Source organism: Pseudomonas sp. R45(2017) (assembly GCF_002112305.1).
GTDB classification, from domain to species: domain Bacteria; phylum Pseudomonadota; class Gammaproteobacteria; order Pseudomonadales; family Pseudomonadaceae; genus Aquipseudomonas; species Aquipseudomonas paraglycinae.
Window position 1 is genome coordinate 337131 of sequence record NZ_NEHH01000003.1, and the last position, 115343, is coordinate 452473.

The 115343-nt window shown below is 61.1% G+C and carries 102 protein-coding genes and 1 pseudogene (2 of these 103 cut by a window edge); 42 read left to right on the plus strand and 61 right to left on the minus strand.

Translation table 11 applies throughout. The features are described from left to right. Window positions 1-49: the beginning of a copper homeostasis periplasmic binding protein CopC gene (gene copC, locus CAF74_RS08765; RefSeq protein WP_085746076.1), read on the minus strand. Its footprint begins 314 nt before the window's first position; 49 of the gene's 363 nt are visible here — the first part of the coding sequence; it begins with the start codon at window positions 47-49; its stop codon lies beyond the left edge, outside the window. Between the two features lie 47 nt (window positions 50-96). Then, the gene (locus CAF74_RS08770) at window positions 97-531 is read right to left on the minus strand and encodes a GNAT family N-acetyltransferase (protein ID WP_085648338.1); all 435 of its coding nucleotides are present in this window, start codon (window positions 529-531) and stop codon (window positions 97-99) included. Between the two features lie 146 nt (window positions 532-677). Between CAF74_RS08770 and CAF74_RS08775 the strand changes: the two genes are divergently transcribed. After that, complete coding sequence (locus CAF74_RS08775) at window positions 678-1298, plus strand: TetR/AcrR family transcriptional regulator (protein ID WP_007952885.1); 621 nt, start codon at window positions 678-680, stop codon at window positions 1296-1298. 295 nt (window positions 1299-1593) lie between these two features. On the opposite strand, the gene preA is transcribed toward CAF74_RS08775, so the two are convergent. The 3 genes from preA to hydA all read right to left on the minus strand — a co-directional run bounded on the left by preA (window position 1594) and on the right by hydA (window position 5853). After that, window positions 1594-2868, minus strand: a complete 1275-nt coding sequence (preA, locus tag CAF74_RS08780; protein ID WP_085746077.1) for an NAD-dependent dihydropyrimidine dehydrogenase subunit PreA — start codon at window positions 2866-2868, stop codon at window positions 1594-1596. Then, the gene (locus CAF74_RS08785; protein WP_085746078.1) at window positions 2869-4236 is read right to left on the minus strand and encodes an NAD(P)-dependent oxidoreductase; all 1368 of its coding nucleotides are present in this window, start codon (window positions 4234-4236) and stop codon (window positions 2869-2871) included. Between the two features lie 177 nt (window positions 4237-4413). After that, a complete protein-coding gene (gene hydA, locus CAF74_RS08790) occupies window positions 4414-5853 on the minus strand; it encodes a dihydropyrimidinase (protein WP_085746079.1) in 1440 nt (479 codons plus the stop codon). A gap of 620 nt (window positions 5854-6473) precedes the next feature. Here hydA and CAF74_RS08795 point away from each other — a divergent pair. From CAF74_RS08795 to CAF74_RS08805, 3 genes and pseudogenes are all read left to right on the plus strand, one after another. After that, complete coding sequence (locus CAF74_RS08795; protein ID WP_085746080.1) at window positions 6474-7958, plus strand: NCS1 family nucleobase:cation symporter-1; 1485 nt, start codon at window positions 6474-6476, stop codon at window positions 7956-7958. Between the two features lie 30 nt (window positions 7959-7988). Then, entirely contained in the window at window positions 7989-9272 is a 1284-nt protein-coding gene (locus tag CAF74_RS08800) for a Zn-dependent hydrolase (protein ID WP_085746081.1), read from the plus strand. 75 nt (window positions 9273-9347) lie between these two features. Then, window positions 9348-10268 (plus strand): annotated as a pseudogene (locus CAF74_RS08805) (bifunctional oligoribonuclease/PAP phosphatase NrnA). A gap of 5 nt (window positions 10269-10273) precedes the next feature. On the opposite strand, the gene CAF74_RS08810 reads toward CAF74_RS08805, so the two are convergent. Further along, entirely contained in the window at window positions 10274-10483 is a 210-nt protein-coding gene (locus CAF74_RS08810; protein ID WP_085746082.1) for a hypothetical protein, read from the minus strand. Between the two features lie 304 nt (window positions 10484-10787). Between CAF74_RS08810 and CAF74_RS08815 the strand changes: the two genes are divergently transcribed. Beyond that, entirely contained in the window at window positions 10788-16640 is a 5853-nt protein-coding gene (locus CAF74_RS08815) for a DUF3320 domain-containing protein (RefSeq protein ID WP_085746269.1), read from the plus strand. Window positions 16641-16774: 134 nt separating this feature from the next. Here CAF74_RS08815 and CAF74_RS08820 read toward each other — a convergent pair whose 3' ends face one another. The 8 genes from CAF74_RS08820 to CAF74_RS08855 form a co-directional block, all read right to left on the minus strand. After that, complete coding sequence (locus CAF74_RS08820; protein WP_085746083.1) at window positions 16775-18163, minus strand: amidohydrolase family protein; 1389 nt, start codon at window positions 18161-18163, stop codon at window positions 16775-16777. Between the two features lie 12 nt (window positions 18164-18175). Further along, window positions 18176-19531 carry a nucleobase:cation symporter-2 family protein gene (locus CAF74_RS08825; protein WP_085746084.1) on the minus strand — a complete coding sequence of 452 codons (1356 nt, stop codon included), beginning with the start codon at window positions 19529-19531 and terminating at the stop codon, window positions 18176-18178. 91 nt (window positions 19532-19622) lie between these two features. Further along, on the minus strand, window positions 19623-20687 hold the full coding sequence (locus CAF74_RS08830) for a GTP-binding protein (protein ID WP_085746085.1): 1065 nt from the start codon (window positions 20685-20687) through the stop codon (window positions 19623-19625). After that, window positions 20684-21307, minus strand: a complete 624-nt coding sequence (locus CAF74_RS08835; protein WP_129974135.1) for a UbiX family flavin prenyltransferase — start codon at window positions 21305-21307, stop codon at window positions 20684-20686. Before CAF74_RS08835 ends, CAF74_RS08830 begins: the two co-directional genes overlap by 4 nt. Window positions 21308-21318: 11 nt before the next feature. Then, window positions 21319-22704, minus strand: coding sequence for a UbiD family decarboxylase (locus CAF74_RS08840; protein WP_085746087.1), 1386 nt, complete (start codon window positions 22702-22704; stop codon window positions 21319-21321). A gap of 146 nt (window positions 22705-22850) precedes the next feature. Continuing rightward, window positions 22851-23756: an amidohydrolase family protein gene (locus tag CAF74_RS08845; RefSeq protein ID WP_085746088.1), complete on the minus strand. Its 906-nt coding sequence runs from the start codon at window positions 23754-23756 to the stop codon at window positions 22851-22853. A gap of 4 nt (window positions 23757-23760) precedes the next feature. Continuing rightward, complete coding sequence (locus CAF74_RS08850; protein WP_007952852.1) at window positions 23761-24690, minus strand: amidohydrolase family protein; 930 nt, start codon at window positions 24688-24690, stop codon at window positions 23761-23763. Window positions 24691-25057: 367 nt separating this feature from the next. Further along, window positions 25058-25990, minus strand: a complete 933-nt coding sequence (locus CAF74_RS08855; protein ID WP_085746089.1) for a LysR substrate-binding domain-containing protein — start codon at window positions 25988-25990, stop codon at window positions 25058-25060. 118 nt (window positions 25991-26108) lie between these two features. On the opposite strand from CAF74_RS08855, the gene CAF74_RS08860 reads away from it, so the two are divergent. The 6 genes from CAF74_RS08860 (at window position 26109) to CAF74_RS08890 (ending at window position 33223) form a co-directional block, all read left to right on the plus strand. Further along, the gene (locus tag CAF74_RS08860) at window positions 26109-26573 is read left to right on the plus strand and encodes a (2Fe-2S)-binding protein (protein ID WP_085602752.1); all 465 of its coding nucleotides are present in this window, start codon (window positions 26109-26111) and stop codon (window positions 26571-26573) included. Beyond that, window positions 26573-28780 carry a xanthine dehydrogenase family protein molybdopterin-binding subunit gene (locus tag CAF74_RS08865; protein ID WP_085746090.1) on the plus strand — a complete coding sequence of 736 codons (2208 nt, stop codon included), beginning with the start codon at window positions 26573-26575 and terminating at the stop codon, window positions 28778-28780. Before CAF74_RS08860 ends, CAF74_RS08865 begins: the two co-directional genes overlap by 1 nt. Window positions 28781-28786: 6 nt before the next feature. After that, window positions 28787-29677, plus strand: a complete 891-nt coding sequence (locus CAF74_RS08870) for a LysR family transcriptional regulator (RefSeq protein WP_011334794.1) — start codon at window positions 28787-28789, stop codon at window positions 29675-29677. Window positions 29678-29754: 77 nt separating this feature from the next. Next, a complete protein-coding gene (locus CAF74_RS08875; RefSeq protein ID WP_085746091.1) occupies window positions 29755-31245 on the plus strand; it encodes a helix-turn-helix transcriptional regulator in 1491 nt (496 codons plus the stop codon). Between the two features lie 180 nt (window positions 31246-31425). Continuing rightward, window positions 31426-31668, plus strand: coding sequence for a DUF1652 domain-containing protein (locus tag CAF74_RS08880; RefSeq protein ID WP_084776931.1), 243 nt, complete (start codon window positions 31426-31428; stop codon window positions 31666-31668). Between the two features lie 901 nt (window positions 31669-32569). Further along, entirely contained in the window at window positions 32570-33223 is a 654-nt protein-coding gene (locus CAF74_RS08890) for a trimeric intracellular cation channel family protein (RefSeq protein WP_256578363.1), read from the plus strand. Window positions 33224-33268: 45 nt separating this feature from the next. On the opposite strand, the gene CAF74_RS08895 is transcribed toward CAF74_RS08890, so the two are convergent. Together CAF74_RS08895 and CAF74_RS08900 are read right to left on the minus strand one after the other, a co-directional pair. Continuing rightward, the gene (locus CAF74_RS08895; RefSeq protein WP_064380507.1) at window positions 33269-34036 is read right to left on the minus strand and encodes an SDR family oxidoreductase; all 768 of its coding nucleotides are present in this window, start codon (window positions 34034-34036) and stop codon (window positions 33269-33271) included. Window positions 34037-34074: 38 nt separating this feature from the next. Then, window positions 34075-35142 (minus strand): phosphotransferase family protein, encoded by a 1068-nt coding sequence (locus tag CAF74_RS08900; RefSeq protein ID WP_085746093.1) that lies wholly within the window; start codon window positions 35140-35142, stop codon window positions 34075-34077. A 190-nt stretch (window positions 35143-35332) separates the two neighbouring features. Here CAF74_RS08900 and CAF74_RS08905 point away from each other — a divergent pair, with 190 nt between their 5' ends. Further along, window positions 35333-35728 (plus strand): DUF4280 domain-containing protein, encoded by a 396-nt coding sequence (locus tag CAF74_RS08905; RefSeq protein ID WP_007958887.1) that lies wholly within the window; start codon window positions 35333-35335, stop codon window positions 35726-35728. A 224-nt stretch (window positions 35729-35952) separates the two neighbouring features. Here CAF74_RS08905 and CAF74_RS08910 read toward each other — a convergent pair whose 3' ends face one another. The 12 genes from CAF74_RS08910 to tssB form a co-directional block, all read right to left on the minus strand. Further along, window positions 35953-36495: a toxin-antitoxin system YwqK family antitoxin gene (locus CAF74_RS08910; protein ID WP_085746094.1), complete on the minus strand. Its 543-nt coding sequence runs from the start codon at window positions 36493-36495 to the stop codon at window positions 35953-35955. Between the two features lie 12 nt (window positions 36496-36507). Beyond that, the gene (gene tssI, locus CAF74_RS08915; protein ID WP_085746095.1) at window positions 36508-38517 is read right to left on the minus strand and encodes a type VI secretion system tip protein VgrG; all 2010 of its coding nucleotides are present in this window, start codon (window positions 38515-38517) and stop codon (window positions 36508-36510) included. A 15-nt stretch (window positions 38518-38532) separates the two neighbouring features. Further along, complete coding sequence (locus CAF74_RS08920; protein WP_045121883.1) at window positions 38533-38943, minus strand: hypothetical protein; 411 nt, start codon at window positions 38941-38943, stop codon at window positions 38533-38535. Beyond that, a complete protein-coding gene (locus CAF74_RS08925) occupies window positions 38915-39541 on the minus strand; it encodes a DNA/RNA non-specific endonuclease (protein ID WP_007958878.1) in 627 nt (208 codons plus the stop codon). Before CAF74_RS08925 ends, CAF74_RS08920 begins: the two co-directional genes overlap by 29 nt. Window positions 39542-39711: 170 nt before the next feature. Beyond that, the gene (locus CAF74_RS08930) at window positions 39712-40758 is read right to left on the minus strand and encodes a hypothetical protein (protein ID WP_085746096.1); all 1047 of its coding nucleotides are present in this window, start codon (window positions 40756-40758) and stop codon (window positions 39712-39714) included. A gap of 46 nt (window positions 40759-40804) precedes the next feature. Then, on the minus strand, window positions 40805-43345 hold the full coding sequence (tssH, locus tag CAF74_RS08935) for a type VI secretion system ATPase TssH (RefSeq protein WP_085746097.1): 2541 nt from the start codon (window positions 43343-43345) through the stop codon (window positions 40805-40807). Window position 43346: 1 nt separating this feature from the next. Beyond that, entirely contained in the window at window positions 43347-44372 is a 1026-nt protein-coding gene (gene tssG / locus CAF74_RS08940) for a type VI secretion system baseplate subunit TssG (protein WP_085746098.1), read from the minus strand. After that, the gene (gene tssF / locus CAF74_RS08945) at window positions 44336-46129 is read right to left on the minus strand and encodes a type VI secretion system baseplate subunit TssF (protein WP_085746099.1); all 1794 of its coding nucleotides are present in this window, start codon (window positions 46127-46129) and stop codon (window positions 44336-44338) included. The genes tssG and tssF overlap by 37 nt, the downstream gene beginning before the upstream one ends. Further along, the gene (gene tssE / locus CAF74_RS08950) at window positions 46113-46556 is read right to left on the minus strand and encodes a type VI secretion system baseplate subunit TssE (RefSeq protein WP_085746100.1); all 444 of its coding nucleotides are present in this window, start codon (window positions 46554-46556) and stop codon (window positions 46113-46115) included. Before tssE ends, tssF begins: the two co-directional genes overlap by 17 nt. Window positions 46557-46571: 15 nt before the next feature. Beyond that, window positions 46572-47069, minus strand: a complete 498-nt coding sequence (locus CAF74_RS08955; protein WP_007958866.1) for an Hcp family type VI secretion system effector — start codon at window positions 47067-47069, stop codon at window positions 46572-46574. 76 nt (window positions 47070-47145) lie between these two features. Continuing rightward, on the minus strand, window positions 47146-48630 hold the full coding sequence (gene tssC / locus CAF74_RS08960; RefSeq protein ID WP_007958864.1) for a type VI secretion system contractile sheath large subunit: 1485 nt from the start codon (window positions 48628-48630) through the stop codon (window positions 47146-47148). Between the two features lie 29 nt (window positions 48631-48659). Further along, window positions 48660-49202 (minus strand): type VI secretion system contractile sheath small subunit, encoded by a 543-nt coding sequence (tssB, locus tag CAF74_RS08965; protein ID WP_007958861.1) that lies wholly within the window; start codon window positions 49200-49202, stop codon window positions 48660-48662. Window positions 49203-49429: 227 nt separating this feature from the next. Between tssB and CAF74_RS08975 the strand changes: the two genes are divergently transcribed. From CAF74_RS08975 to tssA, 5 genes are read left to right on the plus strand one after another with little or no spacing between them, the layout of a single operon-like run. Beyond that, window positions 49430-49876 (plus strand): hypothetical protein, encoded by a 447-nt coding sequence (locus tag CAF74_RS08975; RefSeq protein ID WP_039767163.1) that lies wholly within the window; start codon window positions 49430-49432, stop codon window positions 49874-49876. 46 nt (window positions 49877-49922) lie between these two features. Further along, complete coding sequence (gene tssK / locus CAF74_RS08980; protein ID WP_085746101.1) at window positions 49923-51254, plus strand: type VI secretion system baseplate subunit TssK; 1332 nt, start codon at window positions 49923-49925, stop codon at window positions 51252-51254. A gap of 18 nt (window positions 51255-51272) precedes the next feature. Further along, window positions 51273-52037 carry a DotU/TssL family secretion system protein gene (locus CAF74_RS08985; protein ID WP_085746102.1) on the plus strand — a complete coding sequence of 255 codons (765 nt, stop codon included), beginning with the start codon at window positions 51273-51275 and terminating at the stop codon, window positions 52035-52037. Continuing rightward, the gene (locus CAF74_RS08990; protein WP_085746103.1) at window positions 52034-55855 is read left to right on the plus strand and encodes a type VI secretion protein IcmF/TssM N-terminal domain-containing protein; all 3822 of its coding nucleotides are present in this window, start codon (window positions 52034-52036) and stop codon (window positions 55853-55855) included. Before CAF74_RS08985 ends, CAF74_RS08990 begins: the two co-directional genes overlap by 4 nt. Then, on the plus strand, window positions 55852-56940 hold the full coding sequence (gene tssA, locus CAF74_RS08995) for a type VI secretion system protein TssA (RefSeq protein WP_085746104.1): 1089 nt from the start codon (window positions 55852-55854) through the stop codon (window positions 56938-56940). The genes CAF74_RS08990 and tssA overlap by 4 nt, the downstream gene beginning before the upstream one ends. Here the strand turns inward: tssA and CAF74_RS09000 are convergent. Together CAF74_RS09000 and CAF74_RS09005 are read right to left on the minus strand one after the other, a co-directional pair. Continuing rightward, on the minus strand, window positions 56937-57905 hold the full coding sequence (locus CAF74_RS09000) for a 2-hydroxyacid dehydrogenase (RefSeq protein ID WP_085746105.1): 969 nt from the start codon (window positions 57903-57905) through the stop codon (window positions 56937-56939). The genes tssA and CAF74_RS09000 overlap by 4 nt on opposite strands. Before the next feature lie 172 nt (window positions 57906-58077). Next, window positions 58078-58461 carry a tautomerase family protein gene (locus CAF74_RS09005; protein ID WP_007958838.1) on the minus strand — a complete coding sequence of 128 codons (384 nt, stop codon included), beginning with the start codon at window positions 58459-58461 and terminating at the stop codon, window positions 58078-58080. A gap of 273 nt (window positions 58462-58734) precedes the next feature. Here CAF74_RS09005 and CAF74_RS09010 point away from each other — a divergent pair, with 273 nt between their 5' ends. The 3 genes from CAF74_RS09010 to CAF74_RS09015 all read left to right on the plus strand — a co-directional run bounded on the left by CAF74_RS09010 (window position 58735) and on the right by CAF74_RS09015 (window position 60684). After that, complete coding sequence (locus tag CAF74_RS09010; RefSeq protein WP_007958836.1) at window positions 58735-58929, plus strand: hypothetical protein; 195 nt, start codon at window positions 58735-58737, stop codon at window positions 58927-58929. Window positions 58930-58977: 48 nt separating this feature from the next. Further along, on the plus strand, window positions 58978-59148 hold the full coding sequence (locus CAF74_RS29240; protein WP_007958834.1) for a hypothetical protein: 171 nt from the start codon (window positions 58978-58980) through the stop codon (window positions 59146-59148). Between the two features lie 255 nt (window positions 59149-59403). Then, entirely contained in the window at window positions 59404-60684 is a 1281-nt protein-coding gene (locus CAF74_RS09015; RefSeq protein WP_085746106.1) for an HAAAP family serine/threonine permease, read from the plus strand. 299 nt (window positions 60685-60983) lie between these two features. Here the strand turns inward: CAF74_RS09015 and acnB are convergent, their stop codons facing one another. Beyond that, window positions 60984-63593 (minus strand): bifunctional aconitate hydratase 2/2-methylisocitrate dehydratase, encoded by a 2610-nt coding sequence (gene acnB / locus CAF74_RS09020; protein ID WP_045121882.1) that lies wholly within the window; start codon window positions 63591-63593, stop codon window positions 60984-60986. Between the two features lie 469 nt (window positions 63594-64062). Between acnB and CAF74_RS09025 the strand changes: the two genes are divergently transcribed. Continuing rightward, the gene (locus CAF74_RS09025; protein ID WP_085610662.1) at window positions 64063-64533 is read left to right on the plus strand and encodes a DUF1289 domain-containing protein; all 471 of its coding nucleotides are present in this window, start codon (window positions 64063-64065) and stop codon (window positions 64531-64533) included. A 124-nt stretch (window positions 64534-64657) separates the two neighbouring features. Here the strand turns inward: CAF74_RS09025 and CAF74_RS09030 are convergent, their stop codons facing one another. Beyond that, window positions 64658-65521 carry a universal stress protein gene (locus tag CAF74_RS09030; RefSeq protein WP_085746107.1) on the minus strand — a complete coding sequence of 288 codons (864 nt, stop codon included), beginning with the start codon at window positions 65519-65521 and terminating at the stop codon, window positions 64658-64660. 159 nt (window positions 65522-65680) lie between these two features. On the opposite strand from CAF74_RS09030, the gene CAF74_RS09035 reads away from it, so the two are divergent. The 3 genes from CAF74_RS09035 to CAF74_RS09045 all read left to right on the plus strand — a co-directional run bounded on the left by CAF74_RS09035 (window position 65681) and on the right by CAF74_RS09045 (window position 68424). After that, the gene (locus tag CAF74_RS09035) at window positions 65681-66289 is read left to right on the plus strand and encodes a tRNA-(ms[2]io[6]A)-hydroxylase (protein WP_064597504.1); all 609 of its coding nucleotides are present in this window, start codon (window positions 65681-65683) and stop codon (window positions 66287-66289) included. 140 nt (window positions 66290-66429) lie between these two features. Further along, the gene (locus CAF74_RS09040) at window positions 66430-67137 is read left to right on the plus strand and encodes a response regulator (RefSeq protein ID WP_085746108.1); all 708 of its coding nucleotides are present in this window, start codon (window positions 66430-66432) and stop codon (window positions 67135-67137) included. After that, a complete protein-coding gene (locus tag CAF74_RS09045) occupies window positions 67138-68424 on the plus strand; it encodes an ATP-binding protein (protein WP_085746109.1) in 1287 nt (428 codons plus the stop codon). A gap of 33 nt (window positions 68425-68457) precedes the next feature. Here CAF74_RS09045 and CAF74_RS09050 read toward each other — a convergent pair whose 3' ends face one another. Together CAF74_RS09050 and moaA are read right to left on the minus strand one after the other, a co-directional pair. Beyond that, a complete protein-coding gene (locus CAF74_RS09050) occupies window positions 68458-69357 on the minus strand; it encodes a bestrophin family protein (RefSeq protein ID WP_085746110.1) in 900 nt (299 codons plus the stop codon). A 29-nt stretch (window positions 69358-69386) separates the two neighbouring features. Next, a complete protein-coding gene (gene moaA, locus CAF74_RS09055) occupies window positions 69387-70385 on the minus strand; it encodes a GTP 3',8-cyclase MoaA (RefSeq protein ID WP_085746111.1) in 999 nt (332 codons plus the stop codon). A gap of 357 nt (window positions 70386-70742) precedes the next feature. Between moaA and CAF74_RS09060 the strand changes: the two genes are divergently transcribed. The 4 genes from CAF74_RS09060 to CAF74_RS09075 all read left to right on the plus strand — a co-directional run bounded on the left by CAF74_RS09060 (window position 70743) and on the right by CAF74_RS09075 (window position 75768). Next, the gene (locus tag CAF74_RS09060) at window positions 70743-73067 is read left to right on the plus strand and encodes an FdhF/YdeP family oxidoreductase (protein WP_085746112.1); all 2325 of its coding nucleotides are present in this window, start codon (window positions 70743-70745) and stop codon (window positions 73065-73067) included. Window positions 73068-73176: 109 nt separating this feature from the next. After that, a complete protein-coding gene (locus tag CAF74_RS09065; RefSeq protein ID WP_085746270.1) occupies window positions 73177-74592 on the plus strand; it encodes a cytochrome ubiquinol oxidase subunit I in 1416 nt (471 codons plus the stop codon). Window positions 74593-74609: 17 nt separating this feature from the next. Continuing rightward, window positions 74610-75626 (plus strand): cytochrome d ubiquinol oxidase subunit II, encoded by a 1017-nt coding sequence (gene cydB, locus CAF74_RS09070; protein ID WP_007950588.1) that lies wholly within the window; start codon window positions 74610-74612, stop codon window positions 75624-75626. After that, entirely contained in the window at window positions 75613-75768 is a 156-nt protein-coding gene (locus CAF74_RS09075) for a DUF2474 domain-containing protein (RefSeq protein WP_085746113.1), read from the plus strand. Before cydB ends, CAF74_RS09075 begins: the two co-directional genes overlap by 14 nt. Before the next feature lie 45 nt (window positions 75769-75813). Here CAF74_RS09075 and CAF74_RS09080 read toward each other — a convergent pair whose 3' ends face one another. Then, window positions 75814-76665, minus strand: coding sequence for a CAP domain-containing protein (locus CAF74_RS09080; RefSeq protein WP_085746114.1), 852 nt, complete (start codon window positions 76663-76665; stop codon window positions 75814-75816). Between the two features lie 199 nt (window positions 76666-76864). On the opposite strand from CAF74_RS09080, the gene CAF74_RS09085 reads away from it, so the two are divergent. After that, entirely contained in the window at window positions 76865-77485 is a 621-nt protein-coding gene (locus tag CAF74_RS09085) for a cell wall hydrolase (protein ID WP_085746115.1), read from the plus strand. Between the two features lie 145 nt (window positions 77486-77630). Here CAF74_RS09085 and CAF74_RS09090 read toward each other — a convergent pair whose 3' ends face one another. From CAF74_RS09090 to CAF74_RS09105, 4 genes are all read right to left on the minus strand, one after another. Beyond that, the gene (locus tag CAF74_RS09090; protein ID WP_085746116.1) at window positions 77631-79037 is read right to left on the minus strand and encodes a heavy metal sensor histidine kinase; all 1407 of its coding nucleotides are present in this window, start codon (window positions 79035-79037) and stop codon (window positions 77631-77633) included. Then, window positions 79034-79705, minus strand: coding sequence for a heavy metal response regulator transcription factor (locus tag CAF74_RS09095; RefSeq protein ID WP_085746117.1), 672 nt, complete (start codon window positions 79703-79705; stop codon window positions 79034-79036). The genes CAF74_RS09090 and CAF74_RS09095 overlap by 4 nt, the downstream gene beginning before the upstream one ends. 12 nt (window positions 79706-79717) lie before the next feature. After that, a complete protein-coding gene (locus CAF74_RS09100; RefSeq protein ID WP_085746118.1) occupies window positions 79718-79975 on the minus strand; it encodes a DUF2790 domain-containing protein in 258 nt (85 codons plus the stop codon). Window positions 79976-80122: 147 nt separating this feature from the next. After that, on the minus strand, window positions 80123-80836 hold the full coding sequence (locus CAF74_RS09105; protein WP_085746119.1) for a murein L,D-transpeptidase catalytic domain family protein: 714 nt from the start codon (window positions 80834-80836) through the stop codon (window positions 80123-80125). Window positions 80837-80987: 151 nt separating this feature from the next. Here CAF74_RS09105 and CAF74_RS09110 point away from each other — a divergent pair, with 151 nt between their 5' ends. Then, window positions 80988-82601 (plus strand): murein L,D-transpeptidase, encoded by a 1614-nt coding sequence (locus tag CAF74_RS09110; RefSeq protein WP_085746120.1) that lies wholly within the window; start codon window positions 80988-80990, stop codon window positions 82599-82601. Between the two features lie 3 nt (window positions 82602-82604). Here CAF74_RS09110 and CAF74_RS09115 read toward each other — a convergent pair whose 3' ends face one another. Continuing rightward, complete coding sequence (locus tag CAF74_RS09115) at window positions 82605-83120, minus strand: DoxX family protein (protein WP_085746121.1); 516 nt, start codon at window positions 83118-83120, stop codon at window positions 82605-82607. Window positions 83121-83177: 57 nt separating this feature from the next. Beyond that, complete coding sequence (locus CAF74_RS09120; RefSeq protein ID WP_085746122.1) at window positions 83178-83381, minus strand: hypothetical protein; 204 nt, start codon at window positions 83379-83381, stop codon at window positions 83178-83180. A 241-nt stretch (window positions 83382-83622) separates the two neighbouring features. On the opposite strand from CAF74_RS09120, the gene glsB reads away from it, so the two are divergent. Next, window positions 83623-84531 carry a glutaminase B gene (glsB, locus tag CAF74_RS09125; protein WP_085746123.1) on the plus strand — a complete coding sequence of 303 codons (909 nt, stop codon included), beginning with the start codon at window positions 83623-83625 and terminating at the stop codon, window positions 84529-84531. A gap of 69 nt (window positions 84532-84600) precedes the next feature. After that, window positions 84601-86103 carry an aldehyde dehydrogenase family protein gene (locus CAF74_RS09130; RefSeq protein WP_085746124.1) on the plus strand — a complete coding sequence of 501 codons (1503 nt, stop codon included), beginning with the start codon at window positions 84601-84603 and terminating at the stop codon, window positions 86101-86103. Between the two features lie 48 nt (window positions 86104-86151). Here CAF74_RS09130 and CAF74_RS09135 read toward each other — a convergent pair whose 3' ends face one another. The 3 genes from CAF74_RS09135 to cynS form a co-directional block, all read right to left on the minus strand. Further along, window positions 86152-86811 (minus strand): carbonic anhydrase, encoded by a 660-nt coding sequence (locus CAF74_RS09135; RefSeq protein ID WP_085746125.1) that lies wholly within the window; start codon window positions 86809-86811, stop codon window positions 86152-86154. Window positions 86812-86822: 11 nt separating this feature from the next. Then, window positions 86823-87059, minus strand: coding sequence for a DUF2790 domain-containing protein (locus CAF74_RS09140; RefSeq protein ID WP_085746126.1), 237 nt, complete (start codon window positions 87057-87059; stop codon window positions 86823-86825). Between the two features lie 83 nt (window positions 87060-87142). Continuing rightward, on the minus strand, window positions 87143-87607 hold the full coding sequence (cynS, locus tag CAF74_RS09145; protein ID WP_011334741.1) for a cyanase: 465 nt from the start codon (window positions 87605-87607) through the stop codon (window positions 87143-87145). A 120-nt stretch (window positions 87608-87727) separates the two neighbouring features. Here cynS and cynR point away from each other — a divergent pair, with 120 nt between their 5' ends. Further along, the gene (gene cynR / locus CAF74_RS09150) at window positions 87728-88606 is read left to right on the plus strand and encodes a transcriptional regulator CynR (protein ID WP_085746127.1); all 879 of its coding nucleotides are present in this window, start codon (window positions 87728-87730) and stop codon (window positions 88604-88606) included. A 72-nt stretch (window positions 88607-88678) separates the two neighbouring features. Here cynR and CAF74_RS09155 read toward each other — a convergent pair whose 3' ends face one another. Further along, window positions 88679-89008 (minus strand): hypothetical protein, encoded by a 330-nt coding sequence (locus CAF74_RS09155; RefSeq protein WP_047293552.1) that lies wholly within the window; start codon window positions 89006-89008, stop codon window positions 88679-88681. A 127-nt stretch (window positions 89009-89135) separates the two neighbouring features. Here CAF74_RS09155 and CAF74_RS09160 point away from each other — a divergent pair, with 127 nt between their 5' ends. Beyond that, window positions 89136-89507 carry a hypothetical protein gene (locus tag CAF74_RS09160; protein WP_052026217.1) on the plus strand — a complete coding sequence of 124 codons (372 nt, stop codon included), beginning with the start codon at window positions 89136-89138 and terminating at the stop codon, window positions 89505-89507. Window positions 89508-89519: 12 nt separating this feature from the next. On the opposite strand, the gene CAF74_RS09165 is transcribed toward CAF74_RS09160, so the two are convergent. Together CAF74_RS09165 and CAF74_RS09170 are read right to left on the minus strand one after the other, a co-directional pair. After that, window positions 89520-90023, minus strand: a complete 504-nt coding sequence (locus CAF74_RS09165) for a GNAT family N-acetyltransferase (RefSeq protein ID WP_085746128.1) — start codon at window positions 90021-90023, stop codon at window positions 89520-89522. 47 nt (window positions 90024-90070) lie between these two features. Then, on the minus strand, window positions 90071-92014 hold the full coding sequence (locus CAF74_RS09170) for a DNA topoisomerase III (RefSeq protein ID WP_085746129.1): 1944 nt from the start codon (window positions 92012-92014) through the stop codon (window positions 90071-90073). 277 nt (window positions 92015-92291) lie between these two features. Between CAF74_RS09170 and CAF74_RS09180 the strand changes: the two genes are divergently transcribed. After that, window positions 92292-93698: a serralysin family metalloprotease gene (locus tag CAF74_RS09180; protein WP_085746131.1), complete on the plus strand. Its 1407-nt coding sequence runs from the start codon at window positions 92292-92294 to the stop codon at window positions 93696-93698. 80 nt (window positions 93699-93778) lie between these two features. Here CAF74_RS09180 and CAF74_RS09185 read toward each other — a convergent pair whose 3' ends face one another. After that, complete coding sequence (locus CAF74_RS09185; protein WP_085746132.1) at window positions 93779-94993, minus strand: MFS transporter; 1215 nt, start codon at window positions 94991-94993, stop codon at window positions 93779-93781. Between the two features lie 171 nt (window positions 94994-95164). Here CAF74_RS09185 and CAF74_RS09190 point away from each other — a divergent pair, with 171 nt between their 5' ends. Next, window positions 95165-95533: a DUF427 domain-containing protein gene (locus CAF74_RS09190; protein WP_064379499.1), complete on the plus strand. Its 369-nt coding sequence runs from the start codon at window positions 95165-95167 to the stop codon at window positions 95531-95533. A gap of 49 nt (window positions 95534-95582) precedes the next feature. Here CAF74_RS09190 and CAF74_RS09195 read toward each other — a convergent pair whose 3' ends face one another. Further along, complete coding sequence (locus tag CAF74_RS09195) at window positions 95583-97205, minus strand: MFS transporter (RefSeq protein ID WP_085746133.1); 1623 nt, start codon at window positions 97203-97205, stop codon at window positions 95583-95585. Between the two features lie 81 nt (window positions 97206-97286). Next, window positions 97287-98936, minus strand: coding sequence for a GMC family oxidoreductase (locus CAF74_RS09200; RefSeq protein WP_085746134.1), 1650 nt, complete (start codon window positions 98934-98936; stop codon window positions 97287-97289). A 133-nt stretch (window positions 98937-99069) separates the two neighbouring features. Between CAF74_RS09200 and CAF74_RS09205 the strand changes: the two genes are divergently transcribed. Continuing rightward, window positions 99070-99957: a LysR family transcriptional regulator gene (locus CAF74_RS09205; RefSeq protein ID WP_085746135.1), complete on the plus strand. Its 888-nt coding sequence runs from the start codon at window positions 99070-99072 to the stop codon at window positions 99955-99957. Window positions 99958-100054: 97 nt separating this feature from the next. After that, window positions 100055-101317, plus strand: coding sequence for an MFS transporter (locus CAF74_RS09210; protein WP_085746136.1), 1263 nt, complete (start codon window positions 100055-100057; stop codon window positions 101315-101317). 22 nt (window positions 101318-101339) lie between these two features. Here the strand turns inward: CAF74_RS09210 and CAF74_RS09215 are convergent, their stop codons facing one another. From CAF74_RS09215 to CAF74_RS09245, 7 genes are read right to left on the minus strand one after another with little or no spacing between them, the layout of a single operon-like run. After that, the gene (locus CAF74_RS09215; RefSeq protein ID WP_085746137.1) at window positions 101340-102707 is read right to left on the minus strand and encodes an ATP-binding protein; all 1368 of its coding nucleotides are present in this window, start codon (window positions 102705-102707) and stop codon (window positions 101340-101342) included. After that, window positions 102704-103366, minus strand: a complete 663-nt coding sequence (locus CAF74_RS09220; RefSeq protein WP_064379489.1) for a response regulator — start codon at window positions 103364-103366, stop codon at window positions 102704-102706. The genes CAF74_RS09215 and CAF74_RS09220 overlap by 4 nt, the downstream gene beginning before the upstream one ends. A gap of 11 nt (window positions 103367-103377) precedes the next feature. Then, window positions 103378-104022: a tetratricopeptide repeat protein gene (locus tag CAF74_RS09225; RefSeq protein WP_085746138.1), complete on the minus strand. Its 645-nt coding sequence runs from the start codon at window positions 104020-104022 to the stop codon at window positions 103378-103380. After that, window positions 104019-104828 (minus strand): SDR family oxidoreductase, encoded by an 810-nt coding sequence (locus tag CAF74_RS09230; RefSeq protein WP_085746139.1) that lies wholly within the window; start codon window positions 104826-104828, stop codon window positions 104019-104021. The genes CAF74_RS09225 and CAF74_RS09230 overlap by 4 nt, the downstream gene beginning before the upstream one ends. Further along, window positions 104815-105489, minus strand: coding sequence for a TenA family transcriptional regulator (locus CAF74_RS09235; RefSeq protein ID WP_039767068.1), 675 nt, complete (start codon window positions 105487-105489; stop codon window positions 104815-104817). Before CAF74_RS09235 ends, CAF74_RS09230 begins: the two co-directional genes overlap by 14 nt. Next, window positions 105486-106967, minus strand: coding sequence for an AMP-binding protein (locus tag CAF74_RS09240; protein ID WP_085746140.1), 1482 nt, complete (start codon window positions 106965-106967; stop codon window positions 105486-105488). Before CAF74_RS09240 ends, CAF74_RS09235 begins: the two co-directional genes overlap by 4 nt. Beyond that, complete coding sequence (locus CAF74_RS09245; RefSeq protein ID WP_085746141.1) at window positions 106957-107634, minus strand: thermostable hemolysin; 678 nt, start codon at window positions 107632-107634, stop codon at window positions 106957-106959. Before CAF74_RS09245 ends, CAF74_RS09240 begins: the two co-directional genes overlap by 11 nt. Window positions 107635-107839: 205 nt before the next feature. On the opposite strand from CAF74_RS09245, the gene CAF74_RS09250 reads away from it, so the two are divergent. Continuing rightward, window positions 107840-108391 carry a cytochrome b gene (locus tag CAF74_RS09250; RefSeq protein ID WP_085746142.1) on the plus strand — a complete coding sequence of 184 codons (552 nt, stop codon included), beginning with the start codon at window positions 107840-107842 and terminating at the stop codon, window positions 108389-108391. A gap of 13 nt (window positions 108392-108404) precedes the next feature. On the opposite strand, the gene CAF74_RS09255 is transcribed toward CAF74_RS09250, so the two are convergent. Next, entirely contained in the window at window positions 108405-109331 is a 927-nt protein-coding gene (locus tag CAF74_RS09255; RefSeq protein ID WP_085746143.1) for a universal stress protein, read from the minus strand. Window positions 109332-109550: 219 nt separating this feature from the next. Between CAF74_RS09255 and CAF74_RS09260 the strand changes: the two genes are divergently transcribed. After that, window positions 109551-110624, plus strand: a complete 1074-nt coding sequence (locus CAF74_RS09260) for an NAD(P)-dependent alcohol dehydrogenase (protein ID WP_085746144.1) — start codon at window positions 109551-109553, stop codon at window positions 110622-110624. Between the two features lie 18 nt (window positions 110625-110642). Here CAF74_RS09260 and CAF74_RS09265 read toward each other — a convergent pair whose 3' ends face one another. Continuing rightward, window positions 110643-111626: a zinc-dependent alcohol dehydrogenase family protein gene (locus CAF74_RS09265; protein ID WP_085746145.1), complete on the minus strand. Its 984-nt coding sequence runs from the start codon at window positions 111624-111626 to the stop codon at window positions 110643-110645. Window positions 111627-111648: 22 nt separating this feature from the next. Next, complete coding sequence (gene fnr, locus CAF74_RS09270) at window positions 111649-112392, minus strand: fumarate/nitrate reduction transcriptional regulator Fnr (RefSeq protein WP_085746146.1); 744 nt, start codon at window positions 112390-112392, stop codon at window positions 111649-111651. A 346-nt stretch (window positions 112393-112738) separates the two neighbouring features. Between fnr and CAF74_RS09275 the strand changes: the two genes are divergently transcribed. Both CAF74_RS09275 and CAF74_RS09280 read left to right on the plus strand, forming a co-directional pair. After that, the gene (locus CAF74_RS09275; RefSeq protein ID WP_085746147.1) at window positions 112739-113659 is read left to right on the plus strand and encodes a universal stress protein; all 921 of its coding nucleotides are present in this window, start codon (window positions 112739-112741) and stop codon (window positions 113657-113659) included. 98 nt (window positions 113660-113757) lie between these two features. After that, window positions 113758-115146: an MBL fold metallo-hydrolase RNA specificity domain-containing protein gene (locus CAF74_RS09280; protein WP_085746148.1), complete on the plus strand. Its 1389-nt coding sequence runs from the start codon at window positions 113758-113760 to the stop codon at window positions 115144-115146. A gap of 42 nt (window positions 115147-115188) precedes the next feature. On the opposite strand, the gene CAF74_RS09285 is transcribed toward CAF74_RS09280, so the two are convergent. Further along, window positions 115189-115343, minus strand: the 3' portion of a protein-coding gene (locus CAF74_RS09285; protein ID WP_085746149.1) for an Hsp20/alpha crystallin family protein. The gene runs 388 nt beyond the window's last position; 155 of the gene's 543 nt are visible here — the last part of the coding sequence; its start codon lies off the right edge, out of view; it ends in the stop codon at window positions 115189-115191.

A 115343-nucleotide genomic window follows, 5' to 3' on the forward strand; every position in this document is an offset into this window, starting at 1 on the left:
TCAGCGAGGCCAGCAGCGCGCCGGTGGTAAACAGTTTTTTCATCGACATGGAAAGATTCCTTTCAGTGAAATGGCGGGCTGAGTATAGAACCTGGATCACAGGGCTTTCAGGCGCATGTGAATGACCGGAAAGGGCCGGCCTTCGCCGTCGAGTGCCGAGCGGCCGATGTCTTCGAATCCGTAGTGCCGATAGAAGCCGTGGGCTTGCGGGTTCTGTTCGTTGACGTCGACCTTCAGCAACGGGCGCCGGACGTGGTCGAGCAAGCGGCGGCCGATACCCTGGCCACGCTGAGCCGGGTCAATGAACAGCATTTGTACGGTGTCGTCATCGGTGGCGATGAAGCCTGCCGGGGAGTGGTCGGGGTTCTCGAAAACCTGCACATCCAGCGCGGGCAGGTAGGTGTCACGCACCAGCGGGAACAGCCGATGGATGTCATCTTCCGGGAGGAAGTCGTGAGTGGCGCGGACCGAGCGCTCCCACAGTGCGGCGAGCTGCGGATCATCCGCAGCGATGCGCTTTCGAATGGTCATGGACAGATCCTTCAGTGTCTGACGGGGAGAAGGAGGGCGATCCTAAACCAGAAAAAAGCCCAAGTGTGTGAAGAATCGTTCTCGGCTGTCGCCCCTTGCCCAGAGCGGATGCTAGTCTTCAACAACGTTGTCTTCAGGGAGCCCTCATGGGCAATCACAAGATCGAAATCCGCCGCACCAACGTCGACAAGATCCTGCTGGCGGCGGAAAAAGTCTTCGCCGAAAAAGGTTTCGGCGGCACCGCCATGGCGGACATCGCGGCTGAAGTGCAGCTGCCGCGATCCAACCTGCATTACTACTTTTCGACCAAGAGCGAACTGTACAGCGCAGTGCTGTTCGACCTGCTGGAAGTGTGGAAGCAGGACGCGCTGTGCTTCGAGATGTTCGACGATCCGCGCGTGGTGCTCAGCAGCTACATCCGCGCCAAGATGAACCACTCGCGCAGCCGGCCTTACGGGTCGAAAGTCTGGGCCAACGAAATCATCCACGGCGCCCCGACCCTCGGCGAGGCGCTGGATGTGAGCCTGTATGACTGGGCGAAGATGAAGGAGGCGAAGATCCGGCAGTGGGTGGAGGACAAGCGGATTCTGCCGGTGGAGCCGTCGAGCCTGCTGTACATGATCTGGGCCTCGACACAGCACTATGCCGACTTCGATCATCAGGTGAATATTTTGAATGAGCACCAGCCGCTGTCGGACATGCAGTTCGAGCGGGCGGTGCAGACGGTGACTAGCGTGATTTTGCGGGGGATCGGGTTGGAGCCCTGAAAGTCAAAAGCTGGCCCTCACCCCAGCCCTCCCGAAACGTCGGACCGCCCGGAGGGAGAGGGAGCCGACCGAGGTGTCTTGCGGGTTACATCGACCTGAACCAGCGAGTTGATTATGGATTCAAAGCCTTGTTCCGGCCGTTTCGGTTATGGATTCAAAGCGCAGCTCTAGCTGCTTCGGTTATGGATTCAACGCAAGACTTTCACGTCGGTGTAATTCATCAATATCCCCCAATCAGTCCCCTCTCCCTCGGGGAGAGGGTTAGGGTGAGGGGACTTCTGGATCAGCAGGCAATCTAGACAGCAACGTGATACGGATTCCTCGGATCATGATTCCAGTCCAGGAACGGCTTCCCTGTCTCCATCGGCACCATCTCGATGCAATCCGCCACCGGGCAGGTGATCTGGCACAGATTGCACCCCACACACTCATCATCAATCACTTCATATTGATGCGTGCCGTCGGCCTGTTTCAGGCTGCTGATGGCCTGGTGTGAAGTGTCCTCGCAGGCAATGTGGCAACGCCCGCAACCAATGCACGCTTCCTGGTCGATCTTCGCAATCACCTGATAGTTGATGTCCAGGTACTTCCAGTCCGTGGTATTGCCCACCGCGCGCCCGGAAAACTCGGCGATGCTGGCGTAACCCTGACTGTCCATCCACCGCGACAGGCCATCCTTCATTTCATCGACAATTCGGAAGCCATGCAGCATCGCCGCCGTGCACACCTGCACCGCGCCACTGCCCAAGGCGATGAACTCCGCCGCATCACGCCAACTGCCGATGCCGCCGATGCCGCAGATCGGCAGGCCCTGGGTCTGTGGATCACGGGCGATTTCCGCGACCATGTTCAGCGCGATCGGCTTCACTGCCGAGCCGCAATAACCGCCGTGGGTACTTTTGCTGCCGACGGTGGGCAGGGCGACCATGTGTTCGAGGTCGACGCTGGTGATCGAGTTGATGGTGTTGATCAGCGACACCGCATCGGCGCCGCCGCGATGGGCCGCACGCGCGGCGACGCGGATGTCGGTGATGTTCGGCGTCAGCTTGACGATCACCGGCAGCGAGCAATAGGTCTTGCACCAGCGCGTAACCTGCTCGACGTACTCCGGCACCTGACCGACCGCCGCGCCCATGCCGCGCTCGGGCATGCCGTGGGGGCAGCCGAAGTTCAGCTCGATGCCGTCAGCGCCGGTGGCTTCCACCAGTGGCAGGATGTGTTTCCACGACTCTTCGACGCACGGCACCATCAGCGACACGATCAGCGCGCGATCCGGCCAGTCCTTCTTCACCTGGGTGATTTCCCGCAGGTTGATTTCCAGCGAACGGTCGGTGATCAGTTCGATGTTGTTGATGCCCAGCACTTCGCGGTTGTTGCCGTAATGCGCCGAGTAGCGGGACGACACGTTGACCGCCGCCGGGTCTTCACCCAGGGTTTTCCAGACCACGCCGCCCCAGCCGGCCTCGAAGGCGCGCACCACGTTGTAGGCCTTGTCGGTCGGCGGCGCCGAGGCCAGCCAGAACGGATTGGGGGCTTTGATACCGGCGAAGACAATCGAGAGATCGGCCATTTACGCAGCCTCCACATTGAGCATCAGTTGAGCGTTGATCGCCTCGGCGGCGCGCTTGCCGTGTTGCACCGCTTGCACGGTCAGATCCTGATCGAGGCTGGTGCAGTCGCCGCCTGCGTACACGCCGGGGATACTGGTGCGCAGGTTTTCATCGACCTGGATGCGTTCGCCCTGACGCTTGAGTTCGCGGGCCAGCGGGTCGGCGAGGGCGCTGCCGTCGAAGGCCTGGCCGATGGCTTTGAAGATCGCATCGGCGGCCAGTTCGAACGTCTCGCCAGTGGTTTGCAGGCGACCATCCACCAGATGGGTGCGGGCGAAACGCATGCCGCGCACCTTGCCTTGCGCGTCGAGCAGCACTTCGTCCGGTTGCGCCCAGGTCAGCAGTCGCACCTGATTGGCCTTGGCGATGTCTTGTTCATGGCCGGTGGCGCCCATGTCCGCCGCGCCACGGCGATAAACCAGATTGACGTCGCGAGCACCGAGGCGGGCCATTTGCACGGCCATGTCGATGGCGGTGTTACCGGCGCCGAGGACGATGCAACGTTCGGCCAGCGGCAGTTGCGACAGGTCATCGGCCTGGCGCAATTCGCGGATGTAGTCAGTGGCGGCGAGCAGGCCGGGGGCGTCTTCGTGGGCCAGGCCGAGTTGCTTGCTGGCGTTCAGGCCGAGGCCGAGGAACACCGCGTCGAATTGTTGGTGCAGTTCGCTGAGAGTCAGATTCTCACCGAGTTTCTGGCCGTGACGGATTTCGATGCCGCCGATTTGCAGGAGGAAATCCAACTCCTTCTGTGCATAGTCGTCGACCAGTTTGTACTTGGCGATCCCGTATTCGTTGAGCCCGCCAGCCTTTTCCCGTGCCTCGAAAATCACCACGTCGTGACCATGCATGGCGCTGCGATGCGCGCAGGACAAACCCGCCGGGCCGGCACCAACCACGGCGATGCGTTTACCGGTGGCGGCGGCGCGCTGGAACGGGTGCTCGGTAAAGTGCGCGTTGTCCACGGCATAGCGTTGCAGCAGGCCGATCAGCACCGGCGCGCATTCGTGGGCGTTGTTGCGCACGCAGGCTTGCTGGCAGAGGATTTCGGTCGGACAGACCCGCGCGCAGCTGCCGCCAAGGATGTTCGCCGAAAGGATTTTCTGCGCGGCGCCTGGCACGTTGTCCTGATGGATATTGCGGATGAACGACGGAATGTCGATCTCACTCGGGCACGCATTCACGCACGGCGCGTCGTAGCAATACAGGCAGCGCGAGGCTTCCAGATGCGCCTGACGGTCGTTGAGCGGCGGCGCCAGATCGGTGAAGTGGCCGGCGAGGGCGGCCGCACTTTCGTGCGGGTGCGGGAGATGGTTCAGGGTCTCGATCACGGTTTTTTGCCTCACGGTTATTTGAGGTTTTCTGCCTCTGTCGGGCAGTGGTTTTTTGATCGTTCCCACGTCGAGGCGTCGAACCGTCCGCGTGGGAATGCCTCAAGGGACGCTCCGCGTCCAGTGACGCGGAGCGTCACGGGCTGCATTCCCACGCAGAGCGTGGGAACGATCTGATCAGCGCTTGACGGCCACAGGCCTGTGCAACTCAGCCCGCTTGCTCAGCAAATCAAACACCGCCGGATACGCCGGTCGTTCGATATACCGGCCCGCCCCACGCTCGGCGCGCAGGTCGCCGTCGGCCCAGACCACCCGGCCCTGGCTGACGGTGTGGCTCGGCACACCGGTCACGGTCTTGCCTTCGAAGATGTTGAAGTCCACCTGCTGATGGTGGGTCTTGGCGGAGATGGTGCGGGTGCCTTGCGGGTCCCACAGCACCAGGTCGGCATCGGCGCCGACGCGGATCGCGCCCTTGCGCGGGTAGAGGTTGAAGATTTTTGCGGTGTTGGTGGAGGTGAGGGCGACGAAGTCCTGCATCGACAGGCGTCCCGAATTCACCCCTTCATCCCACAACACCGCCATGCGGTCTTCGATGCCGGCGGTGCCGTTGGGGATCTTGCTGAAGTCGTCGCGCCCGGCGGCTTTTTGCTCGGCGCAGAAGCAGCAATGGTCGGTGGCGGTGGTGTGCAGGTTGCCGCTTTGCAAACCATGCCACAGCGCCTCCTGATGCCCGCGCGGGCGGAACGGCGGGCTCATCACGTAACCCGCGGCGGTCTGCCAGTCCGGGTGCTGGTAGACACTGTCGTCCAGCAGCAGATGCCCGGCCAGCACTTCGCCGTAGACCGGCTGACCCTTGCTGCGGGCATAGGTGATTTCGTCGAGGGCCTCTTTGGTCGATACGTGCACCAGGTACAGCGGCGTGCCGATGGTTTCAGCGATGCGGATCGCCCGGCTCGCGGCTTCACCTTCGACCTGCGAGGGCCGCGACAGCGGATGCGCTTCCGGCCCGGTGATGCCCTGGGCCATCAACTTGCGTTGCAGGTGATAGACCAGCTCGCCGTTTTCCGCATGCACGGTCGGCACCGCGCCCAGTTCCAGGCAGCGCTCGAAGCTCGCCACCAGCGTGTCGTCGGCGGCCATGATCGCGTTCTTGTAGGCCATGAAATGCTTGAAGCTGTTGATCCCGTGATGGCTGACCAGCTTGGCCATTTCCTCCCGCACCTGCTCGCTCCACCAAGTGATCGCGACGTGGAAGCCGTAGTCGGAGGCGGACTTTTCCGCCCAGCCGCGCCACTGGTGAAACGCTTCGAGCAGCGACTGCTGCGGATTGGGAATCACGAAATCGATGATCGAGGTGGTGCCGCCGGCCAGGCCTGCGGCGGTGCCGCTGTAGAAATCTTCGCTGGCCACGGTGCCCATGAACGGGAGTTGCATGTGGGTGTGCGGATCGATGCCGCCGGGCATCAGGTATTGGCCGCTGCCGTCGAGTACTTCGGCGCCGGCGGGAACATCCAGGTTTTCACCAATGGCTTTGATCACGCCGTCAGCGCAATAGACATCGGCGCGGTAACTTTCATCATGGGTAACAACGGTGGCGCCACGGATCAACAGAGACATTCCGAGTTCCTCGCAGGCATGACCGACTTTTGCCGGTTCTAGTGTTTTATTGTTTGCAGCGGCAAATGCGTAATCTTGTCAGCGCTGTCAGGAATAGACGCTAGTCGCAGTTAAGCAATTGATCAAGATTATTTTTTATAAGCTTATGACTGTTTTAAGTCGTTGAAAAATAACGATAAAAATACAAAATCACCAAAATGGTGAGGCGCTTCACCATTTTGACGCACTTGACAGGTTGGAAATATGAGCAAGATTTCCTATGTGAAATCAGCCGCTTGAAGTTGAGCTGCGGGTGACGCGTTCTGAAGAAAAATAATGCAGTGCACCAGATTGAGTCCTGACAGTTCGGACAACCTGCCTGGCATTTAGCCTGAGTGTTCAGTCAAGTTTTCGCGGCCTCACCGGGTGAATAATTAAACCTGATAAACATCAGTCGGTTACAAAAAAATAGAGGCACGGCCCGATGCGAAAGCGGGGCACCCGGCACGTTTATTGATGCCGCCGCTGACACCATGGCCGGTGCATGAAAGTTGTCAGTTCCTCCGGCCATCGTCCGGCTCACACCTGCGTGTGCAGCCGCCTGATGAGCAAAAAATAATCAGAAGAACAGTGGAGCGGCCATGCAACAGAACAGATCGCAAGTGACCGAGCGCGACGGCTTGTTCGAACTCGAAGCCGGCAGCGACGTCCTCGACAGTCCCCGTTACAACCACGACATGGCACCGACCAAGGTGCGCGAACGAACCTGGAACAAATGGCACATCACCGCGCTGTGGGTCGGCATGTCGATCTGCGTGCCGACCTACACCCTCGGCGGCGTACTCACCGCGTATTTCGGCCTTAGCGTTGGTGAAGCCTTGCTGGCGATACTGTTTGCCAACGTCATCGTCCTGATTCCTCTTACGCTCAACGCGTTTCCCGGCACCAAGTACGGGATTCCGTTTCCGGTGCTGCTGCGCTCGTCGTTCGGGATTCTCGGCTCCAACGTGCCGTGCCTGATCCGCGCGCTGGTGGCGTGCGGCTGGTTCGGCATCCAGACCATGTTTGGCGGGCTGGCAATTCACCTGTTTCTCGGCTCGGTGTTCGACGGCTGGAAATCCCTTGGCGGGACGGGGGAGGTGATCGGTTTCATGGTCTTCTGGGCGCTGAACCTGTGGGTGGTGATCCGTGGCGCCGAGTCGATCAAATGGCTGGAAACCCTGTCGGCACCGCTGCTGGTGGCGGTCGGCATCGGGTTGCTGGTGTGGGCCATGCCGAATGTTTCGATGACTGAACTGCTGGCGATTCCGCCGAAGCGTCCCGAGGGCGCGAGTGTGGTCAGTTACTTCGCCGCCGGGCTGACGGCGATGGTCGGTTTCTGGGCCACCCTGTCGTTGAACATTCCCGACTTCAGCCGTTATGCCCGCAGCCAGAAGGATCAGATCCTCGGGCAGATTTTCGGCCTGCCGCTGACCATGTTCCTGTTCGCCGCACTGGGCGTGGTGATGACCGCCGCCTCGGTGAAACTGGTGGGCGTCAGCGTCTCCGATCCGGTGACTTTGATCGGCCACATCCAGAGCCCGGTATGGGTCGCGGTGGCCATGGCGCTGATCATCATCGCCACGCTGTCGACCAACACCGCCGCCAACATCGTTTCGCCAACCAACGACTTCCAGAACATCGCGCCCAAGGTGATCAACCGCACCAAAGCGGTGATTCTCACCGGGTTCGTCGGGCTGGCGCTGATGGGCCATGAGCTGCTGAAAAAGCTTGGGCTGATCGTCTCCGATGTCAGCCTGGAAACCGTGTATTCGAACTGGCTGCTGGGCTATTCCAGCCTGCTCGGGCCGATCGCCGGGATCATGGTGGTGGACTATTTCCTGATCAAGAAACAGCAACTGGACCTGGCCGGCCTGTACCGCGACGACGTGTACCCGGCGTGGAACTGGGCCGGGTTCATCGCGTTCGGCGTGCCGGTGGTGCTGACCTTGCTGTCGCTGGGCAGCAGCGCATTCAGCTGGTTCTACAGCTACGGCTGGTTCACCGGCTCGGCGCTGGGCGGGTTGATCTATTACGGGTTGTGCGCGATGCGTGCGACGCCGGTGGCCGTCAAATCGCCGTTGTAATTCCCATAAGAACTGCCTGAGGAGATCCCCATGAACGCAGCCGTAGACGTTCTGCAATCGACCCATCAGCACATCAACCGCGACCGCTTGTGGGCGTCGCTCATGGAGCTCGCCAAGCTCGGCGCCACGGTCAAGGGCGGGGTCTGTCGCCTCGCGCTGACCGACCTCGATCGCCAGGCCCGCGACCTGTTCGTGCAGTGGTGCAAGGACGCCGGTTGCAGCGTCACGGTCGATGAAGTCGGCAACATCTTCGCCCGTCGTCCCGGCCGTAATCCGAACCTGCCGCCGGTGATGACCGGCAGCCACATCGACACCCAGCCCACCGGCGGCAAGTTCGACGGCTGCTTCGGCGTGCTGGCCGGGGTCGAGGTGCTGCGCACCCTCAACGACCTCGGCGTGGAAACCGAGGCCCCGCTGGAAGTGGTGGTCTGGACCAACGAAGAAGGCTCGCGCTTCGCCCCGTGCATGATGGGCTCCGGCGTGTTCGCGGAAAAATTCACCCTCGAAGAAACCCTGGCCAAGGTCGATGCCGACGGCGTTACGGTCGGCGAAGCACTGAACGCCATCGGCTACGCCGGGCAGCGCAAGGTCAGCGGGCACAAGGTCGGCGCCTATTTCGAAGCACATATCGAGCAAGGCCCGATCCTTGAGGACGAACAGAAAACCATCGGTGTAGTGCTCGGCGCACTGGGGCAGAAGTGGTTCGACCTGAAACTGCGCGGCGTCGAAGCCCACGCCGGTCCGACCCCGATGCACCTGCGCAAGGACGCACTGGTCGGCGCCTCGGTGATCGTCGGCGCGGTCAATCGCGCGGCGCTCGGGCACCAACCCCACGCCTGCGGCACCGTCGGTTGCCTGCAAGCCTATCCCGGCTCGCGCAACGTTATTCCGGGTGAGGTGCGCATGACCCTCGACTTCCGCCACCTGGAACCGGCACGCCTCGACTCGATGATCGCCGAGGTCAAGCAAGTCATCGAAGCGACCTGCGAGGAACACGGACTGACCTATGAACTGACCCCGACCGCCGACTTCCCGCCGCTGTACTTCGAAAAAGGCTGCGTCGAAGCCGTGCGCGGCGCCGCCAAAGGTCTGGGCCTGTCGCACATGGACATCGTCAGCGGCGCCGGCCACGACGCGATTTTCCTCGCCGAACTGGGTCCGGCCGGGATGATCTTCGTACCGTGCGAAGGCGGCATCAGCCACAACGAAATCGAAAACGCCGCGCCGGACGATCTGGCGGCCGGCTGTGCGGTGTTGTTGCGGGCGATGCTGGCGGCTTCTGCGGCGGTGGCCGGGGGACAACGCGCTGCCTGACGTTCATTAATCGTTCATGAAAATGTGCGACGTTGCCGCCCCTGAAAAGGAAGTCAGGGACGCGCAATGTCGCTCATAAAAGTCATCACCTCAGGCTCGGCGTATCTGGACATCGACGCCTACGCCTGCTGCATCGCCTACGCCGAACTGCTCAACCTGCAGGGCATTTCGGCCCGCGCCGTCAGCAGCGCAAAACCCAATGCCAGCGTTTCGACAACCGTGCTCGGCTGGGGCGCTGTTTTGCACGACTACCGCCCGACATCCAGCGATGAGTTTGTGCTGGTCGACGTATCCGATTACCACTATTTCGACCCAATGGTCGCGCTCGATCGGGTGGTGGAAGTCATCGACCATCATCCGGGCTTCGAACAGCATTGGGCACAGACACTCGGATCTGCCGCCGACATCTGCCCGATCGGCGCGGCGGCGACGCAGGTTTTCCAGCGCTGAAAAGCCACAGGATGGCTGTCGAGGATCAGCGAACAAAGCGCCGCGCTGCTGGCCACGGCGATTCTGGACAACACACTGAATTTCACCGGGCAGATGACCACGGCGGCGGACATCGACGCCTATGCTGAAACTGTACCCCACGCAAAACTCACGGAGGACTGGCCCGAGCAATATTTCCTCGAATGCCAGACCGCTATCGAATCAGACATCTGCGCCGCATTGGCCGCAGACTTGAAACGGATGAAACCCGACAGCCTCCTGCCGCAGGTCTTCGCTCAAATGACGGTGTGGGACGCCGATGCCTTGCTCGAAAGGCATCGCTCGACGATCAACGATGGGATGGGCGGGCAGGGCGATGACTGGTTGCTGAACGTCATCTGCATCAGCCAACGCAAAAGCTGTTTGCTGGCCGAACCCGTGGTCAGCCAGCAGAAGTTGAGTCGTTTGCTGCCGGTGGAATGGCAGGCTGGATTAGCGGCTCTAAAGCCCTCGATCTTGCGCAAGGAGTTACTGAGTCTGGGGCTGAGCGCAAACTCAGGCGGGTGAAGTGATTATCCGGGATTGCCGGTTTTACTCGCCGCACTCTTACGCCGTTCAACGCCTTTCGGATTGCCAACGTCCAGCAATCGTCTTTCCACCAGCACATTCTCGAGCGCCTGGCGTTCGGCCGGCGCCATCTCGTGCTCGCGCTTTTTCAGCTCCAGCAGGATGGGGCTGGACCAGGTGCGATAGGTCTGTTCGATGAGGCGGCTGGATTTCATCAGTCTCTCCTTGATCAAGAGCCCGATCTTGCTGGTTGGGGCTCAATCCGATGAGGTACTAACGTTAGTCGACAAAACCGCAAGGCGCTAATGCTAGGTTTTTATGGAGGGCGTTGGTGAGCTTGTGAAACGCGCATGAGTTAAACAGGCATATTTCCTGTTCATTAATGGAGTAAATCTAGAGGCTCGACTGTAGGAGCGAACATATCTCTACCTTTGATCGAAAAAGCAGTTTCAAAATCCCCCCTTGTCGGTGAGTATGGCCTCTGTTTGTTTCATCGAATTTTCCATGGAGAAGTGGTTCATGACCATCAAGATCGAGGGAGTGATCGCCAGCAAGATTGGCTTTGCTTCTCACCAAAATTCTGTCCCGGTCCTCAGAGAACTGACCGTACACAACGATGGTGAAGCTGATTACAGCGATCTTGAACTGGAGCTTGTTGCGGACCCTCCCTTCCTTGAAGGCAAGACTTGGCGTCTGGATCGATTAAACAAAGAGTCGACGCTGCATATTTCAGAACGAAATTTGAAGCTGAATGCCGCTTATCTCGCCGATCTGACGGAGAGCCTCAGCGCGACCCTTTCGCTGCACCTACGTTTCAATGGTGAAGTTCTCAATAGTCAAATCTTCCCGGTTGAGCTTTTGGCACGAAATGAGTGGGGGGGCGTTAACTCCATGCCAGAGCTTCTACCGGCGTTTGCAATGCCAAATGACCCTGCGGTAGATCGGATACTCAAATCTGCTTCTGATGTTCTGCGCCGAGCTGGCAAGGCAGATGGCATCAACGGTTACGAAAGTAAGTCCAGAACCAGAACCTGGGAGCTCACGTCCGCAATATGGTCCGCAGTCTGCGGACTTAAATTGAGCTACGCACTACCACCGGCAAGCTTTGAGACTTACGGTCAGAAAGTAAGAACTCCGAGCCTCATATTGGAGGGTGGTGTTGCAACGTGCCTGGACACAGCATTGCTTTTTGCCGCAGCACTGGAGCAAGCCGGACTGAACGCACTTCTGTTGCTGACGAAAGGTCATGCTTTTGCAGGAGTTTGGTTGCAGCCCCAAGAGTTTTCTCAACTGATTACAGATGAGGCGTCCGCGGTACGAAAGCGTATCGATCTGAAAGAGGCCCTCGTATTTGAAACCACTCTCGCAACACAATTTCCTGTTCCAGGTTTCAGTCAGGCGATTAGTACAGCTGAAAGACAGGTCAACGATGAAGATTTCATCATGGCCATTGATATGCATCGAGCACGCATGCAGCGCATCCGTCCTTTAGCAACGTCAATTCCCGCGTCTAAATCAGATGTGATTCAAGAGGCGGAGACACCACTCGAGGCATTGGAGATTGCGCCACAATTACCGGGCTTTGATGTAGAGATTCTTACTGAGTCAGAATCTCCCGCCGGTAAGCTTACGCTGTGGCAACGCAAGCTTCTCGACCTGACTACTCGAAATCGACTTTTACACTTGCCGGATAGTGCTAAAGGCGTTCGCTTGATCTGTCCTGAGCCCGCTGAGCTGGAAGACCAACTGGCCAGCGGCAAGCGAATCAGGATCGTGTCTATACCGGATCTGGAGGCTGGAGGCAGAGATGCGGCACTCTATGAGCAACAAAATCGAGAGTCGCTCAGAGATGAATACGCTCGCAGTGCATTGTCTCGTGGTGAGGTACTGGCCACGCTTGATAAAACCAAGCTCGAAGTAGCGCTGATTGACCTGTACCGGAAAGCTCGCAGTGATCTTGATGAAGGCGGAGCGAATACTCTCTTTCTTGCACTCGGGTTTTTAAAGTGGAAAAAGTCGGCAGACGACCCGAAAACCTATTCCGCTCCTTTAATTTTGCTACCCGTAAAACTTGATCGTAAAAGTGCGTTGTCTGGCGTGACAATGACTTTGCTTGAAGATGAGCCTCGCTTCAATTTGACTCTGCTCGAACTGTTAAGACATGACTTTGAACTTGTTATTCCGGGGCTTGAAGGTGAACTTCCCTCCGACGACAGTGGCATTGATGTCGCTGGGATCTGGAATACAGTGCGCCGTGCAATCAGAGACGTGCCGGGTTTTGAGGTCACCACTGAGCTCGTGCTGGGAACGTTCTCTTTCGCGAAATATTTGATGTGGCAGGATCTGGCTGCTCGCTCTGAGCAGCTTTTGAAGAGCCCGATGGTCAAACATTTGCTGGAAAGAAGTGTCGGCGGTGATGGCTTTGCAACGTCGGGGGAGTTTCCACAGCCTCACGAGCTGGATAGAAAAGTCAGCCCGGCCGATCTGTTTACACCGTTACCTGCTGACTCCTCCCAACTGGCTGCAGTTGTTGCCTCCGCCAGCGGTTGTGATTTCGTTCTTGATGGACCTCCCGGCACCGGTAAGTCCCAAACCATCGCCAACATGATTGCCCACAACCTGGCTCTAGGTCGCAGGGTCTTGTTCGTAGCAGAAAAAATGGCCGCTTTGGACGTTGTCTATCGTCGGCTTGAAGAAAAAGGACTAGGCGAATTCTGTCTTGAGCTGCATTCCAGCAAAACATCCAAGGTTGAAGTACTTAAACAATTGGAGCGGGCTTGGGATGTTCGCGATGCGTTGACCGCTGAAGAGTGGGCTGTCGAAACGGCAAAACTGCACAAACTACGAAATCGATTGAACGAAGTCGTGGGAACCTTGCATCGTCGGCAACCTAATGGATTAACAGTCCATCAGGCTATAGGTCGTGTCGTACGAGATGGGCACGCCGCGTTACCGCATATTGCATGGCCAGAGGGAACGTCTCACGACGCGGAAGAGTACGCGCGCCTGCGTGATCTTGCCCGACGTCTCGATTTGAATAGTCAGGCTGCCCGCGATCTGTCAGCTGACTTCTCGCCCATCTCTCCCACCGAATGGTCAAACGGCTGGCAAGAGTCGATCGCTGCAGTTTCCAGGGAGCTGCCGGGAGTCATTGAGCGGCTGAAGATTGCCTGTAACAACTTGTTGAGAGCCACCGATCTTCCCCTAGCCGTTTCGAGTGAGGAGGAAATCGAACGTTTTTGCCAGTTTGTTGCGCTCTTGGTAGATACGCACGGTATCGATCTCTCTTTTGCATTCACGTTGAATGCAAGTGCCAAGATCGTTGCAGCCAAGAAAGCTGTGCAGATCCTCACAAATTACCAAGAAATTGAACACTCGCTGTCGGTGCGCTACGCCTCAGAAGCCTGCCGCACCATCAACCTCGAACAAGTCAAAAGCGATTGGGAAACTGGCAAGACCAAGTTTTGGTTCCTCGCGACTTTGGCCAAGAAAAAGGTGGGTAAAAACCTTGCGGGTCAGGGCGGAGTGGTTGGCTTTCCGGACGTTGAGCAGGATCTTGCCAGACTCTTTGAAATGCGTGATCTGCTCATCTCGCTGGACAGCTTGTCTGCAGATTTAAACGCTGTGCCTGGGTGGAGCGGAGTTTCAAGTGATCAATCCGCGATGGCGGTAGCTTGGGAGCTCGCTGAACGCTTGAGAACGTTGATCAGCTCGCGCGCAGAGTCCCCTGAAGATCTCATTGCACTGCGGGGGGCCACACAAAAGCTCGTCGTTGAAGCCAATGAGTTATTAGGCGGGGGTGGTTTTATCGCAGCAGCGCTTCACCAATTAAAAGATGCATTGGAAGCGTTCAGTCAAACGAGCAAACGCTTCTATGAACTGAGTAATCGCCCGATAGAGGGCAAATTAACAATTGAGTCATTGCTCGATGCGGCCAGTGCTATTTCTCGGCATGAGTCAAAGCTGAAAGGCTGGTGCGATTGGTGTCGGGTGCGTGAAGAGGCGATAGCGTCCGGGCTTCAACCGTTAAGTGATGCATTGGCAATTAAAGGGTTGCCAGAGGGCGGTACTGTAGACGCATTCGAAACATCTTACGCACGCTGGTTTGCAAGGGTGATGATCGACGCGGACCCTCTGCTTCGTAACTTCGTGCCAGCGGAGCACACTAGCGATATTGAGGCGTTTGTACGTCTGGATGAGGACCTGTCCAAGCTTACTGTTCGATATATTCGAGCGAAGCTGTGTGGATTGATCCCGTCGAAAAACGAGATCGGTAAGCAAGGTGGTTTCGGCATCTTGAAGCACGAGCTGCAAAAATCACGTCGGCACAAACCCGTGCGACAGCTTGCTGTTGAGATGGGCGATGCCATGTCGAAACTCGCTCCTTGCATGCTGATGAGCCCTCTATCGATTGCGCAGTATCTTCCAACAGATCTCGCACTTTTTGACTTGGTGATATTCGATGAGGCCTCGCAAATTGCTCCATGGGATGCCATCGGGTCGATCGCGAGGGGTAAGCAGGTGGTCATTGCGGGTGATCCACGTCAGATGCCTCCAACCAATTTTTTCAATCGCGCCGCGTCTGCCGCAGAGGATGATACTGCTGAGGACATGGAGAGCATCTTGGATGAGTGTCTGGGCGCAGGCATCCCAAGTCATAGCCTCAGTTGGCACTACCGGAGTCGCCATGAAAGCTTGATCGCGTTCTCGAACCATCGCTACTACGACAGTAATCTCATTACCTTCCCTGCGGCTGAAACGCGTGCAAGCGCTGTGGAGTGGCGACGTGTTGATGGCGTCTATGCGAAAGGCAAGGGCAGGCACAATCAGGCCGAGGCCGAGGCCATCGTTACCGAGACTGTGAAGCGTTTGATGGATCCGGCGTTTGTTGCGAGCGGTCATACGATTGGGATCATCACACTCAATAGCGACCAGCAAAGACTGATCAACGATCTGCTGGATAGGGCGCGGCAACAGTTCCCGCAGATCGAGCCGTTCTTCCAGCATGACATTGCTGAACCCGTCGTCGTAAAAAACCTGGAGACAGTCCAGGGCGATGAGCGCGATTTGATCATGCTTGGTATCGGGTATGGCCCAACCGAGCCTGGTGCGCAGGTTATGTCGATGAACTTCGGTCCATTGAACAAAGAAGGCGGATGGCGTCGTTTGAACGTGGCGATAACCCGCGCGCGCAGGGAGATGATGGTTTTCTCCTCTTTTGATTCTTCAATGATTGATTTAAATCGCACCAACGCCCGGGCTGTTCGTGATCTGAAGCACTTCATTGAATTTGCTCAGAGAGGGCCGAGGGCTCTTGCTGAGGCAGTGCAGGGTTCAGTGGGCGGTTATGACTCACCTTTTGAGGAAGCAGTTGCTCATGAGCTGAGACGGAAAGGCTGGCAAGTCGTGCCGCAAATAGGCGTATCACGTTTCCGCATTGATTTAGGCATTGTCCATCCAGACAGACCCGGCGATTACCTGGTTGGTGTTGAATGTGATGGTGCGACCTATCACAGTGCGGCGACCGCGCGAGATCGCGACAAAGTTCGTAGCGCAATCCTGCAAGGTTTGGGCTGGAAGCTGCTTCGGCTCTGGTCGACAGAATGGTGGATCGATAAGTCCGGCGCGCTGGATCGCTTGCATGCATCGCTTGAGGCTCTTTTGGAAGAGTCGCGTGCATCGGCTCTCGTTAGCAAAACAGTTGAGCAAGAGTCCTCAACACCTCATTTGTCGTTAGTGCATAGCGCTCCACTGGCAAATGACGTAGAGAAAGAGGAAGTTTCTGCTGTATCAGAGGGCGATGCTTCTGATGAACGACCTCCCGAACTCAAAATCGCGAAGTCGTTCACACTGCACGCCTCACCCGCAATCAAAGATGAATACCGTGTCACCGACTTCACAAGCGTCGGCGACAGAATCAATGCTGAGGCGTTTTACTCGCCTGAATATGATGCAGTTCTAGCCGAACTGATTGCACATGTGTTGTTGCAGGAGGCTCCGATCCTAGATTCAGTGTTGGTACAGCGCGTAGCCCGGGCACATGGTTTTCAACGCTCTGGCCGTCTCATTCGAGAGCGAGTTCTTGATCTGACAGAGCAAAATCATCATCTGAAAACTGATCCGGTTGATGGTCAATTTGTTTGGCATTCCAAAAGTGATATTGCGGGTTGGAACAAATATCGGATACCTGCGACATCGGATGATGGCAGGTCGGTGGAGGAGATCGCCGCTGAGGAACTACTGATGGTTGCGTCTTTGATTTCCGCCGGCGACATGCCTTTGGAAATTGCCAAAACTTTCGGCGTGAAGCGTTTGACTGGAGCAGCGCGTGAAAGGATAGAGCTGGCAATCAAGTCGATGTCAGATTTGTGATTTTTTAAAGCACTACAACAAAAGGAGAGCATGGCGTTTGCCAGCTCTCCTTTTTACTGCCTGTTTACACGGTCGACTGAAAGTCCGCCATCGCTGGCAAGCCAGCTCCCACAGGGTTGTGCAGTGGGTTTGGGTTAATCGTCGACCTTCATCATCGCCTGCACACCCTCCCAGGCCTCGGCCCGCATCCGCTCGATATCCAGCCCCGGAATCACGCCGTTGTCGACGACAATCCGCCCACCCACCAGGCTGTATTTCACGGCAATCGGCTCACCCGCGACGACCGGTGCGACGGCGCTGTCGTGGAAGCCGTAGAAGCGTGGGTGGTCGAGGCTGTAGATCACCAGATCCGCTGCCTGACCCACTTCCAGCGTACCGACCGTGCCGAGGCCGAGCACTTGCGCGCCGCCGGCCGTACCCCAGTGGATGACGTCTTCGGCGGTGGTGGCCGAGGCGCCTTGTTCGGCGCGGTGGATCAGCCAGGCGGTGTTGGCTTCGCCGACCATGCTTCCGGATTCGTTGGAAGCTACGCCGTCGACGCCGAGGGAGATCGGCACGCCGGCCTCATACATTTGCGGGATCGGCGCGACGCCGCTGCCCAGCCGGGCGTTGCTCACCGGGCAGTGGGAGACGCCGGTGCCGGTCTGGGCGAGCATGCGGATTTCTCCCGGTTGCAGGTGCACGGCGTGGGCGAACCAGACGTCCGGGCCGAGCCATTCGTGTTCGGCGACGAATTCCACCGGCAGGCAGTTGTACTTGTCGCGGCAGAAGTTCACGTAGTTTTCGGTTTCAGACAGGTGCGTGTGCAGGCGCAATCCCATGCCTCGGGCGGTGTGCGCCAGTTCGCGCAACAACGTTGGCGGCAGCGAGAAAGTCGGCGTGGTAGGCGCCACGACCACCCGACGCAAGGCATCCGGGGTGTCCTGGTGGTAGCGCGATTTCAGCCGTTCGATGTCGCCGACCATTTGCTCCAGGGATTCCGGTTGCAGCGCGGTTTTCGAGAAGCCCGGGTGCGCGCTGGCCGACTCCAGTGCGCCGCCACGGCAGAGCACGAAGCGCAGGCCGAATTCCTCGGCGAGGTCGAACAGCAGGTCGCCGGTCTCGGTGCTGCCGTGGGCGTGGTAGAGGTAGTGGTGATCGGCGCAGGTGGTGACGCCGGACAGCAGCAGTTCGACCATCCCCAGCCGTGCGGCGATCCGCGCCAGTTGCGGGGTGAAGCGGTTCAGGCGCGGATAAGGCACGCTGGCCAGCCAGCCTTGCAGGTCCTGATTCAAGCCTTCGGGCACGGCTTTGAGCAGGTTCTGGAACAGGTGATGGTGGGTGTTGATCCAGCCCGGGTAGACTACCGAATTTCGCGCGTCGATCACTCGCTCACCGGGTTGCGGCTCAAGGTTGGCGGACATTTCCGCGATCCGGCCGTTGACCACGCGGATGTCCACCGCGCCGGCCCGGGCACGGGGGCCGCGCAGGCCGGTCATCACCGCGACCGGGTGCTTGATAAGGATGTTTTGAAGTTGAGTCATGGGCAGCTCCAGTCAGAGGATGTGCGAGGCGGATTTGCCGGGTGTGGTTTCTGGCACGCTGACGCCGTTGAGCGCCGCGTTGAGCAGCACCGACACCAGGCAGGCGATGACCACGCTGCTGTGCAGGAACGGCTGTGACCACTCGGGCAGTTGTTTGAACAGGGTCGGGGCGAGCACCGGCACCAGGGCGGCGGCGATGGTGAAACCGACGATCAGCACGTTGTAGCGATTGCGTTCGTAATCGACCTTGGCCAGGGTCTGGATGCCCGCTGCCGCGACCACGCCGAACATCGCGATGCCGGCACCGCCCAGCGCGGCGGTCGGCATCGAGGCGATGATCGCCCCGGCTTTCGGCACCAGCGCAATCGAGCACATCAACAGACCGCTGATCGCCACCACCCAGCGGCTGCGCACGCCGGTCAGGATCACCAGACCGACGTTCTCCATGAAGGCAATGAACGGAAACGCGGCGAACATCCCGGCGATGGTGCTGGCCAGGCCATTGGCGCGCAGGCCGTTGATCACCTGTTTGTCTTCCACCGGTTTGTCGACGATGTCGCCGATGGCCACGAACAGCCCCATGGATTCGACCATCTGCACGATCATCACCACCACCATGGTGGCGATGGGGATCAGACTGAAGGTCGGCAAGCCGAAGTAGAACGGATAGGGCACGGTCAGCCACGGCGCGTCCTCGACGCTGTGAAAGTTGCCCATGCCCAGACCGTAAGCCAGACCGGCGCCCACCAGCATCCCGACCAGCACTGCCATGTTGCGCAGCAACGGGCTGCCATAGCGGTTGACCAGCAGGATGGTCAGCAACACCACCACGGCCACGGCGAGAAACGCCGGCGCGCCGAAGTTGCTCGCGTTGCGCCCGCCGCCGACCCATTCATAGGCAATCGGGAACAGCTGCAGACCGATCACCGTGACGATGCAGCCAGTTACCACCGGCGGGAAAAACCGTCGCAAGCGGCCCACGAACGGCGCGATCAACATGGTGAAAATCCCCGCACCGATCACCGCCCCGCAGACCCCGGAGAACCCCACCTCCGGGTTGCTGCCGATGGCGATCACCGGCCCGACGCTGCTGAACGCCACGCCTTGCAGAATCGGCAGGCGTACGCCGAACTTCCAGAAACCGACGGTCTGCAACAGGGTGGCGATGCCGGAGCAGAACAGCGTGGTGCTGATCAGCACCACCGTGTCGGCGTGGGACATCTTCAAGGCACTGGCAACAATCAACGGCACGGCGATGGCGCCGATGTACGAGACGGCCATGTGCTGCAGGCCGAGGGTGAGCATCTGTCGCACCGGCAAGACGCGGTCGACAGGGTGGACGGTGGAGGAGGAACTGGCTGACGACATGGGGAATCACCTCTAGCTGTTGTTATTCGGTACAGAGGGGTATTCGTTCTGTGTGCCCGGAACCGCCATCCACCGGCTCCGATGCCGGGTTTCAGCCGGCCAGGCAGGCGGCGAAGCCCTGGTTCAGCGCCGCTCGATCCAGGTCGCGGCCGATGAATACGATCTTGCTTGAGCGCGGCTCGCTGCCCCACGCGGTCGAAGCGCGGAACTCCACCAGGCTGTGCACGCCTTGCAGCACGTAGCGCTGGTCTTCGTTGGCCACCGCCAGCACGCCTTTCATGCGGTACAGGTTGTCGGCTTGGGAACTGCGCAACTCGCTGATCCAGCGGTGGAAGGCCATCAGGTTGACTGCGCCGTCCACGGCGATGCCCACTGAGGACACGCTCGGGTCGTGCTCGTGATCGGGCTCTTCAGCGTGATGGTCATGGTCGTGATGGTCATGCTCGTGGTGATCGTGATCGTGCTGATACGCGCCGATTTCCATCAGCTTCTGCGTGCATTCGAAGGCGCCGATGCCGAGGATCTTCGACAGGTCGATCTGTGCGTGGGTCGAGGTCACCAGATCCGCCGTGGCGTTCAATCCGCGGATCTTGCCGCGCAGGGTTTCCACCTCTTCGGAACTGACCAGATCAACCTTGTTGATGACGATGCGGTCGGCGCAGACGATCTGATCCACCGCCTGATTGTCGACGCCGTCCAGTTGCAAATCTTCCAGATGCTGGGCGATGTGTTTGGCATCGACCATGGTCACGATGGCGTCGAGCTCGACTTCCTCGGCGATCGGGTCGTTGATGAAGAAACTCTGGGCCACCGGGTACGGGTCGGCCAGGCCGCTGGTCTCGATCAGGATGTGGTCGAGCCGCACCGGACGCGCCACCAGTTCGCGGACGATCCGCACCAGGTCTTCACGGACTTCGGCGGTGCAGCAGACGCAGCCGTTGACCATTTCGTAGATCTCTTCGGTCTCGGAACTGAGCACCAGATCGCCGTCGATGCCGACTTCGCCGAACTCGTTTTCGATCACCGCGATCTTGCGACCGTGGTTCTCCTTGAGGATGTAATTGAGCAGGGTGGTTTTGCCGGCACCGAGGAACCCGGTGAGGATGGTGACCGGGATTTTGGTGTTCGGGGTCGGGGCGTTGAAGGGGGTGTTCATGTGAGGCTCCTTGGTATTGATAGACCGGTGCACGATGAAGGGGAGTGAGGCTGGATTTGGCTGGGGGCCGGAGTTTCACCCCAGCGCAGCGCAGTGCCGGCATCGAGGCCGAACAGGTCGAGGACGCGGCCGAGGCTGTGGTCGACCATTTGCGCCAGGCTGTCTGGGCGGGCGTAGAAGGCCGGGACCGGCGGGGCGATGATGCCGCCCATCTCGGTGACAGCGGTCATGTTGCGCAGGTGGGCGAGGGTCAGTGGCGTCTCGCGGGCCATCAGCACCAGGGTGCGGCGCTCCTTGAGGGTGACGTCGGCGGCGCGGCCGATCAGCCCCGATGAGGTGCCGGTGGCGATCTCCGCCAGCGTCCTCATTGAACACGGCGCGACCACCATGCCCAGGCAGCGGAACGAACCGCTGGCGATCCCGGCGGCCACGTCGTCGGCGCGGTGGTAATGGCTGGCGAGGGCGGTGACGTCGGCCAGTTTGTAGTCGGTTTCGTGGGCCATGGTCAGCAGCGCGGCGCGGCTGATGATCAAGTGGCTTTCGATGTTCAGCTCGGCCAGCAACTCCAGCAGGCGCACGCCGTAGATGAAGCCGGACGCGCCGCTGATGCCGACCACCATCCGCTGGCGGTTCACGATGGCAGACCTTCAAGCAGTTGCCGCGCGCGTTCGAGCACGTCCTGATCGAGCTGTGCCTTGATCCCGTCAAACCCAGAACCGCGCGTGGCATCCAGGCCCATGCGCGACGTGGTGCCATTGACCGAGGACGACGGGTCCAGCGGGCTGCCGGGCAAACCGTCAATCGTGAAGATGTCGAGGTGCGGCTGGAAGTGAGTGGCCAGTGCCCACAGCACCTGGCTGTCGTCGGTGAGGTCGATATCGCTGTCCACCGCGATCACGGTTTTCAGGTACGGATCCCAGCCGAGCAGGGCCAGCATGATCTGCCGGGCCTCGCCGTCACGGCTTTGATCCAACGCCACGTAGCAATGAAAATGCGTACCGGAGTTCGGGTAATGCACGGCGGTGACGGCGGGGAAACGTGCCTTGAGCTTCTCGCTCATTTCCGCTTCGCGAGGCAGCCGCGCCAGGGTCAGGTGCTCGGCGTAACGTCCGCCCATCACGTCCACCAGCCAAGCGTCCTTGCGCCGCAACAGGGTATCGACGCGCAGCACGTTGTTGGTCGAGCGATCCGAGGAGTAGCCGCTGAACTCGCCGAACGGGCCTTCTTCGGCATAGGCCGTCGGGTCTATTGCGCCTTCGAGCACAAACTCGGCGTAAGCCGGCACGCCGATGCCGTAGCGCGGAGTCTTCACCAGTTCCAGCGGCGCACCGAACAGCCCGCCGGCCACCGCGCGTTCATCGCTGCCATAGGGCAGCCGTGCAGCAGCGGCGAGCATGAACAGCGGATGCGCGCCGACCACCATGGCCACGCGCAGTTCTTCACCGCGTTCGCGGGCGGTCTGCAACATCCGCCACAGATGCCCGCGCGAGTGCAGGCTGGTAGCCAGGGCCTGACGGGCGTGACGCATCGAGCGGTGGTAGCTCATGTTGGCGATGCCGGTCTGCGGGTCCTCGGCGATGATGATCGCGTTGGTAATGTACGGGCCGCGATCACTGTCGAAATGCTTGAGCATCGGCAGCAGCGCCAGGTCCAGGGTTTCGCCTTCGAAGACTTCGTCGAGCACTGGGCCGGTTTCGACGTAGCGCGGCGCGATCGGCTGGTTGGCGCGGGTCTGGAAGGTTTCGTGCAACTGCGCGGCACTGACGCCGAACAGCCGGGCGATGCGCCGACGGGAGGCGAACAGATTGGTCGCCACCGGCACACCGAGGTTGCTGACGTTTTCGCAGATCAGCAGCGGATCGCGACCCTGGGCGGCGAGGGCATCGACCAGGGCGGTGACGTCCTGATCGGCAGAAAGGGGTTGGGTGATGGTCAGCACATCGTCCGGGTACTGGCGGCGATAGGCGTCGATGAATACGTGAAAATCCTGAGAGTCGCCGAGCGTCGAACGGGTCATGGTTTCACCTCGTAAAAAGCAGGCGCGCAGGGGTGAGGCTGGCGTTCGATCGACAAGCCGTTGGCCTGCCGGTCGAGCGAACGCCGGGTCATCTTCGCGCCTGTAAAGTCGCTGTGTGGCTGGGTTGAAGCCGGGTCAGACCCTGTTTAGAGATAGGTCGTGGTCAGACGAATGTCCGCTTCGGCCAGATCCTTGGGCGGCGGGGTCGGTTCGATCCCGCACAACCGGGCGATGTTGTTGCCCAGGTAATCCTCAAGGTGATCCTCGTCGATCCCCAGGCCCTGCGGCGCCGGCGAGCACAGCACTTCCAGCTCGCGCAGCCACATGCCCGGTTCGTTCGGCGGCGAGTCAGTGCCGAACACGATCCTGTTGCGCGGCAACTCCTTGGCGAACTCGACGATCCGCGACTGGAAGCACCAGCCGGATTCGCAGTACACGTTCGGCGTGTCCATCGCCATCCAGAACGCCTCGAACGAGTAGTTGCCGCCGGTCTGGATGCCGAAGTGACCGATGATGAAATTGACCATCGGGAACTCGCGGATGATCGGGTAGAACATCGTCGGAATGGTGTACGGGCCGTCACCGGTGTGGATCAGCACCACGATGTTGTACTTGGCGCAGACCTTCATCGCCGGACGCAGCCAGTCGAGTGCGCGATCCGGGCGATAGCCGTGCATGTTGGCGTGCAGCTTGAGCATCTTGAAGCCGTATTCCTTGATGTGGAATTCCAGCTCTGCCGCACCGTTTTCCGGTCCCCAGCGCGGGTTGAAGTTGAAGTTGCCGATGAAGCGGTCCGGGTACTTCACGCACAGTTCGGCGACATACGACATATAGTCACGCACGCCCTCGCGGCCACGGCGGTTGCCGTCGCGATAACCGGTGTTGCCCGGTGGCGGCTGGATGAAGCCCATGTCGATCCGGCGCGGCTTGCCGTTGATCATGTACGGGCCGTCCATCAGCTTGAGCATGCGCTCGCCGGTGAACGGTTCGCCGGTGTGGCGCCAGGCCTCGTCGACCAGATTGGTGGGGTGCAGATGGGTGTCGATGATCATCGGTTCAGCTCCTGGCCAGTTGGGTGGTGACGGGGCGCTTGAGTTGCGCCTCTGCTTCGGAAACGGAACGCGGCGGCGGGGACGGCTCGAGGCCGATCATCCGTGCGGTGTTGTTGCCCAGGTAGTCTTCGAGGGTGTCCTCGTCGAGGTTAAGGCCCTGCGGCGGCTCGTGGCAGAGCACTTCGAGCAGGCGCAGCCACATGCCCGGTTCGTTCGGCGGGGTGTCGGTGCCGAACAGGATCTTGTGGGTCGGCAGGACCTTGGCGAACTCGACGATCCGCGATTGCAGGCACCAGCCGGACTCGCAATAGACGTTGGGCAGCTCCATCGCCCACTGCATCGGTTCGAACACGTAGACGCCGCCGGTCTGCACACCGAAGTGGGCCATGATGAAATCGACGTTGGGGAACTCCTTGATCATCGGCACCCATTCCGACGGGATGCTGTAAGGCCCGTCGCCGGTGTGCAGCTTGACCGGGATGCCCAGCTCGGCACATTTCTCGAAGGCCGGACGGACCCAGTCCAGCGCGCGGTCAGGACGGTAGGCGTGCATGTTGGCCTGCATCTGCACCATCTTGAAACCGTGTTCTTTCACGTAACGCTCGATCGCCTCGACGCCGTTTTCCACGCCGCAGCGCGGGTTGTAGACGAAGCAGCCGATGAAACGGTCCGGGTAGGTCTGGACCATTTTCAGGGTGTAGGCCATGTAGGCGTCGATGGATTCGCGGCCCGACAATTCGCCGTCGGTCCAGGTGTAGATGGTGTTGCCCTGCGGCGGCTGGATGAAGGCTTTGTCGATGCGGCGAGGCTTGCCGTTGACCATGTACGGGCCATCCATCATCTCCAGCAGACGCTCGCCGGTGAACGGGTCACCGTCATGCCTCCAGGCGAGGTCCACGAGATCCGTGGGATAGCAGCTGATATCGATGATCATTGAAGTCGATCTCCTGATAGCGGGGAAGGGAGCCTTGCGGCTCACAGCATCCACGTCCCGGGCAATCGGCCGTTTCTATGCGCAGCACTCGCGCATTCCCTCGCCTGTTCGCATCCGGCCCGGGTGGGTGGTTGCTTGAGGCGAGTATTGGAAGGCGGGGGAGGGTTCGTACAATATTAATTGGGTGGGGTGGTGATACTTCTGGGATATAGGGGAAGATCAAAAGCCTGCCCTCACCCTAGCCCTCTCCCGGAGGGAGAGGGGACCGATCGGGGAATATTGATGAATGACACCGACGTGACAGTTCAGCAGTGAATCCATAATCGACTCGGTCGTTCAGGTCGATGTATGACGCAAGACACCTCGGTCAGCTCCCTCTCCCACCGGGAGAGGGCTGGGGTGAGGGTTGGTTTTCGAGAGTACTCAGGGCCAACTGTTTGATGATCTCAACCACCGGCGCGACCCGGTCAGCCTGCCCATGCGGCCACACCGCATAAAGATTGTAATGCGCCGCAATCTGCGCCTCGTTCAACGCCACCAGCCGCCCGCTGCGCAACGCATCGGCAGCCAGTAATCCACGCACCAGCCCCGCACCAACACCCGCTTCAGCCGCCGCAATCAGATTCGCCGCATTATCGAAAATCACCCGCGCCGGCGGTTCGGTCGGTGTCATCCCGGCCGCATCCAGCCATGGAATCCACGACCTGCGCGTATACCCCAACAGTGGCAGTTCAAGAATCTGCGCCGGGCTCAGTGGCACCTGCAAACCCTGCCGCTCAAGCAACGCCGGAGACGCCACCGCCAACACCCGATCCCCGCAAATCTGGGTCATCTCGCAATCATCCCAATCGCCATAGCCATAGCGCAGCGACAGGTCTACCCGCTCGAACGTGCTGCGATCACTGCGCGGCATCGACAGGATTGTCACTTCGTAATCCGGCAATCCGTCGAGCAATTGCGGCAGGCGTGGATTGAGCCAGCTCTGCGCCAGTTCGCTGTCCACATCCAGGGTCAGTCGCTGGGCCACGCTGCGGTTTTTCACCGAGGACAACGCGCGGTCAATCTGCGCCAGGCCATCCGACAACACGCTGGCAAACAGCTGCCCGGCGTCGGTCAGGTTGCTGCCGCCGCCTTCGCGCACGAACAGCGGCTGGCCGATGAAGTCTTCCAGGGCGCGGATCTGCTGGCTGATCGCGCTGTGGGTCAGGTCGAGCTTGCGTGCGGCGCTGGAAAAACTGCCGCTGCGCGCCGCGTGGATGAACGCGCTCATGGACTGCACCGACGGGTATCGCTTGTACATGTTGTTAGTCCTGCTTACACCGGTTGGCAGAAATCGTCGCTGGCCGCGCGTTGCCGGGGGTTCCAATAATCGGTCACCAGGCCCGCACAAAGACGGGCCGCTCTTTTGGAGCCTGACAATGATTGCATTCACGGTTAACGGCGAACGACGCGAGCTGGATGAGGCGTCCCCCTCCATGCCCTTGTTATGGGTGCTGCGTGATCAGTTGAAACTCACCGGCACCAAGTTCGGTTGCGGCATGGGCCTGTGCGGTGCCTGCACCGTGCACCTGAACGGCGTCGCGGTGCGTTCCTGCCAGTTGCCGCTGGCCGCCGTCGCGGGCCACAGCATCACCACCATCGAGGGCCTGTCGCCCAGCGAAAACCATCCGCTGCAACTGGCCTGGGTCGCCGAAGATGTGCCGCAATGCGGCTACTGTCAATCCGGGCAGATCATGTCCGCCGCCGCACTGCTCAACACCGGCGCACCGGTCAACGATGACTCGATCCGCAACGCGATGTCCGGGAATATCTGCCGTTGCGGCACTTACGGGCGCATCAACAAAGCGATCAAACGTGCGGCGAATGCGCCGAAGGAGGCGTGATGAGCCTCATCGACGGCACGCTTCATGAACCCTCGCGCCGAGTGTTTCTCAAGCAGGCGGTGACGGTGGCGTCCGGTCTGGCGATTGCGCTGTACCTGCCTTCCGGTGCGGCGGCGACTGAAGCGAAAACCTCGGCCACTGAATTCGAACCCAACGCCTGGGTGCGCGTGCTGCCCGACGGCACGGTGAAACTGGTGGTGCACAAGCACGATTCCGGCACCGGCACCCAGACGGCTTTGGCCGCGTGCGTGGCCGAGGAACTGGACGTGAACCCGATGACGGTGCAGGTCATCACCCCGGAAGATCCGTTCTTCGAAACCTACATTCATCCGGTCTGGAAAGTCTTCTCCACCGGCGGCAGCACCAGTGTGTCGCTGGAGTACGATCGCTTGCGCATGGCTGGCGCCACGGCGCGGGTGCTGCTGATCAGTGCGGCGGCGCAGCAGTGGAAAGTCAGCCCCGACAGTTGCTCTACCGAGGAAGGTCGGGTCGTGCATGCATCGAGCAAACGCAGCCTCGGCTACGGCGAACTGGCCGGCGCGGCGGCGCATCTGCCGGCACCGACGAACGTCACGCTGAAGGATCCGGCGCAGTTCAAATACATCGGCAAGTTGCGCCACAAACGCGATGCGGCGGCCAAGGTTTGCGGGCGTTTCAAGTACAGCATCGACGTGCAGTTGCCGGGGATGCTGGTGGCAGTGATTCAGCGCGCACCGGTGGTGGGCGCGAAGGTTGTCGCCGTGGATTCGGCGGCAGCCTTGCAGGTGCCTGGCGTGCGCAAGGTGATCGCTATTCCCGGTCGGCCGGACGTGCTCGGTGGCAACCTCGAAGGCGTCGCGGTACTGGCCGAAACGTTCTGGGCCGCGCAACAGGGACGCAAGCTGCTGGAGATCAAATGGAGCGATTCCCCGCTGGCCGGCTTCGACAGCGCCGATCTGGCCAGGGCGCAGATCGCAGCGATCAGCGACCCGGCAACGCAAACCGTCAAAGCCATGGCCCAGGGCGATGTCGCGGGACGATGGCCGGGTGCGGCGAAGCTGCTCGAAGCCGATTACACCATGCCCTACAAGGTGCAGAACCCGCTGGAGCCGATCTGCATCACCGCGCAGCTCAAGGACAAGGCAATCACCTACTGGGGTGGCGTGCAGGTGCCGTCGTCGGCGCTGGAAGCGGCGCAAACCGTGTGCGGCATCGGCAAGGAAAAAGTCACCATTCATGAGCTGGTGTCCGGTGGCAGCTTCGGTGCGCGGGAAGCCAAATACTGGTTGTTCGAGGTCGCGTATCTGGCGCAGAAGACCGGCGTGCCGGTGAAACTGCTCAACAGCCGCGAAGACGAGATGCACGCGCTGTTCAATCACCCGGCCACGCTGCATCGGGTAAAAGGCGCGCTGGATGCCCAAGGCAAACTCACCGCGCTGCAACTGCACGCGGTGTCGCCTGCCTCGCCGGAACAGTGGGAGCCGGGCTATTTCGAGCGTCCGGATCACATGGATTACAGCACCACCGAAGCGATCACCGCGTGGGACTTCGCCTACCGTCCGCCGCACCTGGAGCTGAACTGGGTCAAACACGAAAGCAACGTGCCCAGCGGTTGGTATCGCTCGGTGAGCTTCATTCCCAACGTGTTCGCCGTGGAAAGCTTCATGGATGAACTGGCCCACGCGGCCGGTGAAGATCCGTTGGCATTCCGGCTGGTCAACATGCAGGAGCGGCCACGGCATGTGGCGGTGCTGAAGCAGGCCGCTGAACGCGCCGGTTGGGGCCAGAAACTGCCGCCGGACACGGCGCTGGGGATCGCCACCAATCAGGGCTACACCAGTTTCATCGCCGTGGTGGCGCGGGTCGCGAAAGTGGACGACAAGGTGCGGGTCGAGAAGCTGACCTGTGTGGTCGATTGCGGTCTGGCGGTGTCGCCCGGCGGGGTCGAGGAGCAGATTTACGGTGGACTGATGTGGGGCCTCGGCCACGCGCTATTCGATCGTCTCGACATCCAGCAGGGCAGAGTGGTGCAGAGCAATTTCCACGATTATCGCGTCACCCGCATGTCGGACATGCCGCCGGTGGACATCCTCGTGCTCGACGGCCAGCCGGACAAACCGGGCGGCGTCGGGGAGCTGGGCAGCCCGTCGGTGGTTCCGGCGATTGCCAATGCGCTGTTCAGCCTGACCGGGGTGCGTCAGCGTTCCACGCCACTGAACCTGGGGTAAGTCGCCATGGACCTGCGTTTGCTGCGGTACTTCATGGCCCTGGCCGATGAGTTGCACTTCGGTCGCGCCGCCGAACGGCTGCACATCTGCCAGCCGCCGCTGAGCCAGCAGATCCGTTTGCTGGAGGAAGAACTCGGCACGCCGCTGTTCGAGCGCAGCCACCATCGGGTCGAGCTGACAGCGGCGGGGCAGATGCTCAAGGAGCAGGCGCCGCTGGTGTTCGAACAACTCGAACGGGCGCTGGACCTGACCCGCCAGACCGGGCGCGGGCAACTGGGCGAGCTGGAAATCGGCATGATCAGTTCGGTGATGGTCGGCGTGCTGCCCAAGGCGCTGCACCTGTTTCGCGAGCGCTATCCGCAGGTGACCTGGCGTTTGCATGAAATGACCCCGGCGGCCCAGGTCAAGGCGTTGAAGGAAAAACGCATCGACGCCTGCGTGTTCCGCGTCGGTTATGACGACCCGCAATTGCGCAATGAATTGCTGATCCATGAACCGATCCATGTGGTGATGCCGCAGGATCACCCGCTGGCCCGACGCGAGGTGCTGGCGCCGGCTGATCTGGCGCAGGAGCCGTTTGTGGCGCTGGAATTGAAGCAGTCGCGGTTCGCCAATTTTCTCTATCAGTGCTGCATTCAGGCCGGGTTCACTCCGCAGATCCGCCAGCAGGTGATCGAGGTGCAGACCTTGCTCAGTCTGGTTCGCGCCGGGTTTGGCGTGGCGCTGTTACCCGCATCGATCGAGCAGTTGGCTCCCGCCGGACTGGTGTTCCGGCGCCTGACCCCGGCGCTGCCGCAAGTGCCGCTGTACGCGACGTATCGGGCGGACGATGCCTCGCCGGTGCTCAAGCTGTTTCTCGATACGCTGCGCGAGCTGGTCGATCACTCATCGCGGTAATCAGGGACAAAGTTGCCCGGCACGATCACAACCGCCTGCGGTCGTAAACTTCACATGCGCGAACTTGTGGAGAACCAATGAGCCGGGACGTCCTGACCACCGAAACCAATCGCCGTCAGTTGCAGCAGATCATTGCCGGGCTGTCCGACGGGGTGATTCTGCTGGAGCTCGACCAGACGATTCTCTGGGCCAACGAAGCCGCGCTGGCGATGCATGGCGTCAGCCGGATCGGCGAGCTGGGCAACAACGCCGGGGAATACGTCGAGCGCTTCAACCTGCGGTATCGCAACAACCACACATTGACGCCGGAGCAATACCCGATCAGCCGTGTGGCGACCGGGGAAACATTCAGTGATGTGCTGGTGGAGGTTTCCTCGCGCAGCGATGAAGAACGTACCTGGGTGCACAGCGTGCGCAGCATGGTGCTGACCGATCGCGACGGCGACATCGAGTCGCTGGTGCTGATCATGAGCGACGTCACCGACTGGGCCAACGCCGAGCAGCGCTTCGAAAAAACCTTCAACGCCAACCCGGCGCCGGCGGTGATCTGCCGCCTCAGCGATCTGCGTTACATCAAGGTCAATCCGGGTTTTCTGGAAATGACCGGCTACACCCGCGATCAGGTGATCGGCGTTTCGACCTATGAGCTGGATATTCTCGAACAGGCCGAGCGCAAGGACCTGGCGATCCAGCGCCTGCGCGATGTCGCGACGATCCCGCAGATGCAGGCCGAGCTGCGATTGCCGGACGGTGGCATTAAACAGGTGATCGTCGCGGGGCAGCCGCTGGTGCTCAATGACGAGGATTGCATGCTGTTTTCGTTTGTCGACATGGAGCTCAGGCATAAGGCCGAAGTCGCCCTGCGCCAGAGTGAAGAGCGGTTCGCCAAGGCCTTTCGCCTGACGCCGGTACCGATCCTGATTTGCAGCGCCGATGAGCAGCGGCTGATCGACGTCAATCAGGCCTTTCTCGATACCCTGGCTTACGAGAGCGACGACGTGCTCGGCAAGACCGTCGCGCAACTGGACTTCATCGATGAACCGGCGGAACGCGCCCGGTTACTGGCGGCACTGGAGAAAACCGGCCGCGTTGACCGCGTCGATATGCGGATCCGCAGGAAAGACGCCGAGCTGCTGGAGTGCGCGATGTCCGCCGACACCGTCAACATCCAGGACGCGGTGTGCTATCTGCTGGTGCTGATGGACATCACCGAGCGCAAGCGCACCGAGCTTGAGCTGGTGGCGGCGATTGAAGAGGTGATGAAGGATGCATCCTGGTTCAGTCGGACGTTGATCGAAAAGCTGGCCAATGTGAAGAAGGTCAACTCGCCGCAGCTGCCGAGCGTGTCGTTCACCGATCTGACGGCCCGGGAGCGTGATGTGTTGGCGCTGATCTGTGAGGGGCTGGCGGACAAGGAGATTGCTGCGCGGCTGAAGCTGGCGCCGAACACGGTGCGCAATCATGTGGCGACGGTGTATTCGAAGCTGGATGTGCACAGTCGAAGCGAGGCGATTGTCTGGGCTCGGGAGCGTGGGTTGTTTTCGGGGGGCGGTCGGGGGCAGCGGTAAGGTGCAAATGCACTAGTTTATGGGGTGCAAATTCGGGTGTTTGATCGGGCGGGGTGTTCTTAGTCTGTTGAGGTGCGATGCATTTTTTTGGTGATCGTGTCTTTTTGGAACCTGCTAAATGGATCAGCCCTTTATGAATGTGTTGTCGGTTTTTGAGTCTGGTTGTGTGGAGCTGGCGCGATGATTTATCTGGCGCAGTTGCGGGCTCGGCTTGAGCGTAGTTTTTCGCCGTTGGCTTGTGAGTGTGTGGTGGATGGGGATCATTCGCTGACTGTGAAGCTTTATGAGCCGGTTTCGGGGCGGGTGGATCTGGTGATTAGTGGGTTGAGTCTTGGTGCCTTGCGAACTCCAGAGGCGGTGGATGCTTTGATTGGTGAGTTGCGGTATGAGCTTGAGAGTAATTCTTTGCGCTCGCCCAGTTGAGCTTGGCGGCCTTTGGGCCGACCATGCTGTTTTTGGGTTTGGGTGTGTATCCGTTTCTTCGGGTGTTGCGGCTGGCGGTTCCGCTCTTACAGCGGGTCACTTTTGGCAAACGCCCCAAAAGTAACCAAAAGGTCTTTGCCCTGACGTTCGGCACCTCGCTTTGGCTCGGTGTTCCTTCGCTCCGGGATTGATCCGGGGGGCATCGCCTACGGTTTGCTTCGCTGCACCTCCTCTCGATGTGTTTGGCTTCGCCAAACGGTCGCTTCGCTCCCACCCCCGGATCAATCCCTCCACTCAGCCTGCCGACGGGCCCTGCGATCAAAAGCGGTACTCGAGCTAACGCTCATCGTGGTGAGTGGTGAAGAGCACGAAGCCGACGTGTGTGCTCTTCAAAACCTGAGTTCGCCTCGATGGTTCAGGTCGATGTATCTCGAATCAACAACCCCGTAGGCTCCCTCTCCCTCTGGGAGAGGGCTGGGGTGAGGGCTGGATCTTGAGGCTGTCCTCGATTTGTCAGAATCCACGATCCAATCAACAACTCCGCCCAAAATCGACAGCCAATCCCCCCCCAATCCCACCATTTCACTGGCACTCACCCCCCACTGGTCTATAAGGAATGAGTGGTTCGGTTTCCATAACCGGGCGTTGTCCTGCTCGGCGACGGGAGTTTTCTTCCATTCATCGCGGGTCATCCTATGAACAATCCTGGGAAACGCGTGTGTTTTTCGTTGTTGTCGGCTTTCGGTCTGGTGCTGCTCAGTGGTTGCGCCAGTCCTCCACCCCCTCCGCCGGCAGCACCGCCTCCGCCGCCTGAGCGGACTTGTCAGGTCATGGAAAATACCGAGGTCGCCGGTGATGCGTATGCCGACGGGCAAGTGACTCGACACATCACCAAGACCCGTTGCGTCACTCAATAAGCCGGGCGCCTGTGAAGGCGCGGGTCGAGTGGATTGTGCTGGTGGCCGATCTGGTCGGCACGGCGGTGTTTGCGGTTGAAGGCGCGATTGCGGCGATGCGCAGTCAGCTTGATCTGCTCGGGGTGATGGTGATTGCGTTCATCGTTGCGCTCGGTGGCGGGGTGACGCGTGATCTGTTGATCGGTGCGACGCCGCCCAAGGCTGTGGCGGACTGGCGCTATCCGGCGCTGGCGTTTGCCATGGGCGGGGTGGCATTTGTTTTTCATGAGCGGGTGCTGGGCTGGTCTGGTTCGACGCTGATCGTGCTGGATGCGGCGGGGCTGGCGTTGTTTGCGGTGGCCGGGGCGCAGAAGGCGTTGAATTTCGGGATCTCGCCGTTTGTGGCCATGCTGATGGGCACGATTACCGGGGTCGGCGGCGGGGTGCTGCGTGACATTGTGCTGGCGCGGGTGCCGGTGGTGTTGCAGGCGGATCTGTATGCCAGTTCGGCGTTTGTCGGTGCGGCGGTGTTGATTGTCGGGCGCAGGCTGGGTGTGCCGCCGGTGGCGGCTGCGTTGCTGGCGGGGGCGGCGTGTTTGTTGTTGCGGTTGTTGTCGGTGCATTTTGGCTGGCAGTTGCCGAAGGTGCTGGAGGCATGAAAAAGGCAGCCCTTGGGCTGCCTTTTGTTTTGCGTCAGAAGCGGATCAGGACAGGAAACCGCCGTCCACGTTCAGCGATACGCCGGTGGTGTAGCTCGAGGCATCGCTCGCCAGGTACAGCACGGCGCCGGCCATTTCGCTCGGGTCGGCTACGCGCTTGAGCGGGATCTGCGTCAGGGCCTGTTTCAGGATGGCGTCGTTCTTCACCAGGGCCGAGGCGAATTTGGTGTCGGTGAGGCCCGGCAGCAGGGCGTTGCAGCGGATGCCGAATTGCGCGCATTCCTTGGCGAAGACTTTGGTCATGTTGATCACGGCGGCTTTGGTCACCGAGTAGATGCCCTGGAAGATCCCCGGCGAAATGCCGTTGATCGACGCCACGTTGATGATGCTGCCGCCGCCGTTTTCGCGCATCAGTTTGCCGGCTTCCACCGACATGAAGAAGTAGCCGCGAATGTTCACGTCGACGGTTTTCTGGAAGGCGCCGAGGTCGGTGTCCAGCACGTTGCAGAACTGCGGGTTGGTCGCGGCGTTGTTGACCAGGATGTCCAGGCGCCCGAACTGTTCCTTGATCCCGGCGAAGACCTGGCTGATCTGTTCCATTTCGCCGATGTGGCAGGCGATCGCTGTGGCCTTGCCGCCGGCGGCGATGATGGCGTCGGCCACGTGCTGGCAGCCTTCGAGTTTGCGGCTCGAAACGATGACGTGGGCCCCTTGCTGGGCCAGCAGTTTGGCGATGGCTTCACCGATGCCACGGCTGGCGCCGGAGACGAAAGCGATCTTGCCGTCGAGGTCGAACAACTGAGTCTTGGACATGGGATTCCCTTGTAGTAAGCCTTGTTATAACGCCGTCATCAGAGGCTGGATTTGGCAATGACCTGCAGGCTCATCTGCTCCAGCAGTTTGTTCATGTGAATGAACTGCGCGAAGCGTTTGTCCTGGGTCTGGCCATGGAAGAAGCGGTAGTAGATCTGCTGCACGATGCCGGCCAGGCGGAACAGGCCGTAGGTGTAGTAGAAGTCGAAATTGTCGATCTGGATGCCCGAACGCTCGGCGTAGTAGTCGACGAATTCGCGGCGGGTCAGCATGCCCGGCGCGTGGCTTGGCTGGCGGCGCATCAGTTGCACCGGTGCCGGGTCGTCGGCCTGGATCCAGTAGGCGAGGGTGTTGCCCAGGTCCATCAGCGGATCGCCGAGGGTGGTCAGTTCCCAGTCGAGCACGCCGATGATCTGCATCGGGTTTTTCGGGTCGAGGATGACGTTGTCGAAGCGGTAGTCGTTGTGCACGATGCTGGAGGTCGGGTGATCGGCCGGCATCTTGTCGTTGAGCCAGGCTTTGACCTGTTCCCAGTGCGGTGCGTCCGGGGTCAGGGCTTTTTCGTAACGCTCGCTCCAGCCTTTGATCTGGCGGGCGACGTAGCCTTCCGGTTTGCCCAGATCGCCGAGGCCGCAGGCGTTGTAATCGACGCGGTGCAGTTCGACGAAACGGTCGATGAAGCTCTTGCACAGGGCTTCGGTTTTGGCCGGGTCGAGGCCCAGTTCCGGCGGCAGGTCCGAGCGCAGGATGATGCCCTTGACCCGTTCCATCACGTAGAACTCGGCGCCGATCACCGAATCGTCGGTGCAGTGCACGTAGGCTTTCGGGCAATACGGGAAGCCGTCGCGCAACTGGTTGAGAATGCGGAATTCGCGGCCCATGTCGTGGGCGGACTTGGCCTTGTGGCCGAACGGCGGACGACGCAGGACGAATTCCTGGTCCGGGTATTCCAGCAGGTAGGTCAGGTTCGACGCGCCACCGGGAAACTGGCTGATCTGCGGCGTGCCGGTCAGGCCCGGAATGTTCGCCTTGAGGTACGGATCGATCAGGCTGGCATCGAGTTCTTCGCCGGAGCGGATACGGGTGGACTGGTCAGTAAGCGCCATGCTTATCCCTTCTGCTTATTTTGGAGGCCAGACATCATTGGCTAATCTAATGGCGCGCTCGGGTCGTCACAAGCGCGGTTCGGTCTTATAGGTTAGCGTGTTGGACGATAATCACCTTTGGGAATGTGCGCGGCGGGCCGCTGGCGACTAAGGTTTAGCGCGTATGCCTTGTTCACGAAGGAGCTTTGAAATGGGCTGCCCGCAAGTCTGTGCCAGCGCCACCCTGCAATGCAGTTTCGGCGCCGCACCGGCGGTGCTCAACGTGCTGCCGGTCAACCGCACGCTGACCGGCGGGATGCCGGCGGCGAACATCATGGATCACATTCCGCTGGTCAACGTCACCACGTTCGGCATGTGCATGAGCATGGCCAACCCGATGGTCGCCGCAGCCACGGCTGCGGCGCTGGGCGTCTTGACGCCTATGCCGTGCATTCCCGCCACCGCCACGCCGTGGATCCCCGGCGGTGCGCCGACCCTGCTGCTGGGCGGGATGCCGGCGATCGATGCCAACAGCACGTTGATGTGCAACTGGGCAGGGGTGATCAAGATCGTGATGCCGGGGCAGATGCAGATGTTGATTCCCTGAGCTTCTTCGCTTGTCGTTAAATCCATGGCCCTCACCCCAGCCCTCCCGAAACGTCGGACCGCCCGGAGGGAGAGGGAGCCGACCGAGGTGTCATTCGGCTTACATCGACCTGATCGACCGAGCGATTATGGATTCAGCGCAAATCTTTCACGTCGGTGGAACTCGCCAATATTCCCGGATCGGTTCCCTCTCCCTTCGGGAGAGGGCTAGGGTGAGGGGGCTTTTCAGGCCTGCTGCGGATCCGTCCATTTGCGAAACCACCAGCGCACCCGGGAAATCGGTTTGCCATCGGCATCCAGCGGCCGCCCGTCCTCGGCAAACCCTTGCTCCGGTTCCATCAACTGCCCATTCAGATAACGCGCATCCACCGCCGGCTTGCCGTTGGGATGAAAGCGCTGATAGCGCCCCTCACGCACGCCATCGCGATAGAACTCGGCCTCCGCCACTTGCCCGTCCGGAAAGTAATTGAACGCCTCGCCATGCAACAACCCGCGCCGATAGCTGGCCTTGCGCTGCAGCCAGCCCTCGGGCGCGTAGAAACTGGCAATGCCTTGCAGCTTGTTACGCACAAACGGCATCTGCGCCGAAACCTTGCCATTGGGGTGATAGAGCAGGGACGTGCCCTGCAATTCGCCCTGGCTGTAATTCAGATCCGCCTGCGGGCGCCCGTCATCCTTGATGTTCAACGGGCCGTCGAGCTGGCCGTCCTGCAATCGCCCCTTGAGGTGTTTGTCATCCTGCTGCAGATCCAGTGGTGTGATCGCCATGGCTTCTCCTTGTCAGTTGACCTGCACCAGCCCGCCCTTGATGGTCAGCATGCCGCCGCCGTCCACGGTCTGTGAGGCAGCGCCCTTGTTGGTCAGGCTGATGCCGGCGTCGTTGGTCAGCGTGGTTCCGGCCTTGTTGTCCAGCGAAGTGCCGGCCTGATTGGTCATGGCGGTGCCGGCCTTCTGGGTGATCGAAGTGCTGGCCGAAGTCGCCAGATCTGCATCGCTCTTGATCGTGAAACTGCCGCCGCTTTGCAGGGTGAGGGTGCCGCTGACCTTGATCGTCAGGTTGCCGTCCACCGTCAGGCTGTAATCGCCGGTGACCTTGTCGGTGTAGTTGCCGCCGGTGCTGTGGTTCTGGTCGGCGCCGACTTTCACGGTGCGGCTGTCCTTCACATCGAGGCTGTCGCTGCCGGTCTGGATCGTGACGCTGCGTTTGCCCTTCTCCAGCGTCACGGTTTCATCGCCGTCCTTGACCGTGCGGGTACGAGCGTTCTGCACCGTGAGGGTTTCGTCGTGGCCGACCGTGGCGGTGGTGTCGTTGAGCACGTTGATCTTCAGATCTTTCTGCGCTTGCAGGAACACCTCTTCGGCGTCCTTCTTGTCCTCAAAACGCAGTTCGTTGAAACCACCGCCACCCTTGGACGATTGGGTCTTGATTCCGGATTGGGTCTGGTTGGCGGGCAAGGCATAGGGCAGGGCGTTATCACCGTTGTACACGCAACCGGTGACCAGCGGCCGGTCCGGATCCCCGTCGATGAAGGTCACGATGACTTCCTGACCGATCCGCGGCACGAACTGCATGCCGAAGCCCTTGCCGCTCCACGGCAGCACCACGCGCACCCAGCAGGAACTGGTTTCGTCATTCTTGCCGTCGCGATCCCACGGGAATTGCAACTTGATCCGGCCGTATTCGTCGGTCCAGATTTCCTCGCCGGACTTGCCGACTACGATGGCGGTCTGCGGGTGCATGCGCGGTTTGGGCGTGAGGCGTTGCGGACGAAACGGCGTGGCCTTGGGGATCGCCTCGAAGCGATTGCGATAGCTTTCGTGGCTGGCGTCATGGGTCACCCGAGTGACGACCCAGTCGATGTTCAGGCTCGCGTCTTCGTGGCCGTCGAGGGTGAACCAGTGGCCTGGAATCAGCCAGCGGCAGTCGCTTTCGCCAACAAAGCGTTTCTCTTCACTGCGAAGCCCGTCTACCCGTTGTTTGGTCAATGCATCGCCTCGAGCCTTGGCGTTGTAACCGCCGGGATGCTCGTAGATCGAACGCGGTCCGGCCACGGCTTCGGCCTGGCCATAGAGTGAAGTGGTCGGCGTGGTGAACTCGTAATCCGTCGCCTTGTACACCCCGGCCACCGCTTGCAGACACACCTGGCCTGAGCGGATGCCGTGCAGCTCGCGCTCACCCAATTGCTGACCCAGATACTTGACCTTCGGCCCGTTGGGAATCTGTACGAAGGCGTCGTTGCTGTCGCCCAGCACCAGCGTGTGTTTGCCGTCTTGATGGGTAAAAAACCAGAAGATGCCTTCCTCCTCCAGCAGGCGCGAGACGAAGGCGAAATCGGTTTCTCCGTACTGCACGCAGTATTCACGTGGGGTGTAACTGCCGGTCAGTGAGAGTTTGAAATCGGTGAAACCGTGAGCTTTGAAGATTGTGGTGACGATGTCGGAGGTGGTGAGGTTCTGGAATACGCGGTTGTTGCTGGCCAGGGTCAACCACCAGAGCCACGGTCTTAAAACCAACTGATAGCGCTCGGCGGTGGCATCGGCAGGCAGTTGGCGAATTTCAGCGACCAAGGCATCGAACGGGCGCAATTGAGCGTCGTTGTGCAGGGTGGTGGTGACGTGGGTGGCAACGGCGCTGGTGAGGGTGAGCGAGGTACCGTCATTCAATCCGTTGAGGGTTTGAACGCCGAGGTTGTTCAGGGTTTCCTCACCGGAGAGCGACTCAGGGTAAAGCGCCGACAGCGAGGTGGCGGTGAGGGAGAGCGTAGTGTTGCTGTCGGTGGAGCGGGGCATCCGCATTGCCTCCGATCAAGAATTCGCAAAAACAAGTTGTGAGGATGCGATGCCATGTTGAACTTTGATGACCTGCATTGGCGTCCCGTGGGGGCAGCTCCATCCATTGAGTGAGTCAGATACTTTTTTCAAATATTTTTTCTTGACGCTGACAAACACCATGACCCGATCGCGGCTGTCCGTCTGTGCGCGGATCACACTGGAGGTAAATATCCAGGACTGAGTTTTTCGCTGTTCGGGTCTGGAGCCAATGAGTGTTTGATAGACGGTTTCACGAACATTGAATCGGCCGATTTCATTGGTATTGCAGGCAGCGATCAGTGTGACCGCGCGCTCAGGAGGGCTCAGCCTTATCTCGTGTTCGAGTGTCGGGAAAATATCGAAGCTCATAGTCACCTCACGATGCCCAGCAGCCTTGGGCGACATGTTTCGGGCTACCTTCGTGAAACTTGTACACGCCGTTGAGAATATAGAGCGGTCCAGTGTTCCAGCCTTCACCGTGCTCCGTCAAAACCCGATATATCAATGGGTAATTCAACTTTCCAGGTGCTTCTGCGTAGAAAAAGTCGATTCGTAAAGATTCCGGGCAGGGAAGCGGGCAGTAAGGATTGTTGGCAGCCCCGGATGTCGAACCACCGGGTGCAACTTGCGCAACCAAGTAGCGCGAGGTGTCGTACTGTGCGGTGACTTGATACACAAACTCGATCCCGGGATTCTTCTTTACGTACTCGTAAACCATGGCTTCGTACTCATACATGATTGGATGGTTGCTACCTTCGGTCAGTGTTACCAGATTCCGAAGATCGGTTCCGCTGCCGCCCAGCTTGTTTCCAATCAGATGCCCTCGTTGATGATGTTCCGGGCAAGTACCGGACACGAATCCCGGTGGTCGCAAGGACTGATCCGGACCCGAGCCGCCGGTCATGTTGGTCGATGTCAAAGTTGCCTTTGCATAAAGAGGCACCGTGACGTTGCTACCGTTTACGTTGACAGTGGTGGATTTGTATTCCGGATTCAATGGCATTGGCGTTAGTCCCGTTAAAGGCCTGCAATCTTGAAAATTTACCAATAGGCTTGCTGCTCTCCTGAAGGGGACGGATTTATTTGTTTCGCATAAATAAATCTGTCCCCTTAAATCCCCTAAATCCCCTGAACGTAGACGTTGGCGACTCTGTTGTGATGGGCTGACCAGCCTCAAGTGAATTCCATGAGTTCTTCTTCTGCGCTTGTCGTGACCTTGCCGGCGCCTTCATACACCGTTTTGAAAACAGTGAAGTCAGTCGAGGAAAAAACGTGGGGGGAGAACTTTGGCGCCGCCCAATTGGTAGGTGATTGTCGTTGTGGTCGCAAATTACCGAATTCAGCTTCGTTTGGAAAAGAAGGATCAATCTGATTCGCCGACAGCGTTTTAACCTTGCTGAACCAGGCGCTGCACTTTGCGCATGCGGCTTTTTTACCGCCCAGATTTCCCTTGATAACGGGTTTGAAGCCACTGCCGATAATCAAAGCTCGCATCAGCGAAATTTCCGCATGGTAGCCATCATTCTCTACATATTGCAGGGCATGCGGTGTTGGAGGAGTGTTGGTTATTTTTGTTATCGGGCTCAGCACCACCGTACGTGGCAATGGTTTCTGCTCTTTGAATGCCTTGACCAAATTCAATAGGTTATTGAGTTGTTTGGTGTTGAGGCGGGGGTTGTAGGTCAATTCAAGAATTTTTTCGGCGACCTTTGCCTTTTCCTCCGCGGTCTTGCTGGGCATGTTGGTAACGTAAAGTTTGGTGTCAGGAATGATCGGCGCGCGATCGAGAAACTTCCATCTGACCAGTTTGGAGTTTTCGTCTGTCGCCCAATTGCCATTTTTATTACCAACCTGATTGCTCTTCAGCCAGCTTTCCTGCAACTCGTATTCCGGGATGTTCTGATTGATCACTCGGTCCGTTTCCGAGAACAACACATGGAGAATTCTGGCCGCTTCCATGAGTGCATTACTACCACCGGGGTGTATGGCGGTTAGAAGCACCTCACAGGCGGCAATCAATGACTCGCCATTTTTGTTCGCTGCAACATAAATGGTACTTTCACCAGGGTGAGTGTAGGCCTGTACCTCTTCCGGGCTCTTGGTGGTGACATGCTGCCCGATGACACCCAGCACAACACTGAGGATGCAGAGATGGTTGGGATTGTGCGGTGACAAAACGTTGATAACAGGTCTCTGTTGAGGCGCGCTGGGTAACGGCATTCCATTAACTCCTGTATTTTTTTAGCTTTCAATGACAGTACGTCATTTACTCCAACACCCACTCCGCCAATTTCCCTGTCACCTGCGTCATCAGCACGTTCTCGACATCCCGCGCGCCTGCCGCACTGCATTTGGCGAGCACCGCTTTCACAATTCCCGAATCGAACTCGAACTGCTTGCCCGTCGCAGCCTTGTAACGGCCGCGCAATTTCTCCAGCTTCGCCAACACAATCCCTTCCAGCGTCTGCTCATCCAGCGGCCGATACGCGACCACCGTCATGCGTGCCAGAAACGCCGGGCGGAAGGCTTGCAGGAGGACTTTGTGCAGTGCTTCGTTGAAGGCTTCCGAGCCGAGTTGTGCAGTCGGTGTATCGAGCAGCAACTCGGCGCCGACATTGCTGGTGGCGAGCATCACGGTGTTCTTGAAGTCCACCACCAACCCCGTCCCGTCTTCCATCAAGCCCTTGTCGAACACGTTGTAAAACGCTTCCAGCACATCCGGATGCGCCTTTTCGATTTCATCCAGCAACACCACCGAATACGGTTTGCGCCGCACGGCTTCGGTCAGCACGCCGCCGCTGCCGTAACCGACATAGCCGGGTGGTGCGCCCTTGAGCTGGCTGACGGTGTGGGCTTCCTGATATTCCGAGAGATTGATGCTGATCAGGTTGCGTTCGCCGCCGTACAAGGCATCGGCCAGCGCATACGCGGTTTCGGTTTTGCCAACGCCCGTGGGGCCGACCAGCAGAAACACGCCAACCGGTTTTTGCGGATCGGTGAGACCCGCACGATAGGCCTGCAATCGTTGGGCGATGGTGTTGAGCGCAGTGCTCTGGCCCATCACTCGCAGGCCCATGCGTGTGCCGAGGGTGCGCACGGCGTGGGCTTCGTCGGCGAGCATTTTGCCGACGGGGATGCCGGTCCAGCCGGCGATCACGGCGGCGACGGTTTTGCCGTCGACCTGTTCGGGCACCAGCGGATCGTCCTGGCGAATCGCATCGAGGCCGGCTTCCAGGCGCAGCAGTTCGGCGGCGAGGTGATCGATGCGGCTGTCGGTGGCTTCATCCGGTTTGTCGCTGTCGGCGCGTTCACTGAGGTCAAGTAATTCGCGGCGAGTGTCGAGCAGTTCACGCACCGCCACGCGCTCTTCACTCCAGCGGGTTTCAAGTTCGCGGATGGCCTGGACGTTGGTCTTCGATTCGCTTTCCAGCAGGGTGATGCGCTCGCGGTGATCGAGCCCCGTGGCTTGTTCGCGGCGCAGACGTTCGACTTCTTCTTTGAGGCTTTGCTGGCGATGGCGCAGGCTCTCCAGCGGTGGCGGCACGTCGTGCTGGCCGAGGGCGACCCGGGCGCAGGCGGTGTCGAGGACGCTGATGGCCTTGTCCGGCAACTGGCGGCCGGAGATGTAGCGGTGCGAGAGTTTCACCGCTTCGTGGATCGCGGCATCCAGCACTTGCACGCCGTGATGCTGTTCGAGTTTGGCGGCGACGCCACGTAGCATTTCCACGGCGGTGGTTTCGTCCGGCTCTTCCACCTGCACCAGTTGGAAGCGGCGGGCGAGGGCCGGGTCTTTCTCGAAATATTTTTTGTATTCCATCCAGGTCGTCGCGGCCAGCGTGCGCAACTCTCCTCGGGCTAGCGCGGGTTTGAGCAAGTTGGCCGCGTCGCTGCCACCCTCGGCACCGCCAGCGCCGATCAAGGTGTGGGCCTCGTCGATGAACAGGATGATCGGCTTGTCGGCGCTCCGAACTGCGTCGATCACCCCTTTGAGCCGCTGTTCGAATTCGCCTTTGACCCCGGCCCCGGCCTGCAGCAAACCAAGGTCGAGCACCCGCAAACTGACTTCCTGCAACGACGGCGGCACATCCCCGGCGGCGATGCGCAGTGCCAGGCCTTCGACCACGGCAGTTTTGCCGACTCCGGGTGCGCCGACCAGAATCGGGTTGTTCTGCCGGCGTCTCAGAAGAATGTCGACGCACTGGCGGATTTCGCCATCGCGACCGACGATCGGGTCGATGCGCCCGGCATGGGCGTCGGCGGTCAGGTCCTGGGTGTATTGATCGAGCACCGAGTCTTGCCGTGGCGTTGGACTCCCCGAAGACACAGAGCGCGGGCCAACGTGCTCACGGGAGTTTGCCGTCCATTCCAGCAGGTTTGCGCGCAGCGCTTCTTTCGGAATTCGCAGCAATGACGACGCGCTGTTGAGCAGCAGGCTGCGGCGTTCGTCGCGATCGATCAGCGCCAGCAACAGCAAGCCGGAACGAATGCTGTCGATCCCCAGCACACTCGCCTGCACCACGGCGTCTTCCAACAATCCCAGCGTGTGCGAAGACAGCGCCGGCGTGCGCGTGCTGCCGGTCTTGAACAGGTCCAGCGCCTTGTTGATCTCCGCCGTCAGCGCATCACGCTCCAGCCCGAAGCGCGGCAGCAGAAAAGCAAAATCGCCGCCCTCGATATCCAGCAACTCCAGTAGTAGATGCTCGATCTCGACAAAGTGATGCCCGCGCTGCAAACACCGTTGCGCGGCACGTTCGAGGGCGCGGCGGTTGTCCGGGTTGAGGCGTCCGATCAGGCTGGCCAGTTCCATTTCAGGTAATCTCCAGCTGACGCAGGCGGGTTTCGATCCGTTGCACGGCGAGGCTGGTCTGGCGTTGCAGGCCACCGTTCCAGCTCAACAGGGCCGGGGTTTGTCGGCCGAGTTGCAGCGGCCCCGCACCGCGCACCAGCAGCACCAGTTTCACGTCCAGATCCGGGCCGAAATACAGCGCAGCAAGGCTGGCCAGTGCCGGATGCGCTTCGCCTTCCGGCAGGAATCGCGCGGCCTGCGTCGATGGCAGCGGCCCCAGCGTCAGACGAATTCCGGCATGTTCATCCCAGACCCGAGTACCGGCGACAGCACTGCAGCCGAGCTGCAGATTGCGTCCGCCAGCCTTCATGATGCTGCGGCTGGCACGTGGAATCTCACGCCACGCCCCCTCGTAAGCGCTCAGTTCCACCGCCACGGAAAACTGCTCACGGACAATCGCCGCGAACCCCGCCAATGAGCGGCGGCCGTCGGCGTACAACGCCGTGCAGGCCAGAACGGCGCAGTCGGGAATCGCCTGGCGTTCCTGCAGGGACTTGGGCAACAACCCTGTCAGCGCCCGTAATTGCGCCTGCACGGGCGAAGCGCCGGGCGTGGTGAAACCGAGGGCGATCCGGTGTTTGCGCATCACCTTGTATAGCAGGCTCAGCAGCCGATGCTGGAACAGGTCGAGGAACTCGGCGGGCGCGTGATCCTTGGCCCGCGCACGTTGTTGCAGCCATTCCTGATAGGCGTAAGGCAGCGGGCCGTCGGGGCCGCCGAGGCCGAACATCGGCGAGTTCAGGGTCAGCGGTTCACCGGGGTTTTCTTCCAGGCTTTCGATCTGGCTGGCGGCGAACAACGGCGTCAGCGGCCCGCGCAATTTCAGCGCTTCGGCCTGTGGCGATGTACCCGAACCAAGGGCGTCGGCCTGGGGCTGTTCGCGCTCCAGCAACAGCAACGCCTGCAACCATTCGAACGCCTGTGGATCACGGCGCAGGCGCTGGCTCAGGGTCAGAGCGACAGGGGCATGCCGGCTTGGGGTTGCCATGCCTTGACCTCCTTGTCTGCCTGCATGAGCACCGTGCGCACAAAGCGATTGGCCGTGGCGTACACCGAAAAGAATTGCGCGAGCACCGCTGAAAACAACACCGCGCTGCTGCCGACGAAATGCTGTGGATCAAGCTGCAATTGCACTTCAAGCCCGTTGCGCCAGCCGCGCCAGGCGTCGGCGCCGACATGGCCGATTACTCGTTCGCAACCGAGGCTCAGCAGACCTTCAATCTGGCGCAGGGCGCTGGCTTCATCGCGCAGGTTGTGCAGGGTCAGGATTTCCTTCAGCGCATCCAGTGCCTGCGGCCCTTCGACCAGCGACAGATGATTGAGGGTCAGTTGCGAGACCAGCCGCCAGCGCGAATCACCGTCCAGACGCGGCAGGCTCTGCGGGCTCGGGGGATTGCGCAGGCGTGCCCACGCCACCGGGCCCGGCCGCTCGAAACCCAGCGGTGTACCGGCGGGCAGGCTCTGGGCCAGATGCCGATTGGTGCAGAGCAGTTCGGCGGTCAGGCTGTAATCGGGCAGATCGGTCTGCGGTTCGAAACGGGTGTCGACAACGCTGACCAACAGATCGCTGCCGAGCCGGTTCGGCGTCTGTCCGTTGACTCGCCGCGCATGCCAGTAACGTTGCCGGTCACCGCTGCTGTGCTGGCTGCCGAAATACGCCGGCAGCCGTTGCACACCGCTGGCGGAGCTGGCGCGCACGCCGCGGATGCTGTGGATCTCGACGCTGTTTTCCCGGTGGCTGTCGGCGATCAGTCGATACTCACTGCGGGTGCCGTCCGGGCGCAGCGGCTCCGAAGTGCGCGGGAACAGGTTGATCACCGGCGCGCAGCCCAGCGCGATATCGCTGGCCTGCAAGTGCAATCGGCCGGTCGGGGCCCGGTCAAAAACGATGTACAGATACAGCGTCTGGCTGTCACTCGAAACACCGGACAGGGGCAGATCAAAGAAGTGGAATTTGTCCGGGAACGCGAAGTACTCGGCCAGCAGGCGCATACCTGGATGCACGCCGTCTTCGTCCGGCAGCAGCACTTCGTCGTCGGCGAAACCAACCATCTTCGGCAGACCTTTCACGCCGGCGGGAATGCTCCCCGGCGAGCCGGCCAGCACCTGCACCGCGTGGGCGCCGAGCAGATCATAGAGGCTGGCGTTGACCACCGGTGATGCGGCCAGGTGAATGCGCAGTTGTTCGATGCCAAGCTCCGACCACTGACTGTCGCCGAGGCAACGCAGGCTCAGGCGCAACGCCGAGCGGGACTGCGCCACACCGGTCAGCGCCTGGGCTTCATCGCTACCCAGCAACAATGCCTCGCTGATTTCTACCGGCCACAACCGCACCGCAGCACTGGTGCGAAAGTGAATGCTCTCGCCCTTGCTGGTGGTGACGAACAACGGCGTGTCCCGGGGCAGGGGATAGCCGCCGTCGAGGTTGCCTTTGCTCGGGTCCGGTTCGAACTGGACGATCGCGCACGACGGCAACGGGCGCATGGCCAGGGGATAAAGCTGTTCGAGCAGCGCGTCGCTGAATTCGGCGTAGTCGTCATCCAGCCGCCGTTGCAGGCGTGCGGCGAGCAGGGCGAAACCTTCCAGCAATCGTTCGACGTGCGGATCGGGGCATTCGCCGGGGGACAGTTCCAGCCGTCGTGCGACTTTCGGATAGCGTTCGGCAAACTGTCCGCCGGCATGTCGCAGCCAGGTCAGTTCGCGCTGGTAGTAGTCGAGCAATTGCGGGTCAATCGAGTCGCTCATGGCGCACCTCCAGCCCTTCGTTGCCGGGCTCGATGACAAATGCCACCGGCCAGTGCTGCGAGCCGCTGCGCAATTCACCGGTCAGGCGAATGCTCAGGCGCTGCGGGTGCTCGGGCAGGGGATTGACCTGAACCTCGCCGAGCAGCAGGCGTGGTTCGAAATGGGTGATGGCTTCGCGAATGTCCCGCGCCAGACGACGCCGGTCATCGCTGCGTTGTTGTTGCAGGGCGCTCCAGTCGGCGATGCCGTAATCGATGACGCTGGGCGGGGAGGTGAGGGGGCGCGGGCCACGGCGGGTGTTGAACAGGCGCCCGAGCTCGGCGTGCACCGAGTCGAGCAAATCCTGCCGATCGAACTCCCGCGCCTCGTCGCCCTCGCTCGAGGCGAGGCGTTCGAACAGCGGTGGAAGGAAGCCGGTGCCTGCCATGGCCGCGCCGCCGGGTTAGCTGACGAGCTTGTTGGCGGCCATGTCCCAGGTCGAGGCCGCTGTGCCTTCCTTGGTGCCGTCGTCTTTCTGCGCGGTGAGTTCCCATTTGATCTTGGTGAAGTTCAGGGACAGGGTTTCCACCGGTTTGCCGCCGGTACCGCCACTGACGCTGACGTTGGAAATCACCACGTTGGTCAGGGTGTAGATGATGAACGGCAGCAGTTGCCCGCTGCCTTCGGCGGCGTTGCGGCCGATGGTGATCTTGGCTTCCGGGATCGGTTTGCCGGCGCAGCAGTATTCGTTGAGCGACGGTGTGGAGGTGTCGACGAATTTGGTCAGGGTGAACTCGCCGACGTGGGGCTTGCCGGAGGTGCGCTCCGAGTTGCTGACGTCGTTGGTGACTTGCATCGCCACGTTGTGGCTGTAGGACATGACTTCGATCTTGTCCGCGTAACCCTCGAGCAGGCTGTCGCCTTTGATGTCGCCGCCGAGGTCGAGAATGATTGCATCCATCGCTTGAAACTCCTGAAAGGTGTCGTGCCAGGCAAACAGGGGCGCGCCCGCAGGAAATCCTGCGGGCGCAGGCAGGTCAGGCGGCTACCGGTGGCGGCAGGGTCGCGACCAGGCGGATCGACGCGGTCAGCTCTTCGAGCTGGAAGTGCGGCCGCAGGAATACCGTCGCGCGATAGGCACCAGGCTTGCCGGCGACTTCGGTGACGTCCACCCGCGCTTCACGCAACGGATACTGCGCCTTGATTTCCTGCGGTGCGTTGTCGTTGATCAGCACGTAGTCGGCGATCCAGTTGTTGAGGTAGGTCTGCACGTTGTCGCGGGTCATGAAGCTGCCGACCTTGTCGCGCATGATCACCTTCAGGTAATGGGCGAAACGCGAGGCCGCAAGCACGTACGGCAACATCGCCGAGATCCGTGCGTTGGCGTTGGCCTCGTTGGTGTTGTAGACCTTGGATTTGTTGGTGGTCTGGCCGCCGAAGAACACCGCGACGTCGCTGTTCTTCTTGTGGCACAGGGCGATGAAACCGAGGTCGTTGAGTTCCTTCTCGCGGCGGTCGGTGATCGCCACTTCGGTCGGGCATTTCAGCGACAGGTCGCCGGAGCTGGTGCGGAAGGTGTGCGCGGGCAGGCCTTCAACCGCGCCACCGCCTTCAGCGCCACGGATCGCCGCGCACCAACCGTACTTGGCAAAGGCTTCGGTGATGCGTTGCGACAGCGCCCACGCGGCGTTGCCCCACAGGTATTTGCTGTGGTCGGTGCCGTTGGTGTCTTCAACGTAGTTGATGCCTTCCACTGGCGAAGTGTCCGGGCCGTAAGGCAGACGCAGCAGGAAGTGCGGCAGCACCAGCGAGACGTAACGCGAGTCTTCGCTTTCGCGGAACGAGCGCCACTTGATCAGCTCCTGGCTCTCGAACACTTTCGACAGGTCACGCGGCACCGCCAATTCGGTGAAGCTGTTCATGTCGAACAGGCGCGGGCTGGCGGCGGCAATGAACGGCGCGTGGGCAGCTGCGGCGACGTTCGACAGTTTCTCCAGCAGGCCGATGTCCTGCGGGTGCCGGCCGAAGGTGTAGTCACCTACCAGCAGGCTGAACGGATGGCCACCGAAGGTGCCGTATTCCTCTTCGTAGATCTTTTTGAATAGCGCGCTCTGGTCGAACTCGACGGCTTTTTCCAGATCGTTCTGCAGCTCTTTCTGGGTCACGTTGAGCAGGCGCAGTTTCAGCCGGGTGCTGGTTTCGGTGTTCTGCACCAGCATGTGCAGGCCACGCCAGGACGCTTCGAGTTTTTGCAGGTCCGGGTGGTGCAGCACTTCGTTGAGCTGGGCGCTGATCAGCTCGTCGATCTGGCTGATGCGGTCGTTGATCATCGCCACGGTGTCCTTGTCGATGGCCATGCCTTCGTCGAGCACCTGGGTGGCGAATTCCGCGAGCATGTCGCGGGCGTAATCCTGCTGACTGTCGTCATGGGCCATGCGGCCCTCGGCGATGATTCGATCGAGCAGGGATAAAGTCTCGGCGGCAGCATTTTCGCTGGCTTGATTCTGGGCGGCGGCGGGCATGGCGAATTCTTCCTCGGTCAGGTGGACGATCAGGCTTGCGGTTCGGCCGGAGCTTCGGCATCAGCGGCCGGGACAGCGGTGTCCGGGCGGGCCGACTTGATCTCTTGCAAGCCTTCGGTGTTGGCGATGACGTCGCGCAGCAGCTTGTCCAGATCGTCATTGCCGTCGAGTTTGGTCAGCAGGTCGCGCAGACGCTGGCGGGCCTCGAACAGGCGCCGCAGCGGCGTGACTTGCTCCACCACCTTGACCGGGTCGAAGTCGTCGATGTGCTTGAAGTTGAGTTCGATGTTGAGCTTGCTGTCGTCGCCGCTGAGGGTGTTGTTGACTTGCAGCGTGGCGCGGGGGGCGATGGAGGCGAGGACGTCGTTGAAGTTGTCGCGGTCGATTTCGGTGAAACGGCGTTCGGTCAGTTTTGCCAAGGGTTCGAGCGGCTTGCCCGAGAGGTCAGCCAGGATGCCGACTACCAGCGGCAATTCCTTTTTCTCGATGGCATTGCCGATTTCGACGTCGTAGGTGATTTGCACGCGGGGCGGGCGAACCCGGTCGAGCTTGTGCTGGGTACTTTCTGCCATGTCGGCGGACTCCGATGCGATGAGCGGGCGCAATGCATCGGGGAGGCCCGTTCATCGCTTTCCCTTGCTGGACCACAGGTTAGAAAGGGTGGCAGATGACCTGTCGTTCCTTTGACAAACCTTCCTCATTCGGCTGTAGGAACCGAACTACCCAAGACGCTAGAACAGGTCTATAAAAATGCAAGCGAAAACTTTTTTGGACTGACTGGCGAAAAGGAAAATTCATTTTGTCTGCACGACTTTTTCTAACAATCGGGTTTGCGCTGCTCGCCGGTTGTTCGTTTTTCGGGCCGAAAGTCGATCTCGACAGCCTGACCCTCGACGTCGCCCCCAAGGCCAATGACGACACCCCGATCGCCGTGGATTTCATCGCGGTCAACGATCCGGATCTGCTCAAGCAATTGTCGGGCATCAGTGCCCGCCAGTGGTTTGCCGAGCGCGAGCAGTACCAGCGCGACTATCGTCAGCTGATGAGCGTGTGGGGACTGGAGCTGGTGCCGGGGCAATTCATCGACCGCCAGCCGTTCCCTTTGGGGGGCAAGCGGGCGGCTGGACTTTTAGTCTTCGCCAGCTATAACACTCCCGGAGCGCACCGCCTGCGGCTGGACGATCAGAGCGACGCATGGCTCAAGTTCGACAGTCGCGAGATGAGCCTGGTCAGCAAGGAAAACTGAAACACACCGTCCGCCGCCGGTTCGCGGTGCAGTCGAAGGGAGTCGTATGAGTCTGCTACCTGACGCGGTCTGCTGGCATGAAGGCATGCAATTGCTGCCACAGCATTTTCAGTTACAGGGCCTGCGGGCCGAGGCGCTCGGCGCGCATCTGGCTCAGGCGTGCAATCCGTGGTTTTTCGGCGTCAGTCACATGGAGTTCGACCCGTCGGCGATGAGCGCCGGGGTGGTGCGGGTGCTGTCGTTGCAAGGGACGATGCCGGACGGTCTGCCGGTCAATCTGCAAGTCGGCGTTGACCCGACGCTGGAGCTGGACGTCGCTGCCGCGATCGACGCCACGGACGATGCGACGGTGACGGTTTATCTGGCGATCAGTCCGCTGTGGCGCGCCGGCCAGTTGTTGCCGCTCAAGGGGCGTCTGCAATCGGTGGTCGGCGAGGCGTTACCGGATCTCACCAGCGGTGAATTTCCTGAATCGATCACGGTGTGGCGTCCCAATCCACGGCTGTGTACGCAACTGAACAAAGCCGATTCGATCTGCCTGCCGCTGCTGAAAATCCGCAAGGAGGGCGGCGGTTTCCTGCCGTTGCCGTACACGCCGCCGACACCGGTCCTGCTGCCGGAATCGCCATTGGGTCGACGGGTGGCCGGGCTCTGCGCGCGGGCGCGGGAGAAGTGCCTGTTTCTCGGCGGGCGATTGCGCCAGGCGCTGCAGGCCGGCAATCAGGATGACGCGCTGGAAATCCGTCGGCAGATGACGGCGTTGTGGGCGCGGTTGCCGGAAGTGGAAGGGGCGCTGATCAGTCGTGTCGCTCATCCGCAAAGTGTTTATGTGCAACTGCTGGGACTCGCCGGTGCGTGGTCGGCGCTGGATCCGCTGGCGGGCGTACCGGCCTTTGCGCCATTGGATTTTCTCGAATTGCAGCGTGGTTACGAACCGTTGCTCGACTGGCTGGAAAACACCCTGGAACTGATCCGCGCCGGTTACCGCAGCATCGCGTTCGAGCGCGGCGAGCAGAGCTTTTCCATTCAGTTGCCGGACGAGCAACCGAGCCAGCGTCTGGTCATCGGCCTGCGCATGCCCAACGGTGCAAGCGAGCAGGCAGCCGGCGAGTGGTTGCGGGGCGCGATCATCGCTTCGGCGCCGCACATCGCGTTGCTCAGCCGCCAGCGCATGAGCGGTCTGACGCATCAGGCCATGAGCCGCAGCGAGCAGGTGGCTTACAGCGTCGGCGACGACACCCGGTTGTTCGTGGTGACCGCCGAAGGCAGCTGGTTCGACGCGCAACTGCCGCTGATGATCGCCGCGCCGGCCACCCGGCTGACCAGCAGCCCGTGGCAAGTGGTGTTGTTTGTCGCCCAGAACAGTGAACGTGCCTGATCACACAAGGAACGTCGTATGTCGCAAGGAAGTGCCGCAAGCCTCGGGTTGCAGGACGCTCCGCTGAGCAGTGCGTTCCGCCAGACGTGGCAGCAGTGGTCGCAGGACTGGAGCCAGTTGCCCAAGGACAGCGAGGACGAAGCGGCGCTGGTCGAAACCGTGGTCGAACTCTCGACCCAGGCTTCGCAACGGCTGTGGCGTACCGCGTTTGCCCGAGTGGGCGATTCGGCGACCGCACAGGTCAAGGCGTTGGTGTATGCCTTTGTCGCGCTGGTCGATGAGACCCTGTTGTTCAGCCCGTGGCCGGGCCAGAGTGCCTGGCAGGAAAAACCTTTGGAGTCGCGACTGTATTCCAGCCGTCAGGCCGGCGAGCAAGTGCCGGCGGCGATCCAGACCTTGCTCGATGAACAGCAGCCCACCACTCGCGATCTGGCCAACGTGTATTTGCAGTGCCTGATCCTCGGTTTCCACGGACGCCTGCGCGGTGAGCAGGGTCAGGTGCAACGGGAAAAATGGCGGCGGGCGCTGTTCATGTTTGCCTGGCAGGACGAGGCCGATTACGCGGGTGTCAGTCAGCGACTGGTACAGCCTTCGCTGGCGACACCCTTGCAGTTGCCGGTGCGCACGGCGTTGCCCGATGGCTTTCGTCTGGCGCTGGGCATTCTGGCGATGATTCTGCTGCTGACCGGGCTCGGGCAGTTTCTGTGGCGCGACATCCGTCAGGAACTGGAGCCGGTGTTGCAGGCGCCCGACACGCTGACGGCGCCGGAGCAAGACTCATGAGTACCCTGACGATCGTGGCCTGGGCGGTCGCCATCCTCCTGCTGTTGGTGATCATCGCGCTGGCGGTGTGGTGGCTGCGCACCCAGAGCGGCGCGGCGATCCGCAGTTTCTACGCCGCCGTGCGGCACATGGAACAGGAGCAGAGCGCCCACGACCGGTATCAGATGCCGTGGCTGCTGATGCTCGGCGATGAAACCCAGGGCGCGCAACTCGCCACTCAATGGCGTTTGCAACCCACTGACAAACCGGCGTGGTTCGGCCGTTGGTGGTCGGACTCCGAAGGCGCGGTGCTGGTGGTGCCGCAGGCGCTGTTTCTGCCGGAAGACGGCATGCACCTGCAACGCGGCGGCTGGTGGCGCTTGCTCGGGTTGATCCTGCGCCTGCGCAGCAAGCGGCCGCTGGACGGGGTGATCTGGACGGTGCCGGTCAGTCGGCTGAGCAGTCTGGAACAGGCCACGCAGCTCGGTCTGGCGGCGCGTCGGCGTTTCATCGATCTGTTGCAGCGCTTTGGTCTGAGCCTGCCGGTGTACGTGGTCATCACCGGGCTGGAAGAACTGCCGGGATTTCAGGAACTGATCAGCGCCTTGCCGGACGAGGCCCGCGATCGCACCTTGGGCTGGTCGTCGCCCTATGCCCGCGATGCGGTGTGGCAGGGGCAATGGAGCGATCAGGCGCTGGATCGGTTGCACCGTGCGGTGGCGGAAGCGGTGATCGAAATCGGCACCTTGTCCGGGCATTTGAGTGCGGATCTGTACGCCTTGCCGGAACGTCTGGAAATCCTGCGCCGCGGTTTGCAGAACGTGCTGGAGCCGGTGTTTCAAGGCAACGCTCAGGGCGAGGCGCCATGTTTTCGTGGCGTTTACCTGACGGCCAATCAGCCGGCCGACGATGCGCTGGACGGTTTTTCTGCCGATGACAGCGGCCTGCAGCAAAGTGCGTTTGTGCGTCAGTTGTGGCGCCAGCGAATCGTCGGCGAACGCGGACTGGCCCAAGGCGTGCCGCGCCTGATGCGCTTGCGCCAGCGCTGGCAGCGAGTGACCGCCGGGGTGGCGCTGGTGGTCGGGGTGGTCTGGGCGGTGGCGATGCTCTGGGTCTGGCACGCATCGGTCAAGGACGCTCATGAACTGGCGCGGCTGCTGCAAGGCGCACAGAAGAATTACGTGGCGGTCACCGACGACGAGCATCGGGTCGAGCCGACCCGGCGCAACGTGCAGAACTTCTGGCGGGTGCTGGAACGGGCGCCGCACTGGCACTACGTTTCGCTGGCCTTTCCGACGTCGTGGTTTTCTTCGCTGGACGGGCGACTCGAACAGGAAGTGTTCAGATCGACCCAGCGCCACATGCTGCAACCGCTGCACGATCTGCTGGTCGCGGAGCTGGCGAAAATCAAGGCGATCCGCGCCACCGACCGGCGTACCAGCGTCGAAAGCGAAGACCCGGCGCAGTGGCAGAATTATCAGAAGGCCACGGATCTGGTCGAGCGGGCCTTGCGTCTGGAACAACAGAACCAGTTGTTCGCTCAGGTGCAGAACAATCAGCGGACGCCGCTGGAGGATTTGGCGCAGCTGAGCAACAGCGCGCTGTCATTCAACCTCAACGCCGGCACCTTGCCCCATGCCGCCTACTACAACCGGCTGCTCGCAGCCAGTGATGGCGGCGACTTGCAGGCTCTGGATCTGAGCGTTGAACGGCCGTTGATCGTGAGTAATTTCACCGGGCTGATGGAGCGCTGGCTCGATCAGTATTTTCTGGCCGACAACTTCGTCAGCAAGGCCGGCTACCTCAAGTTGCATCTGGAACAGCTTGAAGCCGGGAGTGGCAACAGCCTCACCGAACTGGAAGACCTGCGCGCGCTGATCGACGACCTGCAAGCGGCGATCGCCCTGACCAACTCGACCTGGAGTCGCGGCAAGGGTCAGGAGCTGGTGCCGGGTTATCGCGAGTTTCTCGACAAGGTGCGCAAGAGTTCATTGCTCGGCCCGGCGGTCGAACAGCAGCTCGATGCGCAGGCCGGCAAGTTGCAGCAGAGTTTTCGCGATCAATGGATCGCCCAGGTGGGTTCGCGGGGCAATCTGCTGGTGCAGCAGGGCAGCGGGCAACTGGCGTTGCAGGATCAGGTGGTCAAGCTCAACAACGCGGTGCAGGCGCTGTTCAAACGTGACTTCGTTTCGATTGCCCTGCGTGCCAGCCAGGACAGCGTCAACCGGCAAGGCCAGACCGTGGACGGCGATGACCTCAACGAATCGCTGAATTATTTCGCGAGTTATAAAAGCTACGTTGCCGAAGAACTGCCGCGCATTCCGCCGGCCTATCGCGAAGCATTGCTGCAAGCGGCCGAAACCGCCGCCGCGCAAGCGATGTGGTTGAGTCTCAAGGATCATGATGATCAGACTCATCCTTACGCGGTGTTCAACGTGCAGGCGGTACAGGCGATGAACCTGCAAAAAGCCTTTATCGAAGTCCATCGCAGTGATCTGGCGGCACGTCTGCAAGGGGCGCTGAACCGCCGGGCGATGGCGCAGATCGTTGGCGGGCTGGATGAAATCACCGCGCAGCCGCTGTTCGGTGGCCGTACGGAAATCAGCCAGTGGGACGGCTCGAAAAACCTTGGCCTGCAACTCTACGGCGCCAGCGATGTGCAGGATCTGAAGCTGAGCCTCAAGCAGCAATTCAACACCATGCTCGGCATCACCGAGCGTCGCGCCCCGGCGCTGGAATGGCTGAAGACCCAGCAGGGCAATCTGTCGGCGCTGGATTACGAGCGCGTGACCCAGTTCAGCGCGCTCAATGACGAATTGCTCAAGTACAAGGATTCCAACCCCGCCAGTTCGCCGGCGCAGATCGAGCAACTGGTCAGCCGCGACTTCATTGAAATGGACACCGGCTCCTGTGTGCAGGTGTTGCAGACCGCCAATCTGACCGGCGGGCGCGGCACCCTGGCGATGCGGGCGGTGGAGTTGCAACAGTCGGCCCTGCAACGCTGCCAGTTTCTGCAACAGCAACAGGCGGCCGCCGCGTGGAACGAGCTGGCCACCTACTTCAATCAATACCTGGCCGACCGCTTTCCGTTTGCCAGCGGCGTGCAGGCGCAGGATGCCGACCCGGCGCGGGTCCAGCACTTTCTGGAAATCATCGACAAGCGCTTGCCGGTGGCCCAGGCCGGACTGGTCCTGAGCCAGACCCCGGAGCGGCTGGCGGCAGAAGATTTTCTCAACCGGGTGAAACAGGCCAGCGTCTGGCTGACACCGCTGTTCGTGCGCGACAAGAGCGGCATTCTAGGCGTCGAGCTGGATGTACGCTGGCGCACCGACCGCGAAGAAGAGAAGGGCGCCGATCAAGTGATTGCCTGGGGCTTGCTGGCCGGCAATCAGCAGATCAGCTATCCCGCTGCCGATCAGCCGAACCTGCGTTGGATGCCCGGCCAGCCGATCCGTCTGACCCTGCGCTGGGCGCGCAACGGCAAGGAGCGCCCGGTCAACGATCCGCTGCAACCGAACCTGATGGTGCGTGATCTGGAGGCCGGCTGGGAGTATGGCGGGCCGTGGTCGCTGCTGCGCCTGATGCGCGCGCACTTCTCGGTGCAGCGCCAGCCGAGCATGGATTACACCGATTTTCCGTTGAGCCTGCGTTTGCCGGTTACCGCGCAGAACGAGAGCGTCACCAGCGAATTCACCCGGATGTTCGTGCGCGTGTCGCTGATGAGCCAGGGCTCGAAACTGCCGCTTTCGATTCCACCATTGCCGACCCGCGCGCCGCGTTCACCGTTCCAGGTGACCGGCACCACCGCCGCCCTTGAAGTCCAGAAGGAGGATTTGTGAGCCTGCCATCGACCCCGTTGCCGGACCTGATCGATCAGTTGCTCGCGCCCATCAGCGACGACGCGCCCTGTGGTGCGGATCTGCGCTATGAGCGCGAGTACGACCAGTTGCGCGATCTGCGCCGCGAGGACGACGCGAGTCTGCCCACGGGTGTCTGGCAGTCGACCCTGAAACGCGCCAACTGGCCGGAAGTCGAGCGGCTGACCACCACGTTATTGCTCGAGCGCAGCAAGGACCTGATGCTCAGTGCCTGGCTGGGCGAGGCCTGGCTGCATTTGCAGGCACTCGATGGACTGCCGGGCAGTCTGGCGCTGATTGCCGGTCTGTGTGAGCGCTATCCCGAACATCTGCATCCGCAGGCCGACGACGGTGACCAGTCGTGGAGAGCGATTCCGCTGGAATGGCTAGTGCGTCGCTACAGCGAAGTGTTGCTGACCCGGGTGCCTTTATTTGGCGCCAACAACAGCGATTTTGAGGGCTACACCCTCGAAACCTGGCGGCGGATTCAGGTGCGGCAGGTGCAGGCCAACGACTCCAAAGGCGCCAAGGCGTCGGCCGAAACGGCGCGCAGCGAGCACAAGAAACTCATCGAGCAGGTGCGTGCCACGCCCATGGCGTTCTGGCTGCGCCATCAAGGCAATCTGCTGCTGAGCCTGCAACACCTGCAGCGTCTCGATGCCTGGTGCGATGCGTATCTGGGAGATCAGGGGCCGGGGCTCGGGCCGTTGCAGGACACCCTTCAAGCGTTGTTGATACTGGTTCAGGAGTTCATCGCCATGCACCCACAACAACCACTGTCGGCACCGCCGCCTGCGCCGGTCGCGGTCTCACCGGTTGAAGCGTCTGTCGCGGCCACGTCCGAAGCCGCGCCAGTGCCGCGCGAACCGGCCAGTCGAGAAGAGGCTTATCGGCAATTGCTGCTGATCGCCGAGTACCTGGCCCGCACCGAACCCCACAGCCCGGTGCCGTATCTGATCCGACGTGGGGTCGAGTGGGGCAACAAGCCGTTGAGCGAGCTGCTCGGCGAGCTGATTTCGGCAGACGCCGAATCCCGGCGTCTGTGGACCTTGCTCGGCGTGCTTTAGTGCACGCGCTGGTTGTTGAGTTTTGGCGGTAGCTGGAGCGGCGTCAGTACCGGTTGGCCGGAGAAGAACGCCACCAGATTCTTGCCCACCAGCTCAACGGTGCCTTGGGTGGCTTCCGGTGACAACCCGGCGACGTGCGGGGTAAGAAGCACGTTGCTGAGGTTTTTCAGCGCATCGGGCACTTGCGGCTCGTGATCGAACACATCCAGCGCTGCGCCGGCGATTCGACGTTGTTCCAGTGCGGCGATCAAGTCGGCAGTGGCGATAACACTGGCGCGGGCAATGTTGACGATGAAACCATTGGGCCCCAGGGCATCAAGCACCGGGCGGGTCACCAGATGCTGGCTGCCGATGCCGCCGGGCGTGGCGACCACCAGAAAGTCCGAGGCCCGGGCCAGTTCGGTTGGCGTCGAGCAGAACGCGTAAGGCACATCGCTGCGCACCTGACGGTTGTGGTAGCTGATCTCCATGTCAAAGCCCAGACCGGCGCGTTTGGCAATCGCCATCCCCACTGCGCCCAGACCGAGAATCCCCAGACGCTTGCCGGCCAGCGACGGGCGCATGATCTTCGGCCACTCGCCGCGACGCACTGCGGCATCGCAGCGCGGAATGTCCCGCACCAGCGCCAGCAGCATCGCCATGGCGTGGTCGGCCACCGACGAAGCGTTGACGCCTGCGCCGTTGGTCACGGTCAGACCACGGTCGCTGGCGGCCTGCAGGTCGACCTGCTCGTAACCGGCGCCGATCACGCAGATGATTTTCAGCGCGGGCAAGGCCGCGATTTCTTCAGCATATAAACCCAGCGGGCCACGGGTCAGCACCGCGTCGATCCGTGCCCCGTGGGTGGCGATGGCTTGCGCGCGTTCGGCAGGGGTCGGCGCGAGAATCAGGTGAAAACCCTGACGCTCGAGAATCGGCAAATAGTCATTGATGGTTTCAACCAGTACCAGAACGGTGGCGGGCATTGCTCGGCTCCTGTGATCGTCGGTCTTCGGGCGCAAAAGTCGGTTCAGAGTGCTGATTCCAGAGCGGTTTGGCAATGGCCGGCACGGCCCCGCATCAGGCAGTGTAGGAGCTGATGCGGGGAGCGCGCGGGTGCTTCGTCAGAAGGTGATGTCGGCGCTGGCGGTCACTGGATCACGTCACGTACTGGGCGATGCCGTTGCCGAATGACCAGTTCTCTTTTTTCACTTCCACCAGATTGATGAACACGTCTTCCTGACGCACGGCCAGTTGCTGGTTCAGGTTGCGCGCGATGGTCTGGAACAGCCGTTGTTTCATCTCCACGGTGCGGCCTTCGCTGATGGTCAGCTGGATGAACACGATGCCGTCGCTGCGTTGGATCCCCAGGTATTGCGGGTCATAGACGAAGTGCTGGTCGTCGTGCTCGGCCAGCACCTGGAAATTGTCGTGTTCCGGCACATTGATCTCGCTGCGCAGGGCGGCGTAGATCACTTCGCCAATGCGTTTGGCGAACGTCGGGTCCGGGTTTTTCTTGATGTCGACGCGGACGAGAGGCATGGGATGGCTCCACAGGCGGGGGGACTGGACGGGGATGTCAGTCAATTCGCCATTGGGTATAGCCGAAAAATGCCAGTCGGTGAGGTTGTTTAAAAACGTTAGGAAATGGACGCACCGTCCTGCGGGATTTACGGATGTTGCCTACGAGTGCTGCCGGATTCATCCGCTATACGGCGGGGTGAGAAGCGCGGAATTATAGAGAGCAGGACGGGATGCGTTCTTCATGACGAAGCAGTAATCCGGACGGAAATTGCCATCAGCCAAGGAAGGCCAATGCTTCAGAACAACCGCGAAAACCTGGAACTCGACAGGCTGCATAACGAAACGCGAAAACTGATAGCTGAGCGGCAGAAGCTTATGGCGGAACAGAAGAAGCTGAAGTGGGAGACGTATTTTTATCCGGTTGCGGTGGTGGCCGGCGTGTTGACGGCAAGCGCGGCATTGGCAGGCGTCTTTTTCAAGTTTTGAGCGTTCGTTTTCGCAATCTTCAGACACATGACCCAAAAGGAAATCAACATGAGCACCTATGACGCCAAAGCCAGAATGGAACAACTGGAACGGGAACACGATGAGTGGGCCGAAAAAATACGTATCAAAGACAGGAAAGAAATGCGCCCGATCTGGGGGTTGATGGGTCTGGGCATCTTTTGCATGTTCCTCGGCTTCATATTGGCCCGATCGATCTGATCGGGCTTTCCCATGGCTCATTCGGCGCCGGTGCATGTCATAAAACGACATGTCGCGTATCTGGCGCCGACAGGCTTTTTCCCAAAAGCGACAAGCCTCCGATCTGCTCCGTACAACCATTCCTCAGCTAAGTCTTTGCTTCTGCTCATTTATCGCGGAGAATCGCGCCCCTGTTTCGGCCGGAGCATGTCTGTCGGTTTTTTCCGACGCGTCCTGACCGAGTGGCAAGTGACCGGAATGCGGAGATCCGACCGGATGAATGATCAGGCCAATAGCGTCGAACAACGCTTTGAGGCGGCAGCACCAGCCGAACTGTCGAGCTGGAATCGCCATGACACTACCTGGATGTTGGGACTGTTCGGGACGGCCATCGGCGCCGGTACCCTGTTTTTGCCGATCAATGCAGGTCTGGGTGGCTTCTGGCCGCTGGTGATCCTCGCGCTGCTGGCCTTCCCGATGACGTTCTACGCACACCGCGGCCTGACCCGCTTCGTGCTTTCCGGTCGCGAAGGCGCCGACATCACTGACGTGGTGGAACAGCATTTCGGCATCAAGGCCGGCGCGCTGATCACTCTGCTGTACTTCTTCGCGATCTTCCCGATCCTGCTGATCTACAGCGTCGGCCTGACCAACACGGTCGCCAGTTTCCTCGAACACCAACTGCACATCACGCCGCCACCGCGCGCGCTGCTGTCGTTCGTGCTGATCCTCGGCCTGCTGGCCGTGGTGCGCTGCGGCGAGCAAGTGATCGTCAAGGCCATGAGCCTGATGGTGTATCCGTTCATCGTCGCGCTGCTGTTCCTGGCGGTGTACCTGATTCCGCACTGGAACGGCGGCATCCTGACCACCGCTTCGCAAGTGCCGGCACCGTCGGCGCTGCTGCACACGCTGTGGCTGGCGATTCCGGTGATGGTGTTCTCGTTCAACCACTCGCCGATCATCTCGGCATTTGCGGTGGATCAGAAGCGTCGTTATGGCGTTCACGCTGACGAGCGCAGCTCGCAGATCCTGTCCCGCGCCCATCTGCTGATGGTGGTAATGGTGCTGTTCTTCGTGTTCAGCTGCGTACTGACCCTGTCGCCGGAGCAACTGGCGGAAGCCAAGGCGCAGAACCTGTCGATCCTGTCGTACCTGGCCAACCACTTCAGCAACCCGACCATCGCGTTCGCGGCGCCGCTGATTGCGTTCGTGGCGATCTCCAAGTCGTTCCTCGGTCACTACATCGGTGCCAGCGAAGGCCTGAAAGGCTTGATCGTCAAAAGCGGCAAGCGTCCGGGCGCCAAGTCGCTGGATCGCATTGTGGCGGCGTTCATGCTGGTAGTGTGCTGGATCGTGGCGACCCTGAACCCGAGCATCCTCGGCATGATTGAAACCATCGGTGGCCCGGTCATCGCGGCGATCCTGTTCCTGATGCCGATGTACGCGATCCGCAAAGTGCCAGCGATGGCCCGTTATCGTGGGCAGATGTCGAACGTGTTTGTCACCGCAGTGGGTCTGGTGGCGATTTCGGCGTTGATCTACTCGCTGACTGCTTGAGGTTCAACACAGGATCCCGTTTGATCTTGTGAAACAGAAAGGCCGACCTGCCTCGCAGGTCGGCCTTTTTTGTGCCTGTATGGTTTGTGATTGATCGTTCCCACGTCGAGGCGTCGAACCGTCTGCGTGGGAATGCCTCTTGTGACGCTCTGCGTCACGGTTCGGGACGCAGAGCGTCCTTGGCTGCATTCCCACGCGGAGCGTGGGAACGATCAACGCGGGGATAGGCCTTACTCGGTAGGCATAAAAAAAACGCCGCTCATCTCGCGATGGGCGGCGTTTTTCATTGCGTTGCAGCGTTAGGCTTGAACGACAGGGATCTTGGCGTTCGCAGCAGCTTCACGGAACTCGGCAATCTGGTCGAAGGACAGGTAGCGGTAAACGTCGGCCGCCATACTGTCGATCTTGCCAGCGTATTCCATGTACTCCTCGACGGTCGGCAGGCGACCCAGGATCGAAGCAACGGACGCCAGCTCAGCCGAAGCCAGGTAGACGTTCGCGCCGTCGCCCAGACGGTTCGGGAAGTTACGGGTCGACGTCGACACCACGGTGCTGTTCGGCTCAACGCGTGCCTGGTTACCCATGCACAGCGAGCAGCCTGGCATTTCCATGCGGGCGCCGGCCTTGCCGTAGATGCCGTAGTAGCCTTCTTCGGTCAGTTGGTGAGCGTCCATCTTGGTCGGCGGCGACAGCCACAGACGGGTTGGCAGCTGACCTTTGACCTGATCCAGCAGTTTACCGGCAGCGCGGAAGTGACCGATGTTGGTCATGCACGAACCGATGAACACTTCGTCGATCTTCTCGCCAGCAACGCTGGACAGCAGACGGGCGTCGTCCGGATCGTTCGGCGCGCACAGTACAGGCTCGCTGATGTCGGCCAGATCGATTTCGATGACTTCGGCGTATTCGGCGTCGGCATCGGCTTCCATCAGTTGCGGGTTGGCGATCCAGGCTTCCATCGCTTGGGCACGACGCTCCAGGGTACGCGCATCGCCGTAGCCTTCGCCGATCATCCAGCGCAGCAGGGTGACGTTGGACTGCAGGTACTCGGTGATCGACTCTTTCGACAGCTTGATGGTGCAACCGGCAGCCGAACGTTCGGCCGAGGCGTCGGACAGTTCGAACGCCTGTTCCAGGGTCAGACCTTCCAGGCCTTCGATTTCCAGGATGCGGCCGGAGAAGGCGTTTTTCTTGCCTTTCTTCTCGACGGTCAGCAGACCGTTCTGGATGGCGAAGTAAGGAATGGCGTGAACCAGGTCACGCAGGGTGATGCCAGGTTTCATTTTGCCTTTGAAGCGCACCAGGATCGATTCCGGCATGTCCAGCGGCATGACGCCGGTGGCAGCGGCGAACGCGACCAGACCGGAACCGGCCGGGAACGAGATGCCCATCGGGAAACGGGTGTGCGAGTCACCACCGGTACCTACGGTGTCCGGCAGCAGCATGCGGTTCAGCCACGAGTGGATGATGCCGTCGCCCGGACGCAGGGAAACACCGCCGCGGGTCATGATGAAGTCAGGCAGGGTGTGGTGGGTGGTCACGTCGATCGGCTTCGGATAAGCCGCGGTGTGGCAGAAGGACTGCATCACCAGATCAGCGGAGAAGCCCAGGCACGCCAGGTCTTTCAGTTCGTCACGGGTCATTGGACCTGTGGTGTCCTGAGAACCTACGGTGGTCATCTTCGGTTCGCAGTAGGTGCCAGGACGAACGCCTTTGCCTTCTGCCAGACCGCAAGCCTTGCCGACCATTTTCTGCGCCAGGGTGAAGCCCTTGGTGCTTTCAGCCGGTGCTTCCGGCTTCTTGAACAGGTCGAACGCTGGCAGACCCAGTTCGGCGCGAGCCTTCTCGGTCAGGCCACGGCCGATGATCAGCGGGATACGGCCGCCGGCGCGGACTTCGTCCAGCAGGACCGGGGTCTTCATTTCGAAGGTGGTGATGACTTCGTCGGTACCGTGCTTGCAGACTTTGCCTGCGTGCGGGTACAGGTCGATCACGTCGCCCATGTTCATGTTCGATACGTCGAACTCGATTGGCAGTGCGCCGGCATCTTCCATGGTGTTGTAGAAGATCGGAGCGATTTTGCTGCCGAAGCAGAAACCGCCAGCGCGCTTGTTCGGCACGTAAGGGATGTCGTCGCCGAAGAACCACAGCACCGAGTTGGTCGCCGATTTACGCGAGGAACCGGTACCGACCACGTCACCGACGTAGGCGATAGGGAAGCCCTGGCCGCGCATTTCTTCGATCTGCTTCATCGGGCCGGTCTTGCCTTGCTCGTCCGGAACGATGCCGTCACGGGCCATTTTCAGCATGGCCAGGGCGTGCAGCGGGATGTCGGGACGCGACCAGGCGTCTGGGGCAGGGGACAGGTCGTCGGTGTTGGTTTCGCCGGTCACCTTGAAGACGCGCAGGCTGATCTTGTCGGCCAGCACAGGGCGCTTCTTGAACCACTCGCCGTCAGCCCAGGATTGCAGCACGGCCTTGGCGTGAACGTTGCCGTTCTTGGCTTTTTCAGCCACGTCGTGGAAGGCATCGAACATCAGCAGGGTGTGCTTGAGTTCTTCGGCGGCCACTGGCGCCAGCTCGGCGTCGTCCAGCAGTTCAACCAGGGTCACGATGTTGTAGCCGCCCTGCATGGTGCCGAGCAGTTCTACAGCGCGCTTCTTGTCCAGCAGAGGGGAGGAGACTTCGCCCTTGGCCAGTGCGGAGAGGAAACCGGCCTTGACGTAGGCGGCTTCGTCCACTCCTGGTGGTACGCGATTGGTGATCAGGTCAACGAGGAAAGCTTCTTCGCCAGCCGGAGGATTCTTCAGCAGCTCGACCAGGCCTGCAGTTTGTTCGGCGTTAAGCGGCTGGGGAACGATACCCAGGGCTGCACGCTCTTCGATATGTTTGCGGTAGGCTTCAAGCACAGTTATTACCCTCATCAGTGGTCCCAAATGGGTGTCCGGGACGCTCATCCCGAAATGCTCGTACTCATGCGCTGCGTGGCGTTGTGGGCCGCTTAGCCAGAATTACCGGGCATTCCTTACAGAAGCTGCTTTCAAAGTTTTACGCCTGCAGAACGGGGAGCTGATGAGGGTTGGCGTTTGGCTTTTCCCCGCTGGAAAAACCTTACGCCAACACCGCTCTGAAGGAACGACTGTGCTCGTGACGCTTTGAAAACAGCTTCTAACGGACATTGGCGCCTAAAAAGGCTGGCTGATTCTACGGCAAAAAAAATTTAAAGGTAAGTCGCGCTCTATTGGACTTTGGTTGCGTTGTGCGCGGCTCGGGCAAACCTTGATCCAGCGCTTGTCCCTGACGTTTGAGGGGTGATGAATGGCGGACAAAGGGCTAACATGCCGACCTGTTCCGCGTTTCAAGTGTTTTGCCCATCCTATGCCCAATCAGACCATCAAGACCCCCTGCGTCGGCCTCTGCTCCACCGTTTACGGTGACCTGGTGTGCCGTGGCTGCAAGCGTTTCCACCACGAAGTGATCCACTGGAATGGTTACAACGAGGAAGAAAAGCGCGCGGTGTGGCTGCGTCTTGAGCAATTGCTGTCACAAGTGATGGCGAGCAAGGTCGAGGTCTTCGATCCGGCGCGCCTGCGCCATCAGCTGGAACAGCGCAAGATCCGCTTCGTGCCGCATCAATCGGAATATTGCTGGGCGTATCAGCTGATCGCCCGGGGCGCGCGGGTGATCATTAATCTGGAAGCCTACGGGATGGTGCTACTGCCGGAGTTTCGCGACTGGAACCTGCCGGAACTGCGAGATGCCATTGATCGGGAATTTTTCCTGCTGTCGGAAGCGCACTATCAGCGCTACATCGCACCCGGTTTCCTCAAGGACGCCCTCGGCGACTGACCTATTGCTATCGCTGGCAAGCCAGCTCCCACAATAATGGTGTAAAGCTCTCTCTGGAGTGCACACCTAAGTCCCTGTGGGAGCTGGCTTGCCAGCGATAACGGCCTTACAGGCGCCCTAATACTTAATGCTTCACCGCCAACTCCACCAAATGGTCTTCAACCTCTTGGGGTTTGAGCACCAGCACATCACTCTCCAATTGATCCAGCACCTGTTCGGCCGTATTGCCGATCAACGCTCCCGACACACCGCTGCGCGCCACGGTGCCAATCACGGTCACCGCCGCTTGCAGCTTGTGCGCCATGAACGGAATCAACACATCCGCCGGGCCTTCCTCGACGTGTAAGTGAGCGTCATCGATGTCGAATTCAGCCTGAAACGCCCGGCATTGCTCGCGATAGCGCGCCTCGATGGTTTCCTTGAGCTGGAACGTCGGGTCCGCCGCCGACAGCATCGGTGACGGATGGGCGGTAATCACGTGCAGATGCCCCTTGGCCAGGCTGGCGATGTCGAAGCCGTGGTCGATGATCGTGGTGTGCAGATGACGGTGTTCGCCATCGGCATTGCCGACGTCGACCGCTGCCAGAATCACTTTGTCCTTCCACGAACCGGCGGTTTTCACCAGCAGCACGGGAGTAGGGCAGTGGCGCAGCAGTTTCCAGTCCGCCGGGGTCAGCAGGGCCTTCTTCAACGAGCTGTCGGGGAAGTGCTGCTTGATCACCAGTCCGCAGCCTTCGGCCTGCTGCACGTCGATGATGGTTTCGTGCAGGCTCTCGTTCCACGCCTGTTCGGTGGTGACGCTGTAGCCGTCCGCCAAAAGCGCGGCCTTGAGCACGCTGAGCATACTGGCGTGATCGTGCTTCTTGTCGCAGACCAGCAGGTGCAGATGGGCCTGGGTCACCCCGGCGATCAGCTTGGCGCGCTTGAGCGCCAGGCTTTCCGCGTGTTCGGGTTCGATGACCACCAGAATGCTGCGAATGGCTTGCATGAGTGAGTCTCCAGCAATGAAAAGGCACGGCGTTGCACAACTATAGTTGCTGCGCATCCGTCTGCGACTTGATGCATATCAACGCAGGCCGCTGGTGGTCTGCGGGCAGGCCGGTATAATCGGCGCCCTTCGCTCGAACACCTTTTGACCGTGAGCCCCATGATCCTTCCCGAAATCCACGAATTCCTTGGTTGCCGCACGCCTGACGCCTGGGTTGAAGCCGCGCTGGCCGATCAGGAAACCCTGCTGATCGACCACAAGAACTGCGAGTTCAAGGCCGCCAGCACCGCGTTGAGCCTGATCGCCAAGTACCATTCCCACGTCGATCTGATCAACATGATGTCGCGTCTGGCCCGGGAAGAACTGGTGCACCACGAGCAGGTGATGCGCATCATGAAGCGACGCAAGATCGAACTGCGCCAGCTGCACGCCGGCCGTTATGCCTCGAGCCTGCGCAAAGTGGTGCGCAGCCACGAACCGGTGAAACTGGTCGACACCCTGGTGGTCGGCGCCTTTATCGAAGCGCGCAGTTGCGAGCGATTCGAAGCGCTGGTGCCGCATCTGGACGAAGAACTCGGCAAGTTCTACTTCGGCCTGCTGAAAAGCGAGGCCCGGCATTTCCAGGGTTATCTGAAACTGGCCTACCAGTACGGTGACGCCAAGGACATCGCCCAGGTGATCGAGAAAGTCCGCGCCGCCGAGCAGGACCTGATCGAGTCACCGGACGAGGAATTCCGTTTCCACAGTGGCGTACCCGTCGCGGCATGAATTGTTAAAAACTCTTAAGAGTATGAAACATCAACGAAAACCGGCCCCAGAGGCCGGTTTTTGCTGCCTGCGATAAACGTCTCGCCATTGAATGCCCGCATAATGTCGCCCACTTCACAAAGCGGTTGGCGGCGGTTGTTATGGATAACCTGGGTTTTGGCAGAGTCCTGCTGGTGGAAGACGATGAGCGGCTGGCCACGCTGATCGCTCACTTTCTCGAACAACACGGCTACGAGGTTCGCACGGTGCATCGCGGCGATCTGGCCGTGGCCGCGTTTCTCGAATTCAAGCCCAAAGTGGTGGTGCTCGACCTGATGCTGCCGGGGCAGAGCGGCCTGCACGTGTGCCGGGAAATCCGCAGCGTGTCGGACACACCGATTGTCATCCTGACCGCCAAGGAAGACGACCTCGACCATATTCTGGGCCTGGAGTCCGGGGCCGACGACTACGTGATCAAACCGATCAAGCCACCTGTTTTACTCGCGCGCCTGCGTGCCTTGCAACGCCGGCAAGTCCCGGAAAGCGGCGTAGTGAGTTCGCTGGAGTTCGGCAACCTGATCATCGACCGCAGCTGCCGCGAAGTGCGTCTGGCGGGCGAGCTGATCGAACTGACCACCATGGAATTCGAGCTGCTGTGGCTGCTGGCCAGCGCCGCCGGCAAGATCCTGTCGCGCGATGACATTCTCAACCGCATGCGCGGCATCGCCTTCGATGGCCTCAACCGCAGCGTCGACGTGTACATCAGCAAGTTGCGCAACAAACTCAAGGACAACCCTCGCGAGCCGGTCTGCATCAAGACCGTGTGGGGCAAGGGTTATCTGTTCAATCCGTTCGCGTGGGAGTTGTAGATGCTGCGGTTATTTCTCGGGCTGTTTCTGGTGATGACCGTCGGGCTGGTGGCGGCGCTGCAAACCGTCGAGCACACCTTCAACGCTTTGCTCGACAACCAGATGCAGGCCTACAACCGTGAGGCGGTTCGCGGCCAAGCGTGGTCGCTGGTCGAACACATGCGCGACCAGCAGGGCGCGGCGCGCGAGGCGCAACTGGAGGCGTTGCGGCCGCACTACGGGCTGACGTTGAGCCTGATCGAGGCTGACCAACTGAACCTCAACGATCAGGAAAAAGCCGAACTGGCTCAGGATCTGCTGGTGATCCGCGACGATTACACCCAGTTCATCAGCAACATCGACGGTGGTTCGCAGTTGCTCAGCATCAAGCTGCCGCCCGAGCCGAGCCTGATGCCGTTCTACATAGCCGGGGCCTATATGATGTTGGCGGTGCTGCTCGGCATCGTTTTGTACTTCTGGGTTCGCCCGCACTGGCGCGATCTGGAAAAACTGCGCCTGGCCGCCGAGCGCTTCGGCGACAACGACCTCTCGGTGCGGATCCAGCTGTCCAAACGTTCCAACATCCGCGACCTCGCCGGTCACTTCAACCTGATGGCGGCGCGCATCGAAGGCCTGATCGCCAATCAGCGCGAACTGACCAACGCGGTCTCCCACGAACTGCGCACGCCGATTGCCCGGTTGTCGTTCGAACTCGACCAGCTCAAGCAACAACCGGACGCCAGCCAGAACCGCGAACTGATCGCCGACATGTACGCCGACCTCGGCGAGCTGGAAGAAATGGTCTCCGAGCTGCTGACCTACGCCAGCCTCGAACGCGGCGCGACGGTGATCACCCGCGAAAACATTCAGGCTGCCAACTGGCTCGACAGCGTGGTCGGCAGCGTGGCGCTGGAAGCCGAGGCCGCCGGGGTGCAGCTGTTGATCGTAGATTGCCGGGTCGATGAAGTGCGGATCGAACCGCGGTTCATGGCGCGTGCGGTGATCAATCTGCTGCGCAATGCCATTCGTTATGCCGAGCAGCGGGTCGAAGTGTCGCTGGTGCGCATCGGCGATCAGTACGAAGTTCAGGTCAACGACGACGGGCCGGGTGTGCCGCTGGCAGGGCGGGAGAAAATCTTCGAACCGTTCTCGCGCCTGGACGCCAGCCGCGACCGCCGCACGGGTGGTTTCGGACTTGGCCTGGCGCTGGTGCGACGGGTGTCGCAATCCCATGGCGGGCAGGTCGAGGTCGGCGACTCGCCGTGGGGCGGCGCTTCGTTCCGCATGACCTGGGCGCATCTGGATTGATGAGTCTCCCTCCCCGGAAGGGGAGGCAGTTGATTAACTGAGGACGTAGTCCACCGGTTTCAGCGCCGGCGGCAACGGCTCAGTCCCCAGCTCCGAGAGAATATCCCGCTCGATACCCCGCACCAGCGCATCGGTCGGCAAATCGTTTTCATCCCGGCCGAACGGGTCTTCCAGTTCATCGGCAATCGCATCCAGGCCGAAGAAGGTGTAGCTGACAATCGCCGTGAACAGCGGCGTCAGCCACCCCAGCGGTTCGGCCATGGCGAACGGCAGCAGGATGCAGAACAGGTAAATTGTGCGGTGCAGCAGCAGGGTGTAAGGGAAGGGCAGCGGCGTGTTCTTGATCCGCTCGCACACGGCCTGCGCCTGGGTCAGGCTGGTCAGGTGATTGGCCAGCAGCATGTAGCGCCATTCGCTGAGATCGCCCGCTTCATGCAGATCGGAACATTGCTGGCCGACGGTTTGCAGGATCCGCCCGCTGTAATCCGGCACCTGCGCATCGTGTTGCGGGGTGATCCATTGAGCGCTGGCGGCGGCTTCGTCTTCCCGGCGCAGTCGCGCATTCAGCGCGTGGGCGAAACCACAAAGGTTAAGCAGCAATAACCGACGCTGGGCCGATTCGCGGATCACATGGGTCTCGCGAATCACCGAACGCACATGCACGATCACTTCGCCCCAGGCCTTGCGCGCTTCGTACCAGCGGTCGTAGCAGGCGTTGTTGCGAAAATTCATGAAGATCGACAGCGACAGGCCGAGCAGGGTGAACGGCGTGGCGTTGACTTTGGTGAAGTTGCTCGGGTGGAGCATTTCCACCAGCACGATGGCCGACGCCAGCAGTGTGACCATCAGGGTGCGCAGGGCGATGCGCTTGGCAATCGAGCCCTTGAGGGTGAAGAGAATGGCGAATTGATTGACCTTGGGTCGGATGATCATGCGGCTCTCTGCCTTGCAAACGTGGCGGATCAGCCGCCGGTCATGTTCATGAAACGCACCACTTGCACGTCGTCGTTCACTTCAAAGTTATGCCGGTAAGGCTTGAGTTTCATCGCTTCGATGATGGCTTTCTCAAGCCGCTCCGGTTGACCCGGGTGGGCCCGCAGCACCGCTTTCAGATCCACCGAATGCTCGTTCCCCAGACACAGTAGCAAACGCCCCTCGACGGTCAGCCGCACCCGATTGCAGGTGCCGCAGAAGTTGTGGCTGTGGGGGGAGATGAACCCCAGCCGGATGTGCGGCGCTTCCGCCAGCCGCCAGTAGCGCGACGGGCCCTGAGTCGACTCGGCGGAGTCGATCAGGGTGTAGCGCTCGGCGATCTTTTCGCGCACCTGGGTGCTGGAAAAGAACGACTCGGCGCGGCTGTGTTCGCTGATGATCCCCAGCGGCATTTCCTCGATGAAGGAAATGTCCAGATCCCGCTCCATGGCGAACTGCACCAGATCGTTGATCTCGTGATCGTTGCGGCCCTGCATCACCACGCAGTTGAGTTTAGTGCGGGTAAATCCGGCGGCGCGCGCGGCGTCGATGCCGTCGATCACCTGGGTCAGGTCACCGGTGCGGGTCATCTGCTTGAAGCGCTCGGCATCAAGACTGTCGAGACTGACGTTGAGGCGTTTGACCCCGGCGTCGAACAGCGGACTGGCGAGTTTGCCGAGCTGCGAGCCGTTGGTGGTCAGGCACAGTTCGCGCAGGCCGGGCAGGGCGGCGATCTGCTTGCACAACCCGACGACGCCCGGGCGAATCAGCGGCTCACCACCGGTCAAGCGGATCTTGCGGGTGCCCAGCGCAACGAAGCTCTGCGCCAGTTGATAGATCTCCTCCAGCGTCAGCACCCGTTGGCGCGGCAGGAACTGCATGTCTTCGGCCATGCAATACACGCAGCGAAAGTCGCAGCGGTCGGTGACCGACATGCGCAGATAGTCGACGCGGCGGTTGTAACCATCGATCAAGACGCGCTCTGACATGACAGCCTCGCTTGGGTGAGATCCGTTATTAAAGGGATCGGGTCGGTGCAGGTTATGAGCAACTTGAGACAGCGTCCAATCACTCTTAATGACCGGCCGATTGATGCTGTCGATGATGAAATAATTATTCCGGATTTATCGCTTCTTAGTTTTGCAAGTGCCCGTATTCAAAGGGTTTAAGTCCGTGATAGATGCTTTCGATAACGCAGTCATTAATAGCGATTAGACAAGTTTTTGCAGCGGTTCCTATCCTTGGCCCCGTCAAACGAAACGACCGCTTTTTTAACTTGAAAGTCAGTCGTCGCTGTTTAAACCCGATCAGGTTTTTGCCTGTGTGCATCGTCATGGAGAAGTCCCATGTCACAAGTCGACCGTTACAAACCCTACAAGGGCGCCGCTGCGGGTTGGGGCGCTGTCATCAGCCTCACCAAGAACTGGCTGGGCAGTGAAAACGCCCTGAAAAACATCCGCGCCATGCTCAAGACCAACCAGAACGGCGGCTTCGACTGCCCCGGTTGCGCCTGGGGTGAAGCGCCCGGTGCGAGCATGCTGAAGTTCTGCGAGAACGGCGCCAAAGCGGTGAACTGGGAAGCCACCGGCCGCCTGGTCGATCCGGCGTTCTTCAACAAGTACACGGTCTCGACGCTGGCCGAACAAAGCGATTACTGGCTCGAATATCAGGGGCGGATCACCCACCCGATGCGCTACGACGCACGGGTCGACCGCTATGTCGAAACCACCTGGGATGACGCCTTTACACTGATTGCCAAACACCTCAAAGGCCTGAAATCGCCCCACGAGGCCGAGTTCTACACCTCGGGTCGCGCAAGCAACGAAGCGGCGTTTCTCTATCAGTTGTTCGTCCGCGCCTATGGCACCAACAACTTCCCGGACTGCTCGAACATGTGCCACGAAGCCAGCGCGGTGAGCATGGGCGAGAGCCTGGGCGTCGGCAAAGGCACGGTGGTCTATGAAGACCTGCACCATGCCGACGCGATTTTCGTCATCGGCCAGAACCCTGGCACCAACCACCCGCGCATGCTCGAACCGCTGCGAGAAGCGGTGAAACGAGGCGCTCAAGTGGTGTGCATCAACCCGCTCAAGGAGCGTGGACTGGAGCGTTTCCAGAACCCGCAAAACCCGATCGAGATGCTCAGCAACGGCTGGGAAGCGACCAACACCGCGTACTTCCGTCCGGCACTGGGCGGCGACATGGCGATGATTCGCGGCATGGCCAAGTTCCTGCTGGAGTGGGAGCGCGAAGCCCAGGCCACTGGCGGCGAACCGGTGTTCGATCACGCGTTCATTGCCGAGCACACGTCGGGTCTCGACAGCTATCTGGCTGAAGTCGATGCCACGAGCTGGGAGCACATCGTCGAGCAGTCCGGTGTGCCGCTGCATGACATCGAACTGGCAGCGCGCATGTATGCCCGGGCCAAGAGCGTGATCATGTGCTGGGCCATGGGCCTGACCCAACACGTGCACTCGGTGCCGACCCTGCAGGAAGTCATCAACCTGCAACTGCTGCGCGGCAATGTCGGCCGTCCGGGTGCCGGGCTGTCGCCGGTGCGCGGCCACAGTAACGTGCAGGGCGACCGCACCATGGGCATCAACGAACTGGCCCCGACCGAGCTGATGGACGCCCTGGAAAAACGCTTCAACTTCAAAGTGCCGCGGATGCACGGCCACAACACGGTCATGGCGATTGGTGCCATGGAACGTGGCGAAGCCAAGGTGTTTATCGGGCTCGGCGGCAACTTCGCTCAAGCTACGCCGGACACCCCGCGCACCCACGCCGCGATGCGCAAACTCGACCTGAGCGTGCATATCTCGACCAAACTCAACCGCAGCCATCTGGTGACCGGGCGTGATGCGTTGATTCTGCCGTGCCTCGGCCGTACCGACATCGACGTCCAGGCCGAAGGCCCGCAAGGCGTGACGGTGGAAGACACCTTCAGCATGGTGCACTTGTCGTTCGGCCAACTGAAGCCGAAGTCGGCCCATCTGAAATCCGAGCCGGCGATCATTGCCGGGATCGCCGCCGCCACTTTGGGCAAGCACCCGATCGATTGGGAATGGGCGGTGGGCGACTACGGGCGCATCCGCAACCTGATCGCCGACGTGATTCCGGGCTTCGAGAATTTCAACGAGAAGCTGCTGATCCCGGGTGGTTTCCACCTCGGCAACAACGCTTCCGACCGGATCTGGAAAACCGAATCCGGCAAGGCCCAGTTCACCCCGTGTGTGCTGCCGGAACATCTGATCAGCGAAGGCGTGCGCAACCTGCCGGTCAAACCGCATCTGATCCTGCAAACCATGCGGTCTCACGATCAGTACAACACCACGCTGTACGGCCTCGACGACCGTTATCGCGGTGTATACGGGATGCGCGACGTGGTGTTCGCCAACGAGCAGGACATCCGCCGGCTCGGTTTTGAACCGGGACAGAAGGTTGATCTGGTAGCGCTGTGGGATGACGAGCGTGAGCGTCGGGTCAGCGGTTTCACCCTGATCGCCTACGACATTCCGGCCGGGCAGGCTGCCGCGTACTACCCGGAAACCAATCCGCTGGTGCCGCTGGAAAGCTACGGTGATCGCACCTACACGCCGACCTCCAAGTTCGTGGCGATCCGCCTCGAAGCGGCCGAGGCGAGCAACCTGATCCCGTCGTCGGTGGCGTAGCCGACTCACGCGATCCAACCCTTTTGCATTTTGACTGGCTGCAGGCGTTCGCGCCTGGCGGTGGCCCGGCCGTGTGCTGCCGCTTTTCAGCCTGGATGAGGACATCATCATGTTCAACCTGGAGGCACTGGACCTGGCGCGAATTCAATTCGCGTTCACGGTTTCGTTCCACATCATTTTCCCGGCGATCACCATTGGTCTCGCGAGTTTCCTGGCGGTGCTCGAAGGCCTGTGGCTGAAAACCCGTAACGACACTTACCGCGATCTCTACCACTTCTGGTCGAAGATCTTCGCCGTCAACTTCGGCATGGGCGTGGTCTCGGGGCTGGTCATGGCGTACCAGTTCGGCACCAACTGGAGCGGATTCTCTGACTTTGCCGGCAGCGTCACCGGGCCGTTGCTGACCTATGAAGTGCTGACCGCGTTCTTCCTCGAGGCCGGGTTCCTCGGGGTGATGCTGTTCGGCTGGAACCGCGTCGGCCGAGGGTTGCACTTCTTTGCCACGGTGATGGTCGCCATCGGCACGCTGATCTCGACCTTCTGGATTCTTGCCTCCAACAGCTGGATGCAGACTCCGCAAGGCTTCGAAATCGTTGACGGTCGAGTGATGCCGCTGGACTGGCTGGCGATCGTGTTCAACCCGTCGTTTCCGTTCCGTCTGGCGCATATGGCGATTGCCGCATTCGTCGCCACGGCGTTCTTTGTCGGCGCTTCGGCGGCCTGGCATTTACTGCGTGGCAACGACACCCAACCGGTGCGCAAGATGTTCTCCATGGCGCTGTGGATGGCGCTGATCGTCGCGCCGATTCAAGCGGTGGTCGGTGACGCCCATGGCTTGAACACTCTGGAACACCAACCGGCAAAAATCGCCGCCATCGAGGGCCACTGGGAAAACGCCGACAACGGGCCGACCCCGCTGGTGCTGTTCGGCATCCCGGACATGCAGGCGGAGAAGACCAAATACGCGATCGAGATTCCGTACCTCGGCAGCCTGATCCTCACCCACAGCCTCGACAAGCAGATCCCGGCACTCAAGAGCTTCCCGAAAGAAGACCGGCCGAATTCGACCGTGATTTTCTGGAGCTTCCGCGTGATGGCCGGGCTGGGCATGTTGATGATTCTGGTCGGCGTGCTGGGGCTGGCGTTGCGGCGCACTGGCAAGGTCTACCGCCATCGCGGCTTCCAGCGGCTGGTGCTGCTGATGGGGCCGAGCGGCCTGATCGCGCTGCTGGCGGGTTGGATCACCACCGAAGTCGGGCGTCAGCCGTGGGTGGTGTACGGCCTGATGCGAACCCATGACGCCGCGTCTCATCACTCGGTGGCGCAGATGAGCACCTCGCTGGCGCTGTTCGTTGTCATCTACTGCTCGGTGTTCACCGTGGGCATCGGCTACATGATGAAACTGGTGAGCAAGGGCCCGCAGCCGCACCACGAGCATCCGCCCGAAGGCACCCAGGTGCAGACCCCGCGCCGGCCACTGTCGGCGGTCACCGACAACCTCGAATCCGCGACCCGGATCCACTGAAAAAGGAGCGTTGAGTCATGGGTATTCAAGGTATCGATCTCTCGTTGATCTGGGGCGTGATCATTGCCTTCGGGGTAATGATGTACGTGATCATGGACGGCTTCGATCTAGGCCTCGGGATCCTGTTCCCGATGATCAGCGACGAGCAGGAACGCGACGTGATGATGAACACCGTCGCACCGGTCTGGGACGGCAACGAAACCTGGCTGGTGCTCGGCGGCGCGGCGTTGTACGGCGCGTTTCCGCTGGCTTACGGGGTGATTCTGGAGGCGCTGTATCTGCCGCTGATCTTCATGCTCGCAGGGCTGATTTTCCGCGGTGTGGCGTTCGAGTTTCGCTTCAAGGCGCCGGCTGAAAAACGTCATCTGTGGGATTGGGCATTCATCGGCGGTTCGCTGCTGGCGACGTTCTCCCAGGGCGTGGTGATCGGCGCGTATGTGGCGGGGATTCCGGTGGTGGATCGACAGTTCGCCGGTGGTGGTCTCGACTGGCTGGCGCCGTTCCCGCTGGTCTGCGGCGTCGGTCTGGTGATTGCTTACGCCTTGCTCGGCAGCACCTGGCTGCTGGTCAAGACCGAAGGCATGCTCGAATCGCGGATGCGTCACTACAGCCGTCCGCTGGCGTGGCTGCTGCTGGCGATGGTGGTGGTGATCGGCGCGTGGACGCTGCAACTGCATCCGGAACTGGCTGGCCGCTGGTTCAACCATGCGCACCTGACCGTGTTCGCCGGGCTGGTGGTGTTGGCGGTGCTGGCGCTGTTCGGGCTGTTGCGTTCGCTGCGTCAGCGCCACACCCACTGGCCGTTCGTGTTCACCCTGGTGCTGATGTTCCTTGGTTACATCGGGCTGGCGCTGAGCATCTGGCCGAACATCATCCCGCCGTCGGTCAGCCTGTGGGCGGCGGCTTCACCGGCCACCAGTCAGTTGTTCGCCCTTATCGGCGCGCTGTTCATCCTGCCGGTGATCCTGATGTACACCTTCTGGAGCTACTACGTGTTCCGCGGCAAAGTGAGGATTGGCGATGGCTACCATTGATTCGCGTGAGGTGAAATCCAGCCCCTGGTACAAGCGTCTGGGCTGGCTGCTGCTGATCTGGTTGGGCAGCGTGGTCTCGCTGGCGGTGGTGGCGAGCCTGCTGAAACTGGCGATGTATGCGGCGGGAATGAGGGCTCATTGACCATAAAAAAACCGGAGCCTGGCTCCGGTTTTTATTGCGCGGGATTTACTCCCCGCCAAACATCGCAGTCCAGTAAATCCCGGCGCTGCTCTTCGGATCGACTGCGTAGGCAGCGCCCAGTTCGCGATACTGCGGGTTCATCAGGTTGGCACAATGGCCGGGGCTGGCGAGCCAGCCGGCAACGACTTTCTGCACCGTGTCCTGCCCGGCGGCGATGTTTTCGCCGACCTGCTGGCCGCTGTAACCGGCCAGTTCCGCGCGGTCGCCGGGAGTGCCGCCGTTGCGGTCCTTGTGGTCGAAATAATTGTTGTTGGCCATCTCGCGGCTATGCTCCTGGGCAACGCCACCGAGCACCGCGTTCCACGCCAGCGGTGCAGTCGCTGCGAATGCCTGACTGCCGCACTGGCGCGGTTGGGCGCGGGCGGCGTTGAGTTGTTCGAGGAGTTTCTGGCCTTCCGCCTGACCGTCGCCGAGGCGGGCGGACAGCAGTGGTCGGGCGAGGGTGATGCGCCAGTCACGGTCGGCGCGACTGACGCCGATATCGACGAACTGCGGATCCAGCACCACCTGACAGAAACTCTCCTGAATCGCCTTCATCGCCGACGCCGCATCCCTTGGCCCGTTCAGGGTAATCGCCTGCACGTTGACCATCGGGTAGCGAGCGCTGGACATCGCCTGCTGCAAATCCACCACACCGCTGGCCGGCAGAATCAGGCGCGGATCGGCCGACAGCGGCGGCAATTCACTGGACGCCTGGCTGCCACAACGCTGCGGCTGGCTGCGGTAGCTGTTGATCGATTCGATCAATTGCGACTCGTCGGTGGCCATGGCCGAAGTGGCCAGCGCCAGGCCCACGGACAACGCGGCGAGTCGCAGAACGGATGGCATGAAGCGCATGGAAATCTCCCTTGGGCTGAGTGCGCACATCATGCGCGAAAGGGCCCCGGTTCGTGCAATGTCTTTTTCTTCACGACGCGGATTTTTCTGCGGAACGATGCCGTGAAAATTGCCGTCTACACTTCGCGAAGAGCCCGGGATCCGGGCGTCTCAACCACGTAACACTTTGCCCGTATCGGGCCCTGCCGGAAGAATGATCATGCAATTGAACGGGTTGCTTTGCTGTCTTGCGTTGACCTTGCTGAGCGGCGCGGCACTGGCCACCGATCAGGCACCGATCAAGGAAAAGGCCGAAGCGAAAGCCGAGGTTCTGGAAGAGAAGGCCGCCGACAAACCCGACGCGCCCCCGGCACCCAAATCCGAAGCCATCACCCCGACCGAAGCGCAGGCGGTCGACCCCGCTGGCGCCGCTCCGCTGGACGACCCGATCACCTGTCTGGCGCGCAGTATCTATTGGGAAGCCAAGGGCAAGGACAATGCCGACATGGAAGGCGTGGCCAGTGTGGTGATGAATCGCCTCGGGCATGACGGCTTTCCGGGCACGGTGTGCGAGGTGGTCAAGCAGGGCTCGGAAACCAAGAGCTGCCAGTTTTCCTGGTGGTGCGACGGGCGTCCGGATCAGGTCAAGGAAGATGCCGAATACGCGCTGGCCAAGGAAATCGCCGGCAAGGCGCTGAACCGCCAGCTCACCGACCGCACCCATGGCGCCCTGTATTTCCACGACCGCAACGTTCATCCAAGTTGGGCCAAGGAATACAGAAAAACCGCCGAGACCAGGAAATTTCTGTTCTACAAACCTGCTGGCGGGGATGCGCGTTAGGCGCAGACTTCCCGCACACAATGGCACCGCCATTTCCCTAGTAGGAGCGAGCCTGCTCGCGTTAACGCCCGGTCAGCCAGTTTCATCAGTGCCTGACACAACGCATTCGCAAGCAGTTCGCTCCCACAGGGACACCTTGGCGAAATCAGTCGCGGGGTTGTCGGGCCGGAAAGAACAGTTCAAAGCAGGTGATCCCGTCGGCGCTGCTGACGCTGTAGCGGCCCTGATGCAATTGCATGATGGTCGCGACAATCGACAGGCCCAGTCCGTTGGATTGGGCCGAACGCTCGCGGGACGGATCGACGCGGTAGAAGCGCTCGAACAACCGCGACATATGTTCCGCCGGAATGGTCGCGCCCTGATTGCGTACCCGCAGGTAGCTGCCGTCCGCTTCGGCGATGGCTTCGACCTGCAGCGTCGAATCCGCCGCGCCGTACTTGATCGCATTGGCGCACAGATTGGCCAGGGCCCGACGCAGCAGCATCGGCTCGGCCCAGATCACGCCGCTGCCACTGGCCTCGATGGTGACACCGACGTCCGCCGCCAGCCCTTCGAAGTAATCGGCAATGCGCTGCATCTCATCGCTGGCGTCCAGCTCCTGACGCTGGCTCAGCGCGCTGGCCGGGTCGGTGCGGGCGAGAAACAGCATGTTGTCGAGCATCCGCGCCAGCCGTTCGAGTTCTTCGACGTTGGAGGCGAGCAACTGCTGATAGGCGTCCACACTGCGGTTCTGTTGCAGCGCGACCTGGGTTTCCCCGAGCAGGTTGTTGATCGGTGTGCGCAGTTCGTGGGCCATGTCGGTGGAGACTTGGCTCAGTTGCGCAACCCCTCGGTCGAGCCGGTCCAACATCGCATTGAAGGCTTCGATCATCGGCTGCAATTCCCGAGGCGTGCCGTGGCGGTCGAGGCGTTCGCCGAGGTTGGCGATGCCGATCCCGTGGGCGTGCCGGGCAATCCGCCGCAACGGCAGCAGTCCGCGATACACCAGCAGGCAGCCGACCAGCGCCAGCACAATCGCCGCCAATGATGCGAGGCCGTACACGCTGAGCCGGTAATTGGCGAGCATTGTCGTGCGCTCGGTCATCAGGCGTCCGGTGAGCACCTGCAGGTTGCCCAGATCGCCCGAGTCGATGGTCGCCGCCACCGCCGAAAATGGCACACCGTCGACGCTCGGCAAGTGCTGTACATCGCTCAGGGCCATCGGGTGATCGATCGGTACGGCGGGCAAGTTCGGAGTGGCGAGGTTGCCGGGGTTGACCACCAGCAACGGCGGCTGGCCGGGTGCGCCGATGGTCAGCAAGGCTTCGCGGTTGCCGAGCATGTTCTGAAACAGCGCCGGCTTGTTCTTGATCAGTTCCAGGGTGTTGCTGTCGTTGAGGAAGGTGCGCAACTGATCGACGCGACTGACCAACTGGATGTCGTCGCGGCGAATCAGAGCTGCTTCCAGTTGGTTGTACAGCGCCGCGCCCAGGCCTCCCAGCGCGGCGAAGGCAAGCACGGCGAAGACCAGCGCCAGACGCAAGGTCAGGGAATACGTGCCGGCGATTTTCATGGTTGGGTATCGAAGCGGTAGCCGATGCCGCGCACGCTGTGGATCAGCTTGAGCGGGAACGGATCGTCGATCTTCGCCCGCAGGCGGCGCACGGCGACATCGACCACATTGGTGTCACTGTCGAAATTCATGTCCCACACCCGCGAGGCGATCAGCGAGCGCGACAGCACTTGCCCGGTGTGGGTGGCGAACAGTTGCAGCAGGGCGAATTCCTTGTTGGTCAGGGTGATCCGGTTGGCGGCGCGGGTGACCCGGCGCTTGAGCACGTCGATCTGCAGATCGGCCACCTGCAATTGCTCCTCTTCATGGATCGGCCCGCGCCGGGTCAGGGTGCGCAGGCGCGCCACCAGTTCGGCGAAGGAAAACGGCTTGATCAGGTAATCGTCGGCGCCCAGTTCCAGGCCCTTGACCCGGTCGGCGATGTCATCGCGGGCAGTGAGAAACAGCACCGGCGTGTCGGTCTCCTTGCGCAGCCGGCGCAGGACTTCCCAGCCGTCCATTTTCGGCATCATCACGTCCAGCACGATCACGTCGAAGTCGAACTCCAGCGCCAGGTGGAGACCGTCGGCGCCGTCCCGGGCCAGACTCACGCTGTAGCCCAGTTCCTGCAGGCCGTTGAGCAAGTAGTTGCCGGCCTTGGGTTCGTCTTCGACAACAAGGATATTCATGGGCACTGTGCCTCAATTGTCATTGATGCAGCCGCTGCCTTGCACTTGATAGTCCAGCACATGTTCACGGCCTTGGTGGTCGAGGTAGTTGAGTCGCGCGGGGATCACGCCGCAAGCCTGGGAAATATCGGTGCTGGAGAGGACTTTGTCGACATCCAGGTGCACGAAGAAGCCGGTTTTGTCATGAATGACGGCAGCGTCCGGTGCAGGGGCGGCGAACACGGAACCGGTGGCGAGGAGGGCGGTGAAGGCGAGGATCAGGGTTTTCATGATGGGTCACTCGAGTCGTTGAAGTTGATCGGCGTTTGGGCCGGGACAACTTCAAGCTACCGGGCGATCCGCTCGGCAAACCGACAACTCGATGACAAATCTGTAATAAACCGAACCTGTGGGAGCCAGCGCACTCCCACAGAGTATTCAGCTGGCGTGAGTGCTGAGAATGCTCGCGATCTGTTGTGGCTGGCAGTTGAGGTACGGCGAGGATTTCAGCCACTGCTGATCCGGGTACCAGGAGAACATGAACTGGCCATTTTTCAGGCTGTCGATCACCCGTTTGGCAACTTGCGGTCGCACGGCCGGGCAACCCTGGCTGCGGCCCAGACGGCCGGTACGTTTGCTCCAGAACGGGTTCACGTAGTCGGCGGCGTGGATCACGATGGCGCGGTCACGGGCCATGTCGTTGACGCCCGGTTCCAGACCGTCCATGCGCAGCGAGTAACCGTGAGTGCCCTGGTAACTTTCCTGGGTCCGGAACAGGCCGAGGCTGGACTGAAAACTGCCTTCACGGTTGGAGAACCGGGTGGCGAAGTTTTCCCCGGAGTTTGAACCATGAGCGACCAGATCACGCAGCACCAGTTTTTTCCGGGTCAGGTCGAAGATCCACAATCGGCGCTCGGTGGACGGCTGCGAATAGTCGATGATCGCCAGGTGACGGGACTGCTTCGCGCCGTTGTTGATCGCACATTGCATGGCGTTCAAGGCACCTTTCAGCGCCTGGGGATTGAGTTCCGGCGCGGCGTGCGCGAGGCTGGTGTACAGAACCGGCGAAGTGGTGCCGGCGGCAAAGGCTGGACTGGTCAGCACGCCAATGGCGGTGGCAGTCAGCAGAAGTCGGCGCAAAAACGTCAACATTTAAAGTGAGTCTCCACTTGCTACTTGTTTGGCACTTAGGCTCCTGACGTCCAGTCGTTCCCGGCAAGCCCGCGAATCGGGCCTGACTGTGCACCGCACCTGAGGTAAGGTTGACCGTCAATCAAGACGGCCATGGATTGGAGTAAAGCAGTTGTTCAAAAAGTACGCATGCTACTTGAGCATTTGTTTGCTCGCTGCGCCGTTTGTCGCTTGCGCCGAAGAGCCGTTGCCGGGACTCCCGACGCTGCCGCCCGTGCCGACGGAAATGCCCATCGAGCCGCAGAGCCCGCTGCAGGCTGCGCTGATCAGCCTGCCTCAGGCGTGCCCGACGATCGGCACCAGCCTCAACGGCCCGGCGCTGGAGCAGTTGCGCGCGTTCTACCAGCAGCAGGACTGGCTGCCGGTGTGGGCCGATGGTGGGCAATTGCCGGCCTTGCATGCGCAATTGCAGCAGTTGGCCGACGATGGCCTGAATCCGAAACGCTATCCGGTCGCACTCATCGCGCCGCAGGACGGCGAGCTGTGCGCCGACATCGAGATCAGCCGTTACTACCTGCAAGCCCTGCAGGATCTGCATTACGGCCGCCTGCTGCAATCGCACTTCGAACCGCTGTGGCATTCCGACGAAACGCCACGCGACCGTCAGGCCGAATTGCTAGCCATCGCCGTGCCGGGCGTGCACAACGTTCCGGCCGCCTTCGATCTGGCCCGCCCACAGCTGGCGCAATATCAGAATTTGCGCCATCTCTACGCAGCTCAACGCCTGAAAGCCTTGCCCCAATGGACGTCGGTGGGCAACGGCCCGTTGCTGCGTCCGGACATGGAAGACAAACGCGTGCCGGAACTGGCCCGCCGGCTCTACAGCGAAGGCTACCTGAGCAGTGTGGTCGGCACGCCGGACAACGCTTATCACGGCGTATTGGTGGAGGCGGTGAAGAGCTTTCAGGCCAACCATTCGTTGCAGGCCGACGGAGTGGTCGGGCCGGGAACGATTGCCGAGCTCAACATCAGTCCGCTGACCCGCCGCGAACAGTTGCGGGTCAACCTTGAACGTTTCCGCTGGATGGCCCAGGACATGGAGCCGGACGGTTTGTTGGTCAACGTCGCCGCTGCCGAGCTGACGCTTTATCAGGGTGGCCTGCCGGTGTGGCAGACCCGCACCCAGGTCGGGCGCGCCGAACGCCAGACCCCGCTGCTCAAATCCCGGGTCACGCGTCTGACCCTGAACCCGACCTGGACCGTGCCGCCGACCATCTGGAAGGAAGACAAGCTGCCGGAAATCCGTAAGGATCAGACCTTCCTCAGCCGCCAGAACCTGCAAGTGCTCGACGCCAACGGCCAGCCGCTGGCCGCCGCCGACATCGACTGGGACAATCCCGGCAACATCCTTCTGCGTCAGGACGCCGGGCCGCGCAACCCGCTGGGGCAGATGGTCATTCGGTTCCCCAACCCGTTCTCGGTGTACCTGCACGACACGCCGAGCAAGGCGCTGTTCGACAAGGGGCCACGGGCGTTCAGTTCCGGCTGTGTGCGGGTCGAGCATCCGATGAAGCTGCGCGATTTCCTGCTCAGCCCGGCGGAGAAGGCGCGCACCGACACCTTGCTCGCCACCGGCACCACCCATGAATTCCGCCTGAGCAATCCGGTGCCGATCCTCATGACTTACTGGACGGCACAGGTCGATGGCCAGGGTCGCGTGCTCTACGCGCCGGACATTTACAGCCGAGACAGCGCGTTGCTGGCGGGGCTGGACCGGGCGCATTGATCCTCAGCGGCTGGCGCGTTTCCAGAAAAACCGCGCCAGCCACGCATCCACGCTCAACTTGCCGGCCCCGGCAAATACGAGCGGCACCAGCGAAGCCAGGTAGATCGCCGGCAGCTTGAAGTTACCGAAGCCCTTGTTGGTGATCGCGTAACCCTGGGCCAGTTCACTCAGCGATGACCAGTCCGCCGGCCAGTGCACGGCGGCGGTGGCGACGATGGTCACGACAATCAGCGAAATCGCCGAAATCCGCGTGCCGAATCCGATCAGGATCGCCAGCGCGCAGATCAGCTCTGCCCACATCGACAGCTCCCAGTTCAGCGTCGCCGGCAAGTGGTCGAAGGGAAACGGGAACCGCTCCTGAATGTCTTCGAACCAGTTCTGGCCGTTGAATTTCTCCAGCCCCGATTCGAAAAATTCCCAGGCGATGAACAGGCGCAAGGTCAGCGGCGCGAGCCACTGTCCGGCGCGGTCGAGGTTCAGGTGCAGACCTTTGACGGCCGACGAGAGAGCTGTGGTCATGGGAAGGCTCCATTCATTCGAAAGAAAACGGGGCACCAACGTGCCCCGTGAAAAGGGTTACTCGCCGGCGCCGCACTTGCCTTCGCCGCATTTGCCTTCCGAGGTTTTTTCCGCCGAGTCGGCCTTGGCCTGGGACTGGCTGTAGCCGTGATCCAGTTGCTTGACGCTGAACGCTTCGGAAGCCGAAGCCGCGTTGGACAGGGCCAGGCCACCGGCAAGCAGCAGGCCGAGGGTCAGGGAGGTTTTCGAGCGCTTGGTCATGGTGAATCTCCGATGCGATGTTTGAGTTCAAAGGCTTGATCGGGGCTGCCGATCGACAGGTTCATTTGAGCGCCGGGCTGTATCGCTGATGTGTCGCGAAGGGCCGGATTTGTGCGCGGGATGTGTCGGGCGTCGGGCCGTACACACTGCGATACAGAGCGCCGGTGTGATTCGATTGCCGGGCGCAGCGTCTAGCCACGGTGTCCCCGCAATCCCATGGGGCGAGACTTCGAGACCCGGCATGCAAGCGCTGTTGAACGAGATCCTTGACGCTGTCCGGCCCCTGATCGGGCAGGGCAAGGTGGCTGACTACATTCCCGCCCTCGGCACCGTGCCGGCCAATCAATTGGGCATCGCCGTGTATGGCAACGACGGCGAGATGTATTGCGCCGGCGACGCCGAGACGCCGTTCTCGGTGCAGAGTATTTCCAAGGTGTTCAGCCTGGTGCAGGCCATCGAACATTCCGGCGAGGCGATCTGGGAGCGTCTGGGCCACGAGCCATCCGGCCAGCCATTCAACTCGCTGGTGCAGTTGGAGTTCGAACGCGGCCGTCCGCGCAATCCGTTCATCAATGCCGGGGCGCTGGTGATCTGCGACATCAACCAGTCGCGCTTTGCGGCACCGGCGTTGTCGATGCGCGATTTCGTGCGGCGGCTGTCGGGCAACCCGCAGGTGATGGTCGACGGCAAGGTCGCCGACTCCGAGTACCAGCACCGCGCGCGCAATGCGGCGATGGCGTACCTGATGCAATCCTTCGGCAATTTCCACAATGACGTTGAAGCGGTGCTGCGCAGCTATTTCAGCCACTGCGCGTTGCGCATGAGCTGCATCGACCTGGCCCGAGCCTTCTGTTTCCTGGCCAACGACGGTTTCTGCAAACACAGCGGCGAGCAGATTCTTACTCGCCGCCAGACCCAGCAAGTCAACTCGATCATGGCCACCAGCGGTCTCTATGACGAGGCCGGCAACTTCGCCTATCGCGTCGGCCTGCCGGGCAAGAGCGGCGTCGGTGGCGGTATCGTCGCGGTGGTGCCGGGGCAGTTCACGGTGTGCGTGTGGTCGCCGGAACTGAACGCGGCGGGCAATTCGCTGGCGGGGATGGCGGCGCTGGAAATGCTCAGTTCGCGGATTGGCTGGTCGGTGTTCTGAGGCCGTGTTGCTTTGAGGGAGGCCAACCTATACATTTTCCGGCCGCCCTCAATATGGTGAATCCGCTCCATGTCTCTCGCGCTCGAACGTCTCGTCGCTGGCACGCCTATCCCTTTCGCCGGTAACCGCGTCACCGTGGTCAGCCCCGAACTGGCCGAGCGTTTCCGACCCGGCGACCACCTGTTGGTGGAGCAAGTGAGCGGCGAGCTGTTGCTGATTCCGGTGGTGGATCAGCAGGCCGCATCGGTGGCGATCGAGCGAGCAGCGGCGGCGTTTACGGCGTTGTCTGCGGTGCCGGATGAGGCCATCAGCCGCTTCTTCGATCTGTTTGCCCAACGTCTGGAAAACCCGGACGCCTGGGCACTGATCGAAACCGCCAACCTCGCCGACATCGAACGGGCCAAGGCGCGCGGTCGTTCCACCACCCGGTTGCTCGCCGACGAGCGTATGCGCCGCGACATGATCGCCGGCCTGCGCGCCTGGCGTGATGCGCCGGCCACCCGCGGCAAAGTGATCAGCAGCGTCGAGCATGACGGCTGGAAGGTCGAGCAGGTGGTGTCGCCATTGGGCATCGTCGCGTTCGTGTTCGAAGGTCGGCCAAACGTCTTCGCTGACGCCGCCGGTGTATTGCGCACCGGCAACACCGCCGTGCTGCGCATTGGCAGCGATGCGCTGGGCACCGCGCAAGCCATCGTCACCCACGCCCTGAACCCGGCGCTGGCCGATGCCGGTCTGCCGGCGGGTGCGGTGTCGCTGGTGGAGAGCGTCAACCACGCCGCCGGTTGGGCGATGTTCGCCGACCGGCGTCTGTCGCTGGCGGTGGCCCGTGGTTCGGGCCGTGCGGTCAGCCAGTTGGGCAGCATCGCCCAGCAGGCCGGTACCGCCGTCAGCCTGCACGGCACCGGTGGCGCGTGGTTGATCGCCGATCGCGATGCCGACGCCAAGCGTTTTGCCGCTGTGGTGCGCAACTCGCTGGATCGCAAGGTTTGCAACACGCTGAACGTCTGCCTGATCCAGCGCGACCGTGCTGCCGAACTGGTGCCGCTGTTCCTCGATGCCTTGCAGCAGGCCGGTACCGCGCGCGGTCAGGGCTGCAAATTGCACATCGTCGAAGGCAGCGAAAGCTACCTGCCGAACGACTGGCAGAACGCGACGGTCGAGGTCTATCGCGCCGAGGGTTACCAGACCGAAGCGCTGTCCGAGCCGCTGCCCGAAACTCAACTGGGCCGCGAGTGGGAATGGGAAGAAACCCCGGAAACCAGCCTGATGATCGTCGACGATCTGGATCAGGCCATCGCGCTGTTCAATCGCTACAGCCCGCAGTTCACGGTGTCGCTGATCAGCGAAGACGCGGCGGTTCAGGAGCGCTTCTACAGCGCGGTCAACGCGCCGTTCGTGGGCAACGGCATCACTCGTTGGGTCGATGGTCAGTACGCGCTGAACAAACCGGAACTGGGTCTTTCGAACTGGGAAAGCGGCCGGTTGTTTGCCCGCAGCGCGATTCTCTCCGGTGACGGTGTGTTCACCGTACGCAGCCGCATGACGCAAATCGATCTGGGCGTAAAACGCTGAACAGAACAACGCCGCGCCCGTCGCAATGACGGGCGCGGCGTTGTGTTTTCAAGCAGCATCGACTGCCTGACCGTACACCGCGCACGTCGACGGTTGCTCGGCCAGCGAGACGAAGGTACGGCGGTCGGCACTCAGCACGTCGATCGAGCCGGTCTCGATGTCGTAGACCCAGCCGTGCAGATTCAGCAGGCCTTTCTCCTGGGCCAGGCGCACGCTCGGGTGAGTCTGGATGTTCGCCAGTTGCGCGATCACGTTTTCTCGCACCATCGAACTCAGCTTGGCTGCGTCGTTGGCGTGCGGTCGCGATTCATTCACCACTTTCGCCGACTCGGCGTGTTGCAGCCAGCCGCTGACGGCAGGCAGGTGATCCATGCATTTGCACTGGGCGATGGCGGTCATCGCGCCGCAATCGGAGTGGCCGCAGATCACGATGTCGGTCACGCCGAGCACGGCGACCGCGTATTCCACCGTCGCCGAAACCCCGCCCGGATGCGGGCTGTAGGACGGCACGATATTGCCGGCGTTGCGGATCACGAACAGCTCGCCGGGCTCCTGCTGGGTCAGCAGTTCCGGGACGACGCGGCTGTCGGAGCAGGTGATGAACAAGGTGCCCGGGGTTTGGGTGGTCGCCAGGTGTTTGAACAGTTCGGTGCGTTGTGGAAACGCCTCGTTCTGGAACTTCAGGAAGCCTTCGATCAGGTTTTTCATGGTGTGTCCTCTCAGTTCGAACAGCCGGTGCCGAATTCGCTGTATTGAAGAATGTGTTTTGCGCCGTGGCTGTCGAGGTAAGTCATCTCGACCGGCACTACGCCGCAGACGTCGGCGACCGGGGTGATGCTCACGACTTCAGCGATATCCAGCGACATGCCGTAGCGGTAAGCGACGGCTTCGTCATCGGCCTGGGCTTGAGTGCAAAGGCCGGCGAGCAGGGCAAGGGTCAGCAGAATTTTTTGCATGGGGCAGCCTCCAGACAGATGGGGTTACGATTTGGCAATTCAGGTTTGGAGGGGCCCGCACGCGGGGTGCGGGCCCGGAGGGGTCAGAACGGACGCAGCGGGAGGAACTTGCCGTCGAGGGTGACCACGGCGCGGGAACCGCCTTCAGGGTCTTCGACTTTCTTGATGTCGAGCTTGAAGTTGATCGCGCTGATGATGCCGTCGCCGAACTGCTCGTGAACCAGCGCCTTCAGGGTGGTGCCGTAGATCTGGATCATCTCGTGGAAGCGGTAGATGGTCGGGTCGGTCGGCACACCGTCGAGGCTGCCGCGCAGCGGGATGATTTGCAGGGCGGCGACGTCTTCGGCGCTCAGCTCAAGCTTGTCGCCGACCACTTCGGCGGCGGCTTTCGGCAGTGGATGCTGGCCGAGGAGGGCTGCGGTGACGTAGGCCAGGCTCAGGCCGGTGCCGTCGGCCAGATCCTGCCACGACAGGTTTTTCTGAGCCTTGGCATCCAGGGCGCGGGTGGTCAGGGCGATGCGGCTGTCGTTGTAGGCTTGGGATTGCATGGTGCTTCTCCTTTCGGGGTTGGCTTGCTGTGTGGGATTCATCTTCTGCCGATTGATCCATAGCGTCCAAGACCGATATACAATGCAAGGCATAAGCACTGCCTATAGATGGAGCGTCCCATGCTGCTGCGACATTTGCGATACCTGCTGGCCGTGGCCGATCACGGCGGCTTCACCCGGGCGGCCGAGGCGCTGCACGTGTCGCAGCCGACCCTGTCGCAACAGATCCGCCAACTGGAAGAAAGCCTCGGTGTGGATCTGTTTGATCGCACCTCGCGCTCGGTGAAGCCGACTGATGCCGGGCAGGCCTATATCGAATGCGCGCGACGGGTGCTGGTGGAGCTGGAGGCGGGCAAGCGCGCGTTGCATGACGTGAAGGATCTGTCCCGAGGCTCACTGCGCTTGGCCATGACCCCGACGTTCATGGCGTATCTGGTCGGGCCGCTGGTGCGCGATTACGTGGCGCGGTATCCGGGGATTCACCTGGAGATTTTCGAGTTGTCGATGGACGACATCGAGGCCGGGCTGGCGGATGACTCGCTGGATATCGCGATTGCCTTCACGCCGGTGCGCAATCCGGACATTGAGTGCATTCCGGCATTTGTCGAGACCTTGGGGGTGATGGTCGGGCGCGAGCATCCGCTGTACGACAGCTCATCGGTGTTGACCCCGGATGACATCGCGCAGCTGGATTTCGCCTTGCTGGCGCCGGATTTCATCACGCGGCTATCGATTGACGAGTATTTCCGTCAGCACGGCATCACGCCCAAGGTGCAGATCGAGGTGAACTCGGTGAGTACGTTGCTGGAAGTGATCCGGCATGCGCCGATTGCGACCATGTTGCCGGAGGCGATTGCGACCGAGGACCGGGCGTTGCGCCGGTTGCGTGTCGAAAGCGAGGCGCCGCAGCGGGGAGCGGCGTTATTGCGGCGCCAGAATAACTATCACAGTGCGGCGGCTGAGGCGTTCATGAAGCTGGTGCTGGAAACTCGTTCATGAGTTTTTTTGCGAGCAATAAAAAGGGCCTGCTTCGTTTTCGAAGCAGGCCCTTTTGTTTATTGAAGTTTTAACTTAGCAGAACCGATCAATCACCCGAACTTCGTTCTTGTTCTGCATCGAGTCCCACGCCTGTTTCAGCGTCTGCAGAACATTACCGATGAAGTCCTTGTCGGCCGCGGCTTTCTTGCCGACATAGCCGTGGCCGCGGCGGTACATCTTCAGGCGGGCCAGCAGGTTCTGGTTGTTCCGGTCGAACTCTTCTTCACCAGCATGGGGCGACAGGCAGTCGATATGGACCTGACCCGACTTGCTGATCCACAGAATATGGCTGTCGTGGCTGTCTTTTTGCGCCGCGAACATACGAGCCAGTTCTTCGATAGTAGGTTGATTGTTCAGATTCATGATATTGCCCCTTGACCAGTCTGGTGATCTTTCAAAGTTGATTCGCTAATACAGGTAGCCCATCGGTTAGTTGATCCCTGGCACCGAAACCAGGACGTCAGCGGTCGCCCGTGTGAAGTACGGGGTCATGCGTCTGTTGCATGTAGTCGTGTTGAATAACTGCTACGCAATAGCGTCACAACGAGGAGAAGCAGCGAAAACCGGGAGGCTCCTTGACGACGTTTTCAGGGTCGACCACAAGCGTCTTGAGAATTTTCGCCAGCGCTTCTCGTCCTTATACTGGACGTTCAGGCCAGGTCAGCTTCTTCAATCTGCCTTGTGGGCAGCGTGTATCCGGAAAAAACAGCTCGGCGGTCAGACGAGCTTGCTCAAGCGTGTTGCCAGTGCTCCCGATCGGGGAGACGTCTGCATCATGCAAAAGCAAAACGATGCCGTCAACGGTTTTGTAGTGATTATTTTTGGTCACTACATATTGTCGGACAAAGTCATTCTGGAATGAAAAAAGCGGCGGTCAGGCAGCGGGAGAGAGGCTGCGCAGGCAGTAGAACGTGCAGGGATAGCCGTCCACTGTTTTGGTCTGGCGGGTAAAGTCGCCGCCGCTCAGCTCAGGGATGAGCCGGGCCCAGAACCGCTGTGCAGGCAGGTTGGCGTCGACATGGAAAATCTGCCATCGACCGGGCAGGTGGCTCAAGAGGGCAGAGGCGACAAACTGCGCGACGCCTTGGCCACGCCAGCGTCGGCTGACGAAGAAATAGCCGATGTTGTAGTCGGCGCCTTCGATGAGGAGGTGGTCATCCACGGTCACGAATCCCGCCAGTTCACCGTCAACGTGGATCAGGAATGGCCGCGTCGCCGGCTGGCGCCAGTAATCGTCTTTCAACTGGATCGGGAAGAACCCATGCCCGCCGAGCTTCAGCGGCAGCCACTCGCTGAAGTCATAGGTGTAGAACTGCATCAGGTTTTCGAGGGTGTCCAGTTCGTCACGCCGGGCGACGCGCAGTTCGATGACAGACATGCGGCTGCCTCCTGACCATCACTGCAGAAACAGTAGCGTGCAGCAGGCTATTTGGCTGCCGGTTTTGCCGCACGCTTGCTGGTTCCGGTGGTTTTGCGCCGGGTGGTCTTGCGTTTGTTCTTCCATGGCGCAGCGGCCTTACCGGCAGGCGGCGGGCCGCTGATGGTCAGGCTCAGTCCGGCGCAGCGGGTCACTTGTTTGCTCATCCACGCGGCCTGCTTGGTGACGAACTCTTCCAGACTCATTTCGCCGCTCTGCACCATGTCCAGCGCCTGCTCCCAGATCGCCGTGGTGCCGGGGTCGGCAATCGCGCGCGGCACGGCGTCGATCAGGCTGAAGGCGGCGGGGGTGGCGGACAGCGCCTTGCCGTTCTTCACCAGATAACCACGATCCAGCAACCCTTGAATGATCGAGGCGCGGGTGGCTTCGGTGCCGATGCCGGTGGTGTCCTTGAGTTTCTGCTTGAGCAGCGGATCTTCCACCAGTTTGGCGACGTTCTTCATCGCCTTGATCAGGTCGCCTTCGGTGTAGGGCTTGAGCGGCTGTGTCCACAGGTCCTTGAGCTTCACGTCCGCCACGGCGCATTCGGCACCTTGGGTCAGCGTCGGTAGCGTTTGCGGCGCGGGGGCTTCTCGGCCCTTGGCCGGGGCCAGCGCTTCGGGCAACGCGCGTTTCCAGCCCGGCTCGATGATCTGCTTGCCAACCGCGCGCAAGGCTTCCCCGGCGCAATCGAAATCGGCCTGGGTGCGGTCGTATTCGTGATTGGGCAGGAACTGCGCCAGATACCGTGCGCGAATCAGCGTGTAGACCGCGCGGTGCTTGCCGGTCAGGCGCTCCATGTTTTTCGCAGCAGCGGTCGGGATGATGCCGTGGTGGGCGCTGACCTTGGCGTCGTTCCAGGCGCGAGAGCGGCGCTGTGGCTCCAGATGCTCACGCAGCGCTTCGAGGCTAGGGTCGGCCTGACGCAACGCCGCGAGAATCCCCGGCGCCTCGCTGTGCTGGCTCAGGGGCAGGTAGCCGCAATCGCTGCGCGGGTAGGTGATGACTTTGTAGGTTTCGTAAAGCGCCTGGGCGATGTCGAGGGTTTCCTGGGCACCGAGGCCGAGCTTCTTCGAGCAGACTTCCTGCAAGGTGCCCAGATCGAAGGGCAGGGGGGCCACTTCGCGCATGCGCTCGGTGCGCAGCTTGATCACCCGGGCGCTGGCAGCGCTGCTTATTGCGGCGGCCGCTTGCTGGGCGAGGGCCTGATTGAGGCAGCGGTCCTGATCGTCACAGGCATCGTTCGGCGCACGCCATTGCGCGGTGAACGGCATGCCGTTGTGCAGCAGTTGCACGTCGATGGCCCAATATGCGACCGGCACGAAATCGGCAATGCTGCGGTCGCGATCCACCACCAGTCGCAAGGTCGGCGTCTGTACCCGGCCCACCGGCAGCACGCCTTGATAGCCCGATTGCCGGCCGAGCAGGGTGAACAGCCGACTCATGTTCATCCCGATCAGCCAATCCGCCCGCGAGCGCCCGAGTGCCGAGTGATACAGGCTGAAGGTTTCAGCACCCGGTTTGAGCGACGCCAACGCCTTGCGAATCGACGCCTCGTCCAGCGCCGACAGCCACAAACGGCGGATCGGTCCGCGATAGCGGCAATGCTCGACCAGCTCCCGGGCGATCATCTCGCCCTCGCGGTCGGCGTCGGTAGCGATGATCAGTTCGCTGGCCTCGCCGAGCAGGCGCTTGACCGCTTTGTACTGGCTGGCGGTGCGCGGCTTGACGGTCATTTTCCATTTGTCCGGGATGATCGGCAGGTCGGCCAGCACCCAGCGCTTGTATCTGGCGTCATAGGCGTCCGGCGGGGCGGTTTCCAGCAAGTGGCCGATGCACCAGGTCACCGTGACATCCGTTCCCAGCCAGCAGCCGTCGCCCCGACGCTTGGCGCCGAGCACGGCCGCAATATCCTTGGCCTGGGAGGGTTTTTCACAGAGGTACAGCCGCATAACCACCGTCGTCGATCATTGCCCGAAGAGGCGCACAGAATGGCCTGAGTCGGGCGTTCGGGCAACTTTTATCTGTATGGATATACAGATAAAAGGATTGCCGGTCATGACAGCCGCGTCGGGGCAATCCGGGACGCTATCGAGAAATTGATTAGCGCCCCCGTTGGCGGCTGTGGCAGGTTCAATCTGCCTGACAAGGCGAGTGACAGGACGATCTCGCCAGAAGATCGCCGCTTTTCTGTCTGACACTGACTCTTCAGAAACAAGGACGTACACCATGTCTCAACCTTCCTCCCAGGCCAGCAGCGCCTTCACCGCCGTCGACACTTTCAGCCACCTGTATGATCGCGGCACCGGGACCGTCAACGGTAAGCCGTCGTTCACCGCCGACCAGGCTGCCGACGAAATCCTGCGCAAGGGCATGTCGTGGCAGGACAGGAATGCCGACGGCAAGATTGATCTGACCTACACCTTCCTGACCGACAAACCGTCGAACTACAACCCGAAACTCGGCAACTTCAGCGAGTTCAGCGCCCAGCAGAAGGCCCAGGCCGTGCTGGCGATGCAATCGTGGTCGGACGTGGCCAACGTGACCTTCACCGAGGGCAAGGGTGGCGACGGTCACATGACCTTCGGCAACTACGACGTCAGCACCGGCGGCGCAGCGTTCGCCTACCTGCCACAGGGCAGCAGCTACGACGGCCAATCGTGGTACCTGATCAACGATCAGTACCAGGTCAACAAGACCCCGGACACCAACAACTACGGGCGTCAGACTCTGACCCACGAAATCGGCCACACCCTTGGCCTGTCGCACCCGGGCGCCTACAACGCCGGCAACGGCAACCCGACCTACGGTGACGCCAAATACGCCGAAGACACCCGTGGCTACAGCCTGATGAGCTACTGGAGCGAGGCCAACACCGACCAGAACTTCAGCAAGGACGGCAGCGGCGCCTACGCCTCGGCACCGTTGATGGATGACATCGTCGCAGTACAGAAACTCTACGGCGCCAACTTCGAAACCCGTGCCGACAACACCGTGTACGGCTTCAACTCCAACGCCGATCGCGACTTCTACAGCGCCACGTCGAACACCTCCAAAGTGGTGTTCTCGGTATGGGACGGCGGCGGCAATGACACCCTGGATTTCTCCGGCTTCAGCCAGAACCAGAAGATCAACCTCAACGAAGGTTCGTTCTCCGACGTCGGCGGTCTGGTGGGCAACGTGTCCATCGCCCACGGCGTGACCGTGGAAAACGCCATTGGCGGTTCGGGCAATGACCTGCTGATCGGCAACGCGGCGGCCAACGACCTGATCGGCGGTGCCGGCAACGACATCATTTACGGCGGTGGCGGCGGTGATTCGCTGTGGGGTGGTGAAGGCGCAGACACCTTCGTGTTCGGCGCGGCCAGCGACTCGACCATGACTTCGCCGGACTGGATCATGGATTTCACCAGCGGCCTGGACAAGATCGACCTGTCGGGCATCGCCGGGTTCGCCACCGGCGCAGCCACGCTGAACTTCGTCAGCGGCTTCACCGGGCACGCGGGCGATGCGATCCTTACGTACTTCGAACAGACCAACCAGACCAGCCTGATGATCGACCTGACAGGCCAGGGTTCGGTGGACTTCGCCGTGGGTGTGGTGGGGCAGGCGGTGGCTACCGATATCGTCGCCTGATCTGAAAACGGAAAAACCGCAGTCCTTCGCAGGCTGCGGTTTTTTTGTTTTTGGACATCGCTCTACGACAGTGAAATCCGTTACTGCTCGGTCTCGAGGATCGACGTGGCGTGGGCATTACGTACTCTGGCAAACCACCAGAGAGCCGCCACGCCCAGCAGCGTCGCCAGCACGGCCAGAATCAGAATCACACGTTGCGTCCCCAATGGCGCCGCGAGCAGTGCGACCAGCAGACCGGCCAGCGGTTGCGACAAGTTGTTGAGCAGGGTGATCACGCCCACAGTCTTGCCGAAGTCCTGAGGGGGAATGACTCGCTGGCGAATGCTGCGCATGTAAACGTTGAACATCTTGTCGAAACCGACGATCAGCAGGAAACCCAGCACATAACCCGCCAGGTTCGGGCTCAGGGCGCTAATGAAGGCGCCGGCGGCGAGCATCGAACAGGCAACGCCACCCAGTACGCGCAACGGCAATACCACCCGGGCGAGGAAAAACAGAATCACGATGGTGGTCACCGCGCCAGCCGCTTGCAGCACGGCGTAGTCGTCCTTGCCGGCGCTGTATTGACCCAGCACCATGGCCGCCGAAGTGGCCAAGGTGACTCCGACAATCAGGTTGACCCCCACAGCCAGTGTGATGATCTTTTTCAGCTCCGCCTGTTCGCGGATATGCCTGAAAGCGATGCGCAGAGGCTGCAGCCAGATGTCCTGATGCTGCTCGAACACCTCCAGGGCGATACGGCTGAAACGTTGCCACACCAGCATGCTGAGGTCGGCCAGCAGGAACAGTCCGGCCACCCACAGCACCACCCAGTGCCAAGCCGAAAACTCCAGCAGCAATGCCGCCACCAAGGGCCCCAGAACCAGTCCGGTCTGGTCGGCTATCTGCGAGTAGGAAAGGGTTTTGGTGTAGCTGTAGTGTTGGAAGATATGCGGCATCAGCACTTCGCGGGCCATGATGCCCTGAGTCGTCAGCACGCCGCACAGCGCTGACAGCACCACCAGCCATGCGATACCGCCGAAGACGGCATAAAGCCCTACTGCCAGCACGCAGAGCAGCGCCCGGTAGACCTGACTGATGTGCAGGATTCTGATGGGCGAGAACTTGTCGCACAGGGCCCCGCACAACGGAAACGCGAGAAAACGCGGCAGCGACTCGACGAAGAACGCAAGCCCCGCCCAGGACGCGCTGTTGGTGGTCTGGAATACCACCAACGGCACGATGAACAACAGGATCTGGTCCGCCAACCGCGACAGGAACAGCGAGATGAAAAAAGCCAGGTAATCCTTGCGCATGATGACTCCTGTCGGTGGGCGTTTTGGGCGTGATATGAAACCAGAATCCGCCGCCTCCGCAAGCGGCGGTCATATCTGATCGGAGAAAAACCGTTCGGCTGCGAACCCGACGAGATTCCCCCGCATGGGTTATACCTGAACCGGTGCCTTCGCCGCAGTCAGGAGAAACCGATGAAAACTTCCGGTCCCAGTCCCGTCATCACCATCGCCGAGCAGCCAGGCTGCCTGCTTGTGAAATTCCACGGCATACAAGTCGCCGCCTCGGCCCGAGCGCTGGTGCTGCTCGAAGCCAATTACCCGCCGGTCTACTACATCCCGCGCGAAGACATCGACGAAAAATACTTCGCCCGCACCGACCACACCACCTACTGCCCGTACAAGGGCGATGCCAACTATTTCAGTCTGCAAGTGCCGGGGCATGAAGGGGCGAATGCGGTGTGGACGTACGAAAATCCGAAGATTTCGGTGAGCCAGATCAAGGACTATGTGGCGTTTTATCCCGATCAGGTGAAATTTGAATTGCTGGAGGCGGAGGTTTGAGATCCAGCAGAGTGGCGAGGGCATTGCGCCCCCGCCACACGAATATCAATCAGTTCTTGTCCAGATCGATATTCTTCGTCTCACGCAGACAGATCATTCCCACCACCAGGCTCACCCCGGTAATCAGCACCGGGTACCACAGCCCGTAGAAGATATCCCCGGTGTACACCACCAGCGCAAACGACACGGTCGGCAGGAAACCGCCGAACCAGCCGTTACCGATGTGGTACGGCAGGGACATCGAGGTGTAGCGGATGCGGGTCGGGAACAGTTCGACCATCAGCGCCGCGAGCGGGCCGTAGCACATGGCGGAGATGATGATCAGGCCGACGATCAGGGCCACGATCATCGGTTTGTTGATCTGCTGCATGTCAGCCTGTTGCGGATAACCGGCGAGGGTGATGGCACCGCGCAGTGCCGCTTCGTCGAAGCCGTCGAGTTTCACATCGCCGACGCTCACCTGCACCGTGCTGCCCGCTGGGGCGGCGACGCTGGAGTAGGGCAGGCCTTGCTTGACCAGGAAGGTCTTGACCTTGTCGCACGGGCTGTCGAATTTGGCCTTGCCCACCGGATCGAACTGGAAGGTGCAGGTCGCCGGGTCAGCCACCACGGTGATCGGTGCCTGACGGCTGGCGTGGTCGATGGCCGGGTTGGCGTAGTGGGCCAGGGATTTGAAGATCGGGAAGTACAGCGCGGTGGCCAGCAGCAGGCCGAGCATCAGCACCGGTTTGCGCCCTACCTTGTCCGACAGCCAGCCGAAAATGATGAAGAACGGCGCGCCGATCACCACGCTGATGATCAACAGACTGTTGGCCACCGCCGGGTCCATTTTCAGGAACTGGGTGAGGAAGAACAGCACGTAGAACTGCGCCGCATAAAAGGTCACCGCCTGGCCGGCGTTGATGCTGAACAGTGCGATCAGCACTACCTTGAGGTTTTCCCATTTACCAAAGGATTCGCGGATCGGCGCCTTGCTGGCCTTGCCTTCCTCTTTCATTTTCAGATAGGCCGGCGACTCGTGCAGGCTCAGGCGAATCCAGGTGGAAATGCCCAGCAGCACGATCGACAGCAGGAACGGAATGCGCCAGCCCCAGACTTCGAACTGATCGCCGGTGAAGTAGCGGCAACCGAGCACCACCAGCAGCGACAGCAGCAGACCGAGGGTGGCAGTGGATTGAATCCAGCTTGTGTGGAAACCGCGTTTGCCGATCGGCGCGTGCTCCGCCACGTAAGTTGCGGCGCCGCCATATTCGCCGCCAAGGGCCAGGCCCTGCAGCATGCGCAACACAACAAGAATGATCGGTGCGGCGATGCCGATGCTGGCGTAGGTCGGCAGCAGGCCCACGGCGAACGTCGCCACACCCATCAGAATGATGGTTGCGAGGAAGGTGTATTTGCGCCCGATCATGTCCCCCAACCGCCCGAACACCAGCGCCCCGAACGGCCGCACGATGAAGCCTGCAGCAAACGCCATGAGCGCGAAGATGAACGCGGTGGTGTCGTTGACTCCGGCGAAGAACTGCTTGCTGATGACCGCCGCCAGGGCGCCGTAGAGAAAGAAGTCATACCACTCGAACACCGTCCCCAGGGACGAGGCGAAGATGACTTTTCGGGTATCGGGGCTGGCGTCCGTGCTGCGCACGGCGTCCAGCGGTTGAGCGTGTTCTGACATATCGGTATCCCTCACAGTGATTGTTTTTGTTGTTTCCACTGTCGGCGCCGACCTTGTGGGCGTGCGCCGCTGTTCCTTTGGTCAAGAGAGTGCGGTCAGTGCTTTTTCTTCGGCGGGAAAACTCCGGGCGGTTGGGGTGAGAATCAGCTGAGCCGCTTTTTCAGCAATCATCAGCGTAGGCGAACAGGTGTTGCCCGAGGTAATGCGCGGCATGATCGACGCATCGGCAATCCGCAGGCCCGGTACGCCGTGCACGCGCAACTGCGCATCGACCACCGCGTCCGCGTCGTTGCCCATGCGACAGGTGCCGACCGGGTGGAAAATCGTCGTGCCGATCTTCGCCGCCGCTTCGTGCAGTTGTTCTTCGGTTTGCAGGCTGGCGCCTGGCAGGTATTCCACCGGGTTGAAGGCTTGCAGGGCCGGGGCGCTGACGATGCGCCGGGTCAGGCGAATCGCATCGGCGGCCACGCGCAGGTCTTCGGGATGGCTGAGGTAATTGGGTTGAATCAGCGGGGCTTCTTTCGGATCGGCGGAGCGGATCTCGACCCGACCACGGCTCTGCGGCCGCAAATCACACACCGACGCGGTGAACGCAGGGAAGCTGTGCAGCGGTTCGCCAAAACGCTCCAGCGACAGCGGCTGCACGTGATATTCGAGGTTGGCCGAGGTCTGTTCCGGCCCGGATCGGGCAAACGCGCCCAGCTGACTCGGCGCCATCGACAAAGGCCCGCTGCGGTCATACAGATAGCGCAGGCCCATGCCCATCTTGCCCCACACACTGCCGGCGATCTGGTTGAGGGTGCGGGCGTTTTCCAGTTTGTAGATCAGGCGCAGTTGCAGGTGATCCTGCAGGTTGCCGCCGACACCGGGTAGCTCATGTACCACGCCGATCCCGAGCTTTTCGAGCAGCGGACGCGGGCCGATTCCGGAGCGTTGCAGAATGCTCGGCGAGCCCACGGAGCCGGCGCACAACACGATCTCCTTGCGCGCCTTGAAACTCTTTTGTTGACCCTGCCACCGGGCGCTGACTTTCGAAGCGCGACCGTCCTCGAACAACACGCGATCAACCTCGACGTCAGTCAACACCGTGAGATTGGCCCGATCGCGAATCGGCTTCAGAAACGCCTTCGCCGCGTTCCAGCGTACCCCGGCTTTCTGATTGACCTGAAAGTAGCCGCAACCCTCGTTGTCGCCCTGGTTGAAGTCATCGATGCTGGCGATGCCGCTCTGCTCGGCAGCACTGCGGAAGGCATCGAGAATCGGCCACGACAGGCGCTGGCGTTCGACTCGCCACTCACCCTTGTCGCCATGAAAATCCGCCGCGCCGGCGAAGTGGTTTTCGCTCTGCTTGAACAGTGGCAGCACGTCGTTCCAGGCCCAGCCCGGATTACCCTCGGCAGCCCAGCCGTCATAGTCGTTGGCCTGGCCGCGCATGTAGATCATGCCATTGATCGACGAACAGCCGCCCAGCACCTTGCCGCGCGGATAACTCAGCGCGCGGCCATTGAGGCCCGGTTGCTCTTCGGTCTTGAAGCACCAGTCGGTGCGCGGGTTGCCGATGCAGAACAGGTAACCCACGGGGATGTGAATCCACGGGTAGTTGTCGCGCCCGCCGGCCTCCAGCAACAGCACGCGCTGCTGCGGATCCGCCGACAGCCGATTGGCCAGCAAACACCCGGCCGGCCCGGCGCCGACCACGATGTAATCGAATTCATCGAGGGAAGTCTGCATTCCCTGACCTCGCTTATTGTTTTTGTTATCGATCATCCTAGTTGTTAGCTTTCGTCAAAAGAATGTTAGTTTTTGCGCAGCCGCTGTGCGTTTTCAAACAGCGCTTCCTGACGATAGCCGACAAGGACAAGCCATGTTCGACTGGAACGACCTGCGGTTCTTTCTTGAGTTGCAACGCTGCGGGCGCTTGCTCACTGCCGCCCGCCGCCTGAACACCACTCACGCCACCGTGGCCCGGCATATCGAGGCCATCGAAAAAAGCCTCGGCACCGCGCTCTTCGTCCAGCACGCCCAAGGCTACGAAATGACACCGGCGGGGGAGGCGCTGCTCAAACACGCCGAAGCGATGGAAAACGTCGCGCTGCTCGCCCAGGAAGAAATCACCCAGTCCACCGCACCGCTGGGCAAGATTCGCGTCGGCGTCACGGAAGGGCTGGGCATCATGTTTTTGGCCAGCCGCATGATCGGGTTGTTCGAACGCTATCCGGGGCTGGAAGTGGAACTGGTGGCGGTACCGCGCTTCGTCAGCATCCTCAACCGCGAGGCGGAAATCAGCATTCACCTGGAACGGCCGGCGGCGGACATGCTGGTCACCCGCAAACTCACCGATTACCGGCTCGCGCTCTATGCCAGCCGCGCCTACCTGGACAACGCGCCGCCATTGCGCAGCCGCGAGGATCTTGGCCGGCATGCGTGGATCGGCTATGTCGATGATCTGCTGTTCAGTCAGGAGCTGATGTTTCTCAACAGCTTCTGCCGCAACCCACGGGTGGTGTTTCACAGCACCAGCGTGATCGCCCAGCAGCAGGCGGCGCGCTCGGGGCTGGGGATTGCGGTGCTGCCTTGTTACATGGCGGCGTCAGATCCGGATCTGGTGGCGCTGTTGCCGGATGAGAGCATCGAGCGCAGTTACTGGATCAGCACGCGGCGCGAGTTGCACAAATCGGTGCGGTTGCGGGTGGTCTGGGATTACGTGGTGGGGTTGTGCGAAGGCGAGCGCGAGTTGTTGATGGGCCAGTAAAGAAGCTGTTTCATGCAACTAAAACGCTTGGCAAAAGGTCATTCGATTTGCGGAGGTTGAGTCATCTCGCAGAACCTCGACAACGAAGACGTTACCCGTGGCCACTCACCTCGATCGCCGCAATAACCTGTCCCTCGACAGCCTGAATTTCTTCCTCGCCGACGTGCGTGACGGGCTCGGTCCTTATCTCGCGATTTACCTGTTGGCGGTTCACCACTGGGAGCCGGCGAGCATTGGTCTGGTGATGACGATTGCCGGGATCGCCGCGCTCATCACGCAGACCCCGGCAGGCGCACTGGTTGACAGCACGCGCTTCAAACGGGCGCTGATCGCGATTGCCGCGCTGGTGGTCACCGCAAGCTGTCTGCTGCTGCCGTTTGTGACGTCGTTCAGCCTGGTGGCGGTGACGCAAGCTATCAGTGCCGTCGCCGCTTCGATTTTCGCGCCGGCCATTTGCGCGATCACCCTCGGCATTACCGGGCCTCGTGCCTTCACGCGAAGAACCGGGCGCAACGAAACTTTCAATCACGCCGGCAACGCCTGCGCCGCGTTGTTGGCCGGTTTGTCCGCGTACCTGTTCGGCCCGGTCGCGGTGTTTTATTTGATGGCGGTCATGGCGCTGGCCAGTGTGATTGCCGTTTCCTTTGTGTCGGCAGACGCGATTGACCACGATCTCGCCCGAGGCCTGAATCCCAGCGAAACGGGGCAGGGCAAGCAGCCTTCGGGGCTTTCCGTGTTGCTCACCAACCGACCGTTGCTGATGTTTGCGATTTGCTGCGCGCTGTTTCATCTGGCGAACGCGGCGATGTTGCCGCTGGTGAGTCAGAAACTGGCGCAGGCCAATCTGCAGATGGCCACGCCGCTCACGTCCGCCTGCATCGTCGCGGCGCAACTGGTGATGGTGCCGGTCGCGCTGCTGGTGGGAGCGAAAGCGGATCTGTGGGGACGCAAGCCGTTGCTGCTGGCGGGGTTTCTGATCCTGCCGTTGCGTGGCGTGTTGTATGTGCTGTCGAACGATCCGTGGTGGCTGGTTTCGGTGCAGTTGCTCGATGGCATCGGCGCGGGGATTTTCGGCGCGCTGTTTCCGGTGGTGGTGAAAGACCTGACGCAGGGGACCGGGCATTTCAATGTCAGTCTCGGGGCGATTTCAACGGTGTTCGGTCTGGGTGCTGCATTGAGCAACAGTCTGGCGGGCATCGTGGTACAAGAGGCCGGTTACAGCGTTGCGTTCCTCACCTTGGCGGGGGTGGCGATGGCGGCGCTGGTGCTGCTTTGGGTGGCGGTGCCGGAGACGGTGTCGCGCCCCGATGCCGACTCAATCACCCTGCAAGGCAGGGCGCCGCCGATGGTTGCGCCTTGACTCAAACGGTCTCAAGACCTGGTCAACCAGCGGGAATCGACAGCGTCGCCCGCAGGCCTCCCTCGACCCGGTTTTCCAGGGTGATCCGCCCACCCAGACGGGTGGCGATGGTATTGACGATGGTCAGCCCCAGGCCCGCGCCCTCGGGATTGCCCCGGCTGTAGAACCGTTCGAACAGTCGTGCCCGGTCCGCTTCATCGATACCCGGCCCCTGATCTTCAACGCTCAAATGGTAAAACCCGTCGGTCTGGGTCAATTGCACGCTGATCACGCCTTGCTCCGGGGAGAAGTTGGCGGCGTTGGTGATGAGGTTGTTCAGGGCAATGTCGATGGTGGCAGCATCGGCGAACGCTGGAAAAGGTTGTTCGCTGACGTCGAAGGCCAGTTCCAGATGCTTGCTCAGCAGCCATGGCGTGAGCTGCACCAGACTGTTGCGCACGGTGTCGCCAAGGTCGATGCGTTGGTTGGCAGGCGCACTGGCCTTGGGTTCGAGGCGGGCCATGGTCAGCAACTGATTGACCAGTCGGCTGGTTCGATCCACGCCGGCAATCAGAAACTCGAGTGACTCGCGACGTTCCTGCTCGGTGCCGGCTTCCAGCAGGTTTTGCGCGTGTACCCGCAGAACCGCCAGCGGCGTGCGCATTTCGTGGGCGGCGTCGGCGATGAACCGGCGCTCGCGACCGAGCACTTCCTGGATCTGCGCAAGCATGCGGTTGAGCGCGGCCTGCATTGGTTCCAGTTCGCTGGGCAGCGGCGTCAGTTGCAGCGGTTCGAGGGCGCCACTGTGGCGGGCGCGCAGGGTCGCCGCCATGTTGGCCAAAGGCTTGAGACCCCAGCCGATGGCCAGCCAGATCATCGCCGCCAGGATCAGACTGCCGATCACGTTCGGCCACAGGGTATGGCGGACGATCCGGTCAACCAGATCCGCTCGCACGTCACCGCGTTCACCCACCCAGATGCGCAAACCGTTCTGTCGGTCTTCCAGGACAAACGCCCGCCAGTGGCGCTTGTTCAAATCCACCACATCACTGAAGCCTGGCTGGATCGGCGGCGTGCTGAAGGAGGGCGCGCTGGCGGTATGCACCAGGACCTCGCCCTTGGCATTCCAGACCTGAAAGGCGAGCTTTCTCTCGTAGGGATGGCCGTCACCCTTGGGCACGGCTTCAGCCAGGGCCGAGTTGAACGCCCGATAAAGATCCGCGTGCTCCTGCCCCGGCAACGGCATGCGCATCACACCTTGCAGCAACCGTGCGTTCTGCGCCAGTTGCGCGTCGTAGACTTCGGCGATTTCGTGGTTGCTGTCGTGCAGATTGAACAGGCTGAGCACGGTCAGACCGGCGAGCATCAGGCCGATGATCAGGGTCAGAGTGCGGCGCCGGATCGAGGTCATCGGCGCTCCTCCACCAGATAACCCACGCCGCGAATGGTGCGGATCAGGTCGGTGGAGAATTTCTTGCGCAGGTGATGAATATGCACTTCGAGAGTGTTGCTTTCGGCTTCTTCGTTCCAGCCGTAAAGCAGTTGTGTGAGGTGGTCGCGGGTCATGACCCGACCCGGCGGCGAGAGCAGTTCGTGCAACAACTGATATTCCTTGGGCGTGAGCACCACCGGCTGCCCCAGGTAGCTGACTTGCTGGGTGCCGGGGTTGAGGCTGATGCCGGCATGTTCGATCAGCATCTGCGCGCGTCCGGCACTGCGTCGCAGCAGGGCGCGCAGGCGGGCCTTGAGCTCGGCCAGGTCGAAGGGTTTGATCAGATAGTCGTCGGCGCCGGCATCCAGCCCCGCGATGCGGTCTTCGGTGGCATCACGGGCGGTGAGGATCAGCACCGGCAGGTTCGAACCGCTGCCACGCAGACGACGCAGGACTTCGAGCCCGTCCATGCGCGGCAGGCCGAGATCGAGCACCGCCAGATCAAAGGTTTCGCTGAGCAGGGCGTGCAGGGCGCTGCTGCCGTCCTTGAGCCAGTCGACGGTGTAACCCTCGCGCCCCAGCGCCTGATGAATGCCCTCGCCGAGGGCCACGTCATCCTCGATCAGTAATAAACGCACACGGACTCCTGTCAGTCGAGTTTCTTGTTCACGTCCACCAGCAACGCGGCGATCTCTTTGCGGCGCCCGGCGTCGGCACTTTCCCGGCCTGGGCGTGGAGCGGCTTGCAGGGCCTTGAGCAGCGCTGCTTTGGCTTCAGCGTAGCGTTTTTGACGGTAAAGGTGATCGCCCCAGAAGTACAGACTGTCGATTCCCTCGGGGTTGAGTTGCAGGGCTTGTTTGAGCAGTTGTTCAGCCTTGTCGCTGTCGCCGAACCCGATCGGCCAGCCCGGTACCCGGTCGTACAGCGCGGCAAGGCTGGTGTAGGCCGAACCTTGCAATGCCTTGGGGTCGAGGGTCAGGGATTTTTCCAGATCGGCCTTGGCGTCCTTGGCTTTGCCCAGGGCCCCGAGCCCGCCCTCGGCACCGGCCCAACTGCTGGTGACGATGCCTTTCCAGATCCAGGCCTCGGCGACGGCCGGACGTTCGGTGGCGAAGTGCGTTGCCTGGACGGCCAACTGTTCAAATGCAGCGGCGCGCTGTTTTTCCGGTGTTTCGTACTGGATGAGCGCCCAGCTCTGCTGGATGCTGTTGAGGCGTTGTTGATCGGCAGCGTCCAGCGCCCAGACACTTTGACTGAGGGCGCCCAGCAGCACACAGGCGAGAATTTTTTTCATGGTTTCGGCGTCTCGTTTTCAGGTTTTTCACTCAGGCGACGGATCAATGGCAATTGCTTGCGCAGACCGCGATCCACCAGATTGGGCAGCAGGCTGTTGAGGCGTACGAAGAAGCGCTCCGGCCAGCCCAGATAGAGGTCGCGGCGATCACCGGCAATCGCATGGATCACGGCGGCAGCGACGGCTTGCGGATCGTCGACGCTGGATTTGAGTGCGTCGTTCAATGCCTGGGCGGCGGGGCTGTTCATGGCGGTGCGTGTGGCGCGGGGCGCCACGTACAACACACCGACCCGGGTATCCGCCAACTCTCGGCGCAAGGCCTCGGAAAATCCGCGCAAGGCAAACTTGGTCGCGCAATAACTGGCATAACCGGGATAGCCGATCGAACCATAGGTCGAGCCGACGTTGACCACCATGGCACTGTCGGCCTGCTTGAGCAGCGGCAGCAACAGTTTGGTCAGGCAGATCGGCGCACTGATGTTCACCGCCAGCATGGCGTTGATGTCGCTGTCGTCGAGCTGTTCCAGCATTGCGAAATGATTGACCCCGGCGGCGTTGATCAGCAGGTTGATGCCGCCGATGGCCTCGGCGGCGGCCAGCACCTTGCGGCGGTCGCTGAGGAATGTCAGGTCGGCAGCGACCCAGCACAGGTTCTGTGGGTAAAGGTCAAGCAACGGGCGCAGCGATTCCTGATGCCGCGCGACCGCCAGGACCTGCGCACCGGCAGCGCACAAGGCACGCGTGATCGCCATTCCGATGCCGCCGCTGGCACCGGTCAACACCACACGGGCTTCATGCAGCTGCATGTTGAGCCTCCGCGTCACGGGGCAGGCCGCGGAACATGTCGGTGTAGAGCCGATAGACGACTTTCGAGGCATGGATCACCGCCGCCTGGTCGGCCGGATCTTCCAGCTGATTCATCAGCCGGCGATAGGTTTGCATGTGCTCGATGTCTAGCGAGCCGTGGGAACTGAGGTAGCTGAACGCCGTTTCCGGCAGGGCCAGACGCTCGCGGATACTGCCCGCCGCATGGGTGGCCAGGGCGATGCTGGTGCCCTCGAGCACGTTGACCATGCCAAACAGACCCACCGGATTGCCTCGGGCGATCAGGTCGTAGAGAAAGCTGACCATCAGCTCGATCGGCAGCGACGGCTGGCCATCACGCACCGCGTTACGGTCTCCGCCACAGGCCTCGATGTCGTTGAGCACCCATTGCTCGTGGCCGTATTCGTCCTCGATGTATTCGCACACGGCTTTGCGCAGCCATTCCAGGTGCGTCGGCAGGCGTGCACCACAGGCCATCATCAGAGGTACGGTGTGACGCACGTGGTAGTAGGCCTGGGCGAGAAACGCGCGATAACTTTCAAGGCTGACCTTGCCTTGCAGCGCATCGAGAATGATCGGCAGATTGAACAGCTCGTGGCGTTCCTGGTGCGTGGCTTCTTGCAGGGTGTCGAAAAAACTCATGGTGCGGATTCCTCGGAAAGGGCGGATTCGGTAAGCACGGCGCGGTACTGCGCGACGATTGCCTCGCGGCGCGGGCGACCGTTGGCGGTGAGCAGGCCGTTGGCGGCCGTGAAAGGTTGTTTGAGACGTGTCCAGTGATGCACCTGGGCGTAATCGGGCAAGGCCTCGTTGGCAGCGGCGACGGCGGCGGCGAGCTGAGCATCGGTGCAGTCCGGACGGTGCGGCCAGAGCAGGGCGTGGTTGTGCGGCAAGGCTTCGCCATACACAAAGGCCTGGGCGATGTGATGACGCTGGGTCAGTTCGGATTCGACCCATTCCGGGTTGACGTTGCGGCCGAAACTGGTGACGAACTGATGCTTCTTGCGGCCCTTGAGGTAGAGAAAACCTTCCGGGTCGAACTCCCCCAGATCGCCGCTGGGCCACCACTCATCGGTGTACGCCGGTTCGCCAAGGTAACCGAGCAGGGTCGAGCCTTTGATCAACACCTCACCGTCTTCGGCCAAGCGCACATCGACGTGGGGCAGGGGCCGCCCGACGCTGCCCGGACGTCGAGCCCCAGGCCGGTTGAGACAGACTACCGAGGCGCACTCGGACAGGCCGTAGCCTTCGTAGACCGGCAGGCCGACCCGTTGCGCGCGGTGCAGCAGATCCTCGGATACCCGTGCACCACCAACGGCGGCAAAACGCAGCGATTGCGGATCGAAGGCTTTCTGTTCGGCGGCGCTGACCAACAGCAAAAGCAATTGCGGCACCAGGATCAGACTCTCGGGTGCCCGGCTGGCCAGACAGCCCAACAAGCGCGGCAGGTCGACGCCGCTGGCGCCCTGGATGCCCAGGGTTTTCTGGCTCGGCACGCTCAGCGTCGCACCGGCGTACAGCGCGGCGTAACAGCCGAGGTTCTCCAGCAGGATCGCCAGCGGCAGCAACGCCACGTGATGTTGAGGGGCTGTGGGTTTGCTGGCCTCTTCCAGCTCCCGAGCGACCCGCAGCAGACTGTCGGCGCTCAGGCACACGCCCTTCGGTGTACCGGTGGTCCCGGAGGTAAACGTCAGTTTGGCGGTGCCGACTGGCAGGCGGTTCGGGCCTTCAAAGGCGCGGCACCAGAATTCACCGCGTCGTTCATAACCGGCGGCGAGCAGTTCGCTCTTCAACTCCGATTCAGCGATCACCCGTTCGGCTTGGCTTTGTTCCAGGCAATGGGCACGTTGTGCCGGACTGAAGAACGGCGGCAGGGTCACGCACGTCAAGCCTTCAAACAACGCCGCCAGATCCCAGAGTATGGCCTCGACACCGTTATCCAGTGCCAGGGCAATGACCTTCACGTTTTCATCGCGCAAGCGCTGCTGGCGGTACATCACCTCGGCGTACAGCGTCGTGTAGCTGATTTTCAGCGTGTCGCCCCACAACGCCAGGGCGTTGTCATTGCGTCCTGCATGGCTGCGCAGGGTTTCCTGGAATCGTTGCCGTTCAAGCGACATGGCAAGCTCCTTCGATAGACGTCGGCAATCCCAGCCGGCTGAACAGACCGATGTTGCGCAGATGGATGAAACCGGAGCGGATATTGCCCACGTGCACCCAGGGTTTGCTTTCGTAGTAACTGCCCCAGTGGTGACGGTCATCGCCCAGACGCTCCGGGTCAGCGGCGCACAGCGTCACCGGTTTCAGACCCAGGCGATGGAAGCTGTTGACCAGTCCGATATTGCCGGTGAAGGTCACCCATTCCAGACCGCCCATGGCCAACAGGTAAGTGATGGCAATGATGCTCAGGCGTGCGCTGCCGGTGTCGTTGGCGGCAAGGTTGCCGACTTCGACAATCGCGCTGCGCTCCACCGGATGGTCTGCCGCCGCGCTGATCAACGGCTCGATCGGTTCATCCAGGTAACGTTCGAGAAAAAGTGGTTCAAGGTGCGCACGACGTACTCCAGCGACCGCGCACAAGTCCCCGGAGTCGTTGTGCACACCAAACAGTTCAGGCATGAAATGGCGGATATCGGCGCCGTGGGCCTTGCGAAAACGTTGTTGAATAAACGCTTCGAACGCCGCCCGTTGAGCGTCGCCGGGTTGGGCGCTCGACAGCTGCATCTGCGGTGTTTCGCCTTGGCCAAAACGCAGGGGCAGGTGGATGTTCCAGTCAGAATCGGGCATGGGCTGAACGCCTCCCTCAATAGGTTTGAGTGGAGTATCCGGACCATTTCTTAACGAAGTCTGAAGGTGAAAAAAGGTTAACGAACGACGGATCTTCAGATTGTCTTAAGACTGTCACGGCAGTGTGACGCCGTCGGTTCGCCCGGCAACCGGATCGAGACAGCCGAACGAGTCGGCCGTCGCTTACAACAATCACGAGGCAACTATGACCCGCGACATGGCCGCACCCCGTTATGGAAAACTGTCGATCACCTTGCACTGGCTGATGCTGGCGCTGTTCGTGGGCGTGTATGCCTGCGTTGAAATCAAAGGCTTCATGCCCCGAGGCAGCGAAGCGCGGGGCCTGTTAATGGGCCTGCACGGGATGTTCGGCGCGAGCATTTTCGTTCTGGTGTGGGTGCGCCTGTTTGGCCGCCTGACGCCGCGTCCGCCGATCACCCCCAAACCGCCTGCCTGGCAGACGGCAATCGCGCACCTGATGCACCTGGCCCTGTATGGGCTGATGATCGCCACCCCGGTGCTGGCCTGGCTGATGCTCGCGGCCGGCGACAAACCTTTTCCGTATTTCGGCTTTCATGTGCCGGCGCCGGTGGCGGTCGATCCGGATCTGGCCAAGCAGATCAAGAGCTGGCACGAGCTGATCGGCAATGCCGGTTACTGGCTGATCGGCCTGCATGCCGCTGCCGGACTGTTCCATCATTACTGGGTCGGCGACGACACCCTGGACCGGATGCTGGGCGGGCGCAATCGCTCCTGAGGACCAGGCCCGCTCAGTCAGCCAGGTGTTCCGGCGACACCACCCATACGCTGCACGGAATCTTGTACAGCAGGTGTTCTACCGTGCTGCCGACCAGCCGGCCTGCGCCGCGATGGCCGACGCGGCCCATGACGATCATGTCGATGTCATACCCGCTCGCGTAGCTGCACAGCACCTTGGCCGGGTTGCCCATGACCATGTGCTGACGCTCGTCCGGAATGCCGTTGCGCTCGGCCAGTTCGCGAAAGGCGGCAGCCTGGGCATCGAACAGGGACTTGGCGGAGCTGGAGGAGAAGAACGCCGAGGCATTGTTGAAGCCGAATTCACTGGCGCTGATTGATGACAGATCATGGGCATACAGCACGTCGAGTTCGGCATTGCACAGGCTGGCCAGTTTGGCGGCCTCGCGCAGGATCCGGTCGTTGAAGCCGGCGTACTGCCCGTCACGGTGGAACGGGTCCACGGCGGCCAGGATCTTGCGGGGCAGGGCATGCCCGACATGGCTGACGAAATGCAGCGGCACCGGGCATTCGCGCAGCAGGTGAATATCCAGCGGGGTGAACATCAACCGTGACAGGAGCGATTCCGGCTCCAGCGCCTTGATCAACGCCGCCATGGGCTGTTCTCTGAGGTGAATGAGGATTTCCTGTAAGGGCCGTTCCACCCACACCACTTCCGTGGTGACGGTGACCCCGAGCTTGCGCATCGAATGCGCCCGTTCTTCGAGCCACTGACGATGACGCTCGATATAGCCGATTCGCATCTGTTCCAGTGCTTGCTCGTTGACCATGCTGGCGGTCGCCAGACCTTCCAGATAATCGAAAGCCACGATGTGCAGGGCCGCGCCCGCCGCCTTGGCCAGTGCCGCTGCACGGTCGAAGGCAGGGTTGTTTTCCATCAGGGGTGAGGCGACCAGCATGTAACGCGATTGCTCTGACATGACGACTCTCCTTTGGCAGGACACTTGAACCGATGGTTACAGGCTGCGCCAGGCGCGGGGTGGCCGTTTGATCTTTGTCAAACAACCGATGGTCGGCAGAACGCCGTCAGACGGGTGGTCAATCGAGGTGGATGTCGTCGATTGTTGATCATTATCAAACGCTGGCCAGACCGTGCGGCGCAGGCTGGGTTACGAGTCGAATCCCTCAGGAGAATGCTCATGGCCACCATGAAAGCCGCGATTTTCGTCGAGAACAATCGCATCGTGCTCGACGACAAGCCGATCCCCGAAGTTGGCCCGCAGGACGCTTTGATTCGAATAACCACCACGACTATATGCGGTACGGATGTGCATATCCTGCGCGGCGAATACCCGGTGGCGCAGGGTTTGACGGTCGGTCACGAGCCGGTGGGCTTCATCGAGCGTCTGGGATCACAGGTGCGCGGGTTTGTAGAGGGGCAACGCGTGATTGCCGGCGCCATCACTCCCAGTGGGCAAAGTTATGCTTGCCTGTGTGGCTGTGGTTCTCAGGACGGGCCGGACACTCGTCATGGTTTCCGGGCCATCGGCGGGTGGAAGTTCGGCAACACCATCGATGGCTGCCAGGCCGAATACGTCTTGGTGCCCGATGCCATGGCCAATCTGTGTCCAATACCGGACGGCCTCAGTGATGAACAAGTGCTGATGTGTCCTGACATCATGTCCACCGGTTTTTCCGGTGCCGAACGGGGCGAGGTGAGCATCGGCGACAGCGTCGCCGTATTCGCCCTCGGCCCCATTGGTCTGTGTGCAGTCGCCGGTGCCCGGCTCAAAGGCGCCAGCACGATCATCGGTGTCGATGCGGTGGCCGAACGCATGACGGTAGCGCGTCGATTGGGGGCCACGCATGTCGTCAATTTTCGCGAGGGCGATGTGGTCGAGCAGATCATGGCCCTCACCGATGGGCGCGGTGTCGATGTCGCGATCGAGGCACTGGGCACACAAGGTACCTTTGAATCGGCGTTGCGCGTGCTGCGTCCGGGCGGCCGCTTGTCGAGCCTGGGTGTTTACTCGAGCAACCTGCACATACCCCTCGACGCCTTTGCGGCCGGGTTGGGCGATTACAGCATCGTCACCACCCTGTGCCCCGGCGGGAAAGAGCGTATGCGGCGTTTGATGGCGGTCGTGCAGAGCGGCATGGTTGACCTGTCACCGCTGGTGACTCACCGATTCAAACTGGATGACATCGAAGCAGCCTATGACTTGTTTGCGCACCAGCGTGACGGGGTGATGAAAGTGGCGATTACACCGTGAAGGTGCAGGTCCTGCCGCTCACGGGACGAGCACGATCGCGCCGTTGAATTGCCCGGCGCGCAATCGCTCCAGTGCCTGATTGGCTTCTTCGAGCGCAAACAGGGTGGTGTCGCAGTGCACCGGGGCGTGCTGCAGCTCCGCGAAAAAAGCCGTGCCATCTTCGCGGGTCAGGTTGGCCACCGAGCGGACGCTGCGCTCGCCCCACAGCAGCCGGTAGGGGAAGGCCGGAATGTCACTCATGTGAATTCCGGCGCAGACCACGCCCCCCCCTTTGGCCGTGACAGCCAGCGCCAACGGCACCAGGGCCCCGACCGGGGCGAAGATCAGACTGGCATCGAGCAGGTGTGGCGGTGGCTGATCCGAAGGCCCGGCCCATTCGGCGCCCAGCGATCGGGCGTAGCGCTGGCCTTCGCTGTCATCCGGTCGTGTAAAGGCATACACCTTCTGTTTGCGTGCGCGTGCGACCTGAATCGCCAGATGCGCCGCAGCCCCGAAACCGTAAAGCCCCAAATGGCGCGCCTCCCTGGCCATTTGCAATGCGCGAAAACCGATCAGCCCTGCGCACAGCAGCGGCGCAGCCTGGGTATCGGAAAGGGTTTCAGGAATGACCAGGCAGAAACGGGCGTCGGCCACGAGGTACTCGGCATAACCACCGTCGAGATGGCAACCGGTGAACTGGGCCTTGTCGCAAAGGTTTTCCCGGCCCGTGCGGCAAAACGAACACTGACCGCAGGTTCGGCCCAGCCAGGGAACGCCGACCCTTCGGCCGACCCATTCGGGCCCGACATCGCTACCGACGGCCGAGACGGCGCCGACCACCTCATGCCCCGGCACCCGTGGCAACCGTGCCTGAGGCAACTCACCGTCGACCAGATGCAGATCGGTACGGCACACCCCGCAGGCCAAAACCTTGATCAACAACTGGTGTGAGCCGGGCGTGGGAATGGGCCGCTCTTCAAGTATCAAAGGCTGGCCGGGGCGGTGCAGAACCATGGCGCGCATGACGTCACTCCCGTCGGCAGGGTCACCGCAGGTGACGATGGCAGCCGACGATCAACTGCTTGAGCCCATCCATGTTCTGAATGGTGACGTCGCGGCCGGCGATTTCCACCAGCCCCATGTCGCGCAGGTGGGCGATGCCGCGACAGATGGTTTCGAGGCGCAGGCCCAGGTAAGAGCCGATCTCCTCCCGACGCATCTTCAACACAAAGCAGCGCGACGAATAACCACGAGAGTTCAAGCGTTGCGACATGTTCAACAGGAACGCTGCCAAGCGTTCATCCGAGCTCATGTTGCCCAGCATCATCAGCATGTCGTGATCGCGAACGATCTCCCGGCTGAGGATCTTGTTCAGGTTGTGCTGCAGTGATGGCAGCTCCCTGGCCAGTTTTTCCAGATGACCGAAATGGATGGGGCAGACTTCGCTGTCTTCCAGCGCGACTGCATCGCAGGTGTGCAGATCCGAACTGATGGCGTCCAGACCGAGCATTTCACCGGCAATCTGGAACCCGGTGACTTGCTCGCGACCGTCGATCGACAGCACGCTGGTCTTGAACGAGCCCAGCCGCACGGCATAAAGCGAGCGCAAGGGGTCGCCGGCACGGTAGAGCGCCACACCTTTTTTGACCTTCGATCTCTGCACGATCAGCGTGTCCAGACGCTCGATTTCCCCACCGGTCAAGCCGAGCGGCAGACAGAGCTCCAGCACGCTGCAACTGGAGCATGCGGTTTTGAGATGCTGGTCGTGGTACGCGCGAGTTTCTGCCACCAGGAAACCCTCCCCGTCACCTGTTGAGCATAGTTCTCAAGGCGCCTTGGACACGCAAAAAGTGTCGTGAGCCCAGCTGAAACGACGAACGGAGCCGTTGCTGTCGAATATCCAGGCGTATTGGAAATGAGTCATGCATCACTGCTGTGACGCAACGCCGACTCAATTGATAAAAATCAGTACTGCGCACGAACGCCGCCAGATACTTGAACGACAGCATTGCCTGTTGTGACCACGCTGGGGGACGTCATGCATCAAGCCTTTGTGCGTGCTTCGACGCCCGGGTTCCGGCACAGGAAATGAAGTTTGCAATCTTCCAGATACACGTTTCGGGGAGAGGCACGTGATGCTCAAACTCAAACGCATTCTATTGATAGCCCCGGGTGAAATGATCCTGACCCCGGCCTTTGAACGCGCCTATGCGCTGGGTGGTGCGAGCGGAGCGCTGTTGCACATCGTCGCGTTCGATTATGTCCCGGTGCTGGCAGCGGCCGGGCTGTTTGCACCGGAAGCAATGGCCCAGGCGCGGGAAGGGTATCTGCAAGTGCATCGGCACTGGCTGGAGCAGCAGGCCCGCTTCAAACGATGCATTGGCTTGAACGTTACTACTGAAGTGGTCTGGGCCAGATCGAACCTGGCGCACGTGCTTGAGTACGTGAATGACTTTCATCCGGACCTGGTCATCAAGGATACCCATTACGTCCCGGCACTCGACCGCGCCTTTCATCGCCCGCTGGACTGGCACTTGCTGCGCGAATGTCCGGCACACCTGCACCTGGTGACCCACGCCGGGCATGCCAGGCCAATGAAAATTCTTGCGGCGGTCGATCTGTCGCATCTGGAAGAACTGACGCAAGGGTTGAACGACCGGATACTCGACCTCGCTTCCACACTGGCGGCCGGCTGCGACGCGACGCTGCACCTGCTCAATGTCGGTTGCTGGGCGGTTATGGGTGATGGGGCCGCAAGTGTGCCGACAGGCAGCCTGGATGGCAGTCTGAAAGGTGCAATCGAGGACGCCCAGCAAGAAGCTTTCGAAGCACTCGCTGAACGCTACGGCATCCAGAGTTCATGCAGACACTTGCTGACCGGCATCCCGCAAAAGGTCATCGGCCTGTTTGCCCGGCAGCACGCTTTTGACATGGTGGTGCTGGGCACGCTGTATCCCGACGGCAAACACCGGTTCATCGGCAGTATCGTCGAGAGCGTGTTGAACCAGGCTCCCTGCAGTCTGATGATCGTCAAACCGCCGCAGCCCTCCGAGTGAAAGTCAGCGCTGTCAGGCCTGCAGTTGATAAAAATCAACGGCTCCCGAGCCAGAAGGAGCGCTCAATAGTGCTCCTCTGAGCGTTCAAGGAAACGGCCATGCGAATCACATTTCTGGGTGCTGCGGGCACGGTGACGGGCAGCAAGTATTTGCTGGAACATCATGATCAACATGTACTGATCGATTGCGGCCTGTTCCAAGGCTACAAGCAACTGCGATTGCACAACCGCGACCCGTTCCCGCTCCCTCTCGGCGGTCTTGACGCGATTGTACTGACCCATGCCCATCTTGATCACAGCGGCTATCTGCCGGTACTGGTACGCAATGGTTATCGCGGCCCGGTCTACGCCACGCCAGCGACCTGTGAACTGGTAAAGATCCTGTTGCTGGACAGTGGCCGATTGCAGGAAGAAGAGGCTGAGTTCGCCAATCGGCATGGCTTCTCGAAGCATAACCCGGCGCAGCCGCTTTACACCGAGCAAGATGCGGCACAAGCATTGAAACTGTTACGGCCGGTGGAGTTGCGTCACAAGGTTCAAATCATCCCCGGCATGATTATCGAACTACACTGCGCCGGGCATATCCTGGGCGCAGCGACGGTCACGGTGGTTGCCGACGGACGGTCCCTGGTGTTTTCAGGGGATCTTGGCCGACCGGATGATCCCTTGATGCTCGCCCCGGAAATCGTCGAGCAAGCGGACTTTCTGCTGGTGGAGTCAACGTACGGCGACCGCAGGCATCCAGCCGAATCGCCGCATCAACAGTTGGCCGAGGTCATCAACCGTACTGCGTTGCGCCGAGGCATCACGCTGGTGCCATCGTTCGCAGTCGGACGTGCCCAATTGCTGATGTATCACCTGTATCAATTGAAACGCACAAAAGCGATTCCCGATCTTCCTGTCTACCTGAACAGTCCCATGGCTACTGACGTCACGGGCCTGTATCAGCGATTTCGCAGCGAGCACAAATTGTCTGCGCAGGCCTGCGACGGGATGTGCCATGTCGCGCAGTTTGTCCGGACTGTTCAGGACTCGAGAGAGCTTGATCAACTGCGCACCCCGGCGGTGATCATCGCTGCCAGCGGCATGGCGACGGGAGGGCGGGTCGTCCATCATCTCAAGGCGCTGGCTCCCAACCCGCTCAACACATTGTTGATGCCGGGCTTTCAGGCCGGTGGCACCCGTGGGGCGCAGATTGTCGCGGGCGCTCCCAGCGTACGCATCCATGGCAGGGACGTACCCATCAACGCTGAGGTGGTACCCATGCAAACCCTGTCGGCGCATGCTGACACCGATGAAATCATGCAGTGGTTGCGTGGATTCAAGCGGCCGCCGAAACACACCTTCGTGGTGCACGGCGAGCCAAACGCATCCGACACGCTGCGCCGCCGCATCAGCCTGGAACTGGGATGGTCGGTGTCGGTGCCGGAGTATCGTGACAGCGTGGATTTAGGCGAAACCGATGCCCCAGAGCATTCGCGACTCTGATGAAAAAGCCCCCGCCGTTATCGGGCGGAGGCTGTCAGGCGGTCAGTCGGCCTTGATCGGCACGACCTTGTCCGCCTTCATGGCTTCGGGCTTTTTCGGCAGGGAAATGTTCAGCACACCTTTGCTGAAGCTGGCTTCGATCTTCTCGGCATCAACGCCCTTGGGCAGATTGAATACTCGCTCGAAGGAGCCGTAGT

Bases quoted from the DNA above. Each gene is read 5' to 3' on its own strand.
- CAF74_RS08810 (WP_085746082.1), bottom strand. From the start codon at position 10,483: ATGAAATCCAGCCGCCTCATCGAACAGACCTATCGCACCTGGTCCAGC.
- CAF74_RS09010 (WP_007958836.1), top strand. From the start codon at position 58,735: ATGCTTCAGAACAACCGCGAAAACCTGGAACTCGACAGGCTGCATAAC.
- CAF74_RS09205 (WP_085746135.1), top strand. From the start codon at position 99,070: ATGTTCGACTGGAACGACCTGCGGTTCTTTCTTGAGTTGCAACGCTGC.
- CAF74_RS08850 (WP_007952852.1), bottom strand. From the start codon at position 24,690: ATGATCATCGATATCAGCTGCTATCCCACGGATCTCGTGGACCTCGCC.
- CAF74_RS08920 (WP_045121883.1), bottom strand. From the start codon at position 38,943: ATGTCGCCCAAGGCTGCTGGGCATCGTGAGGTGACTATGAGCTTCGAT.
- CAF74_RS09265 (WP_085746145.1), bottom strand. From the start codon at position 111,626: ATGCGCGCCATGGTTCTGCACCGCCCCGGCCAGCCTTTGATACTTGAA.
- CAF74_RS09200 (WP_085746134.1), bottom strand. From the start codon at position 98,936: ATGCAGACTTCCCTCGATGAATTCGATTACATCGTGGTCGGCGCCGGG.
- CAF74_RS09195 (WP_085746133.1), bottom strand. From the start codon at position 97,205: ATGTCAGAACACGCTCAACCGCTGGACGCCGTGCGCAGCACGGACGCC.
- CAF74_RS08875 (WP_085746091.1), top strand. From the start codon at position 29,755: ATGAGCCGGGACGTCCTGACCACCGAAACCAATCGCCGTCAGTTGCAG.
- CAF74_RS08990 (WP_085746103.1), top strand. From the start codon at position 52,034: ATGAGTACCCTGACGATCGTGGCCTGGGCGGTCGCCATCCTCCTGCTG.
- CAF74_RS09095 (WP_085746117.1), bottom strand. From the start codon at position 79,705: ATGAATATCCTTGTTGTCGAAGACGAACCCAAGGCCGGCAACTACTTG.
- CAF74_RS09160 (WP_052026217.1), top strand. From the start codon at position 89,136: ATGCGTCTGTTGCATGTAGTCGTGTTGAATAACTGCTACGCAATAGCG.
- CAF74_RS08955 (WP_007958866.1), bottom strand. From the start codon at position 47,069: ATGGATGCAATCATTCTCGACCTCGGCGGCGACATCAAAGGCGACAGC.
- CAF74_RS08830 (WP_085746085.1), bottom strand. From the start codon at position 20,687: ATGAACACCCCCTTCAACGCCCCGACCCCGAACACCAAAATCCCGGTC.
- tssI (WP_085746095.1), bottom strand. From the start codon at position 38,517: ATGCCCCGCTCCACCGACAGCAACACTACGCTCTCCCTCACCGCCACC.
- cynS (WP_011334741.1), bottom strand. From the start codon at position 87,607: ATGCAATCCCAAGCCTACAACGACAGCCGCATCGCCCTGACCACCCGC.
- CAF74_RS08925 (WP_007958878.1), bottom strand. From the start codon at position 39,541: ATGCCATTGAATCCGGAATACAAATCCACCACTGTCAACGTAAACGGT.
- CAF74_RS09280 (WP_085746148.1), top strand. From the start codon at position 113,758: ATGCGAATCACATTTCTGGGTGCTGCGGGCACGGTGACGGGCAGCAAG.
- CAF74_RS08840 (WP_085746087.1), bottom strand. From the start codon at position 22,704: ATGACCCGTTCGACGCTCGGCGACTCTCAGGATTTTCACGTATTCATC.
- CAF74_RS08835 (WP_129974135.1), bottom strand. From the start codon at position 21,307: ATGGTGGTCGGCATCAGCGGCGCGTCCGGCTTCATCTACGGCGTGCGC.
- CAF74_RS09235 (WP_039767068.1), bottom strand. From the start codon at position 105,489: ATGAGTTTTTTCGACACCCTGCAAGAAGCCACGCACCAGGAACGCCAC.
- CAF74_RS09250 (WP_085746142.1), top strand. From the start codon at position 107,840: ATGACCCGCGACATGGCCGCACCCCGTTATGGAAAACTGTCGATCACC.
- cynR (WP_085746127.1), top strand. From the start codon at position 87,728: ATGCTGCTGCGACATTTGCGATACCTGCTGGCCGTGGCCGATCACGGC.
- CAF74_RS09035 (WP_064597504.1), top strand. From the start codon at position 65,681: ATGATCCTTCCCGAAATCCACGAATTCCTTGGTTGCCGCACGCCTGAC.
- tssG (WP_085746098.1), bottom strand. From the start codon at position 44,372: ATGGCAACCCCAAGCCGGCATGCCCCTGTCGCTCTGACCCTGAGCCAG.
- CAF74_RS09245 (WP_085746141.1), bottom strand. From the start codon at position 107,634: ATGCCCGATTCTGACTGGAACATCCACCTGCCCCTGCGTTTTGGCCAA.
- CAF74_RS09230 (WP_085746139.1), bottom strand. From the start codon at position 104,828: ATGCAGCTGCATGAAGCCCGTGTGGTGTTGACCGGTGCCAGCGGCGGC.
- CAF74_RS09105 (WP_085746119.1), bottom strand. From the start codon at position 80,836: ATGTTGACGTTTTTGCGCCGACTTCTGCTGACTGCCACCGCCATTGGC.
- tssE (WP_085746100.1), bottom strand. From the start codon at position 46,556: ATGGCAGGCACCGGCTTCCTTCCACCGCTGTTCGAACGCCTCGCCTCG.
- CAF74_RS09100 (WP_085746118.1), bottom strand. From the start codon at position 79,975: ATGAAAACCCTGATCCTCGCCTTCACCGCCCTCCTCGCCACCGGTTCC.
- CAF74_RS29240 (WP_007958834.1), top strand. From the start codon at position 58,978: ATGAGCACCTATGACGCCAAAGCCAGAATGGAACAACTGGAACGGGAA.
- glsB (WP_085746123.1), top strand. From the start codon at position 83,623: ATGCAAGCGCTGTTGAACGAGATCCTTGACGCTGTCCGGCCCCTGATC.
- CAF74_RS08775 (WP_007952885.1), top strand. From the start codon at position 678: ATGGGCAATCACAAGATCGAAATCCGCCGCACCAACGTCGACAAGATC.
- tssH (WP_085746097.1), bottom strand. From the start codon at position 43,345: ATGGAACTGGCCAGCCTGATCGGACGCCTCAACCCGGACAACCGCCGC.
- CAF74_RS09075 (WP_085746113.1), top strand. From the start codon at position 75,613: ATGGCTACCATTGATTCGCGTGAGGTGAAATCCAGCCCCTGGTACAAG.
- CAF74_RS09165 (WP_085746128.1), bottom strand. From the start codon at position 90,023: ATGTCTGTCATCGAACTGCGCGTCGCCCGGCGTGACGAACTGGACACC.
- CAF74_RS09155 (WP_047293552.1), bottom strand. From the start codon at position 89,008: ATGAATCTGAACAATCAACCTACTATCGAAGAACTGGCTCGTATGTTC.
- CAF74_RS09120 (WP_085746122.1), bottom strand. From the start codon at position 83,381: ATGACCAAGCGCTCGAAAACCTCCCTGACCCTCGGCCTGCTGCTTGCC.
- CAF74_RS09135 (WP_085746125.1), bottom strand. From the start codon at position 86,811: ATGAAAAACCTGATCGAAGGCTTCCTGAAGTTCCAGAACGAGGCGTTT.
- CAF74_RS09180 (WP_085746131.1), top strand. From the start codon at position 92,292: ATGTCTCAACCTTCCTCCCAGGCCAGCAGCGCCTTCACCGCCGTCGAC.
- CAF74_RS09275 (WP_085746147.1), top strand. From the start codon at position 112,739: ATGCTCAAACTCAAACGCATTCTATTGATAGCCCCGGGTGAAATGATC.
- cydB (WP_007950588.1), top strand. From the start codon at position 74,610: ATGGGTATTCAAGGTATCGATCTCTCGTTGATCTGGGGCGTGATCATT.
- CAF74_RS08815 (WP_085746269.1), top strand. From the start codon at position 10,788: ATGACCATCAAGATCGAGGGAGTGATCGCCAGCAAGATTGGCTTTGCT.
- CAF74_RS08910 (WP_085746094.1), bottom strand. From the start codon at position 36,495: ATGGCGATCACACCACTGGATCTGCAGCAGGATGACAAACACCTCAAG.
- CAF74_RS09130 (WP_085746124.1), top strand. From the start codon at position 84,601: ATGTCTCTCGCGCTCGAACGTCTCGTCGCTGGCACGCCTATCCCTTTC.
- CAF74_RS08855 (WP_085746089.1), bottom strand. From the start codon at position 25,990: ATGTACAAGCGATACCCGTCGGTGCAGTCCATGAGCGCGTTCATCCAC.
- CAF74_RS08795 (WP_085746080.1), top strand. From the start codon at position 6,474: ATGCAACAGAACAGATCGCAAGTGACCGAGCGCGACGGCTTGTTCGAA.
- tssB (WP_007958861.1), bottom strand. From the start codon at position 49,202: ATGGCAGAAAGTACCCAGCACAAGCTCGACCGGGTTCGCCCGCCCCGC.
- hydA (WP_085746079.1), bottom strand. From the start codon at position 5,853: ATGTCTCTGTTGATCCGTGGCGCCACCGTTGTTACCCATGATGAAAGT.
- CAF74_RS09060 (WP_085746112.1), top strand. From the start codon at position 70,743: ATGTCACAAGTCGACCGTTACAAACCCTACAAGGGCGCCGCTGCGGGT.
- CAF74_RS09140 (WP_085746126.1), bottom strand. From the start codon at position 87,059: ATGCAAAAAATTCTGCTGACCCTTGCCCTGCTCGCCGGCCTTTGCACT.
- CAF74_RS08865 (WP_085746090.1), top strand. From the start codon at position 26,573: ATGAGCCTCATCGACGGCACGCTTCATGAACCCTCGCGCCGAGTGTTT.
- tssK (WP_085746101.1), top strand. From the start codon at position 49,923: ATGAGTCTGCTACCTGACGCGGTCTGCTGGCATGAAGGCATGCAATTG.
- CAF74_RS09085 (WP_085746115.1), top strand. From the start codon at position 76,865: ATGCAATTGAACGGGTTGCTTTGCTGTCTTGCGTTGACCTTGCTGAGC.
- CAF74_RS08900 (WP_085746093.1), bottom strand. From the start codon at position 35,142: ATGGCGCTTACTGACCAGTCCACCCGTATCCGCTCCGGCGAAGAACTC.
- CAF74_RS09015 (WP_085746106.1), top strand. From the start codon at position 59,404: ATGAATGATCAGGCCAATAGCGTCGAACAACGCTTTGAGGCGGCAGCA.
- CAF74_RS09115 (WP_085746121.1), bottom strand. From the start codon at position 83,120: ATGACCACAGCTCTCTCGTCGGCCGTCAAAGGTCTGCACCTGAACCTC.
- CAF74_RS08905 (WP_007958887.1), top strand. From the start codon at position 35,333: ATGGGCTGCCCGCAAGTCTGTGCCAGCGCCACCCTGCAATGCAGTTTC.
- tssC (WP_007958864.1), bottom strand. From the start codon at position 48,630: ATGCCCGCCGCCGCCCAGAATCAAGCCAGCGAAAATGCTGCCGCCGAG.
- CAF74_RS09215 (WP_085746137.1), bottom strand. From the start codon at position 102,707: ATGACCTCGATCCGGCGCCGCACTCTGACCCTGATCATCGGCCTGATG.
- CAF74_RS08800 (WP_085746081.1), top strand. From the start codon at position 7,989: ATGAACGCAGCCGTAGACGTTCTGCAATCGACCCATCAGCACATCAAC.
- CAF74_RS09170 (WP_085746129.1), bottom strand. From the start codon at position 92,014: ATGCGGCTGTACCTCTGTGAAAAACCCTCCCAGGCCAAGGATATTGCG.
- CAF74_RS08845 (WP_085746088.1), bottom strand. From the start codon at position 23,756: ATGATCATCGACACCCATCTGCACCCCACCAATCTGGTCGACGAGGCC.
- CAF74_RS09040 (WP_085746108.1), top strand. From the start codon at position 66,430: ATGGATAACCTGGGTTTTGGCAGAGTCCTGCTGGTGGAAGACGATGAG.
- CAF74_RS09225 (WP_085746138.1), bottom strand. From the start codon at position 104,022: ATGAAAAAAATTCTCGCCTGTGTGCTGCTGGGCGCCCTCAGTCAAAGT.
- CAF74_RS08770 (WP_085648338.1), bottom strand. From the start codon at position 531: ATGACCATTCGAAAGCGCATCGCTGCGGATGATCCGCAGCTCGCCGCA.
- CAF74_RS08880 (WP_084776931.1), top strand. From the start codon at position 31,426: ATGATTTATCTGGCGCAGTTGCGGGCTCGGCTTGAGCGTAGTTTTTCG.
- CAF74_RS09000 (WP_085746105.1), bottom strand. From the start codon at position 57,905: ATGCCCGCCACCGTTCTGGTACTGGTTGAAACCATCAATGACTATTTG.
- CAF74_RS08825 (WP_085746084.1), bottom strand. From the start codon at position 19,531: ATGTCGTCAGCCAGTTCCTCCTCCACCGTCCACCCTGTCGACCGCGTC.
- CAF74_RS09065 (WP_085746270.1), top strand. From the start codon at position 73,177: ATGTTCAACCTGGAGGCACTGGACCTGGCGCGAATTCAATTCGCGTTC.
- CAF74_RS08820 (WP_085746083.1), bottom strand. From the start codon at position 18,163: ATGACTCAACTTCAAAACATCCTTATCAAGCACCCGGTCGCGGTGATG.
- CAF74_RS09050 (WP_085746110.1), bottom strand. From the start codon at position 69,357: ATGATCATCCGACCCAAGGTCAATCAATTCGCCATTCTCTTCACCCTC.
- CAF74_RS09080 (WP_085746114.1), bottom strand. From the start codon at position 76,665: ATGCGCTTCATGCCATCCGTTCTGCGACTCGCCGCGTTGTCCGTGGGC.
- preA (WP_085746077.1), bottom strand. From the start codon at position 2,868: ATGGCCGATCTCTCGATTGTCTTCGCCGGTATCAAAGCCCCCAATCCG.
- CAF74_RS09255 (WP_085746143.1), bottom strand. From the start codon at position 109,331: ATGTCAGAGCAATCGCGTTACATGCTGGTCGCCTCACCCCTGATGGAA.
- CAF74_RS09260 (WP_085746144.1), top strand. From the start codon at position 109,551: ATGGCCACCATGAAAGCCGCGATTTTCGTCGAGAACAATCGCATCGTG.
- CAF74_RS09190 (WP_064379499.1), top strand. From the start codon at position 95,165: ATGAAAACTTCCGGTCCCAGTCCCGTCATCACCATCGCCGAGCAGCCA.
- CAF74_RS09045 (WP_085746109.1), top strand. From the start codon at position 67,138: ATGCTGCGGTTATTTCTCGGGCTGTTTCTGGTGATGACCGTCGGGCTG.
- CAF74_RS08895 (WP_064380507.1), bottom strand. From the start codon at position 34,036: ATGTCCAAGACTCAGTTGTTCGACCTCGACGGCAAGATCGCTTTCGTC.
- CAF74_RS08930 (WP_085746096.1), bottom strand. From the start codon at position 40,758: ATGCCGTTACCCAGCGCGCCTCAACAGAGACCTGTTATCAACGTTTTG.
- CAF74_RS09005 (WP_007958838.1), bottom strand. From the start codon at position 58,461: ATGCCTCTCGTCCGCGTCGACATCAAGAAAAACCCGGACCCGACGTTC.
- tssF (WP_085746099.1), bottom strand. From the start codon at position 46,129: ATGAGCGACTCGATTGACCCGCAATTGCTCGACTACTACCAGCGCGAA.
- CAF74_RS09240 (WP_085746140.1), bottom strand. From the start codon at position 106,967: ATGTCGCTTGAACGGCAACGATTCCAGGAAACCCTGCGCAGCCATGCA.
- CAF74_RS09090 (WP_085746116.1), bottom strand. From the start codon at position 79,037: ATGAAAATCGCCGGCACGTATTCCCTGACCTTGCGTCTGGCGCTGGTC.
- CAF74_RS09025 (WP_085610662.1), top strand. From the start codon at position 64,063: ATGCCCAATCAGACCATCAAGACCCCCTGCGTCGGCCTCTGCTCCACC.
- CAF74_RS08985 (WP_085746102.1), top strand. From the start codon at position 51,273: ATGTCGCAAGGAAGTGCCGCAAGCCTCGGGTTGCAGGACGCTCCGCTG.
- moaA (WP_085746111.1), bottom strand. From the start codon at position 70,385: ATGTCAGAGCGCGTCTTGATCGATGGTTACAACCGCCGCGTCGACTAT.
- CAF74_RS08860 (WP_085602752.1), top strand. From the start codon at position 26,109: ATGATTGCATTCACGGTTAACGGCGAACGACGCGAGCTGGATGAGGCG.
- CAF74_RS09030 (WP_085746107.1), bottom strand. From the start codon at position 65,521: ATGCAAGCCATTCGCAGCATTCTGGTGGTCATCGAACCCGAACACGCG.
- CAF74_RS08870 (WP_011334794.1), top strand. From the start codon at position 28,787: ATGGACCTGCGTTTGCTGCGGTACTTCATGGCCCTGGCCGATGAGTTG.
- CAF74_RS09185 (WP_085746132.1), bottom strand. From the start codon at position 94,993: ATGCGCAAGGATTACCTGGCTTTTTTCATCTCGCTGTTCCTGTCGCGG.